The organism is Nitrosomonas sp. (assembly GCF_019752095.1).
Taxonomy (GTDB): domain Bacteria; phylum Pseudomonadota; class Gammaproteobacteria; order Burkholderiales; family Nitrosomonadaceae; genus Nitrosomonas.
The window spans coordinates 57,672-173,014 of the sequence record NZ_JAIEMO010000003.1; the positions used below are offsets into that span (position 1 = coordinate 57,672).

Annotated in this window: 98 protein-coding genes, 1 tRNA gene, 2 pseudogenes and 1 riboswitch (2 of these 102 cut by a window edge); of the genes and pseudogenes, 66 read left to right on the top strand and 35 right to left on the bottom strand. The window is 45.6% G+C overall.

What is annotated here, in order from left to right; translation table 11 throughout:
• The 6 genes from atzF to K2Q13_RS00555 form a co-directional block, all read right to left on the bottom strand.
• A protein-coding gene (atzF, locus tag K2Q13_RS00530) for an allophanate hydrolase (RefSeq protein ID WP_292918694.1) crosses the window boundary here: on the bottom strand, positions 1 to 653 show its beginning. It extends 1,171 nt beyond the left edge of the window; only the first 653 of its 1,824 coding nucleotides appear in the window; it begins with the start codon at positions 651 to 653; the stop codon falls past the left edge of the window.
• Positions 650 to 4,273 carry an urea carboxylase gene (gene uca, locus K2Q13_RS00535; protein WP_292918695.1) on the bottom strand — a complete coding sequence of 1,208 codons (3,624 nt, stop codon included), beginning with the start codon at positions 4,271 to 4,273 and terminating at the stop codon, positions 650 to 652. The genes atzF and uca overlap by 4 nt, the downstream gene beginning before the upstream one ends.
• Before the next feature lie 4 nt (positions 4,274 to 4,277).
• Positions 4,278 to 4,937, bottom strand: coding sequence for an urea amidolyase associated protein UAAP2 (locus K2Q13_RS00540; protein WP_292918696.1), 660 nt, complete (start codon positions 4,935 to 4,937; stop codon positions 4,278 to 4,280).
• A complete protein-coding gene (locus tag K2Q13_RS00545) occupies positions 4,934 to 5,656 on the bottom strand; it encodes an urea amidolyase associated protein UAAP1 (protein ID WP_292918697.1) in 723 nt (240 codons plus the stop codon). The genes K2Q13_RS00540 and K2Q13_RS00545 overlap by 4 nt, the downstream gene beginning before the upstream one ends.
• Complete coding sequence (locus K2Q13_RS00550; protein ID WP_292918698.1) at positions 5,653 to 7,086, bottom strand: APC family permease; 1,434 nt, start codon at positions 7,084 to 7,086, stop codon at positions 5,653 to 5,655. The genes K2Q13_RS00545 and K2Q13_RS00550 overlap by 4 nt, the downstream gene beginning before the upstream one ends.
• A 62-nt stretch (positions 7,087 to 7,148) precedes the next feature.
• Positions 7,149 to 7,253: riboswitch (guanidine-I (ykkC/yxkD leader) on the bottom strand.
• Between the two features lie 182 nt (positions 7,254 to 7,435).
• Complete coding sequence (locus K2Q13_RS00555; protein ID WP_292918699.1) at positions 7,436 to 8,071, bottom strand: exopolysaccharide biosynthesis protein; 636 nt, start codon at positions 8,069 to 8,071, stop codon at positions 7,436 to 7,438.
• A gap of 462 nt (positions 8,072 to 8,533) precedes the next feature.
• On the opposite strand from K2Q13_RS00555, the gene K2Q13_RS00560 reads away from it, so the two are divergent.
• A complete protein-coding gene (locus tag K2Q13_RS00560; RefSeq protein ID WP_292918700.1) occupies positions 8,534 to 9,355 on the top strand; it encodes a class I SAM-dependent methyltransferase in 822 nt (273 codons plus the stop codon).
• 55 nt (positions 9,356 to 9,410) lie between these two features.
• Here the strand turns inward: K2Q13_RS00560 and K2Q13_RS00565 are convergent, their stop codons facing one another.
• Positions 9,411 to 10,331 carry an alpha-E domain-containing protein gene (locus K2Q13_RS00565; protein ID WP_292918701.1) on the bottom strand — a complete coding sequence of 307 codons (921 nt, stop codon included), beginning with the start codon at positions 10,329 to 10,331 and terminating at the stop codon, positions 9,411 to 9,413.
• Between the two features lie 2 nt (positions 10,332 to 10,333).
• The gene (locus K2Q13_RS00570) at positions 10,334 to 11,788 is read right to left on the bottom strand and encodes a circularly permuted type 2 ATP-grasp protein (protein WP_292918702.1); all 1,455 of its coding nucleotides are present in this window, start codon (positions 11,786 to 11,788) and stop codon (positions 10,334 to 10,336) included.
• 697 nt (positions 11,789 to 12,485) lie between these two features.
• Between K2Q13_RS00570 and K2Q13_RS00575 the strand changes: the two genes are divergently transcribed.
• Both K2Q13_RS00575 and K2Q13_RS00580 read left to right on the top strand, forming a co-directional pair.
• On the top strand, positions 12,486 to 13,307 hold the full coding sequence (locus K2Q13_RS00575) for a transglutaminase family protein (RefSeq protein ID WP_292918703.1): 822 nt from the start codon (positions 12,486 to 12,488) through the stop codon (positions 13,305 to 13,307).
• A gap of 207 nt (positions 13,308 to 13,514) precedes the next feature.
• Positions 13,515 to 14,270 (top strand): peptidase, encoded by a 756-nt coding sequence (locus K2Q13_RS00580; RefSeq protein ID WP_292918704.1) that lies wholly within the window; start codon positions 13,515 to 13,517, stop codon positions 14,268 to 14,270.
• Here the strand turns inward: K2Q13_RS00580 and K2Q13_RS00585 are convergent.
• Positions 14,267 to 15,358: a putative zinc-binding metallopeptidase gene (locus tag K2Q13_RS00585; protein WP_292918705.1), complete on the bottom strand. Its 1,092-nt coding sequence runs from the start codon at positions 15,356 to 15,358 to the stop codon at positions 14,267 to 14,269. The genes K2Q13_RS00580 and K2Q13_RS00585 overlap by 4 nt on opposite strands.
• A 396-nt stretch (positions 15,359 to 15,754) precedes the next feature.
• Here K2Q13_RS00585 and K2Q13_RS00590 point away from each other — a divergent pair, with 396 nt between their 5' ends.
• The 8 genes from K2Q13_RS00590 to K2Q13_RS00625 all read left to right on the top strand — a co-directional run bounded on the left by K2Q13_RS00590 (position 15,755) and on the right by K2Q13_RS00625 (position 28,332).
• The gene (locus tag K2Q13_RS00590) at positions 15,755 to 16,231 is read left to right on the top strand and encodes a DUF4396 domain-containing protein (RefSeq protein ID WP_292918706.1); all 477 of its coding nucleotides are present in this window, start codon (positions 15,755 to 15,757) and stop codon (positions 16,229 to 16,231) included.
• Positions 16,232 to 16,240: 9 nt separating this feature from the next.
• Entirely contained in the window at positions 16,241 to 16,708 is a 468-nt protein-coding gene (cueR, locus tag K2Q13_RS00595) for a Cu(I)-responsive transcriptional regulator (protein WP_292918707.1), read from the top strand.
• 51 nt (positions 16,709 to 16,759) lie between these two features.
• On the top strand, positions 16,760 to 18,358 hold the full coding sequence (locus K2Q13_RS00600; RefSeq protein ID WP_292918708.1) for a hypothetical protein: 1,599 nt from the start codon (positions 16,760 to 16,762) through the stop codon (positions 18,356 to 18,358).
• Positions 18,359 to 18,459: 101 nt separating this feature from the next.
• Positions 18,460 to 18,801, top strand: a complete 342-nt coding sequence (locus K2Q13_RS00605; protein ID WP_292918709.1) for a hypothetical protein — start codon at positions 18,460 to 18,462, stop codon at positions 18,799 to 18,801.
• A 208-nt stretch (positions 18,802 to 19,009) separates the two neighbouring features.
• Entirely contained in the window at positions 19,010 to 20,356 is a 1,347-nt protein-coding gene (locus K2Q13_RS00610; RefSeq protein ID WP_292918710.1) for a TolC family protein, read from the top strand.
• Positions 20,357 to 20,376: 20 nt separating this feature from the next.
• Positions 20,377 to 21,951 carry an efflux RND transporter periplasmic adaptor subunit gene (locus K2Q13_RS00615; RefSeq protein WP_292918711.1) on the top strand — a complete coding sequence of 525 codons (1,575 nt, stop codon included), beginning with the start codon at positions 20,377 to 20,379 and terminating at the stop codon, positions 21,949 to 21,951.
• 12 nt (positions 21,952 to 21,963) lie between these two features.
• The gene (locus tag K2Q13_RS00620) at positions 21,964 to 25,095 is read left to right on the top strand and encodes a CusA/CzcA family heavy metal efflux RND transporter (RefSeq protein ID WP_292918712.1); all 3,132 of its coding nucleotides are present in this window, start codon (positions 21,964 to 21,966) and stop codon (positions 25,093 to 25,095) included.
• 696 nt (positions 25,096 to 25,791) lie between these two features.
• Positions 25,792 to 28,332 (top strand): S8 family serine peptidase, encoded by a 2,541-nt coding sequence (locus tag K2Q13_RS00625; protein ID WP_292918713.1) that lies wholly within the window; start codon positions 25,792 to 25,794, stop codon positions 28,330 to 28,332.
• Positions 28,333 to 28,389: 57 nt separating this feature from the next.
• Here the strand turns inward: K2Q13_RS00625 and K2Q13_RS00630 are convergent, their stop codons facing one another.
• The 4 genes from K2Q13_RS00630 to hsdR are packed head-to-tail and all read right to left on the bottom strand — an operon-like array spanning position 28,390 to position 34,891.
• Positions 28,390 to 29,244 carry a hypothetical protein gene (locus tag K2Q13_RS00630; RefSeq protein ID WP_292918714.1) on the bottom strand — a complete coding sequence of 285 codons (855 nt, stop codon included), beginning with the start codon at positions 29,242 to 29,244 and terminating at the stop codon, positions 28,390 to 28,392.
• Positions 29,245 to 29,252: 8 nt separating this feature from the next.
• Positions 29,253 to 31,028, bottom strand: a complete 1,776-nt coding sequence (locus K2Q13_RS00635) for a restriction endonuclease subunit S (RefSeq protein ID WP_292918715.1) — start codon at positions 31,026 to 31,028, stop codon at positions 29,253 to 29,255.
• Complete coding sequence (locus tag K2Q13_RS00640; RefSeq protein WP_292918716.1) at positions 31,025 to 32,500, bottom strand: class I SAM-dependent DNA methyltransferase; 1,476 nt, start codon at positions 32,498 to 32,500, stop codon at positions 31,025 to 31,027. The genes K2Q13_RS00635 and K2Q13_RS00640 overlap by 4 nt, the downstream gene beginning before the upstream one ends.
• Positions 32,501 to 32,527: 27 nt before the next feature.
• On the bottom strand, positions 32,528 to 34,891 hold the full coding sequence (gene hsdR, locus K2Q13_RS00645; protein ID WP_292918717.1) for an EcoAI/FtnUII family type I restriction enzme subunit R: 2,364 nt from the start codon (positions 34,889 to 34,891) through the stop codon (positions 32,528 to 32,530).
• Positions 34,892 to 35,122: 231 nt separating this feature from the next.
• On the opposite strand from hsdR, the gene K2Q13_RS00650 reads away from it, so the two are divergent.
• Both K2Q13_RS00650 and K2Q13_RS00655 read left to right on the top strand, forming a co-directional pair.
• A complete protein-coding gene (locus K2Q13_RS00650) occupies positions 35,123 to 35,773 on the top strand; it encodes a methyltransferase domain-containing protein (RefSeq protein WP_292918718.1) in 651 nt (216 codons plus the stop codon).
• Positions 35,774 to 35,854: 81 nt separating this feature from the next.
• Positions 35,855 to 36,421, top strand: a complete 567-nt coding sequence (locus K2Q13_RS00655) for a class I SAM-dependent methyltransferase (RefSeq protein WP_292918719.1) — start codon at positions 35,855 to 35,857, stop codon at positions 36,419 to 36,421.
• Positions 36,422 to 36,554: 133 nt separating this feature from the next.
• Here the strand turns inward: K2Q13_RS00655 and K2Q13_RS00660 are convergent, their stop codons facing one another.
• Entirely contained in the window at positions 36,555 to 37,172 is a 618-nt protein-coding gene (locus tag K2Q13_RS00660; RefSeq protein ID WP_292918720.1) for a DNA-3-methyladenine glycosylase, read from the bottom strand.
• Positions 37,173 to 37,498: 326 nt separating this feature from the next.
• Here K2Q13_RS00660 and mraZ point away from each other — a divergent pair, with 326 nt between their 5' ends.
• From mraZ to ftsZ, 16 genes are all read left to right on the top strand, one after another.
• Positions 37,499 to 37,945 (top strand): division/cell wall cluster transcriptional repressor MraZ, encoded by a 447-nt coding sequence (gene mraZ / locus K2Q13_RS00665; protein ID WP_292918721.1) that lies wholly within the window; start codon positions 37,499 to 37,501, stop codon positions 37,943 to 37,945.
• A gap of 21 nt (positions 37,946 to 37,966) precedes the next feature.
• Positions 37,967 to 38,908 (top strand): 16S rRNA (cytosine(1402)-N(4))-methyltransferase RsmH, encoded by a 942-nt coding sequence (gene rsmH / locus K2Q13_RS00670; RefSeq protein WP_292918722.1) that lies wholly within the window; start codon positions 37,967 to 37,969, stop codon positions 38,906 to 38,908.
• A gap of 5 nt (positions 38,909 to 38,913) precedes the next feature.
• Positions 38,914 to 39,216: a cell division protein FtsL gene (ftsL, locus tag K2Q13_RS00675; protein ID WP_292918723.1), complete on the top strand. Its 303-nt coding sequence runs from the start codon at positions 38,914 to 38,916 to the stop codon at positions 39,214 to 39,216.
• A complete protein-coding gene (locus K2Q13_RS00680; RefSeq protein WP_292918724.1) occupies positions 39,213 to 40,940 on the top strand; it encodes a penicillin-binding transpeptidase domain-containing protein in 1,728 nt (575 codons plus the stop codon). Before ftsL ends, K2Q13_RS00680 begins: the two co-directional genes overlap by 4 nt.
• A 5-nt stretch (positions 40,941 to 40,945) precedes the next feature.
• On the top strand, positions 40,946 to 42,472 hold the full coding sequence (locus K2Q13_RS00685) for a UDP-N-acetylmuramoyl-L-alanyl-D-glutamate--2,6-diaminopimelate ligase (RefSeq protein ID WP_292918725.1): 1,527 nt from the start codon (positions 40,946 to 40,948) through the stop codon (positions 42,470 to 42,472).
• The gene (gene murF / locus K2Q13_RS00690; RefSeq protein WP_292918726.1) at positions 42,469 to 43,872 is read left to right on the top strand and encodes a UDP-N-acetylmuramoyl-tripeptide--D-alanyl-D-alanine ligase; all 1,404 of its coding nucleotides are present in this window, start codon (positions 42,469 to 42,471) and stop codon (positions 43,870 to 43,872) included. Before K2Q13_RS00685 ends, murF begins: the two co-directional genes overlap by 4 nt.
• Complete coding sequence (gene mraY / locus K2Q13_RS00695) at positions 43,863 to 44,948, top strand: phospho-N-acetylmuramoyl-pentapeptide-transferase (protein ID WP_292918727.1); 1,086 nt, start codon at positions 43,863 to 43,865, stop codon at positions 44,946 to 44,948. The genes murF and mraY overlap by 10 nt, the downstream gene beginning before the upstream one ends.
• On the top strand, positions 44,945 to 46,360 hold the full coding sequence (gene murD, locus K2Q13_RS00700; protein ID WP_292918929.1) for a UDP-N-acetylmuramoyl-L-alanine--D-glutamate ligase: 1,416 nt from the start codon (positions 44,945 to 44,947) through the stop codon (positions 46,358 to 46,360). Before mraY ends, murD begins: the two co-directional genes overlap by 4 nt.
• Positions 46,361 to 46,366: 6 nt before the next feature.
• Positions 46,367 to 47,527: a putative lipid II flippase FtsW gene (gene ftsW / locus K2Q13_RS00705; RefSeq protein WP_292918930.1), complete on the top strand. Its 1,161-nt coding sequence runs from the start codon at positions 46,367 to 46,369 to the stop codon at positions 47,525 to 47,527.
• Positions 47,524 to 48,615 (top strand): undecaprenyldiphospho-muramoylpentapeptide beta-N-acetylglucosaminyltransferase, encoded by a 1,092-nt coding sequence (gene murG, locus K2Q13_RS00710; RefSeq protein WP_292918728.1) that lies wholly within the window; start codon positions 47,524 to 47,526, stop codon positions 48,613 to 48,615. The genes ftsW and murG overlap by 4 nt, the downstream gene beginning before the upstream one ends.
• Positions 48,605 to 50,032: a UDP-N-acetylmuramate--L-alanine ligase gene (gene murC, locus K2Q13_RS00715; protein WP_292918729.1), complete on the top strand. Its 1,428-nt coding sequence runs from the start codon at positions 48,605 to 48,607 to the stop codon at positions 50,030 to 50,032. Before murG ends, murC begins: the two co-directional genes overlap by 11 nt.
• 13 nt (positions 50,033 to 50,045) lie before the next feature.
• Entirely contained in the window at positions 50,046 to 51,038 is a 993-nt protein-coding gene (gene murB, locus K2Q13_RS00720; RefSeq protein WP_292918730.1) for a UDP-N-acetylmuramate dehydrogenase, read from the top strand.
• Entirely contained in the window at positions 51,038 to 51,955 is a 918-nt protein-coding gene (locus K2Q13_RS00725) for a D-alanine--D-alanine ligase (protein ID WP_292918731.1), read from the top strand. Before murB ends, K2Q13_RS00725 begins: the two co-directional genes overlap by 1 nt.
• Positions 51,945 to 52,724: a cell division protein FtsQ/DivIB gene (locus tag K2Q13_RS00730; protein WP_292918732.1), complete on the top strand. Its 780-nt coding sequence runs from the start codon at positions 51,945 to 51,947 to the stop codon at positions 52,722 to 52,724. The genes K2Q13_RS00725 and K2Q13_RS00730 overlap by 11 nt, the downstream gene beginning before the upstream one ends.
• Positions 52,725 to 52,736: 12 nt before the next feature.
• Positions 52,737 to 53,975 carry a cell division protein FtsA gene (ftsA, locus tag K2Q13_RS00735; protein WP_292918733.1) on the top strand — a complete coding sequence of 413 codons (1,239 nt, stop codon included), beginning with the start codon at positions 52,737 to 52,739 and terminating at the stop codon, positions 53,973 to 53,975.
• A gap of 68 nt (positions 53,976 to 54,043) precedes the next feature.
• The gene (gene ftsZ, locus K2Q13_RS00740) at positions 54,044 to 55,195 is read left to right on the top strand and encodes a cell division protein FtsZ (RefSeq protein ID WP_292918734.1); all 1,152 of its coding nucleotides are present in this window, start codon (positions 54,044 to 54,046) and stop codon (positions 55,193 to 55,195) included.
• Between the two features lie 264 nt (positions 55,196 to 55,459).
• On the opposite strand, the gene K2Q13_RS00745 is transcribed toward ftsZ, so the two are convergent.
• Positions 55,460 to 57,187, bottom strand: coding sequence for a PAS domain-containing methyl-accepting chemotaxis protein (locus K2Q13_RS00745; RefSeq protein WP_292918735.1), 1,728 nt, complete (start codon positions 57,185 to 57,187; stop codon positions 55,460 to 55,462).
• A gap of 521 nt (positions 57,188 to 57,708) precedes the next feature.
• Here K2Q13_RS00745 and K2Q13_RS13270 point away from each other — a divergent pair.
• The 3 genes from K2Q13_RS13270 (at position 57,709) to K2Q13_RS00750 (ending at position 59,282) form a co-directional block, all read left to right on the top strand.
• The gene (locus K2Q13_RS13270) at positions 57,709 to 57,888 is read left to right on the top strand and encodes an IS30 family transposase (RefSeq protein ID WP_365725011.1); all 180 of its coding nucleotides are present in this window, start codon (positions 57,709 to 57,711) and stop codon (positions 57,886 to 57,888) included.
• 780 nt (positions 57,889 to 58,668) lie between these two features.
• Positions 58,669 to 58,839, top strand: coding sequence for a hypothetical protein (locus K2Q13_RS13275; RefSeq protein WP_365725013.1), 171 nt, complete (start codon positions 58,669 to 58,671; stop codon positions 58,837 to 58,839).
• A gap of 131 nt (positions 58,840 to 58,970) precedes the next feature.
• Positions 58,971 to 59,282: a DUF1840 domain-containing protein gene (locus K2Q13_RS00750; protein ID WP_292918736.1), complete on the top strand. Its 312-nt coding sequence runs from the start codon at positions 58,971 to 58,973 to the stop codon at positions 59,280 to 59,282.
• 143 nt (positions 59,283 to 59,425) lie between these two features.
• Here the strand turns inward: K2Q13_RS00750 and K2Q13_RS00755 are convergent, their stop codons facing one another.
• Together K2Q13_RS00755 and K2Q13_RS00760 are read right to left on the bottom strand one after the other, a co-directional pair.
• The gene (locus K2Q13_RS00755; RefSeq protein WP_292918737.1) at positions 59,426 to 60,019 is read right to left on the bottom strand and encodes an FxDxF family PEP-CTERM protein; all 594 of its coding nucleotides are present in this window, start codon (positions 60,017 to 60,019) and stop codon (positions 59,426 to 59,428) included.
• Positions 60,020 to 60,516: 497 nt separating this feature from the next.
• Positions 60,517 to 61,026 carry a hypothetical protein gene (locus K2Q13_RS00760; RefSeq protein ID WP_292918738.1) on the bottom strand — a complete coding sequence of 170 codons (510 nt, stop codon included), beginning with the start codon at positions 61,024 to 61,026 and terminating at the stop codon, positions 60,517 to 60,519.
• Positions 61,027 to 61,277: 251 nt separating this feature from the next.
• Here K2Q13_RS00760 and K2Q13_RS00765 point away from each other — a divergent pair, with 251 nt between their 5' ends.
• The gene (locus K2Q13_RS00765) at positions 61,278 to 61,754 is read left to right on the top strand and encodes a DUF2726 domain-containing protein (protein ID WP_292918739.1); all 477 of its coding nucleotides are present in this window, start codon (positions 61,278 to 61,280) and stop codon (positions 61,752 to 61,754) included.
• Positions 61,755 to 62,008: 254 nt separating this feature from the next.
• On the opposite strand, the gene pmbA is transcribed toward K2Q13_RS00765, so the two are convergent.
• The gene (gene pmbA / locus K2Q13_RS00770) at positions 62,009 to 63,367 is read right to left on the bottom strand and encodes a metalloprotease PmbA (protein ID WP_292918740.1); all 1,359 of its coding nucleotides are present in this window, start codon (positions 63,365 to 63,367) and stop codon (positions 62,009 to 62,011) included.
• Between the two features lie 91 nt (positions 63,368 to 63,458).
• On the opposite strand from pmbA, the gene yjgA reads away from it, so the two are divergent.
• The gene (yjgA, locus tag K2Q13_RS00775; protein ID WP_292918741.1) at positions 63,459 to 63,971 is read left to right on the top strand and encodes a ribosome biogenesis factor YjgA; all 513 of its coding nucleotides are present in this window, start codon (positions 63,459 to 63,461) and stop codon (positions 63,969 to 63,971) included.
• An 89-nt stretch (positions 63,972 to 64,060) separates the two neighbouring features.
• A complete protein-coding gene (locus K2Q13_RS00780; protein ID WP_292918742.1) occupies positions 64,061 to 64,507 on the top strand; it encodes a hypothetical protein in 447 nt (148 codons plus the stop codon).
• Between the two features lie 87 nt (positions 64,508 to 64,594).
• Here K2Q13_RS00780 and K2Q13_RS00785 read toward each other — a convergent pair whose 3' ends face one another.
• The 3 genes from K2Q13_RS00785 to K2Q13_RS00795 form a co-directional block, all read right to left on the bottom strand.
• Positions 64,595 to 66,379, bottom strand: a complete 1,785-nt coding sequence (locus tag K2Q13_RS00785; RefSeq protein ID WP_292918743.1) for a DUF262 domain-containing protein — start codon at positions 66,377 to 66,379, stop codon at positions 64,595 to 64,597.
• Positions 66,380 to 66,465: 86 nt separating this feature from the next.
• Positions 66,466 to 68,097 carry a SagB/ThcOx family dehydrogenase gene (locus tag K2Q13_RS00790; RefSeq protein WP_292918744.1) on the bottom strand — a complete coding sequence of 544 codons (1,632 nt, stop codon included), beginning with the start codon at positions 68,095 to 68,097 and terminating at the stop codon, positions 66,466 to 66,468.
• A 57-nt stretch (positions 68,098 to 68,154) separates the two neighbouring features.
• Positions 68,155 to 69,084 (bottom strand): histone deacetylase family protein, encoded by a 930-nt coding sequence (locus K2Q13_RS00795; protein WP_292918745.1) that lies wholly within the window; start codon positions 69,082 to 69,084, stop codon positions 68,155 to 68,157.
• A 171-nt stretch (positions 69,085 to 69,255) separates the two neighbouring features.
• On the opposite strand from K2Q13_RS00795, the gene K2Q13_RS00800 reads away from it, so the two are divergent.
• Positions 69,256 to 70,302, top strand: a complete 1,047-nt coding sequence (locus K2Q13_RS00800) for a hypothetical protein (protein ID WP_292918746.1) — start codon at positions 69,256 to 69,258, stop codon at positions 70,300 to 70,302.
• Positions 70,303 to 70,491: 189 nt separating this feature from the next.
• Here the strand turns inward: K2Q13_RS00800 and bfr are convergent, their stop codons facing one another.
• From bfr to lnt, 10 genes are all read right to left on the bottom strand, one after another.
• Positions 70,492 to 70,959, bottom strand: a complete 468-nt coding sequence (gene bfr, locus K2Q13_RS00805) for a bacterioferritin (RefSeq protein ID WP_292918747.1) — start codon at positions 70,957 to 70,959, stop codon at positions 70,492 to 70,494.
• Positions 70,960 to 71,208: 249 nt separating this feature from the next.
• On the bottom strand, positions 71,209 to 72,351 hold the full coding sequence (locus tag K2Q13_RS00810) for a Fic family protein (protein ID WP_292918748.1): 1,143 nt from the start codon (positions 72,349 to 72,351) through the stop codon (positions 71,209 to 71,211).
• A gap of 275 nt (positions 72,352 to 72,626) precedes the next feature.
• Complete coding sequence (locus tag K2Q13_RS00815) at positions 72,627 to 73,439, bottom strand: retron system putative HNH endonuclease (RefSeq protein ID WP_292918749.1); 813 nt, start codon at positions 73,437 to 73,439, stop codon at positions 72,627 to 72,629.
• Entirely contained in the window at positions 73,436 to 74,827 is a 1,392-nt protein-coding gene (locus K2Q13_RS00820) for an AAA family ATPase (RefSeq protein ID WP_292918750.1), read from the bottom strand. Before K2Q13_RS00820 ends, K2Q13_RS00815 begins: the two co-directional genes overlap by 4 nt.
• A gap of 280 nt (positions 74,828 to 75,107) precedes the next feature.
• Positions 75,108 to 75,809, bottom strand: coding sequence for a SprT family zinc-dependent metalloprotease (locus K2Q13_RS00825; protein ID WP_292918751.1), 702 nt, complete (start codon positions 75,807 to 75,809; stop codon positions 75,108 to 75,110).
• 14 nt (positions 75,810 to 75,823) lie between these two features.
• Positions 75,824 to 76,543, bottom strand: a complete 720-nt coding sequence (locus K2Q13_RS00830) for a lysophospholipid acyltransferase family protein (protein ID WP_292918752.1) — start codon at positions 76,541 to 76,543, stop codon at positions 75,824 to 75,826.
• On the bottom strand, positions 76,540 to 77,079 hold the full coding sequence (gene gmhB / locus K2Q13_RS00835) for a D-glycero-beta-D-manno-heptose 1,7-bisphosphate 7-phosphatase (RefSeq protein ID WP_292918753.1): 540 nt from the start codon (positions 77,077 to 77,079) through the stop codon (positions 76,540 to 76,542). The genes K2Q13_RS00830 and gmhB overlap by 4 nt, the downstream gene beginning before the upstream one ends.
• Position 77,080: 1 nt before the next feature.
• A complete protein-coding gene (gene glyS, locus K2Q13_RS00840) occupies positions 77,081 to 79,285 on the bottom strand; it encodes a glycine--tRNA ligase subunit beta (protein ID WP_292918754.1) in 2,205 nt (734 codons plus the stop codon).
• The gene (gene glyQ / locus K2Q13_RS00845) at positions 79,282 to 80,205 is read right to left on the bottom strand and encodes a glycine--tRNA ligase subunit alpha (RefSeq protein WP_292918755.1); all 924 of its coding nucleotides are present in this window, start codon (positions 80,203 to 80,205) and stop codon (positions 79,282 to 79,284) included. The genes glyS and glyQ overlap by 4 nt, the downstream gene beginning before the upstream one ends.
• Before the next feature lie 44 nt (positions 80,206 to 80,249).
• On the bottom strand, positions 80,250 to 81,761 hold the full coding sequence (gene lnt, locus K2Q13_RS00850) for an apolipoprotein N-acyltransferase (protein WP_292918756.1): 1,512 nt from the start codon (positions 81,759 to 81,761) through the stop codon (positions 80,250 to 80,252).
• Positions 81,762 to 82,142: 381 nt separating this feature from the next.
• Here lnt and K2Q13_RS00855 point away from each other — a divergent pair, with 381 nt between their 5' ends.
• The 14 genes and pseudogenes from K2Q13_RS00855 to K2Q13_RS13280 all read left to right on the top strand — a co-directional run.
• Positions 82,143 to 83,879 carry a tetratricopeptide repeat protein gene (locus K2Q13_RS00855; protein ID WP_292918757.1) on the top strand — a complete coding sequence of 579 codons (1,737 nt, stop codon included), beginning with the start codon at positions 82,143 to 82,145 and terminating at the stop codon, positions 83,877 to 83,879.
• A 108-nt stretch (positions 83,880 to 83,987) separates the two neighbouring features.
• The gene (minC, locus tag K2Q13_RS00860; RefSeq protein WP_292918758.1) at positions 83,988 to 84,764 is read left to right on the top strand and encodes a septum site-determining protein MinC; all 777 of its coding nucleotides are present in this window, start codon (positions 83,988 to 83,990) and stop codon (positions 84,762 to 84,764) included.
• 24 nt (positions 84,765 to 84,788) lie between these two features.
• A complete protein-coding gene (gene minD, locus K2Q13_RS00865; RefSeq protein WP_292918759.1) occupies positions 84,789 to 85,601 on the top strand; it encodes a septum site-determining protein MinD in 813 nt (270 codons plus the stop codon).
• Complete coding sequence (minE, locus tag K2Q13_RS00870; protein ID WP_292918760.1) at positions 85,598 to 85,876, top strand: cell division topological specificity factor MinE; 279 nt, start codon at positions 85,598 to 85,600, stop codon at positions 85,874 to 85,876. Before minD ends, minE begins: the two co-directional genes overlap by 4 nt.
• Before the next feature lie 108 nt (positions 85,877 to 85,984).
• Entirely contained in the window at positions 85,985 to 86,605 is a 621-nt protein-coding gene (gene lolB, locus K2Q13_RS00875; RefSeq protein WP_292918761.1) for a lipoprotein insertase outer membrane protein LolB, read from the top strand.
• A gap of 46 nt (positions 86,606 to 86,651) precedes the next feature.
• The gene (ispE, locus tag K2Q13_RS00880; protein WP_292918762.1) at positions 86,652 to 87,491 is read left to right on the top strand and encodes a 4-(cytidine 5'-diphospho)-2-C-methyl-D-erythritol kinase; all 840 of its coding nucleotides are present in this window, start codon (positions 86,652 to 86,654) and stop codon (positions 87,489 to 87,491) included.
• Positions 87,492 to 87,497: 6 nt separating this feature from the next.
• Positions 87,498 to 87,572: transfer RNA gene (locus tag K2Q13_RS00885), tRNA-Gln, on the top strand.
• 145 nt (positions 87,573 to 87,717) lie between these two features.
• Positions 87,718 to 88,668: a ribose-phosphate pyrophosphokinase gene (locus tag K2Q13_RS00890; protein ID WP_292918763.1), complete on the top strand. Its 951-nt coding sequence runs from the start codon at positions 87,718 to 87,720 to the stop codon at positions 88,666 to 88,668.
• A gap of 63 nt (positions 88,669 to 88,731) precedes the next feature.
• Complete coding sequence (locus tag K2Q13_RS00895; RefSeq protein WP_292918764.1) at positions 88,732 to 89,352, top strand: 50S ribosomal protein L25/general stress protein Ctc; 621 nt, start codon at positions 88,732 to 88,734, stop codon at positions 89,350 to 89,352.
• Between the two features lie 138 nt (positions 89,353 to 89,490).
• On the top strand, positions 89,491 to 90,060 hold the full coding sequence (gene pth, locus K2Q13_RS00900; RefSeq protein ID WP_292918765.1) for an aminoacyl-tRNA hydrolase: 570 nt from the start codon (positions 89,491 to 89,493) through the stop codon (positions 90,058 to 90,060).
• A 58-nt stretch (positions 90,061 to 90,118) separates the two neighbouring features.
• Entirely contained in the window at positions 90,119 to 91,210 is a 1,092-nt protein-coding gene (gene ychF / locus K2Q13_RS00905) for a redox-regulated ATPase YchF (protein ID WP_292918766.1), read from the top strand.
• A gap of 123 nt (positions 91,211 to 91,333) precedes the next feature.
• Positions 91,334 to 91,597: pseudogene (locus K2Q13_RS00910) on the top strand (Fic/DOC family N-terminal domain-containing protein); the annotation flags it as partial.
• Between the two features lie 385 nt (positions 91,598 to 91,982).
• Positions 91,983 to 92,438 carry a hypothetical protein gene (locus tag K2Q13_RS00915; RefSeq protein ID WP_292918933.1) on the top strand — a complete coding sequence of 152 codons (456 nt, stop codon included), beginning with the start codon at positions 91,983 to 91,985 and terminating at the stop codon, positions 92,436 to 92,438.
• A 21-nt stretch (positions 92,439 to 92,459) separates the two neighbouring features.
• Positions 92,460 to 92,588, top strand: a pseudogene (locus tag K2Q13_RS13280) (hypothetical protein); the annotation flags it as partial.
• 25 nt (positions 92,589 to 92,613) lie between these two features.
• On the opposite strand, the gene rapA reads toward K2Q13_RS13280, so the two are convergent.
• Positions 92,614 to 95,514: an RNA polymerase-associated protein RapA gene (gene rapA, locus K2Q13_RS00920; RefSeq protein ID WP_292918767.1), complete on the bottom strand. Its 2,901-nt coding sequence runs from the start codon at positions 95,512 to 95,514 to the stop codon at positions 92,614 to 92,616.
• A gap of 252 nt (positions 95,515 to 95,766) precedes the next feature.
• Entirely contained in the window at positions 95,767 to 96,519 is a 753-nt protein-coding gene (locus K2Q13_RS00925; protein WP_292918768.1) for a DUF2490 domain-containing protein, read from the bottom strand.
• 718 nt (positions 96,520 to 97,237) lie between these two features.
• On the opposite strand from K2Q13_RS00925, the gene K2Q13_RS00930 reads away from it, so the two are divergent.
• A complete protein-coding gene (locus tag K2Q13_RS00930; RefSeq protein ID WP_292918769.1) occupies positions 97,238 to 97,552 on the top strand; it encodes a cytochrome c in 315 nt (104 codons plus the stop codon).
• Between the two features lie 73 nt (positions 97,553 to 97,625).
• Here K2Q13_RS00930 and hemN read toward each other — a convergent pair whose 3' ends face one another.
• Positions 97,626 to 99,014, bottom strand: a complete 1,389-nt coding sequence (gene hemN / locus K2Q13_RS00935; protein ID WP_292918770.1) for an oxygen-independent coproporphyrinogen III oxidase — start codon at positions 99,012 to 99,014, stop codon at positions 97,626 to 97,628.
• Positions 99,015 to 99,218: 204 nt separating this feature from the next.
• Here hemN and fnr point away from each other — a divergent pair, with 204 nt between their 5' ends.
• The 14 genes from fnr (at position 99,219) to K2Q13_RS01005 (ending at position 112,235) form a co-directional block, all read left to right on the top strand.
• Positions 99,219 to 100,001, top strand: coding sequence for a fumarate/nitrate reduction transcriptional regulator Fnr (gene fnr / locus K2Q13_RS00940; protein WP_292918771.1), 783 nt, complete (start codon positions 99,219 to 99,221; stop codon positions 99,999 to 100,001).
• A 255-nt stretch (positions 100,002 to 100,256) separates the two neighbouring features.
• A complete protein-coding gene (gene rpsB, locus K2Q13_RS00945; RefSeq protein WP_292918772.1) occupies positions 100,257 to 100,988 on the top strand; it encodes a 30S ribosomal protein S2 in 732 nt (243 codons plus the stop codon).
• Between the two features lie 46 nt (positions 100,989 to 101,034).
• Positions 101,035 to 101,919 carry a translation elongation factor Ts gene (tsf, locus tag K2Q13_RS00950; protein WP_292918773.1) on the top strand — a complete coding sequence of 295 codons (885 nt, stop codon included), beginning with the start codon at positions 101,035 to 101,037 and terminating at the stop codon, positions 101,917 to 101,919.
• Between the two features lie 25 nt (positions 101,920 to 101,944).
• Positions 101,945 to 102,661 carry a UMP kinase gene (gene pyrH, locus K2Q13_RS00955; protein WP_292918774.1) on the top strand — a complete coding sequence of 239 codons (717 nt, stop codon included), beginning with the start codon at positions 101,945 to 101,947 and terminating at the stop codon, positions 102,659 to 102,661.
• Positions 102,662 to 102,710: 49 nt separating this feature from the next.
• Positions 102,711 to 103,268, top strand: a complete 558-nt coding sequence (gene frr, locus K2Q13_RS00960) for a ribosome recycling factor (RefSeq protein WP_292918775.1) — start codon at positions 102,711 to 102,713, stop codon at positions 103,266 to 103,268.
• 1 nt (position 103,269) lies between these two features.
• Positions 103,270 to 104,025 carry a polyprenyl diphosphate synthase gene (uppS, locus tag K2Q13_RS00965; RefSeq protein WP_292918776.1) on the top strand — a complete coding sequence of 252 codons (756 nt, stop codon included), beginning with the start codon at positions 103,270 to 103,272 and terminating at the stop codon, positions 104,023 to 104,025.
• 13 nt (positions 104,026 to 104,038) lie between these two features.
• Positions 104,039 to 104,863 (top strand): phosphatidate cytidylyltransferase, encoded by an 825-nt coding sequence (locus K2Q13_RS00970; RefSeq protein ID WP_292918777.1) that lies wholly within the window; start codon positions 104,039 to 104,041, stop codon positions 104,861 to 104,863.
• Positions 104,860 to 106,047, top strand: a complete 1,188-nt coding sequence (ispC, locus tag K2Q13_RS00975) for a 1-deoxy-D-xylulose-5-phosphate reductoisomerase (protein ID WP_292918778.1) — start codon at positions 104,860 to 104,862, stop codon at positions 106,045 to 106,047. Before K2Q13_RS00970 ends, ispC begins: the two co-directional genes overlap by 4 nt.
• A 153-nt stretch (positions 106,048 to 106,200) precedes the next feature.
• Positions 106,201 to 107,568, top strand: a complete 1,368-nt coding sequence (rseP, locus tag K2Q13_RS00980; protein WP_292918779.1) for an RIP metalloprotease RseP — start codon at positions 106,201 to 106,203, stop codon at positions 107,566 to 107,568.
• A 3-nt stretch (positions 107,569 to 107,571) separates the two neighbouring features.
• Entirely contained in the window at positions 107,572 to 109,884 is a 2,313-nt protein-coding gene (bamA, locus tag K2Q13_RS00985; protein WP_292918780.1) for an outer membrane protein assembly factor BamA, read from the top strand.
• An 82-nt stretch (positions 109,885 to 109,966) separates the two neighbouring features.
• Complete coding sequence (locus K2Q13_RS00990) at positions 109,967 to 110,443, top strand: OmpH family outer membrane protein (RefSeq protein WP_292918781.1); 477 nt, start codon at positions 109,967 to 109,969, stop codon at positions 110,441 to 110,443.
• 76 nt (positions 110,444 to 110,519) lie between these two features.
• Positions 110,520 to 110,963, top strand: coding sequence for a 3-hydroxyacyl-ACP dehydratase FabZ (gene fabZ, locus K2Q13_RS00995; protein WP_292918782.1), 444 nt, complete (start codon positions 110,520 to 110,522; stop codon positions 110,961 to 110,963).
• 43 nt (positions 110,964 to 111,006) lie between these two features.
• A complete protein-coding gene (rnhB, locus tag K2Q13_RS01000) occupies positions 111,007 to 111,600 on the top strand; it encodes a ribonuclease HII (RefSeq protein WP_292918931.1) in 594 nt (197 codons plus the stop codon).
• Between the two features lie 155 nt (positions 111,601 to 111,755).
• Positions 111,756 to 112,235 carry a peptidylprolyl isomerase gene (locus K2Q13_RS01005; protein ID WP_292918783.1) on the top strand — a complete coding sequence of 160 codons (480 nt, stop codon included), beginning with the start codon at positions 111,756 to 111,758 and terminating at the stop codon, positions 112,233 to 112,235.
• 26 nt (positions 112,236 to 112,261) lie between these two features.
• On the opposite strand, the gene mutS is transcribed toward K2Q13_RS01005, so the two are convergent.
• Positions 112,262 to 114,862, bottom strand: a complete 2,601-nt coding sequence (gene mutS / locus K2Q13_RS01010) for a DNA mismatch repair protein MutS (protein WP_292918784.1) — start codon at positions 114,860 to 114,862, stop codon at positions 112,262 to 112,264.
• Positions 114,863 to 115,274: 412 nt separating this feature from the next.
• Here mutS and K2Q13_RS01015 point away from each other — a divergent pair, with 412 nt between their 5' ends.
• Positions 115,275 to 115,343, top strand: partial view of a hypothetical protein gene (locus K2Q13_RS01015; RefSeq protein ID WP_292918785.1) — the beginning only. Its footprint extends 336 nt past the window's final position; only the first 69 of its 405 coding nucleotides appear in the window; it begins with the start codon at positions 115,275 to 115,277; its stop codon lies beyond the right edge, outside the window.

Sequence of the window (115,343 nt, forward strand, 5' to 3'; positions counted from 1 at the left end):
GTAAAGGCAAAGATGGATACCGTATCAAGAGAACGGCAGGCAGGCACTACCCCATGCGTCGAGAGCCAGCCTCGGGTAGGTTTATATCCGATCAGATTATTAAAAGCGGCAGGAACTCTACCTGAGCCTGCAGTATCGGTACCGAGGCTGAAACATATCTGCCCCTTGGCCACGGCGACAGCCGAACCTGAACTTGAACCACCGGAAATATAAGCAGGATCAAAGGCGTTCCGGCAAGCGCCATAGGGAGATCGCGTGCCATTCAGTCCAGTAGCGAACTGGTCGAGATTGGTTTTGCCGATGGGAATTGCGCCCGCATCGATCAATCTTTGCACCACAGTTGCATTACGCGAGGGTGTGTAGGCAAAATCCGGACAAGCGGCCGTGGTTGGCAATCCAGCTAAATCTATATTGTCTTTGATAGCGAAGGGTATGCCATACAGCGGGAGCGATGCCATACCTGCTGTTTCTACCTTACGGGCATAGTCTTTCAATGATTCCAGCGGAAGCATCGAAATCCAGGCATGATCCGGATCATTCTGAATCTCGGCATGAATTGCTTCAACCAACTGAGTCGGTGATAGTTCATCACTCGCGTAACATTGCAGCAATGATGCGATGTCGCCAAGCGGCAACAGCTTCTTTGCCATCATTTTTCTTCCTGAACGATAAAAAGCACCTGCCCGGCAGATACGTATCCTCCTTGCTTGCAGAATAACTGCCGTATCGTACCAGTAACTGGTGAATCTACTGCGAACTCCATTTTCATCGACTCAATGACGATAACCGGCTTACCCGCTTCGATATGCTCACCTTCTTTGACCAACAGCTTCCAGACTGTGCCGGTTACTTGAGCACTGATCGCTTGCGCATCTTCCGGCAAGTCCAGTTCACTTTGTGAGTCGGCATCATCCAGTATGTCTTCGTTGACATAATGGGACAAATTGTTTGCTTCCCAGACTCGTCGCTCGGCTTCAAATGCCGCTTGTTGCTTGACTTTAAATGCGCTGATGCTGGTAGCTTGCTGTTGCAGGAAGGCATTGTATTGTTTAAGATTCAAAACTGTTTCTTCGATGCGAAGTTTAAAGTGTCCGCTAATAAAATCCTTACGCAACTTGAGCAATTCATTTGCACTGACCGGATAGAACCGGATCTGGTCAAAGAAACGCAATAACCAGGGCTTGCCATCTGTGAAATCTTCTGTTTGACGATAGCGATTCCACATCGGTATAGTACGCCCGACGAATTGATAGCCACCGGGACCCTCCATGCCATACACGCACAAATAAGCGCCGCCTATACCGACCGCATTTTCAGGCGTCCAGGTACGAGCTGGATTGTACTTGGTGGTCACTAAGCGATGGCGAGGATCCAGCGGGGTAGCCACAGGTGCGCCCAAATAGACATCTCCTAGCCCCATCACCAAATAACTGGCTGCGAAAACGATGTTCCGGACATCCTCAGTACTTTCCAGCCCATTCATCCGTCGGATAAATTCGATATTGCTCGGGCACCAAGGCGCATCGCTGCGCACCGATTGCATATATTTCTCGATCGCCAATTGCGTTGCAGCATCATCCCAAGATAAAGGAAGGTGAACAATGCGGGATGGCACTTCCATGTCATCAATCGCAGGCAATTGCCTTTCCCCCGCAATCAGAAGATCCAGCAATGCATCACGCGATAGTTGCAGGGATTCAAAGTGGATTTGCAAGGAACGGATGCCAGGGGTCAAATCCAGGATACCGCAAAGCCCGTTGTCGATACATTGCTGCAACCAGTTCATTAGGGCATGAGTACGAAAGCGCAAATTCAGATCAAGCACCGGCGGCCCATACTCGATCAGCAAGTATTTGTCGCCGGATTGACGATAAGTCACTTGCATCTGTTCTTCACTTTGAGGAATACGATGCAGAACAGGATCTTCCAGTTCTTGGGAGATGAAATAAACCGGCTTATGTTGATTCGTCTGCAATTCCTGAATTAATTCTATCTGCTGCTGTTCCAGCGCAGTTGCCTGCTCTATTGATACAGGATAGAAGCGGACATTGTCGCCGGGTTTAAGTTGTCCGATTTTCCAAAGCTCTGCCTGAGTAATGGTGACCGGACAAACAAAACCACCCAGACTGGGGCCATCAGGGCCCAGTATGATCGGCATATCTCCGGTAAAATCGACTGCGCCGATAGCATAAGCGTTATCGTGAATATTGGAAGGATGCAAACCAGCCTCCCCACCATCGCTGCGCGCCCATTGTGGCTTGGGGCCAATCAGCCTTACGCCTGTGCGGCTTGAATTATGATGCACCTTCCATTCTGCAGCAAAAAAATGTTCGATATCCGCCGGAGTGAAAAAATCAGGGGCGCCATGAGGGCCATACAGCACCGCGATTTCCCATCGATTGGTATAGCGCGGAATCAATTCGTGCGGAAAGCACCGTGAAACAGGAGGACAAGGAGATGGAAGCAAAGGAATACGAAGCACATCACCGGCACGCAATACACGTCCGGCATGCCCGCCAAATTGCCCAAGCGTAAAAGTGGATTTACTACCCAGGTAATCCGGCACTTGAAAACCGCCATACACAGCTAGATAAGCCCGGCTGCCGCCCTGTTTGATCTTGCCAAATTGCAAACATGAACCTGCTTTGACGAAATGAGATTGCCACTGCAACAGCGGCTCACTGTCCAACAACACATCCATCGACGCACCGCAAATCGCGATGATACTGTCGCAATTAAAACGCAGCGTCGGGCCTGCGAGAGTGATTTCCAATCCAGCGCTATTATCAGAATTATTGACCAATCGATTAGCAACACGAAAGGCCAGGCCATCCATTGGCCCGGAAGGCGGAACGCCCACATTCCAGTAACCGATACGCCCCGGATAATCCTGGATCATAGTCTGTACACCGGGACTCAAAACGTCGATACTGTGCGGCTGATAATGAAATCCGTTGAGAAATTGCGTGTTCGACTGCCCATTTCGGAACACCGCACTGTGCAATATTTGCTCAAGATATTCGAGATTGGTTTCAATCCCATACAGCGATGTGTTCTCCAATGCATCCAACAGTTTGGCTATAGCCTCTCCTCTCTCCGGCGCATGGACGATGATTTTCGCTAGCATCGGATCGTAAAACGCGGAAACTTCTATGCCGCGCTCGACCCAGGTTTCAACGCGCGCGGCAGCAGAAAATTCCACTGCAGTCAGTGTACCGCTGGAAGGTTGGAACTCTTTCGCAGGATTCTCGGCATACACTCTTGTTTGAATAGAAACTCCGCGAGGCTGAATGGTGAAGGAGTCAAGCGGCGGCATATCACCGGCGGCTTGTCGCACCATCCATTCCACCAGATCAAAACCGGTGACTTCTTCGGTCACGCCATGTTCAACCTGCAGGCGCGTGTTAACCTCGAGAAAATAAAATTGGCCCGTAGCATCATCAAATATATATTCCACTGTGCCAGCGGATTGATAATTGACGGCCTTGCCGAGTCGTACTGCCGTATCCAGCAATGCCTGTCGCAGATGTGGCGCAAGATTGGGCGCGGGCGTTTCCTCGATGACTTTTTGGTTACGCCGTTGCATGGAGCAATCCCGTTCGCCCAACGCGACAACTTGGCCTCTGCCGTCACCGAAAATCTGTACCTCGATGTGGCGCGCTTGGTCGACATATTTTTCCAAAAATAAACCAGCATCCTTGAAGTTGTTTTGTGCAAGGGTTTTGACGGATTCGTAGGCACCAACCAATTCATCCTGATTCCAACACAAGCGCATGCCGATACCACCACCTCCGGCAGTACTTTTCAGCATAATGGGATAACCAATATGCTTGGCCTGATGGCAAGCAACATCCAGATTTTCCAGCAAACCAGTTCCGAGCAGCAGCGGCACCTGATTTTCCATCGCCAAAGCCCGTGCCGTGTGCTTCAGACCAAAAGCCCGCATCTGCTGCGGCGTGGGACCGATAAAGCTAATGTTCTGCGTAGCGCATTGCTCGGCAAATTCAGCATTCTCACTTAAGAAGCCGTAACCTGGATGAATCGCTTGAGCACCAGATTGTTTGGCAACCCTAAGGATCTTATCCGGACGCAAATAGCTTTCCGCCGCAGCGCCATCTCCAATACAGTACGCTTCATCTGCTTCGGTAACATGACGCGATAACGCATCGGCTTCAGTATAAACGGCCACGCTGGTTATTTGCATGCGGCGCAGCGTGCGGATAATGCGACACGCAATTGCACCACGGTTGGCGATAAGTATTTTGCTAAACATAATATTAATCCCAAATCAACAGCCGGATCGGCGTCGGGTTATACGCGTTACACGGATTGTTAAGCTGAGGGCAATTGGAAATCAGTACGATGACATCCATTTCCGCGCGCATTTCGACGTATTTTCCTGGTGCAGATACGCCATCGGCAAATTCCAGGCCGCCGGCTTCCGTGACTGGAACATTCATGAAGAAATTGATGTTGCTGGGCAAATCGCGCTTGCTCATGCCCAATTGCTGACACAGCGGGTCGTGCGCCAATGCGTGCAGAAAATTGTCGCGGCAACTGTGCATAGGCAGTTTCTCCAGCGCATAACGCACGGTATTACTCTCAGCCGAGCAGGCACCACCCAGCGTATCATGTTGGCCGCAAGTATCCGCGATGACGCTGAGCATGATATGGCCAAGATTGGAATAAAGTTTGCTGCCAGTCGACAGGTACACTTTTTTTTGCCGGTTAATGGTGTCGGTTGCGCTATAACGTTCTTGTGCGTTATGGGCGTTGTAGAACAGAGTGTCGACCGCTTGGTTGCCTTCCAGATCGACAATGCGAAAAGTTTGTCCCTGTTTGACTTGTTTTACCCAGGGCGCTCCGGCGGCACAAATTTCATCGATCACGGCATGTTTGGGATCGAGCAGGCTGGTATGCAGATAAGAAGTATTCATTTCGCACCTTCACAATAAAAGTTTTGCACGTTCTGTAACGCACGGATATTTTCACTGATATGCAGGCATTCCTTGATAGCCTGCGGTGGTGTATTAAACAGTTCCAAATTGACTGTGCCAGGTTGATACGGTTTCTTGGGATCCAGCGGGTGCGGTGCCGTGGATAGCGCAACAAGAGTATCCATTACAAAACTCAAATCCACGTAATCGCCCGTCTTACTATGTTCGACTTGATAAGCCAATTCACCTGTAGCATCGGTTGTGATCTTACTGAAAAAATTGATATTGGCTACGATGTCTCGCATACCCAAACCCCATTTTCCCAGTTCGATCAATAGACCATCCAGACCACTGCGAAACATTTGATTACGATGCTCCTGAAAGCGCGCGGCACCATATTTTTGTTGGATCAAATTAGCATCACTTAATCCGCACACAGTATCGTGCCAGCCGCAGGTATCCGTTGTGATGCAACAGAAAATGCGCCCCATGTCTGAATGACAGGCATGACCCTTGGTTAAGCGAAAGGTGTGCTGCGATTTCAGAGTGTCAGCCATGTTGTAGCGCTCAAGTTTCTCTTCATGATTAAAAAACAATACCGCTGCATTCGCGCCTCCGTCGACATCGATTAAACGCAATGTAGTCCCACGACGAATGATGCCCGACCAATGGCACCCGCCTGGTACAACTTGTTTCCAAATGATTGTTGACTGATTCATGACCGTCTCCTCAATAATTTACCCAAAAACAGATAGCTTGTAGTAACACCTAGAATGCTGCCCAGCACCAGCGGCGTGGCCCATAACTGCCACCACGGTGCGTCGGCTGCAATGGCATAAGGCCGCGGCCAAGCAATATTGATGAGCTCGAACAATGCCCAGGCAAATGCCAAGCTATTAATGACTAACCCCCATTTTCCCAGCTTTAGTTGTCCCAAATCTGGATTCCAGCGACCAGTCAATCTAGCAAACAACGCGATTCCGGTGGTGAATGCGAACATGGCGTAAAGACCGCCCGTACCAAACGCGATAATGGTAGCTACCGCGTCGTCGTTAAGTCCAAATATTAGCCCGCAACTTGCCATCAGGACAGTGAAGAGAATGGCATTACGCGGTGTATCGGCAGGTGTGACTCGATTGAGAATGCTGGGTAAATTGCCTTCACGTGCCATTGAGAAAACAATGCGTGACGTGTATTTGACTACCGATGCGCCACAAGCAAGAAATGCGATCATGACAATCGCCAGAAACGGTTTTTCAATCCATGTTCCGAAATGGCTGGCGATTAACGGCGTAATCGGATCGGCAGTCACGCTGCTGTTAATCAAAATATCATGATCAAAAGCTAATACCAGTGAGGCTGAATTGAAAATTACCACCGTACCGACTGCGCATAGCGAAAAGAATATCGCCCGTGGTACCGCGCGCTCTGGTTGATGCGTTTCTTCTGCGGTAGTCGAGCAAGCATCAAAACCAATGAATGCCCAACCGGCGATAGCAAGTGCAGCGAGAAAAGCAGCGATACTGCTGGGTGCAGTACCGGTACCTAAATGCTGAAACAATTCCATGAAAGAATGCTGGCGAAAAAACAAGAACAACAGCACCGCAATACCTAGTGATCCGACTACCTCAGCATACACTCCGAGCTTTATAACGAGCTTGAAAACATTAACATGCGCCAGATTCAGCAGAGTGCATAAGGCCAGAAAAATTATTGCCCATAAAACTTTTTCGCTACCACTGTCACCTTCCGATCCAAAAAAACCGGCAAACCAGATGCCGCCTGCATATGCTGTAGTGGTCAGCATAGCAATAGTGGAACTGACATAAATGACCCCGGCATAATGACCGGCAGTGGTGCCATAAAGCTGCCTTGCCCATTTGTACGCACCACCGGCAATCGGAAATTGCGACGACAATTCCGCATAAACGGTTGCCACCAGCAATTGCATCAACAAACAAATCACCAGTGCAGCAAACCAACCCCCACCTGTCACAGTAGTTTGTACGCCGATGATGGCATAGAGCCCCACAATTGGGGACACCACCGCAAAGCCCAGCGTAAAGCTGTGCCAGATGTTCATGCTGGGACGCATCGAATGTACCACCGATGTTGTTAACTCACCGGTTGGTTTTGAAGTTCTGAACATAACAAGTCTCCTTGATCGAGAAATAATACCGAAAGACCCATGTATCAGCGATACACGACCAGATCTCCCGGGCTTTTATCCCTCCGTGGAGCCTCATTATCATGAGACCGGAAACTCTTGGACCAGTCACCTTGCTTACATTGGCCGGAACCCTAGTTTCCCATTTTGACGTACTGTGCTTTTTAAGCGACTACACCAGCAATCTCTGATGTGCAAATGACATAAAAAACACGTTGCGAGTATCATTTTAAGTTCGAATTCAGGAAAAAGCAATGGTGTGATATAAGTTGCTTTGCTGCTTGTTTGAATTTGCACATTGCAAGAAGCATGCTCATTCAATCTGTCATACTTAATAAAATGTTGGTAGAGACATGCCCATCCAAAGCAGCGCGAGTATTATCATGGTAATACCAACCCCTATCGTACCGACGATCATGCCAATGAGTATGGTGATGCCATCCTTACTGAGCAAACCCAATGACATGATCAGAATTCCCCAACCAGGAGGAAAATTGGTCAAAGGAATAGGGAGCGCTATAGATAAAGCAAAAACGAATGTAAAAATGCCAATAATTCTTTCCCAAGTGTGTACGCTGATATACGTCAGCCGAGGTTGCAAGCGTTTTTCAATTTTCTTGAGCCAAGGGTTAGCCTTGACGATCAATTTTTCTATACTGGAACGTTTGATTTCTTTATTTTCAATCCAGACCGGCAGCCAAGGCGCCCGCATACCAAGTATCATTTGTACCGAGAATATGAATAGCGGAATGGAAAAGAATGTTGTGTACCCAGGTGGCACAGGCACGGGAAGACAAAGCGGCAGTGCGGCGATAGCCAGCAGAACGCCAAAACCGCGTTCATGCAAGGTATTCTTGATCTCCCCCACTTTCAGAGTGTCGCTGCGATACACAACGACCACGTTTTCCAGCAATTCAGATGTCGAGCGTCCGCTAATGTTATTGCTGTTATGGTTGTTATCGCTCATAGATGGTTTCCTTGAGTTTCCATATCTTGTCACATAATTGCATCAGTTATATTAACAATAAGCGGCGCACAAAACGCTTTTCTAAAATTTTCTGGCGATCTGTAGTCTGCATTCAATGACTAAGTGCACCAGCCTACGAAAAGTATATCGATTATTGATCGGCAAACACGGAGGCACAATGCTTCTTGGGTAGTTTTTTTGCGCTATTGTACACATCTCCGACCCTCGAACCAGATCCAATGTCATGCTGCCAACTGGTTTAGGGTGTAACACAGCAAATAATCCATAGTGCATTAAGTTGGATAATTTCTGCAATGGATTCAGGCGGAACCTTGGGTTGAGTTTTGGAAGTAACCGTAAGAATGTTATGATTTGCCTTGTTGTTTGGTTTTGTAAACGGTAAAATGCCGTCCACACTAGCGCTGACACCATCAGTGCTTATATCGTTGAATCAGCTGAGCTATGCTTACCAACAAATTGACCATTGATTATCCGGTAGGAAGGCCTCCAAGATATCCTCTGCTGGACAAGCCTCACCCCTTATTGGCAACCAAGCTAAATAGAAATCGCGATACCTACAAAGCCACACTCCAGATATGTCTGGAATATGTCAATGATTTAAAAACAATCGCATGCAGTGATGACCCCGAAGGGATGAATCCTTATTGGGTCAACGGCTTCATCCCAGGAATGGACGGTGCAACCCTCTATAGCATGACTGCGAATCTTAAGCCAAAGACATTTCTGGAAATTGGATCAGGCAATTCTACGCGCTTCATCGCGAAAGCCATGCGGGAACATAGCCCAGCAACAAGATTGATTTCAATCGACCCAGCTCCACGAGCCATGTGCGACAACCTATGTAATGAAATACACCGAAAACCATTGGAGGAAGTAGATCTATCCCTATTTGATCAGATCAAAGCAGGTGACATCATCTTTATGGATGGCTCACATCGTTGCTTTATGCATACTGACACGACTGTATTTTTTCTCGACATATTACCGCAACTGCCACACGACGTGTGGGTAGGCATTCATGATATCTGCTTACCTTTTGACTACCCGGAAAGTACTGTTGACTGGTTTTGGTCAGAGCAATATTTGCTTGCGTGCTATCTGCTGGGAGATTGTTCTTGGCTGGAGGTCATTCTACCAAGCGTTTTTGCTTCTGCGGATCCTGAGCTATCAGGCATTCTCAAACCCCTTTGGTCAAACTGGTCTCCAGGGGCAATCGAACAGCATGGCAGTATTTTCTGGATGCGTATTTGCCGAAACAGCTAAGTTTAGCAAACACTTACTTTGAACTCATCACCAATTGGACGACACATCTAATCTATCAGAAATAGGTTCTATCAATACTGTCGTGTATCTTAATCACGCCAAGTTGGAGTTCATCAATAAATTCATGTAGTTTTTCCTGATTAAATGTCCCCAGCTTGGAACTCTGCACTTTTTGTTGCAATTTGGTGATTAACAGCAACGTTTTCTCGTTGCGTGGCAAACTCTCCAAACAATTATGCACTTGAGATATGGCATGATAAAAAGCACGTGGAAAGCGCTCCTCCTGCAATAAGAATTTTAGAACATCCGGGCGGCTTATGCGCTGACGCATTTCACGGCGGTACATCTGGTAAGCACTGAGTGATTTGAGCACACTCACCCATTGCAAATTCTCAAATGGAGATAAAGCTTCCGACATATCCGGCAGTAATGTAGCGGAGCGTACATCAATAATACGTGTTGTCATATCAGCACGCTCCAGGTTACGCCCCATGCGCAGAAAATCATATCCTGCGTCGTGCGTCATAATACCAGCCAGCGTACCGCCAATCGCTTGTACACCGAGAATAATAGAACGTAAATAATCATAGCGATGCCGCTGTGTCTGCACACTTCTCGCATTAGTTTTTGTGTTCAAATGAAGTGCATTAACTTGCTCCCATACCTCACGTGGAATAATGTCACGAATGGTACGGGTATTCTCACGCGCCATGTTAAGCGCACAGAGGATTGAGCCAGGATTGCGAAGATCGGTGACCATGAAACGTATCACGCTGCGCTCATCCGCCTCTTCATATAAGCTGTAAAAATTGTCTTTACGGCTTGTGATATCGATGATGGGCTCCCATCCCAATTTCACCCGTTTGGGAAAATCAAGCAATAGGTGTGTATTGACATTGATCAACCGCGCAGTGTTTTCGGCACGCTCCAAGTAGCGCGCCATCCAGTAGATTTTGTTGGCAACACGAGAAAGCATGGTTAAACTGTCTCCATATCAACGATCCAGGTATCTTTACTACCGCCCCCTTGCGAGGAATTAACAATGGTCGAACCCTTGCGCAATGCCACACGTGTCAGACCGCCGGTTGTGACCATGGTTTGCTTTCCACTCAAAACAAAAGGACGCAAATCCAGGTGGCGTGGCTCCACGCGATTGCCTATCAAGGTGGGCGCGGTAGAAAGTGTTAGCATCGGTTGTGCAACATAATTACGCGGGTCTCGACGGATCAGATTTACAAATTTTTCACGCTCTTCCTTGCTCGCTTGTGGCCCGATAAGCATGCCATAACCACCTGATTCATTGGCTGGCTTAACAACCATTTCATGAATATGCTCAACAACATGTTCGCGCTCTTGTTTATCGATGCATTTATAGGTTGGCACATTCGGCAAAATAGCGTCTTGATCCAGATAATATTTAATCATATCCGGCACAAAAGCGTACACCACCTTATCGTCAGCCACCCCGGCTCCAGGTGCATTGGCTAAAGCAACTTTACCCGCTTTCCAGGCGCGCATGATTCCGGGCACGCCCAGCACGGAATCGGATTGAAACGCTTCCGGATCAAGGAACAAGTCATCAATGCGACGATAGATCACATCGACCCGCGTAAGTCCTTCGATGGTACGCATGTACACAACGTCATTCTTGTCCACAATCAGATCACTGCCCTCGACCAATTCTGCCCCCATTTGCTGCGCTAAATAGGCATGTTCAAAATAAGCAGAGTTGAAAATACCTGGTGTCAGTACAGCAATCTCAGGCTGATCTCCGGGCCGTGGTGATAAAGCGGCTAATGTGTCATATAACTGCGAGGGATAATCATCGACAGGCAGGATATTGCATTGGTCAAACATTTCAGGAAACAATCGCTTCATTACCAGGCGATTTTCCAACATGTACGAAACGCCAGAAGGGACACGCAGATTGTCCTCCAGCACATAAAATGTGCCATCTTTGTCACGCACCAAATCTGAACCGCAAATATGCGCCCAGATATTCAAGGGTGGATTTACACCCACACATTCCGGGCGAAAGTTTTTAGAATCTTTGAGCAATTCAGCAGGAAAAATATTATCCTTAACAATGTTTTGTTTATGGTACAAATCATCAATAAAAAGATTCAAAGCTTGAACACGTTGTTTAAGGCCAGCTTCCACTTGCTGCCATTCTTTTTTATCGATAATGCGTGGAATGATATCAAACGGCCAAGCACGATCTATAGAGCCTTCCTCTTCCGTATAAACCGTGAACGTGACGCCCATGACATGGATGGCAGATTCCGCTGCCAATTTATATTCTTCAATATCTTCGTCTTTCAAAGCACGTAAATAACTACATAAAGTCTGCGCAGCAGGGCGCGGTCTCCCACTGGCCCGCAGCATTTCGTCATACAGATTTTTTACCTTGTAACTTCCCCAGCGAATGGTCATTATGTTCTCATCATGTAAAATCGAAAAAATAGAAAATACTTTTTTTCATATATATAGTTTCAAAGTAACATGCAACTAAAGCAAAATACAAATATGCGTCTTATCTATTTTTTCATTCTTCCACATCGCCCAGCATTCAGAACTGATTGTAACTATTTAATAATTAAACATTATCCGGCGCTCGATAAGGCTGAGAATTCATCAAACCTGATTCAAAGGTCAATATTATTAAAACTATGCTATGCGACAACCAGCAGCTGAGTACAGACGATTCAATAAAAATGGAATTAATAAAAAACAACCAACGATTACTTCTTCAGCATTCAATTACTGGTATAACCTTTCGGTTTTCTCCAACACCTTAACCTCTATCAGTGGCCACGGTTGACTATTAAGCCCGGCCTCTTTTAAGTTTGCTCTTATAACCAGTTTTCCTTTTGGTGCTACACGATTCTTGCTAACGATGTAAACTATCAGGCACACACGTCAATACGAAGATACACTAATTTAAAATACTGGAAAAATAGATTTTCAGACAATGCACTATTCGTTGCAAAAACATGTAACGATAAAATGGAAGATTTTAGTCAATGTGGATTAATCGGCAGTTTCCACCACCAGCAGATCAAATGTCATACCCACGAAGTCTTGAACATAACCTTCGCAATTTCCACAACTCTGGGTTAAAGGTTACTTGATGCGGTTACATATACACCACATAACTCGATACTATTATGATGATTCGGTTTTTCTTGAACCGCATTATCTTAATTTTTACCCTCAACATCGATCTTACTTGCAAGTTGAGGCCTTCGATCTCAAGGTAGATCCCATCTCAGACGGACTCTTCCCCTTATTGAATATTGAGAATTCATTACAATATCAATGCTGGTTTAATAAAACTGTGAAGCATCTTGAGATTAACGCATCCATTAAGGTGCACTCTACTCAATTTAACCCTTTTGGTTTCTTCATCGATATGAATGCCCTGGAAATGAACAGTCAAGAACACTTTGGATATTTGAGTATCAAGCAGTCTATTTCATCTGAAATGCAAGCCATGTTGTTACCCTATAGGTCGTTGCCACCCAACGAATTACTGACACCGGTAAATGAAATTTTGCAATTGATCAACCAACATTGGGATCATACGGTAAGATATGCTGAAGACATACACGAACCCTCCGATTGCTTTCAAAGAAAAAATGGATCGTGTCGTGACTTATCATGGATGATGATTACCATGCTTAGATCTTTGGGGATACCCGCACGCTTTGTTAGCGGATACGCCTTCAATCCTGAATTGGGAGAAGGACATGAACTGCATGCCTGGGTGGAATTCATAGCACCAGGAGCGGGATGGGTCGGCGTTGATCCAAGCGCAGGTATTTTTACCAATGAAGCGTATATACCCGTTGCTGCCAGTAAAGATCCAAAGAAAACTTTACCCGTGTATGGCTCCTATCGGGGCAGTGTAAGCTCAAGATTGGAAACGGAAGTAAAAATAATAGAACTCTAGAAAATTAAATTATTTTCCCTTCAGCTTCAGTAACAAACAAATCATATAGAAAAATGTTCGGCCTCAGGCAAAACAATTGTAACTTAACCCGCAGACTTACTTCTTTTCAAGCTATTATCAAAGCAGGTAGAAATTTTCCAGTAAACAACGCGGAACTTAGTCGTAGAGAGTTTTTTATTAACCGCAATTTCTTTTTATATAAAAAATATGACTTATTGCCTCGCTATCAGTGTTAACAAAGGACTGGTGTTTGCCTCTGATTCAAGAACTAACGCTGGCGTTGATTATGTAACGACTTATAGCAAAATGAGTACGTTTGTCTGGCCTGGTGAGCGCATCTGTGTTGTGTTGACGGCGGGTAACCTAGCTACCTCACAAGCAGTGCTCAACAACATTCGAACTGATTTGGAAAAACCAAACTCCAAAATGAATTTACGTAAGGGCCTTCATTTATATGAAGTGGCACACTATATTGGCCAACTCAGCCAAGAGGAGCAACGCCAACACGCTGATGCAATGAAAAAAAGCGCTAATGGCGGCGCTGAAGCCAGTTTTATTTTGGGTGGGCAAATTGCTGGGCAACCATCAGAGATTTTCTTGATTTATCCGCAGGGGAATTATATCAGTGCCTCACCGGAAACACCTTATCTGCAAATCGGTGAGAATAAATACGGCAAACCGATTCTGGATCGCATCATTACGCCCACCACTTCAATCGAAGATGCTGCACGTTGTGCGTTGGTATCTGTGGAATCCACTATTCGCAGTAATATCTCTGTAGGCCCGCCCATCGAACTGGCAATGCACACCAGTGATACTATTCAAGAACCCTATCATTTAAAGCTAACTTTCAACTCCCCAATGTACAAGTCAATGCAGAAACAATGGAATGAGGGGATGCGCAGGGCTTGCGCCCGCTTGCCCCGCTTTGAGTGGGAAAACGCACAAGTAAAAAGTGATTAATGACTGATTTCGGTTACGACTTGGTGAATGTATCGTAGTTTATTCAACGAAGTATTGGAAATCACGAAGGGATAGGCATCGTCCATGCCCATACTGCGGTTAAGCGCATTCAATGCAACCGATAAACGACACCAATCATCGAACAACTCATCAAACGAAGCAGGGGTACAATAACCGCTGCTCATTTGAGTGTTATCGATTATTACAGGTGGAGAAACATCATGTCCATGGATTCTAAATCCAAAATCATGTGCGGTTTCGACCGTATCCACCATATGCAAATAATGCGCCCATGTCTCCGCCCAGTCTTCCCAAGCATGCGTACTGGCATAGGCACTAATCCAAATATCCCGCCAAAATGTTGGCGGGCCTTGATCATAGTAGGTTCTTAGCGATTGCTGATAATCTAATCGTTCATCACCGAACAATTCACGAAAACTGTCGATCCTGTCTGTTCCTTTTATCAGGAAATCCCAATAGTAGTGCCCGGATTCATGCCTGAAATGGCCCAACAAAGTACGATAGCGTTCATTCATTTTGTCCCGCATCTCTATGCGGGAACCATGTTCTGCTTCAAGCAGGTTAATCGTGATCATGCCCGAATTGTGGCCTGTTGCAATACTATGGCCGACCGTCAATTCATTACTGAATTCTCCTCCTACAGCTTCATCCTGCAGGAATTCAAAACCCATCCCTTTAGACGGATCTTGCTCTCGACTCACTACCGGCAATTTCAGGCTATACAAGGTATACAGTAAGCGCCGTTTCGCAAGTTCAACGCGATACCATAAGGTAAGATTTTGCGCCTCACTGAGATTTGGAATAATATGGTTAAGGCGGCATGAAACGCATAAGGGATGTTGATTATCAACTGACACCATCCAATTACAAACATTATAATCCACATTATTCTTACACAAGCGGTAGGTTTGGTTATTAAGTAAAGCCAACCAATTACCATCAGCAGATGGCTCCAAAGCGCTGAGTTGGCTTTCATCGGGTAAATAACCCACCATCCGACTGCAGGAGAAACACTGATTATTCTCAAAATGCAGATTATTTCCACAATGACACTGGAAAGTTTTCAAACGAAAATCCTATATCGAGCTAAGTTCCAAAACTATAGATTACAGCAAAACTCTGATGATGGTGTTTTTTGTACCGCGGATTCACGTATGGAGCACAACAATAAATGTAATCTGCCGCATCCTGTTGGTTAGCTAAGTTTGCTTTCATTAAACTGATTACTGATTCCAGACCGACTTCTGTCAGCTTTTGAGTAATTTCTCATATTTCCTATTTTGCGAATCGTGTTCTATCACTTGAAAACTATAGCAAAAATCACAGGCTGCTCAAACACAGAATTAATGACGCTCTCCAATATTTGATTAAATTATTGCAATATACTTAAACTGACGCTTGACTTTCCAACGATGGGAAGGTTCAGCATTAATACTCCTTATACAAATTTACAGGAGTTAAACATGAAAGATCATTTGCATCACAATCATTCTTCAGTTAAAGAACAGTCGCTGAACAGTGTTGCATTGATGGCCACCGTGCATTGCTTATCGGGCTGCGCGATCGGCGAGATTGCCGGAATGGTGATTGGAACAGCAATGGGATGGAGCAACGCGGCCACAATAGCGCTTGCAATAGGACTCGCATTCCTTTCCGGTTATCTGTTGACCATGCTACCCTTTCTGCGTGCGGGGTACAACTATAAAGCTGCGATGCGAATTGCCTTCGCCGCCGATACGGCTTCGATTACGATCATGGAAATCGTTGATAATCTGGTGATGCTGATAATTCCGGGAGCGATGAATGCTGCGCTCGATTCGCTGTTATTTTGGGGCAGTCTTACAACCGCATTGATTATTGCAGGCGTAGCTGCTTTTCCAGTCAACCGCTGGCTCATTGCGCGGGGTCGCGGTCATGCATTGGCCCATGCTCATCATTGAGGATCTGAAATGAATATTGGACAGGCAGCGCAAGCTTCCGGTGTTTCCGCAAAAATGATCCGCCATTACGAGGCAATGGGGCTAATTCCCCAGGCGGCACGCGCCTATTCAGGCTATCGCCATTTTCTTGAGCGCGATATACACAACTTGCGCTTCATTCGTCGGGCCCGTGCAGCCGGTTTTAGCACGGCGCAAATTAAAAAGCTGCTCTCATTATGGCAGGATCGGCAGCGACCCGCCCGCGAAGTAAAGCAACTGGCAACAGAGCATTTAACCGATCTGAAAGCACGTATATCCGAGCTGGAATTAATTGCTCAAGCCTTATCGCAATTGGTTGAGCAGTGTCATGGTGATGAGCGTCAGGATTGTCCGATTCTGGATACTTTGGCTGGGCAAGATGATCGCGCAAAAAAATTTCTCGAGCTTCATGGCACCAGCCATCCACGCATTCGCTCAAAACTTCCAATGAAGAAATAATTCTGAGCTAATCGTATCGAGATATCACAATATTTTATTTTGAGGTGTTACATGAAAACATTCATAACCATGATTACCATCACAGTCACTTTGTTTGCTAGCACATTACAAGCGGACGAGGGTCATCATCATTCAAGCGCTTTCGATCAGGAGAAATTAGGCCAGGTAAATTTCCCGGTTTCATGCACATCGTTGGCGCAAGCACAATTTAATCAGGCAGTGGCAATGTTGCATTCATTCTGGTATGAGGAGGCGGAAAAGGCATTTCGTCAAGTGACCACAACTGATCCGGACTGCGTCATGAGCTACTGGGGCGTTGCGATGAGTCTTTATCATCAGTTATGGGCAACGCCTCCGGTTGCAGCAGAATTGCAGAAAGGACGAGAAGCGTTGCAACAAGTAAGAAAACAAGCGATTAAAACGAAAAGAGAAGCTGCTTATCTTGAAGCCGTTGAGCTCTTGTATCAAGTCGACGAAAAAGCAAATTACGGTGCCAGGAAACTGGCATATCAAAGCGCAATGAAGCGGGTTATGACGCAAAATCCGGATGATCGCGAAGCAACCGTGTTTTATGCCTTGGCGTTGATTTCTACGGCTGCTCCAAGTGACAAGACGTTTGCCAATCAGAAGAAAGCATTGAATCTACTGCAAAAGGTGCTAGAGCATGAACCGAATCATCCGGGTGTGATTCATTACATTATCCACAGTAGCGACTATCCCGAACTGGCCGAGCTTGGACTGAATGCAGCGCGGGCGTATACGCGTATTGCACCAGCAGTGCCGCATGCGTTGCACATGCCATCGCACATCTTCATTCGATTAGGCCACTGGCAGGATGCAATACAATCCAATCTGACGGCCCATCATGCAGCAAAAGAATATGCACGAGAAAACGCATTGACCGCAACCTGGGATCAGCAATTTCACTTCATGGATTACACGATCTACGCTTATCTGCAGACCGGAGAGACCGAGAAGGCTCGAAAAATCTTACAAGAGCTGCAATCCATTAAAAAAGTGCAGCCGGAAAATACCACGACTGCTTATGCCTACGCAGCCATTCCAGCGCGCTATGCGATAGAACGTGCCCAATGGCACGAGGCCGCTGAACTCAACGTCGACCCAAGCGATTTCCCGTGGCAACAATTTGGCTGGTGCGAAGCCATCACGCACTTTGCTCGTGGCTTGGGAGCGGCAAGAGCTGGAAAAATAGCTGTCGCCCAAATCAGTCTGCAGCGATTGGAAACATTACGTGATGACGATCGGGCTGCGAATAAAGACTATACCGCTGATCAAATCGAAATCCAGCGCTTGGCAGTTGCAGCATGGATAGCACAAGCGAAAGGCGAAACAGAAGATGCAGTTAAACTTATGCGCGCTGCGGCTGAATTGGAAGAATCAACTGAAAAAGACAACGTCACGCCAGGTGCAATCGTTCCCGCCAGAGAATTACTGGGAGAAATGCTGCTTGAACTGAAGCGGCCCAGTGAAGCGCTGCAGGAACTCGAAGCTTCTTTAATACGCACACCCAATCGCCGCAATGGAATTTATCGTGCAGCACAGGCAGCAAAGCTTGCGGGGGATCAGCTGAAAGCCGATCGGTATCAGCAGCAGTATCAGCAATTGGCGGCATCCAATCAACAGCTTTGATAGGAACAGGAATGCATTGAAGATTTTCTTTGCCAAACTCGGAAACTGTTTATAATAAAAACATGAAAGCATACGACTGCAAATGGTTATTGATTTTTTTTATGCTGTGGCTGCCTCTGCAAGGCGCTGCAGCAGCTGTTTTGTCCGTGTGCGTGCAGGAGAAAAATATTCACAGTCAAGCCGACAAGTCAGCGATAACCATCGACAGCCATCATCATGACGGCTGTCATAAGCAAACGGCTGATGACACCACTCATCACGTGTTATCCAGTCTGCCATGCGACGACACTTCTTGTAATGTTTATAGCAGCACGCCGATTCTGTCGGGTTATGCGACGCCGATGCTGATCGGAATCACCTCTACTGTTATTTCTGTGAATTCCGGATTCACGTCGTATGATCCGGAACAGCCACAACGCCCTCCACTACTCAATCTCCTGTAATCCCGCCGATTACTGCGGCAAACGAGCAATTTTTGCATAGATTCTGTGCATTGATACGTATTGCGTAGCAAGTGCAATATCGCAAGCTATCTGCAGTGTCTGCCCATTTTCAATAGAACAGACGAAATTACCTGCCAGGAGGTTAAATGTTCACTTTATTCGATATTCATACGCACCAACAGCAACAAAACTTCATCCGGAGGCTACCATGAATCGCGCTGGGATGATTGTCATTGCGCTGGCCGTGACTACAGCAACAACCCACGCACAGGCAGAGGGAGAAGCAAACAACACCGGATCAACCATGTTTACTCACTCCGTCGCACAAAAACCAGCGACCGCATCGCACTTGAGCAATACCACATTATTACCCGGACTGATCAGGGAAACACTGGAAAACAATCCGGAAATCCGAGCGGCACAACAGGAGCGCACAGCAGCACAGCAAAGAATCGCACCGGCTGAGGCGCTGGATGATCCCATGCTCGAAGCGGGGGTGATCAACGCGCCGTTGGCGTCGTCGCCATTTAACCGTGAGGATATGACGATGAAAATGATCGGCCTGTCTCAGCGTCTGCCTTTTCCGGGAAAACGCGGTTTGCGCAAGGAAGTTGCCAGCAAGGATGCACAAGCGATTGAATATGGTTATCAAGAAACAGTTAACCGCGTGGTGCACGACCTGAAGACGGCTTATTTTGATCTGGGCCTTACGCTCGAGATGATTCAATTGGTTGAAAAAAACCGGCAGACGCTGGAATATTTTTTGCGCATCGCTGAAGAACGTTATCAAGTAGGACAAGGCAGTCAGGCGGATGTACTGAAGGCGCAGACACAAGTTTCGAGAATGCTGGACCGATTGCTGGGACTGGAACGTGAGCAGCCTGTATTTGAAGCGGAACTGATTCGCGCATTGGGACGCGGCACTCAGATTGAAGCGCTGTCTCCAGCACTGCTGCACCTTCAGGAAACGCCCTTGATTATAGAGGTGCTGCAGCAAGAAGCCATGACACAGCGCCCGCAGCTATTGGCACTGCAAAGCCTGATTGCGCGCAATGAAAAATCCGTTGATTTGGCACGCCGGGCTTATTACCCGGATCTCGATGTGCGTTTTTCGTATGGTCAGCGCGACAGTATGCTGGATGGCAACCGACGTGACGATATGGTCAGCATGACGGTGGCCGTCAATCTACCGGTATGGCGCGGCAATAAAATCGAGCCGCGTATCCTGGAAGCACAAGCGCTACGTGACCAGATAGCTAGTCTGTATCAGGCACAAAGCAACGAAGTGACAGCAAGACTGCGGCAACAAATTGCCATGGCCGAACAAAGCCTGAAATCAGTCAAACTCTATCAAACCACCATTCTGCCCCAAGCACGATTGACGGTTGAGTCCGCATTAACTGCGTATCAGGTAGGCCGGATTGATTTTCTGACGCTGCTGGATAATCAGATGACGGTATTTGATTATGAAACCAATCGTATCACCGCGATAGCCAATTACAACAAAGCGCTGGCGGAGATTGATTGGCTGGTGGGTAAAAAACATGCGCACTGATAACCATCCAGGAGCTTCCCATGCCATCCATGATTAAGCAGGTCTTATCCGTAATCGCGCTATTAGCCACGCTGGCCGCAGGCTATTGGTGGGGTTATACACAATCACAAACTGCCGAAACAGCAACTGCAGCTGTAGCAACTAAAGGAGATCGCAAGATTTTGTATTACCGCAACCCAATGGGCTTGCCAGACACTTCTCCGGTACCCAAAAAAGATCCGATGGGAATGGATTATCTGCCGGTTTACGATGGCGAAGAAGCGCCATCGGATCAGAACATTGTGGCCATCAGTACTGAAAAAGTACAAAAACTCGGGGTGCGCACCGAAAAGGCGGAATTGCGCGAACTGATACGCACTGTGCGCGCGGTAGCGACAGTGCAGACCGATGAACGCAAGCAATACACCGTAGTGACCAAATTCGAGGGCTGGATACAACGGTTATACGTTAATACCACGGGACAAGCGGTCAGAAAAGGCGATGCGCTGATGGATGTCTACAGTCCTGATCTGGTTGCCGCGCAGCAGGAATATTTGATTGCCGCGCGCGGTTTGCAATCGGTCGCTGACGGCGACCCGGACGTGCGCGCCGCAATGCAACGGCTGGTTACCAGCGCCTTACAAAAACTGCGCAACTGGGATGTCGCGGAAACTGAATTACGGCATTTGCAGCAGACCGGCGAAGTCCGCCAGTACTTAACATTGCGTGCGCAAGCCGATGGCGTAGTGCTGGAAAAGAAAGCCATAGAAGGACAACGCTTCATGCCGGGAGAAACGCTGTACCAAATCGCCGATTTGTCGAGCGTGTGGATGCTGGCCGATGTGTTCGAACAGGATCTGAGCATGATTCATCCTGACCAGCGCGTGACCATTCGCGTGGATGCGTATCCCGACAAGGTTTTTAACGGCGAAGTGGCGTTTATTTATCCGGCGGTAACGCCAGAGACACGCACCGCCATCGTGCGCATCGTGCTGCCCAATCCCGATGGTTTACTGAAACCCGCCATGTATGCACGCGCCGAATTTGCATCGTTTCACAGCAGAAATAAAGTGCTGACCGTACCGGATTCTGCCGTGCTGGATACCGGAACCCGCCGCGTAGTCTTGGTGGATTTGGGAACCGGCCGTTATGAACCGCGCACGGTAAAGCTGGGCACGCATGCCGATGGCTACGCCGAAGTGCTGGGAGGGCTCCGGGCTGGTGAAGCCGTGGTGGTCAAGGCGAATTTTCTGATTGACGCGGAAAGCAACTTTAAAAGTGCGCTCAACAGTTTTGGCCATACTTCGTATTATCCAGTGTCCGGCGAACAGGAAATTGCATCCAGCTCAGCGGTTTTGTCTGCTTCGCAAGTGCAATATCGCGGTGAGGGCAACATTGAGGCAATCGATTTCGCGCATGCGACGGTCACGCTTGCGCATGGCCCGATTGAAAGCCTCAAGTGGCCCGCTATGGTGATGGATTTCCGCGTTCAAGAACCGGCGCTACTGCAAGCGTTCAAGCCAGGGCAAAAAGTCATTTTTGAAATCGCCGAAGAGTCGGCTGGTGAGTTTGTTGTTGTACGCATTCAGCCAGCCGATACCTTTCACGATCACTAGGAGGGTATCGACATGCTCAAGCACGTGATTGAATGGTCGATCCGTAATGTTTTCCTGGTATTGCTCAGTACCGTGTTTATCATCGGTTGGGGTATCTACTCGCTATGGAAAATGCCGATTGACGCAATTCCTGATTTGTCCGATGTGCAAGTCATCATTTATACCGAATATCCCGGACAGGCGCCGCAGGTGGTCGAGGATCAGGTCACCTATCCGCTCACCACCGCCATGCTGGCTGTGCCGCGCGCAAAGGTCGTGCGTGGTCAGTCGGCTTTTGGCGTTTCGTTCATTTACGTCATTTTTGAAGATGGCACCGATATCTACTGGGCACGGTCGCGCGTGCTGGAATACTTGAGTTTTGCGGCAAATCAACTGCCGCAGGATGTGCGCCCTGCGCTGGGTCCGGATGCCACCGGTGTCGGCTGGATTTATCAGTATGTCGTAACCGCCAAAGACCGCACGCTGGACGAATTGCGCACCATTCAGGACTGGTTTCTGCGCTATCAACTCACCACCACGCATGGCATATCCGAAATTGCCAGTGTCGGCGGCTTTGTCAAAACCTATCAGATCACGGTCGATCCGCGCCGCCTGCAAGCATATGACATTCCGTTGAAACGCATCACTGAAGTAATCGCCGCCAGCAACCGCGATGTCGGCGGGCGCGTGATCGAATTGGCGGAAACCGAATACATGGTGCGTGGCCGGGGTTATCTGCAAAGTATCAGCGATCTGGAGAATCTGGTGGTGCGGGCGCATGTCGGCATGCCTGTGTTGCTGCGGGATATTGCCCGGGTGGAACTGGTGCCCAGCGAACGGCGCGGCATCACCGAGCTGAACGGCGAGGGGGAAGCGGTTTCCGGCATCGCGGTAGCGCGCTATGGCGAGAATGCGCTGGATGTCATTCACGATCTCGAAGCTAAAATTGACCAGATCAAATCCGGTTTGCCGCAGGATGTTTCGGTCGAATCGGTATACAACCGTTCGGAACTGATCCACCGCGCCATTGCGACACTGCAGGAAGTATTCATCGAGCAGATCATCATCGTGGCATTGGTGTGCGCGGTATTTCTGATGCACGTGCGCAGTGCGCTGGTGGCGATCATCATGTTACCGATCGGCGTGCTGATCGCGTTTATTGCCATGGCGCAGCTCGGCATTAACTCCAACATCATGAGCCTGGCCGGAATAGCCTTGGCGATTGCGGAAATGACGGACGCCGCCATTGTCATGGTGGAAAACGCGCATAAGCATCTGGCGCGGCTCAAACCGGGAGAATCGCGCACCGACGCGGTTATCGCCGCGTGCAAGGAAGTCGGGCCGTCGTTGTTTTTCAGCTTGTTAATCATCACGGTGTCGTTTCTGCCGGTGTTCGCGCTGGAAGCGCAGGAAGGACGTATGTTCCAGCCGCTCGCGTATACCAAAACCTTTGCCATGGCCGGTGCAGCCGTTCTATCGATTACGCTGGTTCCGGTGCTGATACTGCTGTTGATCCGTGGCCGCATTCCGCGCGAGCAAGACAATCTGCTGGGCCGCTTGATGATTCGCGGCTATCAACCGATTGTCGCTGGCGTGATGCGCTGGAAAAAATCCATCCTGGTGATTGCATTGGGCGTGCTGGCTGTGACGGTTTATCCGGCCATGCGGCTGGGCACCGAATTCATGCCGACATTAAACGAGGGTACGTTGCTGTACATGCCCGTCACGTTGCCGGGCATTTCGGTGACCAAGGCGGCGGAAACGATGCAGACACAAAACAAAATCATCATGAATTTTCCGGAAGTGGCCTCGGTATTCGGCAAAGCGGGACGCGCTGATACAGCGACTGATCCGGCGCCACTGGAAATGACTGAAACCATCATCAATCTGAAACCGGAGCGTGAATGGCGTCCCGGCATGACCATCGATCAGCTGATTGCCGAGCTCGATCAAGCGCTGCAAATCCCTGGTGTCGCGAATGCCTGGACCATGCCGATCAAGAACCGCATCGACATGCTCGCCACCGGCATCCGCACCCCGGTCGGCATCAAAGTATTCGGCAATGATTTGACTGAAATCGAAGCCATCGCGCGGCAAATCGAAGCCGTGGTGAAAACCGTGCCCGGCACTACCAGCGCGTATGCCGAACGCATCACCGGCGGCTATTACCTGGATATCGAGCCGGATCGGCTGGCATTAGCGCGTTACGGCCTGGCGGTGGGTGATCTGCTCGATGTCATTTCCGTGGCATTGGGCGGGGAAGTGATTACCACCACGGTGGAAGGCCGCGAGCGCTTTGACGTGGCGATCCGCTATCCGCGCGAACTGCGCAGCGACCCGCAAGCCATTGCCACGCAAGTGCTGGTGCCCGCGATGGGCGGCACCATGATTCCATTGGGTCAATTGGCGCAAGTCAAGCTGGTGCAAGGGCCGCCCAGTATCCGTACCGAAAACGCGCTGCTGTCGGCTTACATCTTCATCGACATCCGCGACCGTGACATCGGCGGTTATATCGCCGATGCGCAACAAGCCGTGCAACAGCAGGTGCAATTCCCACCGGGATACTATGCAACCTGGAGCGGTCAATTTGAATACATGCAGCGTGCCACCGAAAAATTGAAGCTGGTGATTCCGCTGACGATTCTGATGGTGTTTCTGCTGGTTTACTTGAATTTCGGCCGCCTGACCGAAACGCTGATCGTGATGCTGTCGATACCGTTCTCGTTGGTCGGCGGCATCTGGCTGATGTACTGGCTTGATTACAACCTGAGCATCGCCGCCGTGGTTGGATTCATCGGCCTGATCGGCATCGCCGCAGAATCCGGCATGGTGATGCTGACCTTCATCGATCAAGCGCTCGCCACCATTGCCCGGCAACGTAAAGCGGTCGCCGAGCAAATAACCCTCAACGATTTGTACGACGCCGTGGTGCAAGGCGCCGTTTACCGCATCCGTCCGGTGATGATGACCATCGCCGGCAGCGTGGTCGGCCTGCTGCCGGTCATGCTCAGCACCGGCACCGGCTCCGAAGTGATGCGCCGCATCGCTGCGCCGATGGTCGGCGGCATGGTTTCCGCGATGATCCTGACATTGATCATTTTTCCGGCGGTGTATGCGGTGGTCAAAGAAATTCCATTGCGGCGTGCGGAGTGTAAAAGCAGGTAGAAGGTTATTAAGCGCAGCGCAATGCACCGGATGATATGTGCGCAGATGCCAGTTGACGCATTACGCTACGTTTTGAGTACGTTGTATATTTCAGTCAGTGTCCTTCCTGTGGTTAAACCGATTACCAAATTAGGTCTAGCTCAAACAGAATAAGCAACTTTTTTGCAACAGTATTCACGCTCTTGTTTAAAAGATCTCCGTTAAAACTTGATAAATAAAACCATTTGATCAACCATGTGAGAAAAATCACAGCTCAACTACACGAAAAGGTGTATTCATATCCACTATAGGCAAACAAGAATAATTTTTGCGAATTCTCTATGAATTGCCAACCTTTAGCTATCATCAATAATGAGAATTTTGAGTTAATACATTAATTATTAAGTATCTTGTTGACCCAAAATTATATAAAGTCTTACGAAGTTCTGCGAGTATGCTCCATTGAGATTCAGCATTGTGAGTTCATTGTCAAATCATTTTATTCTACAAAGATGGTTTTTACATTTCTAACTCCAAAAATTAACAGCAATGAAATACGCTCAGCTTAATTTCATCAACTACATGAAGGGAGAAAGGATCGAGACATCAACTACTTATCGACTGTAAAAAAGCTTTTGTATTTTCTGTTAATTTTATTGCAAGTAATTCAAGTTGAATGACTTATTTGCACCGATGCTATCTCTCGAAGGGGGTTTTATGAATCTGATAAAAATGCTGGCCTTTATTATGCTGGTCGGTAGTATTCATGCTTTGACTTATGCTCAAAGTATATCTTTGCCATCGCAAAACAATGTACCTAATTTCACGGCTCAGACCATAAATCAGTCATCAGGTGTTCCTACAAAAAGCAAGATCGAGTTTGCTGAGCACAGAATTCTTGTTAAATTCAAGAGCCAGACGACTGTCAATGCCAATGCCTCTCAAGTATCGACCGATGCTGTAGAGAATCTGAGTCAAGGTGAATTATCGGCACTCAATAGTGTTCAGGGCAAAGTTATAAAAAGCTTTGCCAATATGGGTGTACATGTTGTTCAAACACCGTTGGCGGTTGGTAAAGCAATTGAAATGCTGTATCGCAATAATAATGTGCAATATGCCGAACCAGATTACAAGGTCCGTGCGATTGTGACGCCCAATGACCCCAACTTCTCTGATTTGTGGGGATTAAACAATACTGGTCAGGCATTCGGTATACCCGATGCGGATATTGATGCGCTGGAAGCCTGGAATACCAGGACAGATGCCAGTAAAGTCATTATAGGCGTAGTTGATACCGGGATAGATTATACGCATGCGGATTTAATTCCCAATATGTGGATAAACCCAAAGGAAATTCCTGGAAACGGCATTGACGATGACGGAAACGGCTGGGTCGATGATGTCCACGGGATAGATACCTGCAATGGCGATGCTGATCCTATGGATGATCATTTTCACGGTACCCACGTCAGTGGAACCATCGGTGCTAGGGGCAATAATGGAATCGGCGTGACGGGAGTGGCCTGGAAAACCAATATTATGGCCCTCAAGTTTCTTTGTTCGGACGGTTTTGGTTTCGTATCGGGTGCAATCGAAGTTATTAACTATGCATTGGTTACGAAAATAAATAATAACTATCCTCGCATGATTCTGAGCAATAGCTGGGGCGGCGGTGAATATTCACAAGCGCTTTTCGACACCATTACATTGGCTAAAGGTTTAGGAGTGCTATTTATTGCGGCGGCTGGCAATGAAGGAATGGATACCGACAATATTACTGTCTATCCTGCCGGTTATAAAGTGGATAACGTTATTTCGGTGGGAGCCTCCAATTCGAACGACGATCCGGCTTTTTTTTCCAATTATGGCTGTAGTAGTGTTGATGTATTTGCGCCGGGAGAAGGCATTCTAAGCACGATGCCCGATAACAATTATAATTACCTTTCGGGAACGTCAATGGCAACGCCGCATATTAGCGGTATGGCAGCTGTGATTTGGTCCCAGAATCCCGGTAAAAATTGGAGATCGGTTAAAAGTGCGCTGATGAATAGCGTCGATCATCCAGCTTCCGTGAGCAGACGCAGCGTAAGCCAGGGTCGAGCCAACTTGTCTAAAGCCCTAAAACCAGAGGCCATTAATGAGCCCACAATCTGGGGTACTTCGCCACCTTCAGCTGCGCCGGGTGATACGATCACCATAACAGGTCATAATTTTGGCGCGACTCCAGGCAGCGTTAATTTTAATGGCACACCTCTGACTGTATTGAATTGGTCGAATACAACCATCAGCGCTAAGTTAGGTCTAAACAGCCTGGGTACTGGGGCGTTGAAAGTAATCAGGGCGGATAACAACATTAGCAATAGTGGTGCCTGCTTTGGTGTATCGTTCAAACCGAGTCTGGTTGGACAAACAATAATACCGCGTGCTTGGACAAGTGGTGCCCGCGTTGGCAGTAAGTATTGGATTATTGGTGGAGAGGCTCCTTGGGGCATTACCGGGATTGTTGAGTCGGTTAATATGTCCACGTTTACTTCAGCGATAAATTCTCAATGGTCGATGCCAATACCCCTGAGCAACACAGGCTCTGCAGCTATTGCTTCCAAGATTTATGTTGTCGGGGGGTATAATTCGCTTTTGGGGATTATTTCCAATAGCCTGCAAATATTCGATACCGTCAGTAAAACCTGGAAAGCGGGTGCTTCACTGCCTGAACCATTGATGCAATCTGCAGTTGCAGCCATAAATGGCAAGCTTTATGTTTTTGGTGGTCTTGATGGTTTTTTTGAGCCGACAAATACTACTTTTATCTATGATCCTGCAAGTAATCAATGGTCATCTGGCACCGGAAAAGGAACTTCCACTGCTTATGCCGCTACAACCTCGGCACCGGGTAGTAGTACAGTGACGGTTGCCGGCGGCTTTGCCTGTTCATTTTTTGGTTGTGAACAGAACATTGTCGAGATTTACGATACGGTATCTGATACCTGGTCATCTGCATCTAATCTGAACCGTTCTCGGGCAGGCACCGCTCATGCTTTTTTCAAAGGTAAAGATCACGTTTTATTTGGTTCATACCAGAACACAACGGGCGAATACTTTAACGGCAGTATTTGGAAAGAAGCTATTTCGGGACCTATGTTGTATACGGCAACAGGAACCGTCTGTAATGCATGCAAAGCGATGGTAATTATGAGTGGTTATGATCAATCATTCTTTTTTGGCTCCTTTAACCAGAATATTTGGCTTTTAAAGGAATAAGCTGGAAGGCAATTGTTTTTACAGTCTGGTAGCAACAATATGTGCTGCCAGACTGTATTAACTGATCATGAGTTGGTTCACCTCGGCAAACCAGCTGCAATCACGATAGGGCTGATTCTGCAGCAGCTTTTTATAACGCTCGGGCAAATTGCGCGCAATCGCCTGGAATTCCTGTTTATCCTGCTGCGTGATGAGGGTCGGCCCGATAAACGGGGTTTGGTTGCGGCGCAGATTCATTTTAAAGGCCGGTTGATGCGGCAAATCAAAAAAACGGATCATGTTCTTCAGCACCGCTTCCCGCTGCAGATCCACGCCAACATCGATAAAAAACACCCGGTCTTGCCAGTGATGGTCTTGAATCAATTGCATCGCGCGGTACTCAATCTCCAGCCATTGCAGCAGATAAAACTGAAAGCGACTGAGCGATGGCGGATAGTGTCGGAACACCTCTTCTTGCCCGGTCAATGCCCAGCGGAAAAAACGCGCACCGCTATCGTCCGCATAATCGGCCAACGGAAAGTGCAGCTTGCGCATCATCTGTTCGCGCACATATTCGCTTTTCGCCACCCGCAACGGATCGCGCACCAGATGGATAAAACCGGGATTGTGCAGCAGCGTTCCGGCGTGGCGGTTAAATGCCTTGAGGAAAGCATGATTGGATTCAAAATAAAACGGCTTTTTGCGGCTGGCGATAAAACGGCATTTGCGCTCCAGCACCGGCAATAGGGCGCCGTCGTTACGCTGCGTATTCCATGCGATGGGCTGGCCAAACAGAGTGGGGTTGCCAAACGTGAAATAAGGCTCGTGCGTGCTGTAACACTGCGTGATGTTGCGAGCAAAAAAATCCGCGAGAAAACTCGTGCCTGAGCGGCCGCTGGCGAGGGTGAACAGGACAAGCTGAGCGCTACTCATACATTGGCTCAGGATGAGACTGCCTGTTCGACTATCACATCGGCCAGTTTTTTTTGCAACTGTCGGGCTTGCGTGATAGTGGACTTGAGTTGGTCGCAGAGAGCCATCAATTCATCGACTTTGGTTACGATGCGGTATTGTTCGGCAAGAGGAGGTAAAGGGATAAGCGCGTTATTTAATTTTGCCAATGTAACTCGAGTAATTGCCACGCCAGTCATTTCTGCGCGCATTTCTGCATAAAATAGTGGAGAAGTTATGGTCTTAAGTAAAAATTGATTATTTGTTCCAACACTTGGTTTCAATAAGGCAACGCTCGAAAGCATACTAAACGGTTCATCAAGAGTATTTATCGTTGCGATACCAGTAGTAGCACCATCCTTTATGTATAAAATATCCCCTAAAACAGGATCACAACGACCATAAATTTCATTATGGACAGTTTTAGTAACATATGTAATCTCAGAAAGATCAATCCCCGAAGATTTGATATTCTTGGCTGAAATATATTTGAAAGCTTCTTTTTGAATATTTGGAGGTGAGTGATGAGTTCCATCTGTAATTTTTATTAGGACATTTCCTAACCTGACCCATCTCCACCCCTGCGGCAATTCAAACGGTTTTTCCTCATCCGTAATCGGCGGCAATGGTTTATTTTTTTTGATCTCCCCTTCAGCCACCAGCCTGGTTTTTTCCGCCTGTATGCGCTTGAGCAATTCGCTGGCGGGTTCATCGTTCGGGTCTTGCGGTACGAGTTTGCCCATTACCGCCAGTTGCAGCAGGGTTTGTTTGAGCGCGTCGATACTGGCTTCGGTGGTGAACAGCGACTCGAAATGCGTTGCAATGCGCTGCCAGTTGACGCTGAAGTCATCCGCGCTGTGTGATTGGGTCAATGTGCCGAGCAGGTGATTCACCAGTTTCTCGTGAGCTTCGGCGGCGTTGTTGTGCTGCGACTCCAGTTGATCACATAGCGCCATCAGTTCATCGACTTTGGCGACAATGCGGTGTTGTTCAGAGAGAGAGGGGAGCGGAATTAAGAATTTTTCTAAATCAGTAGCAGATAAATTCGGTTGAGCTGTTCCATTATCATATTTCTTAATCATTTGATAAGACAAAGGACTATCAAAGTAATCAACAAAATAATGATGACTCAGATAAGGATAAATCCTAATAATTACAAGCGAGGATGCAATAGCCCCCGTATCAAAGCCTTCTACAATTGCTGATTTACCTAAAGAGCCTCTAAGACAATAAAGAATATCACCATTAAAAAATTTACCACTCCTTAGCAAATCATATCGCTCTTGTGTAATGTATGTCATTTCATAACGATTTATGCGGCCGTCCTCCAGATGGCCTGCATTAACAAATGGGATTCCTTTTTCTACTAAGACTGATTTATTTGGATAATTTTTGCTCCTATCTCCATTCTCAAGGCGGCATAGATCTCCTAACTTCCCCCATACCCATCCCTGCGGCAATTCAAACGGCTTTTCCTCATCGCTTATCGGCGGCAATGGTTTATCTTTCTTGATCTTGCCTTCAGATATCAATCTGGCTTTTTCTGCTTGTATGCGCTTGAACAATTCACTGGCCGGTTCATCGTTCGGATCTTGCGGCACCAGTTGGCCGCGAACGGCCAGTTCCAAAATCAGCGCGCGCAGTTTTTGAATGCCGTACACGCTGCTGCCATTTCCGCCGCTGCGGCCACGGCCTGATTTCTTTTCTGTTGCGGCGCTGGTCCAGATGTCGAGTTGCTCGGTCAGTATTGACGGGATGGCACTCATGCCTTGTCCGCTCGGTTCAGCGCCTGATTCAGTATGTTTTTCAACTGTCCGCGCAGCGCGGCGATGTCATTTTGAATCGCGTTGTATTGTGCCAGCAGCACTTCGGGATCGTGGATTTCCTGCTCACCCACGTGCGGGTTTTTGCAATCCAGGTTGTAGTTGCGCGCCTGAATGTCTTGCAGATCGACTTTCCAGGCAAATTCATTCGACTCTCGCTGCTTGAAGCCGTCGGCCTCAATGCCCCACCAGGCGGCCTCGGCGTCGAATTCTTCAATTTTCATCGGTTTGGTTTTGTTGTAGCTTTTCACGCCCGGAGGGTACGGATGCTCGTAAAACCAGATGTGCCGGGTGGGCGTGCCTTTGGTGAAAAACAGCAGGTTGGTCTTGATGCCGGTGTAGGGACTGAACACGCCATTGGGCAGGCGCACGAGGGTGTGCAGGTTGCATTCTTGCAGCAGTTTTTCCTTGATGCGGGTTTTAATGCCTTCGCCGAACAGGAAGCCGTCGGGTAAAACCAGTGCGGCACGGCCACCCGGTTTGAGCAGTTGCATGATCAATACTAAAAACAGATCGGCGGTTTCGCGGGTGCGGAACGCGGTCGGGAAATTGGTTTCGATACCGTCTTCTTCCATGCCGCCAAACGGCGGATTGGTGACCACCGCATCCACGCGTTCCTTGGGTGTCCAGCTGATCAGCGGGCGACTCAGCGAGTTGTCGTGGCGGATGTTGATCGGCACGTCGATGCCGTGCAGAATCATGTTGGTAGTGCACAGCAAATGCGGCAGCGGTTTTTTCTCGATGCCGAAAATGCTGGCCTGGAGCTGCGCTTCATCGTCCACCGTTTTCACGTCGTGTTTGCGCATGTGTTCAATGGCACAGGCGAGAAAACCGCCGGTGCCACAGGCCGGGTCCATGATTTTTTCGCCCAGGCGCGGGTTGACCATCCGCACCATGAATTCGGTGACCGCGCGCGGGGTGTAAAACTCACCCGCATTGCCGGCTGCCTGCAAATCGCGCAGCAGTTGTTCGTACATGTCGCCGAACAAATGGCGTTGCTGGGCTTTGTTGAAATCGACGCCTTCCTGAATTTTGTTGACCACCTGCCGGATTAACTGGCCGGATTTCATATAGTTGTAGGCATCTTCAAACACCGAGCGGATCACATAGGCGCGCTGATCGCCGCCTTTGGCTTGCAGTTGTTGCAAGGCCGGAAACAAATCATTATCGAGAAACTGTTTCAGCGCATCGCCGGTCATGCCTTCGGCATCAGCTGCCCAGTTGCGCCAGCGGTATTGTTGCGGCAACGGCGATTGGTAGCTTTCTTCCAGCACCTCCCATTCACTTTCGCGGTCGTCAAAAATTTTGAGGAACAGCATCCAGACCAGTTGGCTCAGGCGCTGGGCGTCACCGTCGACGCCGACATCCTTGCGCATGATGTCCTGGATGGATTTAATGGTGGTTGAAATGCTCATCAGTTTTATTCTTTGGGGTCAGGTTAGTCAGGCGTAGAGATTTTGTTCCAGCTCGTGCAAGGCTTTCAAGTAGGCGGTTTTGCCGCCAAAGACAGAGACCAGCTCGCTGGCCGTGCCCATGTCTTTGAATGGATCGAGCGTCAATACTTTGATGTCTTCGATGTTTTCAATGCCGGTATCGGCGTATTTTTCCAGCAGATTTTCCAGCACTTGACGCACCGGTTCGCTGTATTTGGCAAAGTAGTTGCGCTTTTTCACCTTCTCGGCGCGTTCGCGGCGGGTCAGCGGCGGCTGGTCAAAGGCGACATGGCAGATCAGGTCGAATGCGTCAAAATCCTTGCCCACTTCGTCCGCCAATGGCTCGAGCAATATGCCGTGTTGCTGCAGTTCCTGCAGAATGGTCGCCTTGCGCTCGGACTGGCTCCAGCGGCGCAGGAATTCATCGAGTGACGCGTAATCTTTGCGCACGGTCTGGCGGGTGTAATCCTTCAGCGATTCGGTGATCAACTTGCCTTCCGGTCCGTAATACTGCACGCGCTCGGCGATGACATGCACGGTGACGTCGCCGATTACGTATTTCACTCGCCCGGGATCGCGCTCTTCAAAGCTCTCCCCGGTTTCCCCATGCTCCAGCGGAAGAAGCGGGTTGCCGTTTTGATCGAAGTCAATGCCGAATTCTTGATCCGGCGGCACGGGGGATTCATCGCTTCCCGGTTCATAAATCATCACCGGTTCGCCGTCAAAATCCTTGTCGGCAAATAGCTCGGTTGCTTTCTTGAAGTCCATGATGGTGAACCAGAACTTGCCATAATCTTCGTTGATGCGGGTGCCGCGTCCGATGATTTGCTTGAATTCGGTCATCGATTTGATATGCTGATCCAGCACCACCAGTTTGCAGGTTTGCGCATCGACGCCGGTGGTCATCAACTTGGAAGTGGTGGCGATCACCGGGTAACGTTCCTCCGGATTGATGAAGTTGTCCAGCTCTGCCTTGCCTTCGATGTCATCGCCGGTAATGCGCATGACGTATTTGCGGTTTTCCCTGATCCGTTCGGGATTGAGATTCACCAAAGCCTGGCGCATGCGCTCGGCGTGGTCGATGTCGTCACAGAACACAATGGTCTTGGCGTAGGGATCGGTTGCCGTCAGAAATTCGGTGATTTTCCGGGCGACCAGTTCGGTGCGCTGTTCCAGCACCAGCGTGCGATCCATATCGTTCAGGTTGTAGATGCGGTCTTCAATCATCTCGCCATGCTTGTCGGTCTGGCCTTTGCTGGGGCGCCAGCCTTGCAGGTCTTTGTCAATATCAATGCGCACGACTTTGTAGGGTGCCAGAAAACCATCCTCGATGCCTTGTTTCAACGTGTAGCTATAGACCGGATCGCCAAAGTAATGAATGCTGGAAACATCGCGGGTTTCTTTCGGCGTGGCGGTTAAACCGATATGCGTCGCGGAGGAAAAGTAATCCAGAATCTCGCGCCAGGCGGAATCTTCCGCGGCGCTGCCGCGATGGCACTCATCAATCACAATCAGGTCGAAGAAATCCGGCGAGAATTGCTTGTAGATGTTTTGCGCCTCTTCGCTGCCGGTGACGGCTTGATACAGCGACAGGTAAATCTCGTAGCTTTTGTCGATCTGGCGTTTGCTGATCTTGGTCATCGCTGCGCCAAATGGTTTGAAATCGTTATTCTTGGTTTGATCGACCAGAATATTGCGGTCAGCCAGAAACAGGATGCGCTTTTTCGTGCCGGATTTCCACAGCCGCCAGATGATCTGAAATGCAGTGTACGTTTTGCCCGTGCCGGTTGCCATGACCAATAAAATGCGTTGCTGGCCTTTTGCCACCGCTTCCACGGTGTGGTTGATGGCATTGGCCTGGTAATAGCGCGGGGCACGACCGGTGCCGTCATCAAAGTACGACATTTCGACCGTATGGCGCGCCTGGGCTGTTTCCAGCCCTTTCCATTGGCAATAGCGCTGCCACAGTTGCGCCGGGGATGGAAACTCATCCAGCGTCAGCGCCTGCTCGATCCGATTGGTTAGTCCGGTGCGGTCGTGCAGCAGAAAACCATCGCCATTGGAGCTCAATACAAACGGTACCTCCAGCGTTTCAGCATAATCCAGCGCCTGCTGCATACCGGCACCCACGCTGCAATTATTATCCTTGGCCTCGATCACGGCCAATGGAATATTGGATTTGTAATACAGAATATAGTCAGCGCGCTTCTGTGCGCCACGCGTGTGCAACTTGCCGCGCACGATAATACGGCCTTTGGTGAAACCGACTTCCTCCCGGATCTGGCTGTGCAAATCCCATCCGGCTCTGATAATGGCGGGCGTGATGTATTTGGTGCAGATATCGCGTTCTGAAAGGCTTTTTTTGTCGCTCATGCTTGTCGGATGGTTCTTTTATTATCGTTCAATGATATTTTATTGATAAGCTGCAAGACTAGGAATCTGAAACAATAGGCTGAGGATTAAAGCATATCAGTTTTAAATTGGCTATCACTATGGATTTCCGATCAGATGTTGGTAGCGTGAAGTGTGTATGCCGGGGATGGAGGTTGATGCACTTAACTCAATTTTTTAGGATAAAAAAGTAAAGATGAAAAGATTGACATCATGAAAAAGCACTCCCGTTACATCCCGGCCTTGCATTATCACTGGCTGACGCGCTGGTACGATCCCATGATGCGATGGTTTTTTCCGGAATCGGGAATCCATGCAAACTTGATTGCGCAGGCCCATATCGAGCCTGAACAAACCGTGCTGGATGTCGGCTGCGGCACGGGTACGCTGACATTACTGATCAAACAGGCCCATCCGAGCGTTGCCATGTATGGATTGGATATTGATGTTGAAATCCTGCAGATTGCGCAACGAAAAGCCAGACAGGCCGCACAAAACATTCTGTGGCAGCAGGGCTCAGCCACCGGCTTGCCTTACCCGGACCAAAGTTTTGACCATGTGTGCGCCAGTCTGTTACTGCACCATTTGACACGGCAAGACAAGCAACTCATGCTGCGGGAGGCATTGCGCGTACTGAAACCCGGTGGCACGTTGCATGTGGTGGATTTCGACACGCCGCATGATTTCGGCATGCAGTTGATTTCCTGGTTAATGCGCTGGTTTGAAGAGATACACGATAACGTTCTGGGGCTGTTACCGGTTTTTATGGCAAATGCCGGATTTCATCCGGTTGAAGCAATTACACATCATCGCACCGTTGCCGGCACGATTGCGCTATACCGTGCCGTTAAACCAGCCGCCTGAGATCCGTGGCGCGTTTTTCAAACAAATGATTCTGGCAAAAAGAATCTGTTAATCTAGCGGCTTTTCAAATAAGAGACCGATATGCCATTTAGTAACAGCAGTCAACTCAGCGCCATTATTGGCTTTGCAGAGCAACAAAACCCTCAGTCCATTCTTGATGTGGGCGTTGGTATGGGTCAGTATGGTTTTTTGTTGCGCACGAATTTAGAGAATATCAATCTGTTTGAGATTAATGGTGCAACTGCAAGGCAACGGAAACGGGAGCAATGGAAAATTAAAATTGATGGCATCGAAGGGTACCCTGGCTATGCGACCCCTGTGCACGAATATGCCTATAACAATTTGATGATCGGCAATGCCTTGACCTTACTTCCATCTTTGGCGGATGATGCTTATGATCTTGTGCTTGCCATTGATATACTGGAGCACTTGGATAAAAATCCAGGCAAGTATTTTCTGGAACAATGTTTGCGAGTGTGCAAAGGTTCTGTACTTATCAGTACGCCTAAGGAATTTTGCGAGCAAGAAGTGGCTGCCAACCCTTTGGAAAATCATCGATCACATTGGACTGAAGAAGACCTTAGGTCTTGTGGTTTTGTGAATTTCTTGCCCGATTCATTGAACTGGATTGCAATTGCTAGAAAATGATCGGGAGATAGTTGTTGCGTATCACAAAAATCATGGTCTTACTAAAGAATCCACATCAGGAATTATTTGGAATCAATAGCATAGATTTCTCATCGCGCTCGAAATAGCAGTTGGACGGTTATTCAAATGCACCTTAATATTCGACCGGCAACGGATCCAAACTGCGCCACAAGTACCAGGTTGCGACCGAGCGCCAAGGTTGCCAGGGCTGGGCGAGTTCGATCATGGTTTTCTTGTCAATGCTTTGTTTGTCGAAGTAGTGCAAGCTGATCGCGCGCTGCAGACCAATGTCATCGAGCGGCAGCACATCCGGGCGCTGCAAGTGAAAAATCAGGAACATTTCCGCAGTCCAGCGTCCAATTCCTTTTATTTGGCTCAATTGCGTGATGATGGTTTCATCGTCCATGTTGCTCCAACTGGTTTCGTTCAAATTTCCTTCCATAAAATTCCGTGACAAATCCTGCAGGTAAGTTATTTTTCTTGCGGAAAGTCCGCAGGCTCGTAATAAATCCGGTTCTTTTGCAGCGATCGCGCGCGGCTCGATGTCAGGAATAGCTATGACAACTTTTTGCCAGACGCTTTCGGCGGCTTTGACGGAAATCTGCTGTCCGACGATGGAGCGCGCCAGCGTGGTGAAAGCACAGCCGCGCGAAGTCAGCGTGCCACCCTCAAACTGCTGAATCAATTGCAGCATGATTTGATCGCAGGCGGCTAATTCCTGTGTTGCTTGTGTCCAGTACTCGGGTGTCATATTTGTAATAAGGTGGGGAAATTAATTGAAGCGGATGCGTAATTTTTACAGGCTAATACAGCTTCATTGGGATCATTATCGCAGTAAAATCGATAATGTACTTCTGGTTTTTCTTCTATCTATCTTATTTATTTGAATAATTTACTACCTATTCTGCTGTAACTGGCGTCACATTTAAGTCTTTGTCATATAACTATAAAAACCCAATTTCTTACTTGACTATCTAGAATTTATTGATTAAAGTGGGAAGCAGTGGGGAAATATGGGGAAATGTGGGAAAATTTGGCGCACCTCAATGAATTTTCCCCGTTATATGAGGAGACAGCATGTTTCGTGGCGTCACGCAGCTCAGTCTGGATGCAAAAGGTAGGCTTGCGATACCCGCAAGATACCGTGACGAACTGATGTCTACCTGCTCAGGACACTTGATTGTAACTGTTGATCCTTCAAAGTGTTTATTAATTTATCCTTATCCAGCCTGGGAACCAATAGAACAAAAACTCAATAGTCTCTCCAGTTTTAGTCCTGCGTCTCGTAATTTGCAGAGATTGATGGTGGGTAGCGCCAGCGATGTCGAGATGGATGCTGCCGGCCGCATTTTGCTATCTCCGTCGCTACGTCAGTTTGCTGACCTGTCCAAAGATGTGGTTTTGGTTGGACAAGGCACGAAGTTTGAACTGTGGAACGAAACACAATGGAATTTACAAATCGAAATTGCACTGGCATTCAAGGATGGCGATATGCCGCCTGAGCTGGAAGGATTCTCGCTGTAATTGATGGGATAAAGGGAATAAATGCATATCCCGGTGTTGTTGCACGCAGCCGTTGATGCATTGGCGTTAAAACCGGATGGGATCTATGTGGATGCAACGTTTGGGCGCGGTGGGCATAGTCGATTAATCTTGTCGAAATTGGGCGAACGTGGTCGGCTCATTGCTTTAGATAGAGATCCCTCCGCAGTATTGTCAGGTGAAGCTATTGCGGACAAACGATTTTGTATTCGCCATGGTAGTTTCTCCAGAATGCGGGAGATTCTGCAGACTATGGAGATTTCGCAGATCGACGGCGTGCTGCTGGATTTAGGTGTGTCATCACCGCAGTTGGAAGAAATTTCGCGCGGATTCAGCTTTCGGTCAGCGGGACCGCTCGATATGCGCATGGATACCAGCAGTGGACAGACTGCAGCAGAGTGGTTGGCAACCGTAGCGGAAAATCAATTGGAATGGGTGATTAAAGAGTATGGAGAAGAACGGTTTGCTAGACAGATTGCACGAGCGATTATTGCGGCAAGAGCGCAGCAGCCTATTGTTACCACGCTACAACTTGCTGAGATTGTCGCAGCAGTCGTTCGTACGCGGCAGCGAGACAAAAAACGCCATCCGGCGACGCGTACTTTCCAGGCAATACGGATTTATCTCAATCAAGAGCTTGAGGAATTGGCATTGGTCTTGCCGCAATGCGTGGATTTATTGAGGCCGGGTGGACGATTGGTAGTGATTAGTTTTCATTCTCTGGAGGATCGGATGGTGAAGCAATTTATCCGGGCAGCAGCCAACACTGACGAGCTGCCACGCGGAGTGCCGATACGGGAAAAAGAGTTGCAACGGTTCAGTAAGCAAACATTGCGATTGGTAGGTCGGGCAATTCGTTCAGATGAGCTTGAGGTGGCCGAGAATGTCCGGTCAAGGAGCGCAGTGATGCGTGTGAGTGAAAGAATCCAATTAAACAACAGGTAAATAAAGTGTTCAAATTGAATATCTTCATTATTCTGATATTAATTGTAAGCGCATTGGGCGTGGTGACCTCGCAACACACTGTACGGAAGCTTTTCATAGCGTTGGAAAAAGAAAAAGGCATAGAACAGAAGTTGGAGGTGGAATGGGGAAGGCTGCAATTGGAGCAAAGCACTTTGATTATGCATGGACGCATTGAGCGGATTGCGACAGAGCACTTGAACATGATGGTGCCAGCTGCTGCCAGCATACAAATTGTATCGATCAATACAGCAGAGAATGAAGTGGATGCGGAGAGCGTGAAACAATGATTAATCCAGTATTACCGCAACTCAAACTATCGGCATGGCGTTCCATGCTGCTGTTTGGCATGTTGGTGCTGGGTTTAATCAGCTTAGCGGTGCGTGCCGCCTATCTCCAGGGAATGCACAACGACTTCCTGCAAAAGAAAGGGGAATCGCGCTATAGCCGTGTATTGGAAATGAATGCAGATCGGGGGATGATCACCGATCGGAATGGTCATATCATGGCGATCAGTTCACCTGTCGCATCCATATTTGCTGATCCGAAAGTGGTGAATATTAAACCTGAAAAGCTGCAGCAATTGGCTAATTTACTGGAGATAAATAGTACCGATATCAATGCGCTTCTTACCAAGGAAAATAGGCGCTTTGTTTATCTAAAACGACAAATCGTGCCGGATATCGCTGAAAAGATCATGGATCTGAAGATCAAAGGTATCTATTTAACCAGTGAATCCAAGCGATATTATCCAGAAGGCGAGTTTGCCGCGCATGTGCTGGGCTTTACGGACATCAATGACGAAGGCCAGGAAGGTGTTGAGCGTGGTTGGGATGAAACACTTGCCGGAGAATTGGGTCGCCGCCGGGTGACCAAGGACAACAAAGGCCAGATTATTGATGAAGACGTCAAAAGTATTCGTTCTCCTAAGCCGGGACAGGATTTGGTTTTGTCGATTGATAGAAGAATTCAGTATCGTGCGCATGCGGAATTGAAGCAAGCGGTCCTGGCTAATAGAGCAAAAGCAGGCAGTATCGTAGTTCTGGATGCGCAAACAGGAGAAATATTGGCGCTTACCAATTGGCCTGCCTATAACCCAAACAGAAGATCTACCATCAATAATGAAAGACTTCGCAATCGGGCGTTGATTGACACTTTCGAGCCCGGTTCGACGTTGAAGCCATTTACTGTGGCCATTGCGCTGGAAGTCGGAAAAGTGAATTCAAACACAATCCTACAGACTGCGCCTGGATCGTGGCAAGTGGGAAGAAAAACCATACGAGACGTTAGCAACAAAGGAGAACTAACCGTTGCCGAGATCATTCAACAATCGAGTAATGTAGGTACGGCAAAGATCGCGCTGTCAATGGAACCACAAACGATGTGGGAAATGTTTAATCGTTCAGGATTCGGTGCGCTGACCAACTCAGGTTTTCCCGGCGAAGCCAGCGGAATACTGCGGCCTTATAATAGATGGCGGCCTATCGAGCAAGCAACCATGTCCTATGGGCATGGCATATCCACCAGTCTAATCCAGCTGGCGCGTGCTTATACGATCTTTACCAGCGGCGGTGAACTAAAACCTGTTTCTTTACTGAAACAAAATATGCCCGTCATGGGACAGCGCGTAATTTCACATAATACTGCGCGGGCAATGAGTCGTATGCTGGAGATGGCGACCCAACCCGGAGGAACGGCGCCATTGGCGCAAATTAATGGTTACCGTGTTGCCGGCAAAACAGGGACGGCGCATAAACTGATCGACGGACAGTATGCCAGTAAAAGCTATATCTCAACATTCGTGGGATATGCGCCGACATCGAATCCGCGTTTTATCATTGCTGTGATGATCGATGAACCATCAGCAGGAAAATATTTCGGCGGCGCAGTCGCCGCTCCCATTTTCAACAAAGTCATGTCTGGCGCTTTGCACATTCTAAATATTCCACCCGATGCTCCAGCCAATAATGTCATTACCTTTACCGCAACACCAGAAATGGGGGATGAAGGGTGAGCCTGATGACTGCCAAAAGGAAAAAATCAAAAGGATTTGATTTCCATTTGCTGGATGAATTGGGTGTTGCAATTGAAAATCTGGTAGCAGATAGTCGCCTGATAAAATCGGGGGATACCTTTCTAGCGTATCCCGGGGATACGACGGATGGACGCAAATTTATTCCACAAGCAATCGCTGCGGGTGCCAATGCGGTTCTGTGGGATCCACAGAATTTTGCATGGAAATCAGAATGGCATATCCCCGCATTAGCGGTAGATGATCTCAAAATGAAAACGGGGTTGATTGCCAGTTATATTTATGATTACCCTTCTCAAAAATTGTGGATGGTAGGAATTACCGGCACGAATGGTAAGACATCCTGCAGTCATTGGTACGCTCAAGCGATGGTAAATTTGGGATATAAAACGGCTGTGCAGGGAACACTGGGAAGCGGTTTTATTAGAGATCTACAAGTTTCAGAAAACACAACGCCTGATGCCACGGTATTGCAGCGTTCATTGAAGAAATTCGTCGATGAAGGCGCCAAGAGCGTTGTCATGGAAGTGTCTTCACATGGTTTGGTACAAGGAAGAGCCATCGGCACAACCTTTTCTGTGGCCGTGCTTACCAACTTGTCCCGAGATCATTTGGATTATCACCAAAATATGGATGCGTATGCGGCAGCCAAATCAAGCCTGTTTTTTTGGCCGGGATTAAAATACGCCGTAGTTAATATGGATGACGTGCTCGGCGTCGAGTTGTCGCGACAACTTATCAATAAATCCACCCGAATAATTGGTTATGGATTTCGTCACCCTGAAGAGCACGATTCAAAACACTTTAAAATGGTTCACGGCTCAAATCTAAAATTTGATATTCATGGTATGGAGTTTGATATTGAATTTGAGGGTAACCAAGAACATTTAAGAGTCGATTTACTGGGTAAGTTCAATGCATCCAACTTGCTGGCAGTCGCTGCAGCCCTGTTAGCCAGTGACATTCGATTGCCGGATGCGGTTCGTTCACTGCAAAGTGTACAACCCATTCCCGGAAGGATGGAAAAATACCACGAACGTAATCAACCAACTATTATCGTTGATTACGCACATACTCCGGATGCATTGGAGAAGGTACTGTGTACGTTGCGTGAGCTTCTCCGTATCGAGGGTCGAGATGCGCGATTATTTTGTGTTGTTGGTTGCGGTGGCGATCGGGACAAAGGAAAGCGCGCGATGGTTGGAGAAGTTGCGACACGTTTGGCCGATGAGGTTATTTTCACCAGTGACAATCCACGTTCAGAAGACTCTTTGCGCATTATTAAAGATATTGCCGCAGGCACAGTTGAAGAAAATTACCAAATAGAAGTTGATCGAGCGCTGGCAATTTACCAAGCAATCGCTAATGCGCAGTGTGGCGATATTGTGTTGATTGCAGGTAAGGGCCATGAAAAATTTCAGGAAGTAAAAGGACAAAAAATTTCTTTTAGCGATGCTGAAATTGTACAGCAGGTTTTGAAGGAATTGCCTTTGAAAGTAAGGGTGCAGCGATGATGATGGTGCAGGAAGCCGCACAAATACTACATGCTGACTGGAGCGGACCGGATGTGTATTTTAACGGAGTCAGCACTGATAGCCGGACGCTTAAGCAAGGTGAGCTATTCGTGGCTTTAATTGGCGACAGATTTGATGGCGGTAAATTTATATCCAATGCCAAGGAAAAAGGCGCGGTGGCAACAATGTTTCAACAAAATGCTGAACGTGCTGATTTGCCGGATAATTTCCCCGTGATTCGAGTTAAGGATACGCGACTGGGTTTAGGAGAGCTGGCGGCGTACTGGCGCAACCGTTTTTCGATACCTGTGATTGGTGTTACTGGTAGTAATGGTAAAACAACAACTAAGGAAATGATTGCGGCCATATTGCGTGTAGCAGCAAGCAGTGATGCAGCAATTAAAGAGCCGGAAGAATGTGTATTGGCTACCGAAGGTAATCTGAATAATGATATCGGCGTACCGCAGATGTTATTGCGCTTACGACAGCAGCATCAGTATGCGGTAATTGAAATGGGTATGAATCATGTCGGAGAAATTGCTTATCTAACTCAATTAGCCAGGCCAAATATTGCGGTAATCACTAATGCTGGGGCTGCGCATATTGAAGGATTGGGTTCGGTTGAAGCTGTAGCGCGTGCTAAAGCAGAAATTTTCATCGGTTTAGATCAATCCGGAACGGCGATTTTTAATGCAGATGACCCATATGCGTCATTATGGCGTGAATGTGTCGGTGCAAAAAAAATTATAGATTTTGGTTTAACAGAAAATACACGGATAAATGCTGTGTTCCAGCTGGGTCGGATGGCCAATAAGATTCAATTGAAATTGCCTGATGGTACCGTCGAAGTGAAGCTACAGGCACCGGGGGTGCACAATATTTATAACGCCTTGGCTGCAGCGGCTGTCGCCTGGACTCTTGGCATCAAAAAAGAATGGATTGCAGCCGGCCTCGAGTGCTTCCAATGCGTACAAGGACGGTTACAAAAAAAATGCGGTTTACATCATGCGCTGCTTATCGATGATACTTACAACGCAAACCCAGAATCGGTTCGGGCTGCTCTAGCTGTGTTGTCTGCGGCTGAAGGGAAGAAAAAAATACTGGTATTGGGGGACATGGGCGAATTAGGTAAATTAGCGATTGATTTACATCGTGCGATCGGTAGAGATGCGCGTAAAGCGGGACTGGATCAATTATTCACTTTGGGCGAATTAAGTGCTTACGCTGCAGAAGAATTTGGCCAAGGCGCACAACACTTTAATTCCATCGATGAGTTGCTGAATGTCACGAAAAGCTTGCTTGCCGATGATGTCACTTTGCTGGTAAAAGGATCGCGCTTCATGCAAATGGAACGTGTAGTGAAGCGGCTGGAACAACCCGAGGAATTCTCATGTTGCTAACGCTCTCCCAATGGTTGGCACAAGATATACGCGCTTTTAATGTATTCAGCTATATCACTTTGCGTACCGTTATGGCGACGCTTACCGCATTGGTAATTTCTTTCATTATTGGCCCCCTGATGATACGAAAATTGACTGCCTATAAGATCGGGCAATCGGTTCGAGAGGATGGTCCACAAACTCATTTGGTAAAAATGGGTACGCCGACAATGGGCGGCGCCTTAATCCTGATGTCAATCGTACTGACTACTCTGCTGTGGGCCGATTTGGGCAATCGCTATATCTGGGTGGTGCTGCTGACGACGCTAGGATTTGGGGTAATTGGCTGGATCGATGATTATCGTAAAGTGGTTCATCGTAATCCTAAAGGGCTTTCAGCAAAAGCCAAATTCTTTTGGCAATCGGTCATTGCTTTTGTTGTTGCAATCTATTTGGCATCAACCGCGGAAGTTTCAGCACAAACCGACATGATTGTGCCATTTTTTAAGGAAGTTGCGATTCCATTGGGGTTTGTGGGTTTTGTAGTTTTGACCTACTTTGTCGTCGTCGGCACCAGCAATGCGGTGAATCTAACCGATGGCTTGGATGGCCTGGCTATCATGCCTACAGTGATGATCAGTAGTGCGCTCGCAATTTTTGCTTATGCGGCAGGGCATATCGTTTTTGCAAAATATCTTGGAATTCCCTATATCCCCAATGCAGGAGAGTTGGCTGTTTTTTGTGGTGCCATGTCGGGCGCAGGTTTGGCCTTCCTGTGGTTTAACGCATACCCCGCTGAAGTATTTATGGGTGATGTAGGTGCACTGGCATTGGGTGCAGCGTTAGGAGTCGTTACTGTGATTGTGCGCCAGGAAATTGTGCTGATCATAATGGGCGGCGTTTTTGTGATGGAGGCTTTATCCGTTATGCTGCAAGTAGCCTCTTTCAAGTTACTGGGAAAACGAGTTTTTCGTATGGCGCCGCTGCATCATCACTATGAATTAAAAGGTTGGAAAGAAAATCAGGTGGTCGTCAGATTCTGGATTATTACCTTTATCCTGGTTTTAATTGGATTATCAACATTAAAGTTAAGATGAATTTGCAAGATAAAGCAGTACTGGTATTGGGAATGGGTGAGACAGGCTTATCAATGGTGAAATGGCTTGTTCGCCAAGGCGCAAAAGTTCGCGCTGCCGACAGTCGACAGGAGCCGCCAGCTCGGAAAGAGATGATGGAAAAATTTTCTGAAGTACAAACTTGCATGGGGAAATTTGATGCCAAAATTTTAGATGGCATAGAAATGATCGCGATAAGTCCAGGCGTTCCAGTAGCAGATCCCTGCGTGCAGCAGGCTATTCGACAGGGTATTCCCGTCATTGGAGATTTAGTACTTTTTTCTTGGGCACTTGAGCAGCATCATTTACCAAACCCTAAGGTTTTTGCGATCACTGGATCGAATGGAAAGACAACCGTAACGTCAATGGTCGGAGCTATGTTGAGAAAATGCGGTTGGAATGTGGCAGTAGCCGGAAACATCGGTCCCGCAGCTCTGAATGCGCTAATGGAGCAGATGGATGCCGGAAATTGGCCGCAGGCATGGGTATTGGAAACTTCCAGCTTTCAATTGGAAACAACTCACAATTTGAACGCCGATGTAGCAACAGTGCTGAATCTGAGTGAGGATCATTTGGATCGCTATACTTGCATGCAAGATTATGTCACTGCGAAAACAAGAATTTTTCAGCATGAGCAAGGTAGTGTATGTAAACAAATTTTGAATCGGAATGATTCCAGAATCAGTGAAATGGCCTTGGCTGATGGCAAGCAAATTACATTTGGCTGGGATGCACCACCCACTCTTGCCGATTTCGGTATCTTGCATGAGGATGACGATCAATGGTTAATGGAAGGCGATAACCGCTTAATGAAAACCTCTGAACTTGTAGTTAATGGGCTGCACAATGCTGTTAATGCACTGGCAGCGTTAGCTATGTGCCGTGCATTAGATATCGCCATCGATCCCCTGTTGTCAGCATTACGGGAATTTCGCGGCTTACCGCACCGGATGGAAAAGGTGGCAGCTTTTAACGGCGTTACCTTCTTCGACGATTCCAAAAGCACCAATGTGGGTGCTACGATCGCAGCATTAAATGGGATGAAACAGAATGTCATTTTGATTGCAGGGGGTGATGGCAAGGGACAGGATTTTTCACATCTAAGGCGGGCAGTTGCTGAGAATGCCCGTGCGGTGGTGTTAATTGGACGCGATGCAGGAATCATTGCCAACGAATTGAAAGATTGCAGTATTCCTTTGCATTTTGCAACCACCATGGAAGAAGCCATGCAGAAAAGCTTTCTGTTAGCACAAATGGGTGACGTGGTATTGCTTTCACCGGCATGTGCCAGCTTCGATATGTTTAGAAATTATATTCATCGTGCCGAGGTATTCGTGGCTGCTGTTAAAGATATTGAAAATAAGTTTTTTAATTTTGGACAGAAGAAACATTAAGTGATGATGATTTATCAGGCAATCAATCAAAAACCGAGAGTCATGGCCGATTTTGATCTGACTTTAGTGTGGTCTGCCCTGCTACTGCTGAGTATTGGTTTAGTCATGGTTTATTCTGCTTCGATTGCAATTGCAGAAGCTCAGTTTGGGCCTGATCGCGCCGGTTACTATTTGTGGCGACACAGTGCTTATCTGGGTCTGGGATTGGTCATGGGGCTGATTGCTTTTCAAGTGCCCATGCAGGTATGGCAGAAATACATCGCATATCTGTTCATGGTCGGCGTTTTATTGCTGATACTGGTTCTGGTGCCCGGTATTGGCCATGAAGTCAATGGCAGCCAGCGCTGGATATCACTCTACTTGGTAAATATTCAACCCTCTGAATACATAAAATTCTTCATGGTATTGTATGCCGCTGATTATGTAAATCGTAAAGCAGCTGATTTGAATTCTCTGCTAAAAGGATTTTTCCCCATAACCATTGTATTATCCATAGTAGGGGTTTTATTGTTATTGGAACCGGATTTTGGAGCATTTTTTGTAGTATCTGCTTTAGTCATGTCAATCCTGTTTCTGGGAGGGGCTAGTTTAAAAATTTTTATCGGACTCATTGGTATCCTGGCAATTGGGTTATACCAGTTAATTATTAGATCAGAATATCGATTAGGCCGAATTGTTGCATTCATGGACCCTTGGGCTGATCCATATGACAAAGGGTATCAGTTAAGCCATGCATTGATCGCATTCGGACGCGGTGAATGGCTCGGTGTCGGCTTAGGCGGCAGTGTAGAAAAGCTGTTCTATTTACCCGAAGCACATACAGATTTTCTGCTTTCCGTGCTGGCAGAAGAGCTTGGGTTTGCTGGCGTTGCCGTAGTGATCATTTTATTTATGTGGCTTATCACACGTGCATTTGTTATTGGTCGACTGGCAGCAAAACTGGAAAATCCCTTTTCAGCATTGGTGGCACAGGGGATCGGTATCTGGATTGGCGTTCAGGTACTGATCAATATGGGCGTGAATATGGGTGTTTTGCCTACAAAAGGATTAACGCTGCCCCTGCTAAGTTATGGCGGCAGCAGTATCACCGCGAGTTGCCTTGCTTTGGCAGTCTTATTGCGGATTGATTGGGAGAATCGTCGGCGCCTGCGAGGACTTACCGCATGAGTAAGCAGACCATCCTAATCATGGCGGGCGGCACGGGGGGACATGTTTTCCCGGGACTGGCCGTCGCTGATTATCTTAAGCAACTGGGATGGCGCGTGGTATGGCTTGGAACCGAATCGGGTATGGAATTAAAGCTGGTGCCACAGCACGGCTATGAAACTGAGGTGATCAGCTTTTCAGGGCTGCGCGGTAAACGCTTAGTTACTTGGCTAATGCTGCCGCTGCGTTTAGTAAAGGCATTTCTGCAAAGTATCAGAATTATTAGAAGCGTGAAGCCTAATGTGATTCTAGGAATGGGAGGGTATCCCGCTTTTCCGGGTGGCATGATGGCATCGCTACTGAATAAACCGTTAATCATTCATGAGCAAAATTCGATACCCGGGCTGACTAATAGAATCCTGGCAAAACTGGCGGATAAGGTTTTTCTGGGCTTTCCGGATGCAATTCTAAATAACAAAGAAAAACCCATTTATTCAGGCAATCCAGTGCGTTCTGAAATTATGCTGATTGAAGCTCCTGAAAAAAGATTCCCAGGTCGTGAAGGAAAATTGAATTTGCTGATTGTGGGCGGTAGCTTGGGTGCACAAACATTAAACACCATTGTGCCAGAGGCACTGAAATTAATACCTGAAAATCTCCGTCCGCGGGTAGTGCATCAGGCTGGCATAACGCAGTTGAATTCGGTTAAGCAAGTGTATGGCGATCTACAGATGGATGCTGAGGTAATTGCGTTTATTGATGACATCGCTAATCGTTATGCGACGTGTGATTTAGTATTGTGTCGTGCTGGTGCATTGACCATTGCAGAATTAAGTATAGTAGGCGTGGCCAGCATTTTAGTGCCATATCCTCACGCAGTAGATGATCATCAAACCCATAACGCTCGATTCCTTTCTAATCACGGGGCTGCTGTGTTAATTCATCAGCACGACTTGAGCGCGAGGAAATTAGCAGATTTGCTGGTGGATTTATCACGCGAAAAATTGCTCGAGATGGCAATAGCAGCACGCAGCCGAGCAAAACCGGAAGCAACTAGGGTAGTAGCTGAAGCATGTATTGAACTAAGCGAGGCATTGAATGAGGCATAAAGTCAAACATATTCATTTTGTCGGTATTGGCGGTGCGGGCATGAGCGGGATTGCCGAAGTATTCGTCAATATGAAATATCAAGTCAGCGGTTCCGATTTGATGGATAATTTAGTTACTCAGCGCTTGGCCAATCTCGGCATAAAGATTTATGTAGGCCATGCGAGTGAACAAATTAAAGGTGCAAACGTTGTCGTTACTTCAACAGCAGTCAAATCCGACAATCCTGAAGTGATCGCAGCCAAAAACAAAAATATCCCAGTGGTTCCACGTGCCTTAATGCTGGCAGAATTACTGAGGTTACGCACCGGTATCGCAATTGCAGGTGCTCATGGAAAAACCACCGCGACCAGTTTAATCGCAAGTATTCTTGCCGCAGCTGATATGGACCCCACATTTGTTATCGGCGGAAAACTCGAAGCGGCAGGTTGTCATGCCAAATTGGGTAGCGGCGAATTCATTGTTGTGGAAGCGGATGAATCCGACGCCTCATTTTTGTACCTACAACCAGTGCTTGCGGTCGTGACAAATATCGACGCAGATCATATGGAAACTTATGGATATGACTTTAATAGATTAAAACAAACATTTGTAGAATTCCTGCAGCACTTGCCTTTTTATGGCATGGCCGTGGTTTGCATCGATGATGCCAATATACGCGAAGTAATGCCTTCGATTACAAAGCCAATTACCACCTACGGTTTGTCCGAAGATGCAGAAGTTCGCGCTATCAATATTCAGCATAGCAATCATCAAATGAAATTCACTGCTGTAATCGGCGTAAATGGCTCAGCCCGCAAACTGGATATCACGTTGAATCTACCCGGATTGCACAATATACAAAACGCTTTGGCAGCAATTGCAGTCGCCAATGAAATTTGTGTGTCCGACACTGCCATAGTCAAAGCACTGGCGGAATTCAAAGGAGTGGAAAGACGCTTCCAACAGTTTGGAGAAATAAGGTTATCAATGCAGAAGAGTTTTACATTGGTTGATGATTATGGTCATCATCCAGCTGAAATAGAAGCAACCATGAAAGCAGCGCGAGGTGCTTTTCCAAACAGACGTTTAGTCATTGCGTTTCAACCGCATCGCTACACGCGGACCCGAGATGTGTTTGAGGATTTTACTAGAGTTTTATCACAGGCTGATGTGCTGTTATTAACAGAAGTGTATCCCGCAGGCGAGGATCCTATTATTGCTGCGGACAGTAAATCATTGGCTCGTTCAATCCGGGTACTGGGAAAAGTGGAACCCATTTATATTGAAGAAGTTGATGACTTGTCAATCGCCATACTCGATGTTGTGCAAAATAACGACATTGTCTTGGTCATGGGAGCAGGTTCAGTGGCAAAAGTTGCTCCACAAATTGCACAAATGAAAAGCAAATTAATAGTAGTCAATGGTAATGATTATTGAGGATCAATGAGCAATGATCGGCTTGACAGAAAACGCAAGAATAAGCGCGCCGGCAACCGGCCTTGTACCTGTTGAAATGGATATTTCTGTGACAGGTCGTGGAGAAATGCGTGTCGATGAGCCTATGAGCCGACATACTTCGTGGCGCACAGGCGGCAATGCACAACGTTACTATGTACCTGTAGACTTGGAAGATTTTGCGAATTGCCTGCGGCAATTTCCACATGAGCCTATTTATGTGACTGGATTGGGCAGCAATTTGCTGGTGAGAGATGGTGGAATACAAGGTATCGTCATAGCACTACATGCTCAATTAAATGATTTACAGTTGATTGAGCACAATCAATCCGATGGACTCATTTACGCAGGTGCCGGTGTGGCCTGTGCAAAAGTGGCGCGATTTGCTGCCAAGCATCATTTAGCCGGCGCGGAGTTTCTGGCCGGGATACCAGGCACGATGGGTGGAGCGTTGGCCATGAATGCCGGGTGTTATGGATCAGAGACCTGGGAATTCATTGAACGAGTACAAATTGTCGGTCGTAAAGGACAAATTCTTTTCCGCACACCCGATGAGTACGTAATTGGCTATCGCAGCGTAAAGCTGCAGCCTCAATCGTCGGATGTGAAAGAAATGGAATGGTTTGCGGGTGGATACATTCGATTACCGCAGGGAGAACAGACAGAATCGCAGCAACGAATCAAGCAACTACTGGCACAACGTGCTGCAAGTCAACCGCTCAACCAACCCAATGCAGGCTCGGTATTTCGCAATCCGCCGGGAGACCATGCGGCGCATCTAATCGAAGCGAATGGATTGAAAGGGTGTTGTATTGGTGGTGCGATGGTATCACCTCAACATGCTAATTTTATTGTTAACTTGGGCAATGCAACCGCAGCGGATATTGAAGCCTTGATCCTAATGGTGCAAAGCAGAATTAAGAAAGCAACGGGCATCACGTTGATCCAGGAAGTCCGGATCATTGGCGATGTCAGGAGACTTACATAGTGATAACGCACAACTTTGGCAAAGTAGCTGTTCTGCTTGGCGGCCGATCCGCGGAGCGTGAAATTTCTTTGCAAAGTGGGCAAGCCGTTTTAGACGCGCTTATTCGAAGCGGCGTGACTGCATATTCATTTGATCCGGCGGAGCAAGTACTTGAAGATCTGTTACGGCAAGGCTTTAATCGTGCATTTATCGCACTGCACGGACGTTTTGGCGAAGACGGAACTATCCAAGGTGTACTGGAGTGGATGAGATTACCTTATACTGGCAGTGGGGTCATGAGCAGTGCCCTGGCAATGGACAAATGGCGTACTAAATTATTATGGCAGGCAGTCGGCATCCAGTCACCACGGTATGTACTATTACAAGCCGACAGTAATTTTGACCAAGTTTCCGAGTCACTGGGATTGCCGCTCATCGTGAAGCCAGTGCGAGAGGGTTCGACAATTGGTTTGAGTAAGGTGAATCACAAGAATGATCTGCTGCCTGCTTATCAATTAGCGGCACAGTATGATGATTTGGTGCTTGCCGAAGAATTCATCGTAGGAAAGGAATTAACAGTTGCCATTCTGGGCGAAACGCCCTTACCAATAGTGAGAATAGAGATAACAGGCGAGCTTTATGATTATCAGGCAAAGTACGTATCAAATGATACCCAATATTATTGTCCCAGTGGTTTACCGGCTGAGTTGGAAACCGAGATTCAGACACAAGCCTTGCGGGCTTATAAGGTACTGGGCTGCCAAGGTTGGGGGAGAGTTGATTTAATCTTGACGCAAACCGGGCAGTTTTATTTTCTCGAAGCGAATACGTCTCCAGGTATGACCAGCCATAGTCTGGTTCCTATGGCAGCCAAGACCGCGGGAATTTCGTTTGAAGACCTCGTGATAAGAATATTGGATTTAACCCATGTGGGATAATCATCATGCGCTAGATTTTTTAGCCAAGCTATTGTTGGCTTTGGTAGCAATGGTCTTTTTGTATGGAATCAGTTTGCAGCTAATCAGGCCACCGCTGTTCCCGATAAAAGAAATTAATGTACAGGTTACTCAGGGAGCAGAGAAAAATAACAAGCAATTACAAAACATTACTCACGCACAGATAGAAAATCTCGTGAAAAATGAAATTGAAGGAAATTTTATTTCGGTTAATTTAACCGCAGTTCGCGAAGCTTTTGTAAAATTACCATGGGCACGGGATGCACGAGTAAATCGGGAATGGCCTCACGGGTTAAATGTAACGCTAGAAGAACACCAAGCATTGGCCTATTGGGGAAGTCATGCACTGGTGAACACGTATGGCGAGGTATTTCGGGTTACCGCTGATGTTGATTTGCCAATTTTTATTGGCCCAAATGAAGCCAGTGCTCATGAGGTGACGCAGCAATATAGACGCTTTAATCAGATATTAGCGCCTCTGCGGCAACACATTGCACAAGTCATGTTGACGCAGCGTTACGCGTGGCGAATTCAGTTGAATACGGGGACGGTATTGGAATTGGGGCGAGATGAGATAGAACAGAGGTTAACTCGCTATGTTTCAGTATATAACCACAGCATTGCTCGGTTAAATCAACAAGAGCCACTGGCATATGTTGATTTGCGCTACCCCAATGGCTTTGCTATCCGCATGCCCGAAACGATACAACGAAAGGAACCTCATAAATCCGCCACTAGGAGAGAAACGTGAGATGGAATTTAGATGAATAAAACGAGAGACAATAGAAATTTGATCGTCGGACTTGATATTGGCACATCAAAAATTGTAGCTATTGTCGCTGAATTAACTCCTGAGGGAGGAGTCGAGATTATTGGATTGGGCAGCCATCCCTCACGTGGGTTAAAGAAAGGCGTTGTCGCCAATATAGAAACAACCGTCAATGCAATTCAGCGTGCGCTGGAAGAAGCAGAATTAATGGCGGACTGTAAAATTCATGAAGTATATACCGGGATAGCCGGCAGCCACATTAAGGGCTTTAATTCAAATGGCATGGTGCCTATCAAGGATAAGGAAGTCACCGAAAAAGACGTAGAGCGGGTAATGGAGGCGGCAAAAGCCGTCAATATACCCGCCGATCAGCAAATTCTGCATGTCCTGAATCAGGAATTTATTATCGATGGTCAGGAAGATGTACGCGAACCGGTGGGCATGAGCGGCATACGCTTAGAAGTAAAAGTGCATATTGTGACAGGCGCAGTTTCGGCTGCTCAGAATATCGTAAAATGTGTACATCGATGCGGTTTAGAAGTTCGCGATCTGATATTACAGCCATTGGCATCAGCAATGGCCGTATTATCTGAGGATGAAAAAGACCTAGGAGTATGTTTGGTCGACATTGGCGGTGGAACAACGGATATTGCGGTGTTTACGCACGGAGCGATTAGGCATACTGCGGTTATCCCAATTGCGGGCGATCAAATAACTAATGATATAGCGATGGCATTACGTACGCCGACTAAAAGTGCGGAAGATATCAAATGCCGCTACGGCTGCGCATTGAGGAGTCTTGCAGATACCAAAGAAATGGTTGAAGTTCCAGACGTGGGGAATCGTGGTTCGCGCCAGCTTTCCAAACAAACTTTGGCGGAAGTAATAGAACCACGCGCCGAAGAGCTTTATTCTTTAGTGCAAGCTGAATTACGTCGGAGCGGATTTGAAGAGCTGCTTTCATCGGGCATCGTAATAACCGGGGGATCTGCTTCGCTACGCGGAATGGTGGAATTGGGTGAAGAAATATTCCATATGCCTGTGCGACAAGGTTTGCCCAACTATCATGGCAATTTAAGGGAAGTCATCCATACACCTCGATATTCGACAGGGATTGGTTTAATTCTGGCGGGTATGCAACAGATGCAGCATCAACATAGTTCAAGATTACAAGGTGGTTCTGCCAAGCAGATTTTATCCAGAATGAAGGGGTGGTTCCAAAGAAACTTTTAGTTAGAAAATGTAAGGGTTGTATTAGCAGTCAAGTAGCTTTAATTTCAATGTACTATAGGAGAAACAATATGTTCGAAATCATGAATAACGATACTCAAGAGGCGATCATTAAAGTCGTTGGTGTTGGCGGCTGCGGTAGCAATGCTGTGGATCATATGATCCAAAATGGTATGCAAGGCGTTGAGTTTATCAGTATGAATACTGATGCACAGGCATTGAAAACTAATAAAGCACCAACGATATTACAATTAGGCACAGGAATTACCAAAGGACTGGGGGCAGGCGCGAATCCTGAAATAGGACGCGAAGCAGCACTTGAAGATCGTGATCGTATTGCTGAGCTGATACAAGGCGCAGATATGCTGTTTATTACTGCGGGCATGGGCGGCGGCACGGGCACGGGCGCCGCGCCGGTTGTTGCGCAAGTTGCGAAAGAAATGGGTATTTTAACAGTAGCGGTTGTCAGCAAACCCTTTTCATTTGAAGGAAAACGTCTGATTGCAGCTAAGGCGGGCATGGATGAACTATCACAGCATGTTGATTCATTAATTGTAATTCCAAACGACAAACTCATGATGGTGCTGGGCAATGACATCTCCATGCTGGATGCATTCAAGGCAGCCAACGACGTGCTTCACGGCGCCGTAGCCGGAATCGCAGAAGTTATTAATTGTCCTGGCTTAGTAAACGTTGACTTTGCCGACGTCAGAACTGTCATGTCTGAAATGGGTATGGCCATGATGGGCTCGGCGATAGCAATGGGTGTTGATCGCGCACGAGTCGCTGCAGAGCGTGCCGTTTCCAGCCCATTGCTTGAAGATATTTCCCTATCAGGAGCGCGCGGTATTTTGGTAAACATAACAGCCAGTCAATCACTGAAAATGCGCGAAGTACATGAAGTGATGAATACAATTAAAGATTTAACCGCTGAAGACGCGACAATTATTGTAGGAACAGTTATCGATGAAAATATGACCGATAATTTGCGTGTGACGATGGTTGCTACCGGATTGGGTAGTCTTGTTAGCCAAAACCAAAACTCTCCTTTAACCGTTATCCATTCTCGCACTGGAACCGATGACAGAGACTCAATTTTTTCTACTGAAGAACCCGCAGTGATGCGCACAGGCAGAAGAAGCAATGCTACAGTGGCAGCTATGCGCCAATCCGGTGTAGATCCGATGGATATCCCTGCTTTTTTAAGGAGACAAGCGGATTAAATGCATTTTATTCTCCTGATCTTTAAGCATATATATTGAGTCAAAAGCAGTACATTGAAAAAATAATTGATCCCCCGCTCCTTACGGCGAGGGATCTTTATGAGAGAGCTTTGTGGAGAGAACATTCGAAAAAGAGTGATTAAATAATCCACTCTGAAAACAGCCACGTGGTAGTGCTTTGAACAAAGCAACGAAATAGACTACCCTGCTATATTTTGCAGCAGGAATAGCGTGACTATTTGTGCTGAAGCATTATTATTTTCCTTAAAACGCATTCCAACTCTCCCTATCACTATTAACAACCTTTTTGGGTTGAAAATTGTTGTTTCTCACTACTGAAATAACCTTGTTTTTTCGTAAATTTGATTTGTTGACAGTAAGTTTTTGAATTGTCGCCGTATTGCCTGCAATCTGATCCACTTTAAATATAGAAATTGCTCCAGCCAGATCTTTAGCTTGATTTTCCAGAGACTCCGCAGATGCTGCGGCCTCTTCCACCAGCGCAGCATTTTGTTGCGTAACTTCGTCCATTTGTGCAACTGCTTGATTGACCTGTGCGATACCTGAGCTCTGCTCTTGTGAAGCCGCCGTGATTTCCGACATAATTTCAGCAACATGTTTAATAGAAATAACAATCTCTTCCATAGTCTTACCTGCTTCACTTACCAATTTGGTTCCATTTTCTACTTTTTCTACCGAGCTATCTATTAAGTTTTTTATTTCTTTAGCAGCAGCCGCGCTTCGTTGAGCAAGATTTCGAACTTCTGTGGCAACCACAGCAAAACCTCGGCCTTGTTCTCCAGCACGAGCAGCTTCTACAGCAGCATTCAAAGCAAGGATATTGGTCTGAAAAGCAATCGCATCAATTACGCTTATAATGCTTGCGATTTTATTGGAACTATCACTGATCAAAGACATGGTACTAACCACGTCATTCATTAACTGTCCTCCCCGAAGCGCAATATTACTTGCATTTGTTGAGAGATTATCAGCTTGCTTGGCATTATCAGCATTTTGTTTTACGGTAGAAGTAAGCTCCTCCATACTAGAGGCTGTTTCTTCAAGCGATGAGGCTTGTTCTTCTGTGCGTTGTGATAAATTCAGGTTACCACTAGCTATTTCACTGGATGCCTGACGCACTGATTCAGCACTGCTACGGACATCTGAAACTGTTGCTCTGAGATTAATGCCCATTTGAGTAAGCGATTTAATCAAGGCACCAAACTCATCGGAATACTCATTTGTGATCTTGGTTTGTAAATCCCCAGCAGCAAGAGTATTGGCTATTTCAACAGCCTTGTTCAGAGGTTTTAGCGTATTCTGCCTTATGCGGAATCCAGCCAGAAGCATTAGCAAAGCACCGCTGATAGCAGATACTGGAATAAAACTAACTAACGGCAAGGCTGATTCCATTTGCGTTAATTCCCACCAACTAGCGCCTACAGCACTCAACAATAATAGTGTTGGTATAGACAAATAAAGTGCGATACGTTTTCCCAATGTCATCTTAAGAAATGCGCTGACCTTGCCAATAAAATCGGTACGAACGACACCGCCATTCTCTATTGTGAGATTTCTAGCCGTTCCATTAATAAATTGACGATATATCGGCGCTACTGTTTCAATTACCTGGCGTTCTGGCTTTGTTCGCACGGACAAATAACCAACTACAGCCCCATTTTCGATGAGTGGTGTAGCATTACCAAGAACCCAGTAGAAATCTCCATTCTTGCGACGATTCTTAACTAAACCAGTCCATGGTTTGCCAGCTTGAAGTGTTTTCCATAAATCTTCAAATGCCTGTGGTGGCATATCAGGGTGGCGCACTATATTATGCGCCTTACCTATCAGTTCATCTTCGTTAAATCCGCTGACCTCAATGAAAGTCTGGTTTACATACGTAATACGTCCCTTAGTATCTGTCGTAGACAAGATTAGTGTATCCTCGCCAATAGGATATTCTGTATTTGAAACGGGTAGATTTACTCTCATAACTAACAATTATCCTTCCTGAATTTATAAAATTTTGCGGTCAATAGAACGATCTATATTTCATAAACTGGAGTTCTAATAACGCAAGTATTGATCCAGGTCAAATATGTCGGAAATAAAATTTTGCTGCAATATTGGGCTAGGCATTTCCGCATTAGACTTGGGTGACAACTCTAAATTTGCTGGATTCGTATAATAAGTGCAATTTTCTGAGTGAGGAGGTCAGCTGTTATATTTGTTCATTTAACTCGCCAAAGGAAAATGCCAATGAACTACACATAGCTGACCGAGCATGAAAGATATCAGATTTACAGTTTAAAAATTGTAGAGACAAGAAGGCATCGTATCGGCGATTGGGAAGGTGATACGATCATAGGCAAAGTGCGAGCTGGCGCGTTAGTGACATTAGTGGAACGTAAAACGCTCTATACAGTAATCATGCGCTTATCTGGCAGGCATGCCGGCCCTTTAGCACAAACTGTCATTAAAGTGATGAAACCACTGGCGGCAAGAATGAAAGGATCACACAGGATAATGGTCTGGAATTTGCTGAGCATGCCAGAATTGCCAAAGAGCTAAATACAGCGATTTATTTTGCACATCCCTATGCTTCGTGGGAGCGTGGTACGAATGAAAACCCGAATGGGTTGATTAGACAATATTTTCCAAAAGAAACCGACTTTAATCAGGTAACAGATTAAAAAGTCATGGATAGACTGAATATCCAGCCCCGGAAGACCAGTGGAAATCGGTCACCGAACGAATTATTTTCAAGGCTGCAAGTTGATTTACTTGCTGCGTAACTTAATTGCACTTATTACTTGAATTCGCCAAGTAAAAGCATTATGGATAAAGTTTTTTATAAGATAATATGAATCTCATCCTCGCCACAGCTACACCAATAGACACCCAGAAGCACCAACAAGGCCCTTATAAATGATAGGTTTATTCGGTTTTTATTATCCGCAGACAATCATGTGAAACGTGAGTAGCAAAAAAGATTTTCACATTAGGTTAGCGCTTCTCAAGTTATTGCCTTATTTGTATAAGAGTTTCTTCTATTACCCACAATTTCTGTGGATAACTTTGTGAATAATCTTTTGTTTAACCAGCTAACTTGAATATTCCAAAGGCTTTTTTGGAATTGATTAATAAGTTAACACTTTTAACTATGATAGATTTATCATAGAGTTATGCGACATTATGTCTTCTTGACATAATGTCATTTTCAGTAGTCCCTCTATCTTGCCAAAATTGTGGATGATTCAGAATGTCAAGAAAAATATGAAATCTGCTGAAGAGCGCACGCCTCAATCCAGCATATTTCCTTAAATCGTAAATGCAAAGGTAGCTTGTTACCCTTCATGCGTTAGAAATTTAAAATTTCAGCATTAATTCTAAGTTAGGTGAAATCTGATTGTTGTTAGTTAACAGCTAATACGCAGACTCGATCAAGCCGGATATTTCGGCAAGGAGCAAAAATCTGGACAAAAGCACAGCGTAAAGCCTTTGCAAATGATTTTAATAATTTGCTCGTTGTCGATAGAGCAGCCAATGAGTCAAAATCAAGCAGGGCACCCCATAAATGGCCTCCCCCTTTGAAATCTTACTGGCGCGAATATGGGAAAACGATGGCAGCACATCAAAAATAAATACAGATCGCTGCTATACTCAAGATGAATCTGTAACACTGAGAGCATTAGCTAAGATCTGTAGCTAAGAAAATCTTCAGCGAGGTACAATGTGTCTTGCATACTTTTCAATCACTCGAGAGGAAAATTAAATGCTCGTAACTTTTTCAACAGATGCTCATGCCGACATAACAATGTTTAACGACATAGCACTTATCATGCTTGACATGATGGGGCATAGCAAAACAGTGCCCGGCGCTATTTTGGCTACTGATATTCCTATGGCGCTTGACCGATTAAAAACGGCTATAAATGCGGAAAAAGCATCATCTCCGGCTCAGGACGAGAATGAAGATGAAGATAACAAAAATGAACCGGCGGTGAGTCTAGCAAATAGAGCTCTGCCTTTGATCAATCTGCTTACCGCAGCAGCAGAAGCGGAGTGTAATGTAATGTGGAAATAAAATTAAGTCAGGAGTTTATGACAATGCTCGAAAATTTTGCATGCCCATCAGTAATTCAAGAGCGAATCGCAATTTTTATTCGACAAATAAAAACGGGAGCCTGAGCTCCCGATCTAGAATAAATAAGAATCTAAGTTATGCTGCTAACCTTTTTTCCGGTGTGTCATAAATCCAATTAAACCTAGACCAATCAACAACATTGCGTAGGTTTCTGGCTCTGGAACTGGTGAGGTTGCAACATACCAAGCAGAATCGCCATTACTACCTATACCTTGCACATGCAATGCCAATTCGCCATTGTAGCCAGGAAGTGCAGTAGAGCCTAAACCACCAACATGCCAAGTAACCGACTCAAGTCCGGTCAGCTTATCATTTTTTGGATTGATCATATCGTATCTAAAATCATATATGCCTGTTGGCCCTCCACCATTTTGCAGGTTAACCTTAGTTACACCTCCGCCTATATCGGTTGAAATAGTGGTTGGCTTCATTCCATCAACAGCCATGGATCCAATAAATGATTTAGAACCAAAAATAGTATTTAAATCTAAAGCTGAAAGAGTAAATGTCCAATTTCCACTCCCATTGTCAGTGATTTCTAAATCTGCAAAATATGGATTTGTTGGCCCATTACCGGCTAGCAACTGCCCAAAATGATAAGTTGCTGCCTGAACAGCACTTCCACAGAAAAGAAAACCAGTTATCATCATCAATGCCGTTAATTTACGCAAAATCATTTTAATTACTCCTTAAAAAATTTACTTAATTATTGCTCTTTCTCTTACTTGTTTCTGGCCTTAGAAAATTTTATAGTCTGGATCTGAGTGACTTTCAATTTCTCTTAGGTATCAATAATATCTATGGTCATGGTTTTCCACAATGGGAAATTAGTACTTGTTTTTTTAGTACATTTGCACTGCCTAGCACAGGTATTCTTACTATGAAAGAGCAAACGACGGAATACAAAATAAAGCACCTCGCTGCTCGAAGCAAGGTATTAACCATGTACCTTCAATCACTTTCTACCTAAGTGACAAAGAATTGAATCCGTAGAGCTTAGGCAAATTCACTTTGCCACTCATGAAAAAAGAGCGGGAGTTAAGCCCCCGCTCTTGATTAAATATAGGTCTGAATTACACGGTATTTTTTTGTAACATGCAATAAGTCTGATTATTCCTAATCAGCTAGCGGCAGAGTGTAGATCCGGGATTCTGAAACAACTGTAGTTAGCAAATTAATCATCGTCTCGATCATGTCTTTTGCCAGGCTTGTAAGATTCAAATTCAAAATTCATGGAATTGCCACGCTGCCCAAGTTCGACTGAAATCACATCATTTCCATATTTGAGACAAGGTATGGTTAATTGTCCATTTTGGTAAGAAGCATAACATTCACTGAGATCAACTGCATCAGTAATAGAACAACTGGTAACATCTACTAACTTAACGTCAGTCACCAAGCTGACATTATTATACGTAGTTATAACAGCAGTGCTATTTTTGAGTACGATGTCAGTTGCAGTTGTATCTGCGCTTAAACCAAGCAGGTTTAATCCTGCATCAATAAGACATGAATTCGCAGCACCATCGGGGAGGTTTTTTACGACTATCTGAGAGCCGACTACACCGTTATCAAGAATAAAAATAGAATTGCCTTTCACAGCTATACTTTCAGCCAGTGCGGACTGTACTCCCGCTATAAGCAGAAATACTACGCATACTATTGATGCTCTATTTCTTTTCATAAACTCTCCACAATAAAAATTAAACCAAGATAGATTAAAGTATACCTTCTAAATCCACCTAAATTACGTAATTATATTTGGAAACTTTAAGACTAATTTGTAACAGTTCATCTTTGCTGTATATGGACAAAGCGAATGCGAGTGACATGACCGGGCCTTCTCAATTGATACACTATTTCTCTAAAGGTCTTTAAAGTACTTTGTTGTATGCCGATAGCCTTACTTATTTCTTGTATAACTAGTGATAAGTTATGAGCATAATTACAATTTTTACTAAAACATTTACATTATTTAGATTTCGTCGCAGGTCTAAACATTTTAAATATGAATCTCTCGAGGAAATACTTTCAAGCACCGAGCATTCTTTTTTTCTGGCATTAAAAGAATATCTATCAAAAGATTATGAAATATTTGCGAAGGTGCGTATTAATGATGTGCTTACGCCGGATGAGATTTTTACTATACAAAATTGTAACACTGCGATATATCGAATTCCTCCTAAGCATTTTGATTACATTCTGTGCGAGAAGCATACACTCACAGTAATGGCTGTTATCGTCTTGGACGATAGAAACCATATACGGCGCGAAGCGCGTGCCAGAAGTAATTTTGTGGAGAAAGCATGTATAACCGCCGGTTTTAAGCTATTGCGCTTTCCAAGTCGATCAAATTATTGCTCTAAAGCAGTGAGAGATGTGATATTAAACTTATTGAATACATCATCTTGATGCCCCCCCTCTGGATTTGCTAAAGACTCAATTTCTTGTGAAGAGAAAGTTATGAAAAAGCAAACAAGTTATGCGCCGAAAGTCCGGGAACAAGCGATCCGGCTGTGGTATATGAACACCAAGACTGTACGCCTCATTGGACAGCGATAGCATCGAAGACAGATTGTAAATCCGCGACAGCCGCGATCACACACCGCTTGTTTGGATGCTTTATCTCACGACGCCTCACATGTGAAACATGTGTCTCAACTACCTCAACCGCCCGCTACCGTCATGCGATCGATCAGAACCGAGCCACACTGTTTTGATCCGCGCACTATGACATCATCACCGATCGCCAGAATTCCCTGAAACATATTTTTCAAATTACCCGCGATGGTGATTTCCTCAACCGGATGGCTGATTACACCGTTCTCAACCCAGAATCCGGATGCCCCGCGTGAGTAATCCCCGGTAACCGCATTGATGCCATGTCCGAGTAATTCTGTAACCATTAAGCCAGTACCCATTTTCTGCAACAAAGCATCAAAGCTTAGTGCAGCGCCATCTCGCATGATCAGATTATGCGTACCACCTGCATTGCCGGTAGTGCGCATACCCAGTTTTCGCGCCGAATAACTACTCAGAAAATAACCTCGCACGGTACCATTTTCCACTATATTGCGCTCAACCGTGGCTACGCCATCATCGTCAAATGCACCGCTAGCCAACCCTTTGTGCAAATGCGGCAATTCAAGAATCTGAATATTGGGTGCAAAAACCTGTTGATCCATACACTTCAGCAGGAAAGAAGATTGGCGATATAAATTGCCACCGCTCACGGCAGAAGCAAAGTGGCCGATCAGACTGGAAGCGATCGGCGCCTCAAACAATACCGGCACTTCACAGGTATCGATCTTTCTTGCCCCCAAGCGCGCCGCGCTGCGCTTGCCCGCTTTCTGCCCGATGCTTTCCACCGCCTCCAGATCCATCGCATCGCGCGCGATGCTATACCAGTAATCACGTTGCTTGCTGACACCCTGCTCGGCAATCATGGCGCAACTGATGCTGTGACGCGAGAGCGGGTATCCCCCGACGAAACCCAGACTATTGGCATAGATGAATTGTGATTCGCTGACTGAAATTGACGCACCTTCGGAATTGGTAATGCTCTTATCTGTGGCATAAGCCGCTTGTTCACAGGTTTTCGCCAGCTCAATGGCTTCTTCAACCGAGATTTGCCAGGGGAAATACAAATCTAAACTTGGATAGTCTTTGGCGAGTAATTCCGCTTCCGCCAATCCGGCACAATCATCGTCCGCGGTATAACGTGCGATCGACAGCGCAGCTGCAACCGTATCACTGATGGCCTGCGACGAAAAATCGGAAGTGCTGGCATGGCCACGCTTTTGGCCAATATAAACGGTCACGGACAATCCCTTGTCGCGATTGTATTCAATCGTTTCCACCGCGCTCTGGCGCACTGTAACGGTCTGGCCAAAACCATCGGAGACATCGGTTTCACAAGCAGTCGCGCCGCCTTTTTTTGCTTGCGCCAGAATATCTTGGCTAATTTGCTGCAGGGTGCTGATAGGATATGAGAATCGGGTTTCAGAAACGGTTAAATTATTCATGTCTTGCACTATGGAAGAAAATATTAGCGAATTTCAAGTGAAATAAAGCGCTATGATAACAGCTTATTGACACTGCATCACACAGGTTACCGTGCAAAAAGAACTGGAAAACGAGATCGAACAAGATACCGCGCCGAGTAAAACACAGCGCAAAAAGGATATGCATGCATTGCAGGAAATCGGCGAACAGCTGGTAGAACTGGACCCCAAGAAACTGACCGAATTTGATTTACCGGAAATTCTGAAGGATGCGATTCAGCAAGCCAGAAGCATACAAAAACACGGCGCACGCCGCCGCCAACTGCAATATATTGGCCGTTTGATGCGCGATGTGGACGCGCTGCCGATCCAGCAAAAGATCGATTCCTGGCGTCAGGTATCGGTACACCAAACTGCACGGCTGCATCAGCTAGAACGCTGGCGCGAACGCTTGCTGAGCGAAGAACACGCGCTCACCGAATTTGCGCAGCAATATCCAGCTGCCGATTTGCAACGCCTGAGATTGCTAATCCGTAATGCGCACAAAGAAAGAGCTGCTGACAAACCACCCAAAAGCTTCCGGTTGCTGTTTCAGGAATTACAGGAAACTATTACCGAAGTTTGATCAAACATGTAGATCGTCATGAGAGAAATTGTTAGTAAATCTAGCTTCCTTTGAAATATCATTTTTTGGATGCTTTAAGGGGGTAACCAATGAATATTCTAGAATCTAAAGACTTGATAACCATTCTCGGCGTTCTGATTGCTGCAACATCGCTCGTGTTCACGGCTATTAACACGCACGTCAACATGAAAACGAATCGAGCACGGTTCTGGCTCGACCTACGCGATCGATTCGCGCGTCATGATGAAGTGCATCGCCGGTTACGGCCGGGTGGAGCATGGACTAGCGGAAAAGGGCCGGGAACGCCTGAAGAGTGGGCCAGCCTGGAAGCATACATGGGTCTTTTTGAACACTGCGAAGTGATGCTGGCGCAGCATCTGATCGATGAGACTACTTTTCGTGATATCTATGCCTATCGCCTGCGCAATATCGTGACAAACGACATTGTCCGACGCGAGAAACTACAACGAATGGCATCCGGTTGGGTTCGATTCCTATCGCTGCTAAAGCGTATGGAGATTGAGTTGCCAGCGTGATGCAGTGAACACTGCGCAATCTATTAGTGAGTTATATCACACAAAGATGATGGTAAATTGTGTCAAACAATTACTAATCTACTCACATTATAGTGAATGATAGTAATCCCTAATTTTTAGGCACATAAGTTTACGTCTTAAGGCCAGGAAATCTTGATAGTCGTCTATGCCCATCGTCATTAATTCTGTCGGAACGCAATTCATCTTTAAATTGTTTATAAGATCCTGTTCTGTTGATAGCCCAGTAACTTGTTTATGATTCTCCTGCATTTGGATTCTTATCAATTCAAAGTAATCTCTGGGTGGCTTATTGCCAACCTTAATGTTTATTTCTGATTGCATATAGACATAGTTAGCAATTTGATTATATCTGCTTCGGTCGAGCCCATTTTTTTTCAGGTAATCTTTAGGGAATAAATGATGGATATCTCCACGCAGTGAAATCAAATCACTTACCAGAATGTCTCTTGATAAAAATCCTTTGTCATGAGCTTTGACTTGTGAGGCAAGAAACACGTGAAAATATGGGCTGCTTGCAACTGATGTATCCAAACTTTGAGGAAGTGAAGCATTCCAATAAGCTTCTGAAAGCTCTGCTTCTTCTCTTTCTTTCAAGATTTCATCAAATGGTTTATGTGAAATCTGTTTAATATCAAAATCAAAACTACTTTCAGGTGATCCAGAATACCGACTTGTTAAAATAGAATAAACTAACCAACGTCTTACATAGCTCTCAATTGCAGAAGAATTAACATCAAGGTCTTTGAGTTTTAGGTAAATGATGTATGCAAAATTTATAACATTTTGCGAGCGGATTAGTTTTGGGGAAATGATGCCTGCGGATTTAATCGTCATTAAGAATCGTTTGAAGTTCGTTTCGTTGATAAAGTTTAAAACTCCGCTTTTCAGTGTCGCAGATGACCGTTTCGCAATTTCAGCTTCAAATGTCCTTGTCTCAAAGTTCCTGCCTGAAAGTAAACTTACCAGATCCGACAGTCTTCCTCTGTCGAACTGCGACGTAAAGGCAACGCGGATGAGATCGTTGTAGTCAGGGTCGTAAAGATCCTCATTTTCAGTTTTAAGCCATTGCATTTTTTGAAAAAGATCTGTTTTTGTGAACTCTTTGTCGTTATCAACTATATGTTTGAAAAAATCAGGAGCAATAACAAGGTGGCAGAAGTAGTCAATAGCCTTTCTCAATTCGTTTCCACCATGCTCCGTGTCGGCTGCAATTTTGCTCATTACAAAATCTGCTTGGCTTAGAACGACTCCTTTAGAGTTTATGCGGATAAAAATTTCTGTGACTGTGTCAATTTCCAAATCAGGAGATAACTCAATAAGTCCGATTTGCTTTTTCGGAATGTTTACGAGGGTGGTGATAGTTTTTTCAATCTTGTCTTCGTTTGCTTCTGGATTGAGCTTTAAAAACTCCCGAACTACTTTAAGCACACTACCATTGATTACCTCTGAAATATCGTGTAGCCATGTTTTATCTTTAAGAATTGCAGGGTTCTGAACTTCAAAACGCTCTTCTATTGGATTAAAAGAAATTTTTATTTTTATTCGTTCATAAGTTTTATTAATTACATACTGTCCAAGTAGGGCTGCTGTCAATGCTGTTACACGTTGCTGCCCATCAATGAGGATTTTTTTGCCTTCGCTTAAACTTCCATCTCTCAGTCTTACATTTGGATTTCTCCAGGCAATGATGTAACCAACTGGATAGCCTTGATACAAGCTATCCATAAGATCGCGAACTTTTGAACCATCCCATACAAAAGGTCTTTGAATTTCTGGAATTGCAATTTCCCCTGAGTTTACCCAAGCTAAAATTGTTTCAATGAGATGCTGATTTACAGAATATTTTTGCATTTCTTAACCTATGTGATGATGTAAATAAAAAGGAATCTGAAGTAAAGAAAACTCAACGATGCAGCGGCAAGATTGTATTCATCATATCAATCAACAACCCGCCGCCCACTAAGATGCGCATAAGGCGGTAATGTGCGCAAGCGTGAGTCGTCCAGCGGCCCACCGACAGTGAAATGATACAGCGATTGCCAGTCATGGCTGGATAAGCCCAGCATTGCGTGTAGAGCATCGTCGAAATAGCAGCCGATGCCGGTGCCGCGTAGTCCTGCGGCTTCGGCTTCCAGGTACAGCGCTTGCCCCAGCAGGCCTGCCTCGTGGAACAGTTCGCGGTAATGCCAGGCGCCTTCATTCAATACGGCTTTGAATTCGGCCAGCATGCCGAGCGAAAAACAGCTATCGGCGGCGATGTTTTGATGGCAACTGATCTGGCGTGCCGCATCCCGGGCATCGGCGGCAAATAATCGAAACAAACCAAGATGCTCGGGTGCGCCGGGTACGGCAGCCCATTCAGCATCCGCGCGGATTGCCTGGCGTAATCTGGCTTCGACAGATGGGTCCCGCACCAGTAGGTAGACACCAGGAATTACCCCGTTAATGCGATGCACGAACAGCACCGGATGAATGTGCGCCGGGCGCTGCCAGGATTTCCAGGGTGGTAGCTCAAGGCGAGGTAATAGTGCATCGAGCAATGCAAACCAGTGTTCCATCGGCATACTGGTGACTCCGTCGAAATCAACTGCGCTGCGGCGTTGGCGGATCAAAGCATCTGCATCTTGCGAACAATCAATCGCTGCTAACGGCGGCCACGGTATTGGCGGAATCAACGCGGCAGCGGGAGGAGCTGGACGCTCCGTTGCACGGTGCACGGCATCGATTCCGCTCCAAGGAACATACCAAGCACTTAAGCGGTTGGCTTGCCCGGTAAAACGCAAACCGTTGGTAAGCGCTGCCGCTGCCTGCGGCGAATCCAAATGTTTGGGAAGATTATCGCAACCGATCCACAGCGCGACATCGACGGCTTCGTTTTCGTGTTCGGCAAAATCACTGCTGCGCGCAACTCCGGTTAACGCGGCAAGTGAGGTATCGTTCCAGTTTTCCAGCAATTGTGCATTCCAGCCCAGCGCAGCAGCAGCATAACTGACTGCCGCAATGGCGTGACCGCAATCGTGCTGACAGTAGCGGAAAGCGCGCAGACCATATTTCCAGGCTTCGCGCCAATGAATTGAGGTAAGGATCAACACAAAACCGCCGGTTAACCCGTTTCCCCAAGTAGCATCCGCTTCGGCGCGGTGTTCCAAGCTGTGATCGTAGCTCACGTAATGGTGCACGCCGTTGCTAAGTCCATCACATGCGGCAGTGAGCACATAGCATTCCGTAGGATGTAGATTGCCACTGGAGGGGTTGCAGCGTAACGCCCAGCGCGAGACGCCTTGTTCTTTCCATGCTGATAAACCAAAGCTCAATTCCAGCAGCGTCGCCAATCCGTTCAGATTAATTGCTGCCGGTGTTCCCCGCTGGCCGCAGCGAACCTCGGCAAACGAAATCTGTAACGGGCTTGGACGTAACGGTAATTCACAAATGGATGCGCCTGGATAGCGACGGAACGGATCCGGTTGATTGGCCCAATCCAAGCCACCGGGGCCTGGCGCGTATCGATCCAAGCGGTGTTTACTGGTTTCGTGGTAGTCGAGAACTGCTGACAATGCGTTCTTGTTCATAAATGCTTAACAAAATTAATCTGAATAAAGGGATACACGATAAAACCACTACCCGCCCTATATTTCTTGCGCATGCAACACACGTATATGCACTGCCACACAGCGTGCCAACGAATGCAACTCATATCCACCTTCCAGCACGGATACAATCCGGCCCTGTGAATATTGATCCGCAATCGTCCTGATCTGCTGCGTGATCCAAACATAATCGTCATCGCTCAAATGCACCTGCGACATGTCATCATCACGGTGCGCATCAAATCCGGCGGAGACAAAAATCATTTCAGGCTTGAATCGATCCAGTGCCAGCAACCAATGATCGTTCACCGCTTGGCGGAAAACTGTACCATCGGCATCACGCCGGAGCGGCACGTTGATCATGCGATCATTTCCGCTATTGGCGCCGCTGTACGGATAAAAAGGATGCTGAAAAGTGGAACACAGCATGACCTGCGGATTATCGTGAAAAATTTCTTCGCTGCCGTTGCCGTGGTGCACGTCAAAATCCAGAATTGCAACGCGCTGCAACTGATGATGCTGGATTGCGTGCGCCACGCCGACTGCGACATTATTGAACAGGCAAAACCCCATGGCGCGATCTGATTCCGCGTGATGACCGGGTGGGCGGGTAGCGCAAAACGCATTACTCACTGTGCCCATCAAAACCAGATCGGTGGCCAGCACGACCGCTCCGGCGGCACGCAATGCGGCGTTGAGCGTAAAGGGATTCATCGCGGTATCCGCATCCAGAGCAATCAATCCAACGGCTGGAGCAGCTTGCCGGATGCTTTCGATATAACCCAAGGCATGCACGCGCGCCAGTTGATCTGTTGTTGCCAATGGCGCTTCATAACATTGCAGTTGCGCCAGCAAGCCCGCGGCATGCAATTCATTTTGGATCGCAGTCAAGCGCTGCGGGCATTCCGGATGCCCCATGCCCATGTCATGCTTGAGACAATCCGGATGACTGATATAAGCAGTTTGCACGTTATTTCCTTATTCGCTGAAATCTAAGATTGATCATAGTCACGCTCCTCAAACGCAGTTTGCGCCAAAAGGTAAAGTTTATACAATCAATCAGCTATACCATGATAAATTATCGGCATTGAAAAAGCTGTTACGTTTAATTGCATGTTTTCGTCATATGGGGAGTCACGGATGAACGAGTTTATTACCACGATGTTGAAATTTGTTTCGATTGAAACGCTGATAGAAAGAGGTTGGCTGGAAATAGCGCAAATTTTAATGCCGGTTTTCACTTTAGTTTTAGTATTTCTTGGACTCAGTTTTTATATCCAGCATAAAGGGTGGAAAACTATAGCCTCTGTGATATGCGCCACCCTGGCTTTGGTTTATTTGCCCTATGAATTCTACCGCCAATCGCTGATATTAACCCGGGCGGATGCTAATATCAGTCAGATTCAAGGTAATTTGCAGAACTTATTGGATTCCGCCAATTTGGCGCATATGAAAAGCATTGCGGATAAAGAAGCCACTGCGAGTTTTTTAGATGAAATGATTCATGGCCTTAATGAGCAAAAGAAAAAGGAACTGATACTGATTTCCTGGCTGGTTGCGGAAAATGAAAAAAACGCGCTTGTTCAAATTGACGGCAAGCAAAAGTTGCTTGCGGATGATCTCAAATCCAGCTTAACCGATGCAAAAACCGAAATTATCGATTCGCGCCCGCCGGTGGAGAAAATTTCGGATACGATTGTGAAAAAACTGGACGAAGACGTCAAAGTCCTGGTTGAAATGAAAATGCAAGGATTCAAGAAAGAAATTGACGGTTCATTAGAAGATTTTAAAGAAGCTATCAATACTTTTGTTCAGGATGAACTTAATAATTACCAAACGAAATTGGCGGGCATTACGCAACAAAATGTGGATGAATTAAGAAACTACTCCACTCGAGCCAACCACGCCTTTGCTGAGCAAGCCAAAAAAATCAATCAAGAATCCCTGCTTAGACTGGACGCGACCAAAGAAAAAGTTGAAAGCTTGAGTGCCGCGTCGGATACCGGTTTAAAGAATGTTGTCAAACAAGTGAATCAGCTTTCAGCCTCTTTAGAGACTGCACAAAAAAAGAATGATATTTTATTTGAATATAATGAATGCATGAGAACTACCGGTATGCTGGATTTAGGTGGCAAGAGTGAACAATGCAAGGCTAAATATCAAGAGGATATGAGCAGCTTGAATTAAGCGCAATGACACAAAATGTAACGATAAGTTTTTGAAAACTGGCGGGAAGAATTCAGTTGGTGCAATTATGATCATAATTGCGCCAACTGAGAAGCAAAGATCGAACAGAAAATTATCAAGCTTGGAAATGAATGGGCATAGAAAGATGTTACATGGCATACACTCAGATGCATGCGCTTTGGTTGATTGTCACATCTGCGACTGCAAGTAGTTCTGTAATCCTATTTTTCCTATCAGCCCCAATTGTTTTTCCAACCAGTACGCATGGTCTTCCTCTGTTTCTGCCAACATCACAACAAGAATTTCCCGAGTCTGATAATCTTGCTCCTGCTCACAAGCAACAATGGCATTTCGCAATGCAGTCATCACAGCCCGCTCCAGATCTAAATCGTTTTGCAACATTTCCGGAACGTTACTGCCAATTCTCAACGGACTGCGATTGCCCACAGCAGGCGTGCCCTCGAGAAACAAAATCCGTTTGATCAGATGATCTGCATGCTGCTTTTCATCATCCATTTCATGATCAATCCGTTCATAGAGCTTACTGAATCCCCAATCCTCATACATCCGTGAATGCGTGAAATATTGATCCATCGCCGTCAGCTCACCGGCAAGGAGTTTATTCAGGATATCGATAATTTTAGTATTGCCTTTCATAAGAATACTCCTTCGATTATGTATCAGATTGCAGGTGGCCCCTATTTTCACTGTTTTAAACAACTCAACGAGGCGGTCAGACAAGAGCAACCTGCTGTTTGATTCAAACACTATGCATTATAAGAATCAAACATCAGAAACACAATAGCAAATCATTGATAATAAATGATAATAATTCTTGATGCCGTTCTCATTCTAATTCTTGAAGTGATCCCGTTGATTCAGGCAGTTAAAACAAATCGCCACAACTCAGTCGTCAAAAATCGCCAAATACTCAGCAAAAATAAATACGCGGTTACGGGTTTGCCCAGTAATTTCCTGCAAAATTCCATGCATACACATCGCAGCAACCAGTTCATTGGCAGCCTTGTAGCTGATGTCGCATATTTTTTGGACTGCTTCGACACTGATAGCTGGCTGCATGAACAAGGCATTGAGCAAACGTTGTGCGCTCGCGGTCCTGCGCCCTAAGTTAGCCTGCAGAACCTGTTCCAGTCGAACTTTCAAAGCAATAATGTTGGATAAAGTTGTTACAGCCAGCGACGCCGTTTGCTCTACTCCAACCAGAAAATACTTAAGCCATTGCAACATATCGTTTTTCTCACGCACCACCATCAAATTATCATAATACAGCCCCTTGTTCTTCTCAAAATAACTTGAGAGATACAGCAACGGTTGTCCCAGAATCCCTTTGCTCACCAGAAACAAGGTGATCAACAAGCGCCCGATACGCCCGTTGCCATCCAGAAACGGGTGTATGGTCTCAAACTGATAATGCGCAATTGCGATACGTATCAAAGCAGGAACATGAATATCCTTATTGTGTAAAAAATGTTCCAAATCACCCATCAAATCATTCACATACTCATGATGCGGCGGTATAAATACAGCATCCGCCAAACTATGACCGCCTATCCAGTTCTGACTGGTACGAAACTCACCAGGCATCTTGTGTTCACCACGGGCACTTTGCAACAATATCGCGTGCGTTTGTTTTAGTAACCGTGAAGATAAAGGCAACGTTTGCAAATTGCTGATCGCCTGATTCAGAGCAAGCGTGTAACTTTGCACCTCGTGCCAATCATCACGTTGCTCGGGCGATATTTCCGATTCCGGCAGCACCGCCTCACGGATATTGGTTTGTGTTCCTTCGATGCGGCTGGAAACTACCGCCTCCTTGGTTACATGCAATTGAATGAACAAATCTGTATTGGGCACTAGGCGCGCAAACGAATTGAGCTCCCCGAGTTTGACAGCTGCTTTTTCCAGCAACAGATTTATCTGCGGCGTTTGCCACATCCATTCGTCATTGATTCTGGAAGGCAAGAAATATCGGTATTCATAACCTTTCTGATAATGCCCGGATTGATACTGCTCAAGCTGTATGGTCATGTCATGTACATGCGGAAAGTAACATATAAAACGCTTTATAATACTTTCATCGAAGAAAGTAAAATATAAACAATTTTATGTTACTTTGATGGGGCTTTAGCAGGCCAATTGAAAATCGTTTTCGAAACAGCTGATGCAAAGCAAGAACAGGTGAAAAAGCGCAATTTATGCCTAATAAATACGCATTTTGTACCTGTTTTTAACACCGCAACGGCAATACAGATAGTTTTTCAATGGCCTGCTAAATCATTTGGCGCAATGACATTCAGTCATCCTCAGTCCAGAAATCCAAGATTCGCCAGACACGTTTCAGTCGCAGCACCCAGGCACAAATGAATGGTGGTGAAGAAACCCGGCCATTGTCGGCGTAAATAGCGATTAGCCAAATTGGTCAATCCTTGTTGCGCTGAATATCCCGCTTTACGCTGTTTTTTCTTGTTACGTTCGATATCTTTAATAATAGCGAGTCGTGCTTGACACAGCCTGTCACAGTTGAGATTGAGCATATCTATAGTGTGCTGCACCAAAGTCTGCAGATCAGGATGACAATTACCAGGCCAAGCAAGGGAAGCCGCGCAGTTAGTTGGATCTGGCGATAATTTTCCGGTACTTTTCTCCAGACCAAACAAACAGGACGAGGCGACCAATTCTGCGGGATTAATAATCCAGCCTTCACACTGCGCCGGCAGTTTTCCGGATTGGATCATCTGATCCTTATGGGCATCGCAACTAAGATTGTCAGTCAATGGTTTTTGCGTGTATGGAGCATCCCCATGCTTGTTGGATCCCCCTGAACACACACCCAACAAGTTATTCCAGTCTAACGCCCAGTTATGTGCTTCAGACGTATCTGACTTGGGATGAAAATGCTCAATTCTGCATTTAAGTGGATCGTTATCGCGAATATCAATCTCGCAAAATGCACAAATCCCCCCTTGATCAGCAATCAGTTGAGCGCGGCAGGCGGCATAGACATCGGGGCCTTTGGAATCGAGATCGCTCTTCATCTGTTCCCAAGTGCTGCTTGGAGCGGCACGACGATAGCGAGCAAGTTCGTCGGGCTCTCGTTGCCTGAGCACTCGCTTCATTCACCCAGTTCCCACTTGCGGTTTTCGATGCGCAAGTCCGCTTCCAGCAATTCAGGCTCATTACCTTGGTAACGTGCATCTAAAATTTCTCGCAACTCCCGAGCGCGGATGCTGTTCCATTGATCATTATCAACGAGAGCAAGGTATTCCTTCAGTTCCTTAGTCGCTGTAATGGCCGGTGGGCGTATGTCCTGCAAACCTAATACCTGCTTAAGTAAGCGCCCTGGCTCTGCACCTTCAGTCCCAGGTGGTGCGGCATAAACATTGTTTCCCCGCAGAATGCGTATGCGTTCCGATGAAACTGTAGTCAGCACCTGCGGGCTGTGAGTAGTAACAATAAATTGCAAACTCGGAAATGCAGTAACCAAGTTTTGCAAAACGACCTGCTGCCATTCGGGATGTAGGTGCATATCCACTTCGTCGATCAAGATTACGCCGGGAGTTTCCGCAGCCGCTTGAGCACCAAGCTGCGGATTCAACTTGGTGGCGCGAAAAGCAATATCGGCTACCATACCAATCATGTTGCGGATGCCGTCGCTCAAAAGGGAAACGGGTAATTCGCCGTATTGTTCATGATGGGCCACGAGTTCTTCGCGAGACAACGAATAATTAATGTCTTTCCAACCGGAAAGGGAAAGACAAGCGTTGACTGCACCGCCAACTGATTCCAGGTAGTGATCAAACTCGGTAGACTCGTAGGCACGACCAGCTTTGTTTGCTTCTAACTGCCCCTTGAATGCGTTGGTACTCCAATAGCGAAACCAAGCAACGAAGGATTTATAACTAGAACCAGGATCCAAGCAATCGGTATATCCAATGGTACGCGAGGTTCGCGCTAATTTTTTCCCTGTTTGTTTTTTCTGTTGCCACAAACGGCCAGTACCATAGTAGGCTAGCAAAGGAAGTATGATGTCAGTGCCAGGCGTTCGTACAGCTTCTTGTAGCCGCTTGCCATAGTCGATCAATTCCTTGGCATCCTTGACGGTGGTTCTTGCCTTAGTTGGTCCGGCTAGGTCGCGCTTCCAGATTGCGGGTCCGAATCCGCCAATTAATTCAAGTATACTACCTGGGATAAATCCAGTTGCTTCCAGTCGGATACCTTTGGGTGCGTATTCCATTTCATTGGTGGTTGTTTCACGAACACGTGTCAAACGAATGTCGGTTGATTTGAAACTCTTTCCAACACTTTCGTTAAAGGCACCGATATAAGGACCGAAAGCTACGGCAATGGCATCCAAAACAGATGTTTTGCCTGCGCCGTTTGATGCGACAAGCACTGTTAGTTGCGGATGGAAGTTAATGTCGAGCGCTTCAAAACAGCGATAATCACGGAGTCTTAGTTTTTGTATGTTCAGGTTTGGCATGGGAGCAAGTCCTGCATTTGACATTCTTACCTTTTCCAATTGTCATTATCACGCGATATAGCGCTTTGGCAACTCAATGCATAAAGGCCTTCAATCAGTGCATTATAAATGCATTTAGATTAGCAAGTCGTTGAAAAAATAGCTGCATTGCCACTGCAGTGTTAAAAATAGGCTCAAAATGCTCATTTATCATGCGTAAACTTCGCTTTCCGCTTGTTTTTGCGAGGCACGAAAACGCTTTTCACCGGACTGACAAGAAACCAGAATAAGGGCTTATAACACAGCCCTCTCTCGTTTGTATGGCCTAACCATATTCCTTAAGCTCCTTCCGAGCAACCAGATACCCCGGATAAACACCCCCCACCAATTCCCAAAACTCAGCAGAATGATTCATCTCAATCAAATGCGCCAGTTCATGCGCCACGACGTAATCAACGAGATGCAGCGGCATTTGGATCAAACGCCAATTCAGGTGTATGAGGCCACGGCTGTTGCAGCTGCCCCAGCGGGTTTTAGCGCGCGACAAACGGAATGGCGGAACACGTACATTAAGTGCTTGGGCATAGATCGCGATACGCTGCTGAAAGCAGGCAATGGCTTGCTGATAGTACCAAGCCATGACGAATTTCTCGATTTGCCGAGGATTGAGTTGCGGTAAGGATTGTTCAGCAGTTCGCGCATTCGCAGTTTCATTGATGAAATACCGCACCATTTCAATTTCGCCCGATGATTTCAGCGCGACATGCCACGGTTCACCCAATAATGGATAGATCGCATCTCGCGTCCATGACATGGCAAGGCTTTTTTTGTTTTCCCATTGTTCCAGCTTTTTCGTGATCCAGCCCGCTTTTTCCCGCAGGATGGTTTCGATTTGGGGAAGCACGGTTTGCAGCGGTACGCTGATGCGCAAGCCCTGATGGTCAATTGTTAAACCAATGGATTTGCGCTTACAACGTTTGAGTGTGTAAGTAATTTCCTGACCGTTGAGAATGGTTTGAGCAAGCACTCTTATGGTTTTTACTAGCTCTTCTGCCTAATGCGAAGCATTTCAAACTCAATCCAGGCCTCCACCTGCGCATTCAATTCGCCGGGTTCCATGCCGGTGGGGTCGATTGGCTTGCCGATACTGACAGTGATGGTGCCGGGGTGTTTGACGAAAGAATTTCTCCCCCATAACTCGCCGGCATTGTGTGCGACCGGCACTACCAGCGTGTTTGTATGCGTTGCCAGCCATGCGCCACCGATACGATATTTGCCGCGCTGGCCGGGCGGAATACGCGTACCCTCCGGAAAGATCACAATCCAGAATCCTTGCTTTAACCGGTCTTTGCCTTGCTCAACAATCTGTTCCAATGCTTTCTTTTTGGCGCTCCGGTCGATCGCGATGGGGCTGGTCATGGCCAAGCCCCAGCCGAAAAATGGGATGCGCAATAACTCCTTTTTCAGTACCCACACTTGGGGCGGAAAAATTTTCTGGAAAGCTAATGTCTCCCATGCCGATTGATGTTTGGACAACACGATACTCGGAGTTTTCGGGATATTTTCCACACCGATGATCTGATAACGAATACCACACAGATTGCGCAGTAAAAACAGCATGATGAAGGTCCAGCTGGAAGTAACCCGATACCGATTATGCGGCGATAATGGAAAACAGGCTAATGTCAGCAAAGCATATGGCGGCGTAATGATGATTTGCAACAACATATACAGTGTTGAGCGAAGAATGGTCACTATCATGTATTTTCAATCAGCGCGTGGGCCATCGCAGCCAGATTCTCAAAAATCTGTGTATTAGCGGGGATTTCACTCTCATTGCGCGTTACTTGTCCATGCCCGGTCAACACCAAGATTGGGATTGCACCAACAGCCGCAGCAGCTTGCAGATCCTTTAATGAATCACCAACAACCGGAACATTCCTTAAATTGACACCGTAACGTTGCATGATTTCATCAAACAAACCGGTCGCCGGTTTACGGCAGGTGCATTTGTCCGCATCCGTATGCGGGCAAAAAAATATCGCATCGATGCGCCCGCCAACATGATGAATTGCTTTGTACATTTGGTCATTAATGGCGTTGTAAGTCGTCATATCGATCAAGCCGCGACCAATGCTCGATTGATTGGTGGCAATGACTACGCGATAACCGGAATGCGTTAACCGGGCAATGGCCTCCAGACTGCCTGGAATGGGAATCCATTCTTCCGGCGTTTTGATAAAGGTATCACTGCATTGGTTTATTACACCCGTTTGGTCGAGGATGATCAGTTTCATGCTAACTAACCGCCAATTTTGAAAGATCAGCTACACGATTCATGGTTTGCTGAAGTTGTTTCAATAAGGCAAGCCGGTTATTGCGTAGTGACTCATCTTCAACATTCACCATCACATGATCAAAAAAAGCATCGATCGGTGATTTGAGCTTGGCAAGAGTTTGCAGCGAAGCGGTATAATCACCTGCTGCAAAAGCTTTTTCTATTTGCGGCAATAGGGTTGTTAATGTTTGATGGAGCACCTGCTCAGCTTCTTCCTGCAATAGCCTGGCATTTACTTCATCATGGATGCTACCTTCCGATTTCTTGAGGATATTGCCCACCCGCTTGTTGGCTGCTGCCAGGCTGATGGCTTCAGGCAATGCTGCAAAAGCCCGCACGGCGGCGAGACGCTTCGGAATGTCGCTCAGATTCTGCGGACTCAGACTGAGCACAGCATCGACTTCCTGCGCGGTGTAACCTTGTTCGCGTAAACTTCCGGCGAGTCGCTCATAAACAAATGCCAGCAATTGCTCATGTGATTCTTTTGGCACTCGGCGTGAAAATAATTTATGAACAGTTTCGTTATCGAAATATAAAGCAATTCTTCCTACTTTTTTTATAGACTCCATCCAATGCTGAGGAATCTCTTTATCTTCAATGACCTCAACAGTCGACCGAATTAATTGGCCCAATTCAAGCGATAAATCCTTTTCAATCAAGATGCGAATAATGCCCAAAGCATAGCGCCGCAATGCAAACGGATCCTTGTCACCAGTTGGAATTTCACCGATACCGAACATATTAACCAGTGTTTCCAGCTTATCCGCCAGCGCTAGACAAATGCCGACCTGATTTTGTGGCAATTTATCTCCGGCAAAACGTGGCTTATAGTGATCTTCAATAGCATAGGCGATATCGTCACCCAACCCCTCTTGTTGCGCATAATAACGTCCCATGATGCCTTGCAGTTCTGGAAATTCGCCCACCATGCCAGTCAAAAGATCCGCTTTTGCCAGCATGACCGCTTTAGCGACCTGGGCGGCTAGTCTGTCACCATCTAATTGTTGCCCGATCATACTAGCGATCGCACGGACATATTGCATACGCAAGCCCTGTGTTCCAAGCTTGCTATGGTAAATCATCGTATCCAATTTCCAAGCTCGCGATGCCAATGTATCTTTACAATCTTGATCGTAGAAGAATTTAGCATCGGCTAAACGCGAACGCACCACACGTTCATTTCCAGCGATCACTTGCGTTGGATCAATGGGCCGGATATTGGAAACCAGCAGGAACTTGTTGGCCAATTTTTCCTGCGCATCGAGCAACGGGAAATATTTCTGATTCGCCTTCATGGTCAGAATCAGACATTCCTGCGGCACTTGCAGAAATTCTGCATCGAATTTGCAAACTAGCACATTAGGATGCTCGACCAATGCGGTCACTTCGTCCAGCAAAGCATCATCGTCAATCGGGGTAAGATTTTCCTGTGCGGCAGCTAAAGCAAGCTGACGAACGATTTCGGTGCGGCGTTCAGCAAAACCTACAACGACCGCGCCTTCGGTAATTAATTGCTGCACATAACTGTCGGCATTGTGCAGTACGATGGGATTGACCCTCGCTTCAAAACGATGCCCTTGTGTCTCGCGTCCGGCTTGCAAACCTAGAGTATTGACAGGGACAATATCTGCGCCATGCAACGCGACCAATGCATGCGCGGGGCGCACAAAGTTGACGCTGCTCCAACCATCCGCCAATTGATACGTCATCACCTTGGGAATCGGTAATTGACTGATCGTTTCCTGCAACGCTTTTTGCAGGCCGTCGGTCAACGACGTGCCTTTGACGGTGTTGTCCAGAAATAGTGTTTCGGTTTTACCATCCAGCGCGCGTTTGAGCTGTGGCACGACTGTAGCATCCACGCCAAAGCTTGCCAGTTTTTTCAATAATGGCGGTGTTGGATGGCCTTGCGCATCCAGGCCGACGGTTGCTGGCATTAGTTTTTGAGTAACCGCTTTATCGGCAGCTTGCGCAGCCACGTTGCTGATATGCACTGCCAGCCTCCTCGGGGTTGCATAGGAGGCGACGGTTGCATCTTTGGTTATCAATCCTTGCGCTTCCAGGCTGACCGCCAATAATTGCGCAAAGCTGTTACCCAATTGTTTCAGCGATTTGGGTGGCAATTCTTCCACTAATAATTCAACGAGCAGGTTCTGGGCCATCATGCAGACTTCACTATATCGGGCATTTGTTCGACCCATTCGCGCGGGGCCATCGGGAAAGGAGGATTCAGGCTTGCGCGGCTATCGTAATACGCCTTGGCGACTTGCCGCGACAAGTTGCGGATGCGCCCGATATATGCGGCGCGCTCTGTGACCGAAATAGCGCCGCGTGCATCCAGCAGATTGAACGTATGCGCGGCTTTCAACACTTGCTCGTAGGCAGGCAGCGCCAATTGTTTTTCGATAAGATGATTGGCTTGCGCTTCATGCTTGCCGAACGACAGAAACAGAAACTCGGTATCGCTCTGCTCAAAATTATAGATTGATTGCTCCACTTCGTTCTGATGATACACATCGTGATAAGTCAATCCTTGGGTCCAGGTTAGGTCAAACACGCTTTCCACGCCTTGCAAATACATCGCAAGCCGCTCCAATCCATAGGTAACTTCACCGGTAGCTGGTTTGCAATCAATGCCGCCAACCTGTTGGAAATAGGTGAATTGCGTCACTTCCATGCCATTGAGCCAAACCTCCCAGCCCAAACCCCAGGCACCCAGAGTGGGATTTTCCCAATCATCTTCGACCAAACGCACGTCGTTTTGCGTCAAATCAAACCCCAGTTCGCGTAACGAGTCGAAATATAAGTCCAGAATATTCTTCGGTGACGGTTTGAGCACTACCTGAAATTGATAATAATGTTGCAAGCGATTCGGGTTGTCGCCATAACGCCCATCTTTCGGTCGGCGCGCTGGTTGTACGTATGCCGCTTTCCAAGGCTCAGGGCCGATGGCACGCAAAAAAGTAGCGGTATGGCTGGTTCCCGCGCCGACTTCCATATCGTAGGGTTGCAAAATCGCGCATCCTTGCTTATCCCAATACCGTTGCAAGGTCAGGATGATTTCCTGAAAAGTAAGTGTTGACATGAAGAATCTGGATTGAACCACTCTCAAATGAAGTAATGCGGATTTTACCGGGTTTTTCGCGCGGTGCGAAACGCGGATAGCAATCCAATGCATATTAGCAAACCGGCGAGTCCAAGTACCGGGTAATTTCCCATCCGCACATAGGGCGTGGCTCCGGTAAAACCTTGCGCTAATCCATGCAACGCCGCAGTAGTAAAAATTTCAATGGTTTGCAATACCTTGCCGCGCTCGTCGATGATCGCGGTTACACCAGTATTGGTGGCTCGCAGCATGTAGCGTCCGGTTTCCAGCGCGCGCATTTGCGAAATCTGCAAATGCTGCTGTGGCCCGATCGAGCGCCCAAACCAGGCGTCATTGCTGACATTAACCAACATCGTGGCTTGTGGTAACTGATTAATGATTTCTTCGCCAAAAACATCTTCGTAGCAAATATTGATCGCAACACGCTGACCTGCCAGATTCATCGGCTGTTGATCCAGGCTGCCGCGCGAAAAATCCGATAGCGGTATTTGCAATACATCGATAACCCACCCGAATATGGGCTTTAATGGAATAAATTCACCAAAAGGAACCAAATGATGCTTGCGGTAATTTTGCTCTGGTGCGGAACCAAAACTGAACATGGTGTTGTAATATTCGTCAGCATTATGGGCATCACGCTCGGCCAGCCCGATCAATACATCGCCATTGTTGTTTTTGGCATGCTCAGCCAGATGCGACAAATAGAGTTTCGGTACGACATCGCTGAACAAAGGGATAGAAATTTCCGGTGTTACAATCAAGCGGCTATCACTTTCCAGAATCAGCCGGGCATAGGTTTCCATCGTATTTTGCAAATAGTCTTCGCGCCATTTCAGATCCTGGGCGATATTACCCTGCAGCAGACTCACCGTAACCGGTTCACCTTGCGGCTTCACCCAGTTAATTGCCTGTAAACCATATCCGCCGAGCCAAATTAGCATTAAGGGCAGTCCGTAACGCCAGTGCCTGACCCCTTTATCAATCCAGAAAAATAGCAACGCAGCACTGAATACCACGATCATTGAGATACCGTATACACCGATGATCGGCGCAAAGCCTGCCAAGGGACTGAAAGGTGCCTGTGAGTAGCCCATCAACAACCATGGAAAACCGGTAAACAAAGTACCGCGCAGCCATTCAAACGATATCCACAGTGCGGCAGCCAGTGCAGCCCAGAGAAATGATGAAGTCAAACGAAGTTTAGCCAATAACCACAACCCCGAAGCAGGGAAGAGCGACAGATAAGCACAGAGTATAATCAATGCGACAACCGCGATGGGCATCGGCATTGCGCCGAAATCGTGCAAACTGACATAAATCCATGTGACGCCAGCACTAAACAGTCCCATGCCAAAACAAAACCCTAGTGTTGCACTTTTGATCGGGGATGGGCTATTGTGACAATAACCGAACAATGCAGCGAGCGTAATCACCGGAACCGGAAACAGATAAAAAGGTGCAAAACCAAGCACAGTCAGCACACCCAACAAATAAACAATAATTAATTTAACGTAAGAATTTTTCAAGAGAGTCAAAATTGGAAATATCAATAGATAAAATTCATGCGCTAGTATGCTTGAATTTTAGTGCAAGCCGGTAGAATTATGAACTTTCGTGATTTAATGTCGTTCTCAGCATCTCCTTAACATAAATTCATCAATAATTCCTTGCGTACCATCTAATTCTTATTTTTCGTGATGACATTCGATACAACTTATGCTAAATAATGATTTATTCACTTTATGACAAGTAAAAAAGTAGAATATGCGCATTATGCTAAAAATGATCGAGCAATGAATCCGAAGCGCTACTGAAGAAAGAATAATAATGAACTAAGGTTTGTGGGTCTAATTATGAGCTAGGAAAATGAACAGGCTGCACGATTTATCTTATTTTGAAAATCAATCGGATTTCTCATGAAATTTAAACTTCTATGTGTGTTATTGCTATCTGGACTGACTGCCTGCGCGCAGATACCCGCGAACAAGGAAATAGAAAACACAGGAGAATCCAATGAGCAGGAAGACGTCAGTCAAGCTAATTTACCCAAGCAAGAACTGACCGCACCAATCTTATTTGATTTCCTGATCGGTGAAACAGCATTACAGCGCGGCAATCTGGATATTGCGGTAAACCGATATGTCAAGCTGGCCAAAACCACGCGCGATCCCCGGATTGCTAAGCGTGCAACAGAAATTTCCCTGCACGCAGGTAACTCTTTTGCTGCCGAACAAGCGGCAACAATGTGGATTCAGCTTGAGCCGGATTCAGTAGATGCCCGCCAAACTATTGCAGCATTATTGGTAAATCTTGGCAAATTGGATGCCGCGCAACCTCATCTTGAAAAATTACTGGCTTCGGAAAAAGATGGGTTAGGCAATGCATTTATGCAACTTAACCAATTGCTATCACGGAATTCAGATAAAGCGGCAACGTTGCTGTTAATACAACAACTATCCCAACCCTACAAAAATCTCCCGGAAGTTCATTTTGCCATTTCTCAGGCAGCTTGGTTTGCCAACCAGCACCAACTGGCATCCGAAGAAATGCAAAGCGCACTGGCACTGCGTCCAGATTGGGAAATCGCCGCAATTCATAACGGACGGATATTACAGCGCATCTCAACTAACGATGCGGCTCAATTTTATCGCGACTATCTAAGGAAATATCCCGAAAGTAATGAAGTGCGGATTGCATATACTCGAGTATTAATAATCAGCAGTGAAACTGATACGGCGCGAGAACAATTGCAATGGTTAATGAACAAGAATCCGGACGATGCCGAAATCATGCTGGCTACCGGACTTTTAGCTACAGAAATGGGTGACTTTGATGTCACCGAAACAAGTTTTAAAAAAGCACTGAGTCTGGGATACAAAGATACCAATGCTGTGTACTTTCACTTAGGGCAGATTTATGAGGAAACGAATCGCCCTGAAATGGCGATGGACTCCTATCAGATGGTAAAAAGCGGGGGGCGTTATTTACCTGCACAAATACGCTACGCAGATTTGTTGGCAACCCAAGGCTATCTGAAAGAAGCGCGTGAGCACCTACAAAAACTTCCGGCTGCCAATGATCAGCAAGCTGCTCATTTGATTCTGGCGGAAGCGCAAATTCTGCGCAGATCAAAAGCATATCAAGAAGTATATGATCTGCTTAACGAAGGTCTGAAGAAGCTGCCTGATTATCCTGAACTGCTTTATGATCGCGCACTGGCCGCCGACAAACTAAGAAAATTTAAAATTCTTGAGCAGGATTTGCGCAAGCTGATAAAACTCAAACCTGACAATGCTCATGCTTACAACGCATTGGGTTACAGCTTCGCTGAACGCGGCATTGAATTACCGGAAGCGCTCAAACTGATAAGAAAAGCAGTTGAGCTTGCTCCAGAGGATCCATATATCATGGATAGTTTGGGTTGGGTCTACTACCGCATGGGTAATCTAGCGGAGGGTTTAAATTACTTGAACTTAGCATTTACTGCTCGCCCAGATGCGGAAATTGCAGCACACTTGGGTGAAGTACTTTGGGTACAAGGCGCTAAGGACGACGCCATAAATATTTGGCGATCTGCTTTAGAAAAAGAGCCTGATAATGAAGTTTTGCTTGAAACATTACAACGTCTTACAAAAAAGAAAGTCATCGACTAAACTTTCTTATAAGTAGGACTTATAATCAACTTCATGATAAAAAAGCCATTAATTACATAACAATGAATCCTGATATAGTCCTCATGGTGCTACAATACGCTCTAAAAAATGGCAAATACTTCTCCAACTCTTGAATTTAAAAGCAGCACCTTTTTTGCACCTATACTTATTCTTTATACGAATGACATGATTGCAATAGAGCAAACGCTGTATGAGAAAATTAATCTGGCACCAGATTTTTTCAAAGATTCGCCTCTGATGATTGATTTGCGTGAGTTAAATAAATTGAATCTGGATTTGGATTTTGCTCAGCTCGCGCAGCTTTTGCGAAGAGTTGGGTTTTTTCCTGTCGGTATTCGCGGAGGTAATGAGCAACAAAACAAGCAAGCACGCGTTTTATCACTTCCAATCGACACGGTACGCGAACTGGGTAATCCAATCATCATTGGTGAGACGCAAAAACAGGAAAGTACTCAACAACCTCTCACGCAGCCGGAAGTAGCCGCAATCAAAGAACCCAAGGAACCTGTGCAACCAGCAGCAATTCCACCCGTATCTGCTACAACGATATTAGTTACTCAGCCGATTCGCTCCGGACAACGTATCTACGCATCCGGGGATTTGATCATATTATCTCAAGTCAGTGCAGGTGCCGAAATTATGGCCGAGGGTAACATACACGTCTATAATACCTTGCGAGGTCGCGCCCTAGCAGGTGTACATGGCAACACAGCCGCCAGAATATTTTGCTTCGATTTGCAAGCTGAGCTTATCTCTATCGCGGGAGATTATAAAACCAGTGAAGATTTAAACAAGCAAACATACAACAGTCCGGTACAAATATATTTACAGAATCACGCATTGATCATTAAAGAGATTGCTTAAAACCAAATAGCAAAGGAGGCTCAATTGGCAAGAATTATAGTCGTGACGTCGGGTAAGGGTGGCGTTGGCAAAACAACAACAAGCGCAGCAATTGCCATGGGGTTGGCGAAAAGGGGTCACAAAACAGCGGTGATTGATTTTGATGTGGGTTTGCGAAATCTGGACTTGATTCTCGGCTGCGAACGTCGTGTTGTTTATGATTTTATCAATGTTATCAATGGGGAAGCCAGTCTCAATCAAGCACTTATTCGTGACAAAAACTGTAATCTTCTCTATATCCTACCAGCTTCGCAAACGCGCGATAAGGACGCTCTGACACACGAGGGCGTAGGCAAAGTACTAGATGAGCTATCCAAAGATTTTGGATACATTGTTTGCGATTCGCCCGCAGGTATTGAAAAAGGCGCCAATTTAGCACTTTATTTTGCCGATGATGCTTTTGTCGTTACCAATCCGGAAATTTCTTCTGTCCGAGATTCGGATCGCATGCTGGGTATTTTGTCGAGTAAATCACGCCGCGCTGAAAGAAATGAAGAGCCTATCAAGGAATATTTATTGTTAACCCGGTATGATGCCGACCGAGTAAAATTAGGTGAAATGCTGAGTCTGGAGGATGTGCAGGAAATCTTATCCCTGGAACTGTTAGGCATTATTCCTGAGTCAAAATCCGTCTTATCCGCATCAAATGCAGGTATACCAGTCATCCTGGACGAAAAAAGTGAAGCAGGCCAGGCTTATGCCGATGTCGTCGCGCGCTATTTAGGAGAAAAACTGCCACATCGATTTATTGATGGTAAGCAAGGGTTTCTCAGGAGGCTTTTCGGAGGAAGAAAATGAGCTTACTGGACTATTTCAGATCATCTAAACCTAAGACCGCATCGCTTGCCAAAGAAAGGTTACAAATTCTTGTCGCGCATGAACGCACTTATCGCAATCAGCCTTCTTATTTACCGCAATTGCAGAAAGAGCTTTTAGACGTTATCCGTAAATACGTTAATGTAGAACAAGACGCGATATCAGTTAATTTTGAACAAGACGAGAATCAAGAAACACTAGAACTCAATATTGTTCTGCCCGATTATCACCAAACCAATAAAACTATAAATAACTAAACACTCTTGCGCATTGGTACATTGGTAATTAACGAATTGAAATCGACTAATTTTTGTATTGAATTTGAAAATTCTGAATTACCAGTGAACCGGATCAACGCCCATCAAATGAATGCTATTCTGGGATTTTTGATCAGCTGCTTCATCCTACTCGCTCCAGGCTGCAGAACATTACCGAACCAACCACCATCTGATGCGATTGCAACAACTATTTTCACCGAACCGCTTGCTGCCAGCACTCAAAATACTTCCGCTAATGATTTCAATATCCTAGGTAGAATATCTATCCAAGACAAGAACCAAAGCTTTTCCGGTAGCTTTCGCTGGCAACACATGACCGCCACTGATGAGATTTTGCTATTCACACCTTTAGGCCAAGCAGTCGCAGAAATCACGAAAGATGATGAAGGAGTTCGCTTAATTACCTCAAAGCTAGAGGCATTTTATGCTACCGATGTGGAGAGTCTAACTGAAGAAATATTGGGGTGGCGCTTGCCACTTGATGGCTTACAGTACTGGATCCAGGGAGAACATTCGCCATTTGCTGCTGCAGAAAAGGATCTGGATAGAAAAGATCAAGTTATCGCTATCCGTCAAGATGGCTGGCATATTCATTATAGTAGCTTCACTCCAGCCCCGTTGAATTCCCTAACGCTACCCCGCGTGATCAATTTGTTTTATGACAACCTAAGAATCAGATTGGTAGTAGACAATTGGCAGCTTGAGTAATTTTTCCATATAAAACACAGATACCCTCTTATTCATTTCACTATTCATGCTTACATTTTCTGCTCCTGCCAAGCTGAATCTTTTTCTACATGTCATTGGCCGCAGACAGGATGGTTATCATTTATTACAAACAGTTTTTCGTTTTATCGATTTTTCGGATGACTTAAGTTTCAGATTGCGAACAGATGGCATAATCAAACTGCATAATCCCATTGCCGGTATACCCGAGGAAAAAGATCTTTGCGTTCGCGCAGCTAAATTGTTAAAGCAGGCAACAGGAACTAAGCAAGGAATTGATATTTTTTTGCAGAAACGAATTCCCATGGGAGGCGGTTTAGGTGGCGGCAGCTCGGATGCGGCCACTACACTGCTGGCATTGAATCATTTGTGGAAAGCTAATTTGAGCCGACAACAATTGCTCGAATTAGGGCTTCAGCTAGGTGCTGATGTCCCGGTATTTATTTTTGGAGAAAATGCTTTCGCTGAAGGAATTGGTGAAAAATTAACCCGCATTAAATTGCCACCCGCTTGGTACGTAGTTCTGGTACCACCGGTACAAGTATCAACTGCTGAAATTTTCACGAGTAAAGAATTGACACGCAACACGAATCCTATCAAAATACCGCCCTTTTCTGTCTTGCAGGGCCATAATGATTTGGAATGGGTAGTTTGCCGGTTATATCCGGAAGTTGCGCGATGTTTAGAGTGGCTAAAGCAGCAAGAAAATACTACAATAACGGCGATGAGCGGGTCAGGTGCTTGCGTTTTTGCTGAGTTTTCATCTGAAGCCGCAGCCCAAGCTGTTTTCGAATGCATTCCTGATAGTATGGCAGGCTTTATGGCACGAGGATTGGATTGCCATCCAATGCAACAGACAATGAAATAAAGATATAGGGGAGTCGCCAAGTGGTAAGGCACCGGATTTTGATTCCGGCATTCGTAGGTTCGATCCCTACCTCCCCTGCCAGTTTGTATGAATTTCACTCAATCTCAATGAATCAGTGAATGAATAGTAGTTAAACCTAAAAGCGGATCGTTGAAAATAACGCGTTTGAGAAAACAAGCCAGCGTTCCGTTTTCCAGCTAATTTGCTCAAAGAACGAAGAAAAAACATGTCTTATGACAGTTTGATGGTTTTTACCGGAACCGCGCACCCTAAATTGGCCCATGATGTTGTCAAGCATCTCAACATCCATCTGGGGCGAGCAAATGTAGGGCGTTTCAGCGACGGCGAGATCATGGTGGAAATCCTTGAGAATGTGCGTGGAAAGGATGTTTTTGTGCTGCAATCCACCTGCGCACCGACCAATGATAGCCTGATGGAAATATTGGTTATGGTCGATGCCTTAAAACGTGCATCCGCAGGTCGAATTACTGCTGCGATCCCATATTTCGGTTATGCACGGCAAGACAGAAGACCGCGCTCAGTACGCGTGCCGATCACCGCCAAGGTCGTAGCAAATATGCTGGCTACGGTTGGCATTGACCGATTATTGACTATGGATTTGCATTCGGATCAAATCCAGGGATTTTTTGATGTCCCTGTTGACAATATATATGGCATGCCAATTTTGCTGGGAGATATCTGGAAACATAATTATCAGAATCTGATCGTGGTATCGCCGGATGTTGGTGGAGTGGTGCGCGCCCGACATCTGGCCAAACGCCTGGAATGTGATTTAGCCATTATCGATAAGCGCCGCCCTAAACCCAATGAAGCGAAGGTGATGAATATCATCGGTGAAGTCAAGGACCGCACCTGCGTCATAATCGATGATCTGGTAGATACTGCAAATACACTGTGCGAAGCAGCCAAAGCATTAAAAGAGCACGGTGCGCGAACGGTATTGGCCTATTCTACCCATGCTGTTCTATCAGGCAGTGCGGTCGAACGTATCCAGAATTCAGCTTTGGATAAGCTAGTGGTCACGGATACGATACCGCTGCGCAACGATGCAATAGCTTGTGAACGCATTTGTCAGTTAAGCATTGCCAATCTTTTGGCGGAAACTATGTTGCGCATCAGCAACGAAAGCTCATTAAGCTCTTTATTTATGGAATAGACCGAATCCTTTTTTAACCGGTTTGTTTGGTCGCGAACAAACCATCAACATGGAGCAGCAAAAATGAAAATAGAAATCAGTGCCGACAAGCGCACATTGCAGGGAAAGGGTGCGAGCCGCCGCCTGCGTGGTTCTGGTAAAGTACCAGCAATCATTTATGGTGGTGATCAAGAAGCGCAATCAATAGAGATGGATCATAATGATTTGTTTCACAAGCTCAAACTGGAAGCTTTTCATGCATCCATTCTCACTTTAAGTGTGGCAGGGAAAAAAGAACCTGTGTTATTGCGCGATGTGCAAATGCATCCTTTCAAAAAACAGGTATTACATGTGGATTTTCAGAGAGTCGACAAGAGCAAGAAAATACACATGAAAGTTCCATTGCACTTTATCAATGCAGAAATCTCACCCGGCGTAAAAACTTCCGGTGGAATCGTTACCCATATCTTGAATGAAGTAGATATCACTTGCTTTCCAGGTGATTTACCTGAATTTATTTCTGTCGATCTGGCAGAACTTACCGCGGGGCATACACTGCACTTAAGTGACTTGGTATTGCCTAAAGACGTCGAAACAGTGGCGTTGGCCAAAGGCGATGATTTACCCGTTGCAACGATTGTGATCCCAAGATCAGTGCTCTCTGAAGGAGCCGCCGGTGAGGAAGCAGAAGCTGAAAAAGAGTAGTCTAAGTAGAAAAAGTACTTAAGTTGCCTTGGAAATTTAGCCAATCTGCCGGGATTAAACTACATACCGGCAGATTTTTAATTTCTGAATTCACTCGGAGTAACCGGATTAATTCACACTGTATTTTGACCTCACCTCATGAAACTTATTGTTGGATTGGGTAATCGCGGCAGAGAGTATGCAGGGACACGCCATAACGCCGGTTTTGAGTGGGTAGATCGATTATCTCAAATGCTGCATGCACCGCTGAGGCTAGAAGCTCGGTTTCATGGCTTATGTGCACAGATCCGCCAGAATGATAGGGATGTATGGTTGCTGGAGCCACAAACCTTTATGAATAGAAGCGGGCAATCTGTAGCTACTTTGTGTCAGTTTTATAAAATCCAGACGAACGAAATCATCATAGTTCATGATGAACTGGATCTATCGCCCGGTGTCGTCAAGCTAAAGAAAGGCGGAGGCTTGGGTGGACATAACGGTCTCAAGGATATTGCAGCAAAGTTAGGGACTCAGGACTTCTGGAGGCTGCGCATTGGCATTGGTCATCCGGGTGATCGTGGTGCCGTCGTGAGTTATGTATTACATCCACCGAGAAAAGAAGAAGCACCGCTAATTGATGAAGCTATCGCAAGAAGCCTGGATGTCTGGCCGCTTATTGCACAAGGCGCCTGTGAAGCCGCCATGATGAAATTACATACCAAGGCATGACAATTCGGAATAGCTTTCACACAATCGTTATTTAATCCCTATTCATGAGAATCAGACCATGAGTCTAAAATGCGGAATCGTAGGTCTTCCCAATGTCGGTAAATCCACCTTGTTCAATGCTTTGACCAAGGCGGGCATTGCCGCTGAAAATTATCCTTTCTGCACCATTGATCCCAACGTCGGTATTGTCGAAGTACCCGACCCACGCTTGCAGAAACTTAGCGAGATCGTCAAGCCACAGAAAGTGCAACCGGCGATTGTCGAATTCGTGGATATCGCTGGATTGGTCGCAGGCGCATCCAAAGGGGAAGGACTTGGCAACAAATTTCTAGCCAATATCCGCGAAACCGATGGCATCGTCAATATGGTGCGCTGCTTCACTGACGATAATGTCGTGCATGTCGCAGGCACGGTCGATCCGATCTCGGATATCGAGGTTATTCAGACCGAGCTGTTGCTGGCCGATCTGGCTACAATCGAAAAAACACTGCAACGCGAAGCCAAGGTGGCTAAATCCGGTAATAAAGATGCGATCAAATTATGCGCTTTACTGGAACAGGCACAAGCGCATCTTGACCAAGGTAATCCTGCCAGAACATTGGATTTGGATAAAGAACAAAAGCTCTTATTGCAACCGCTTTGCTTATTGACCGCGAAACCAGCCATTTACGTAGCAAATGTAAACGACCACGGCTTTGTAAATAATCCGTTGTTAGCCCGAGTGGAAGAATATGCTGCCACAGAAGGTGCGCCAGTCGTAGCAATATGTGCGGCGCTTGAAGCAGAAATCGCGGAACTATCCGATGAAGACAAGCAAATTTTCTTAGCCGATCTTAACCTGGAAGAACCCGGGCTTAACCGCCTGGTGCGCGCCGGCTACCAATTACTCGGATTGCAGACTTATTTTACTGCAGGTGTCAAAGAAGTCAGAGCATGGACCATCCACAAAGGCGATACAGCGCCACAAGCAGCTGGGGTGATCCATACCGATTTTGAAAAGGGATTCATTCGCGCCGAGGTGACCAGTTATGAAGATTTTATTACCTATAACGGCGAACAGGGTGCCAAGGAAGCAGGCAAGATGCGCCTCGAAGGCAAGGAATACATCGTCAAGGATGGCGATGTGATGCACTTCCGGTTTAACGTTTGATCCGGTATTGTTGTTTTTAGGCGCTCGTTAACATCCCTGCGGTCTGGGGACGTGGAAACGATGACCTAGTTCAGAACACTGCTCGCCTTAATTAATGTGTCGCAAAAATGTAAAAATTAAACCATGACTGTCTGGCATCCAGATCAACCTTACAACGATCTTCCGCCGTTACCTCCCGCAACCGAGCTGGAAACGCGCACGGTACTGAAGCAGTGTATCGCCGCTCGTACGGCACTGGCAGAACTCAAGCAAGCTGCCGAACTCATTCCCAACCAGGGCGTTCTGATCAATGCCTTGCCGCTGCTCGAAGCCCAAGCCAGTTCGGAAATCGAGAACATCGTCACCACGACAGACCGATTGTTTCAGTTCCAAAATATCGAAGAACACGCCGACCCGGCAACGCGAGAAGCCTTGCGCTATAGCAGCGCACTACTGGAAGGGTTTCAAGCATTAAAGCAAAACCCGCTGAACACCCGCACTACGGAACAAGTATGCACCCGCATTAAGGACATAGACATGCAGGTGCGTCGTGTGTCCGGAACGGCGTTGGCTAATCAAGCGACCGGCGAAGTGATTTATACACCGCCCGTCGGGGAAGATCTCCTGCGCGCCAAATTAGCCAATTGGGAGCGACCTGCACGAAGCACACGATATCGACCCGCTGATTCGCATGGCCGTTGGACATTATCAATTCGAGGCGATTCATCCGTTCACCGATGGCAATGGCCGCACGGGACGCATACTGAACAGCTTGTTCCTGATTCAGGAAAACTTGCTGACGCTGCCGATTCTTTACCTCAGCCACTACATCATCAATAACAAAGCCGGGTATTACCACCTGTTGCTTGATGTCACGCGCAATCAGGCATGGGAGCCGTGGATTGTCTTTTTGCTACAAGGCATCGAGGACACGGCACGCTGGACCACCGCCAAGATTGCCGCCATCCGTACCTTATCAGGATTGGCGATTACCCATGTGAAGCAGGCGGCACCGAAAATCTACAGTCGTGAGTTGGTCGATTTGATTTTCGACCTGCCTTACTGTCGGATTCAGAACCTAGTTGAAAAGGGTATTGCCGGTCGGCAAGCAGCCTCGCGTTATCTCAAGCAGCTCGTAGAGATCGGCGTGCTGCAAGAGCGAACTGTCGGACGCGAAAAGCTCTTTATCCATCCTAAGCTGATGCACTTACTGACGCGAGATGACAATACAGTCACCACCTACTCATGACGAAACTTATACGGCTATAGCCCCGAGCAGATCGACATCGAGGTTGCCATTGAGCATCGCGTTCCCAACATTTATTCCGACATCGTCGTCTATGCCGACAAGTCGCTGAAAAAACCGCTGATCACGATTGAGTGCAAGCGCGAGGAAGCCAGTCAAGGTGAACTCAACCAGGGTATCAAGTCGCCACAATCACCCGCACGGCATCAAGCCGCAGATTGCTTGACTTTAAAGCTATTGTCAATTGCACCAACTGCTGTTCAAAGAATTGAATCTCTTCGTCGCGCACGATCGGATTGACTTGTTGCAGCGCGTTAAGGCGCTCGATTTCCGGGGTGAAGGTCTGTTGTGTTCGCGCTTCCGCTTCGGCGATGAGTTGCGGCGCTTGCTGATTGGCTTTCTGCTCGCTCATTGCCAGCAAGGTCTTTATCGCATCTTCTTTCAGTTGAATCACTTGCTTGGCGATTCCTATCGCTACCGGCTCCAGATATTGATTGAATGAATCGTGATCCAGGTATGGATAATCTTCATCGCCTTGCTCATCCAGCAAAATACGAATTACTGCGGGCGGTAAATAGTGGTTACTTTGCTGCACATGTTGCCCGCCCGCCTCCAGCACGAACAGACTTTCCAGCAATACGATACCCGGTTGAACCTTTGGATGCTTCAGTGCAACGACCACTGCATTGCCGGTTTCCTGGTTCAGGATTCGTTCCATCGCGTGGATAACCATCGGATGTTCCCAAGTCAGGAAATGCATGTCCTCATTGGCCAATGCAACATCTCTCGAATACGTGATGACCGAGCCTTCGTCCATCAAACCGGGAAACGGCATGCTCATGTGTTCGCTCGGCTCGATCAAATAACTGCTGGCGCGATGTTCTTCAATATGCACGCCGCAACAGTCAAATACCGTTTCCATGTACTGCGGCAACGTGAAATCATCATCCTGTACGTGCACTTCCTGATGTAATCTTGCTGCAACAGCCGGACGAAAAGAGTTGTACTCGAGTAATTTATCTCGTCCGCAATCCAACGCATCATTCAGTATCTGATTGGCTGATTGAGTGGTACTAATCAAATCCGAAAATGCATCGGTATCAATTTGCCGTTGATGAAGCGCATTAATGAGCGCATCTTCCACCTGCAAGAAAACGGTTTGTCCTGCCGGGCAGGTTTTCTCAAACGCATTCAATCCCTCATGATACCAATGAAACATCGCCGCCAATGCGCTGTTTTCCAGATAAGGAACATGAATCTGGATGGTTTCTGTCTGACCGATACGATCCAGTCGGCCAATACGTTGTTCCAGCAGATCGGGATTGAGCGGCAAATCAAACAACACCAGGTGATGAGAAAATTGGAAATTGCGGCCTTCGCTACCGATTTCTGAGCATATCAATATTTGGCTACCGGTTTCTTTATCGGCAAAAAAAGCGGCCGCGCGGTCGCGCTCAATCAAACTCATGCTTTCATGGAATACCGGAATATGCTGTCCCGTTAGTGCCTTGAGCGCCTGCGCGATATCGCGGGCAATTTGTGCATCGGCGGTGATGACCAGCACTTTTTCTGGTCTCAGCTGCTTGAGTGTCACGTTTAGCCAGTTGATGCGCGGATCGATTTCTGTCCAATACGGCTGCTCCGGCTCAGCCCTGACCTGATAGAGTAGTTCAGGGCACAACAGCAATTTCGGTTTTGACAGAGGGATCGTTTCAAAAACTGTCAGACATTGCTGATATTCGAGAGGCAGTGCCAGCGGAATAGCTAAAAGCTTACGTTCAGGAAACCCTTTAACAGCCGCACGCGTATTGCGGAATAAGATACGGCCGGTACCATGCCGATCCAGCAACAATTCCGCCAGAATTTTTCTCGCTTGCTGGAGTTGCTGCGTATCAGCGGTATGATCTTGCAATTGTGCAAGGAATTCTTGCGCTGGTGCAGGATCAATGGCCGATAAGATGATTTGTCTGATTTCATCATTCAAATCCTGATCTTCGAGCAAAGCTTCCACCGCTTTAGCAATCGATTCGTACGATTGTTCTTCAGCCAAAAAAATCGCAAAACTACTGAAACGGTGCGGATCCAGCAAGCGCAGACGCGCGAAGTGACTGGCCTTGCCTAATTGTTCCGGGGTCGCGGTTAAAAGCAGCACTCCCTTGGTACAGGCGGCTAATTGCTCAATGATGGAGTATTCCACACTGGCGGCTTGCTCAGACCAATGCAGGTGATGGGCTTCATCGACCACGAGCAGGTCCCAATGACCATTCAATGCAGCTTGAAACCATTTAGGATAGTGACACAGAAAATTCAAGCTGCAAAGTATCAACTGCTCACTATGGAAAGGATTTTCCCAATCCCCGCTCTCTTCCAGCGATAAACATCGCGCTTCATCAAAGATACTGAATTGCAGGTTAAAGCGCCGTAACATTTCCACCAACCATTGATGAATCAAGGTCTCTGGAACCACAATAAGCACTCGCTTGGCGCGTTCGGTTAACAATTGCCGATGCAGAATAAGACCGGCTTCGATTGTTTTACCCAGTCCCACTTCATCGGCCAGCAAAACACGCGGCGCATAACGGCGCGCAACTTCGTAAGCAATATAAAGCTGATGCGGAATCAAGCTGGTGCGAGTTCCCACCAGTCCATATACCGGTGCGCTTGCCAGGTGATTGCGGATCAATAACGTTTGGTAGCGGATCTTGAACCACTTATCCTGATCAAACTGACCCGTGAACAAACGTTCTGCCGGACGATTTAATAACAGATTATGTGCTAATTGTTCCTCGGCAAGCTCTATTCTGGCGCCACTCTCATCCATTCCGGAATAAACTACTAAGCCGTTGCGCTCATGTACTTCAGTAACTTCCAAAGCAATGTCATCATAACTATTGATAATGTCACCGGACTTAAAAATCACGCGCGTCAATGGCGCAGATTGTTTGGCATAGGAACGGATTTCACCTGTTGCTTTAAAAATAATGGTGACAACTCTATGCTCGACAGCCTGAACAGTGCCCAGCCCCAGTTGTAAATCAACATCACAGATCCAACGTTGACCCGGCTTAAAATCGCGCATGCTAACTTAGTGATTGATCGGAAAGGAGCAGTATAGTAATGGAAAATGAAGAAAGTTTTACTATTTCTAGGATTTGTCGAAATTTAAAAATGAAAAGCAGCAATAAGAAATCAACTAATCACTTGCTGAAAAGAATCAAAATTTACAGCAGGATAAACACCAATCAGCTGACGTCATCGAAAAACAAAGTCAACTGATTGGAAGAATATCAAACTATGTACTAAGTGGCCTGCACATGGTACAAGTAATTTCTTAGAAATTCAGAAATAAATTAGCTATAAAATTATGCATCATTTGATCAGGACGAGCACTATGCGGTCTGTTGATAAATTGGTTCATATAACCCAGTTCAACAGTCGCATACTGGTTGACTTTGTAACCTAATCCAACGAATGCCCGGTTCTGATCGTAACCACGAGAAATGAAAGCAGGATTATCGACGGTATTCATCGCAATAAACAATTCACTCTGAACGATGAAACTAAGTTCTGGCGATATGGAAGGCAATGGAACTGCTAGTTTAACCAATTGGCGGAATCGATGACCCACGTCATCATTACCAGAAAGGGGGGCATGATGATCGAAGAAGCGTTGCTCAAAACGGCTACGTGTCGACAATCTACCGAATGAAAAATTATCGGCCCAGGTCACTTGTTGCCAGATTCGGTGCTCATTAAATGGACGCGCCGCTAGCGGTTCAGCCGTGGGTGCCCAGGCATAACCAGCCCATACAACCACCTTATCGGTTAGCGCATAACCTAGACCAGGACGAATCAGAGATTGCGTAAATTGAGTAGCATCATTACCAAAACGTCCCTGTCCTTCCATCCACCATCTGAATTTCTTTAAGTCTGGATTATTCGGATTAATTGCGCCAAAGTTACCAAGTGCTGTCACATTTCCCCATACCTGAAAATCTTCGACTGTAGCATCAGCAGCTGCCGAATTACTGAAAACGAAACCAAGCACAACAAGAACAGCAAAAATATTTATCTTTTTGAACATAACATCCTCTTTTAAAACAATTTAGTTGTATAACATTGTTAATCAATAATGCTAGTTTCTAAATAAAATTTAATTTTATGGAGAAACTAGCATCAATATCATTTAAAGATTTTTTACTCTCATTTTTCAATACAATGCTGCCTACCTTATACTAGCTAGAAAAACTTCATCACATTCATGTTGTTATAACTTCGCTTGCCACCATAACATAGCAATTGTTAAGAAAGTGTTAAGAAATTCAACCACATCAAATAATGTTATTCCCAAAAATTCTAGTTAGAGTTTAATGGCTTAAGCTAAGAATTAAAGAATTTTGATTCCTTTCTTATTACATTACGTAGCAATAAGTCGCAAACAATAACAAAACAAATGTTAAGAAAGTGTTAAGAAAAATACTTCTTTCAACGAATTACATCAGGTGTTGTTTTTATTGCAACTTTACGAGTTATCTCAAATAGATATTACAATATCTATGCTTCTGGAGCTTGGGAACGTCGCTAAGAACCCTTGGCAGTAAATAACAATGTTATAGAACCGATCCGTATTTTATAAAACATTTGTTTAACAAGCTGTCATAATACTAGCTACGTTAAGTCTACTAAATTATTAAATCTGATTAAAAAATAAACTCAAAAATATCAAATTTATATTGAGTAGCTAAATACTGAATCGGGATTACTCTCGGTATTAATTGAACTAAATAAACTGGAGTCAGGAAATGAAAAGAACACATATTTTAGTAGTGGTGTCTGCACTGTTTATCCTTGTCGGCTGTGGTGGAACCGCCAACGATTATAGCCCACCAGCAGATGCGTCCGGCGAAAGAATCTTTAGCACTGTCTGCAGTGAATGTCACAAGCCTTTGAGTGCAAACAAGGCGATGATTCTGAGTGAAAAATCTGCCAACAAGGAAGCTATTATTAAGAAATTTCAATCAGGCAGCATGCGGATGCCTGCTTTCAAAAATATTCAAGGTGAAGCCGCTGATCGATTGGCCGAGTATATTTTAACCAACAGTGAAGTCCAACAATAAATGAATGCGCCTGAGAGTCGAGGCAGATTCTCAGGCGCACTATTTTAATATCGGCAGCAGACGATTGATGACGCTAATGATGTTTACGCAAATACTTATCAAAAATTCTACAGATATCGTTGATAAATAATTGACCTTTCGATGTAACAGCAATCTCCTCATTATCCAAAGTAACCAATCCGGCTTCTGCATACGCCTGCAAATCTGTCAATTCAGTTACAAAGTACTGCTTGAAATCTATTGGAAAAAAAGCCTCCACTGAATCATATGAAATAACCAAATGACAAATCAGCGCATACATGATTGAACGACGTAACAGATCATCCGCATTTAATTCTAGACCGCGCAAAATAGGAAGAATATTTTGTTCTAACTTATCATAGTACTGTAATAGATCACAGTGATTCTGATGTAAAGTCGGCCCTATACACCCTATTCCTGAAACACCAAATGCAACATGGTCACAATCAGGATAAATTGAAAAACCGCGCAAGCCATAGTGAAGCCTTCCTTGACGCTGAGCAACTGCCAGTGGATCATCATACCTGGCAAAAAGATTCATCCCAATATGGCTATAGCCAGCTTCTGTTAGGCGAGAAATCGCCAACAACGTCATTTCAAACCTGGTCTCTGTTGCAGGTAATCCAGTAAAAATATTATTCCTTATCGGCTTAAATCTTTCTATAAGATGCTGATAATTTAAAAATTTAACCTGGTTTGGATTTGCTGCAATAATTTTATCTAGCGTACAAGCAAATTTATCCAAATTCTGGCCCGGCAATCCATAGCTTAATTCTACTCTAACCGACTTAAATCCTGCCCGTCGGATATTGCAGATAATTTGAATGTTAGCTTCTTCAGATTGAATACACTGCTTCGAATGTCGCGCTTGTTGATCAAAATCTTGTACACCTACAATTGCACAATTAAATCCCATTTCGTTTAAAGCGTACATTGAGCAATCGATTAATTGTCCTGCATCAATCTCAACACAAAAATTACCTCCTTCAACTAAGTTAAAATTCCGTTTGATCTCTTGGGTAAGCGTATTTAGTTGGGAGTCATTCAAAAATGCCGGACTACCCCCTCCGAAATATATCTGTTCAACTTTGCTATCACCTTTGAATAATTGCCCTTGAAGTCTTATCTCTCGAAGCAAATAATTCGAATATTTTTCAGTACTGTGATCCGTAGGGATGAACTGATTAAGATGGCAATAAAAACATGAGGAGCGGCTATTAGGGACATATAAATCTAACGATAAAGGGCGATGAAAGCGCCCTGATTTTCGATTATTTATCCAATCTGAATACACATGCGCATCAGATGCTTCAATCAAATAATCAATCTCGGGGTATAAACAACGATCAGGATCAGAAAAGTAATTTCCAAAATGACACATAGGATCCGAATCCAGCTCAAGTAAACTTGAAGATGAATTAGGGAATCGTAATGAATACACTAAGTTTCCTACTTTGTGAAGAATACGCCTAAAACTGCCAGACCGATGTAACCCTCAAAGCATAGCCCCATCGGATCAATCATTTACTTCCTGTGCTCTTGCAATCCAAAAATGTTATCCGCTTCTTGCAGTATTAACGTAAAATTATAAAGGGGTTGAAAGTATTAACTTTGATTCAGATCAATCAGAGCATTGATAAATAGAATGTGTAAACCCCTACCTTTGGAAAATAATTTGTTACACGATAGCCCACAACAGAATCATCTTGATGTTACGCACATTAAATCAAGCTGTGCGACTTGCAGTTTGCGTGAATTATGCCTGCCTGTTGGACTTAATAATCAAGAAATTCAGATTCTTGGAGATGTTGTTAGTCATAAACGTAAAGTGCGGCGCGGTGGTTATCTACATCAATCAGGCTTAAAATTCCAATCACTTTTTGCCATTCGTAGTGGTTTTCTAAAAACCTGTGTACTTGAAGAAGATGGACGTCAACAAGTTACAGGTTTCCATATGACCGGAGAGCTGCTGGGGCTAGACGCTATCAGTTCAGAAATTCATACTTGTGATGCGATAGCACTTGAAGATAGCGAGGTTTGTGAAATTCCATTCACCAAACTAGAAGAAATTAGCATTATTATTCCGTCACTTATGCGTCATTTCCATAAAATCATGAGTCGTGAAATAGTACGGGACCATAGCGTAATGTTGTTACTGGGCAGCATGAAAGCAGAAGAACGTTTAGCATCATTTTTACTTAATTTATCGCGTCGCTTTTCTATGCGCGGTTATTCCGAATCCGATTTTAATTTACGTATGACACGCGAGGAAATTGGCAGTTATCTTGGGCTTAAGCTGGAAACTGTCAGTCGTGCATTTTCCAAGCTGCAAGATGAAAATATCATTACTGTAGATAATAAGCACATTCAGATAAATGATATTAATCGCCTAAAAATGAAAATGGGTAATTCATCCTGCATCACTTAATACCCCACCTTTTGTGTGGATTGGAATAATAATCTGCTCAATCCAGCATTGATTGCAGCAAAAATTTCTTTGCTGCTAAATAAATAGATTTTAAACATTTTTCCGCGACTGATCAGCTTGAGTAAGCGCAAGAAAGTGTTACAATATAAAGATAATTTGGTAATTTTCATGATACACGCCAAATTAAATTCACACATTCACCTAAAAATAATTGGATATCAAGGTGAATGGAGGCTCAATCCTTAAGGAGAACTTATGTCAGTAACTATGCGGCAAATGCTGGAGGCGGGTGTACATTTTGGACATCAAACACGCTTCTGGAACCCCAAAATGGCACCCTATATTTTCGGCCATCGTAACAAAATCCACATTATAAATCTTGAAAAAACCTTGGTGATGTATGAGGAAGCCATGAAATATGTGCGCCAATTATCAGCAAACAAGGGAGTGATTTTATTTGTTGGTACTAAAAAACAAGCGCGAGATATTGTACGCGAAGAGGCGATACGTTGCGGATCTCCCTACGTAGACCAGCGATGGTTAGGAGGCATGCTGACTAATTTTAAAACCATTAAACAATCTATCAAGCGTCTACATGAGATGGAAACAATGGTACAAGATGGAACGTTAGATAAACTGGTAAAAAAAGAAGCGCTTGATCTTCAAAGAGAACTAGATAAGCTAAACAGCAGCTTAGGTGGCATCAAAGACATGAAAGGTTTACCGGATGCTATATTTATTATCGATGTTGGATATCAAAAAGGAGCCATCACAGAAGCTAGAAAGCTTGGCATCCCTGTAATTGGTGTAGTCGATACCAATCACAATCCGGAGAATCTGCACTACATTATTCCTGGAAATGACGATTCCAGTCGTGCAATACGCCTATATGCCCGCGGTGCGGCAGACGCCATCCTAGAAGGACGCAATCAGGCTATTCAAGAAATCGTTGAAATGACTGCTGAAACTGAGGCTGAAGCCGAATAAAGTCATATAATTTCTTTTATTAACTAATTTGATATCTGGAGTAAATATGGCGGAAATTACCGCAAGCATGGTAAAAGAATTGCGTGAAATGACCGGGCTAGGCATGATGGAATGCAAAAAAGCATTGACAGAGACTAGCGGCGATCTGAAGGCAGCAGAAGATCTATTAAGAATTAAAAGTGGCGCCAAAGCAAGCAAAGCCGCAGGTCGAATTGCAGCAGAAGGTGTAATTGGCGCATATATTTCAGCAGACAGAAAATGTGGTGCGCTGGTTGAAGTAAACTGTGAAACAGACTTTGTCGCCAGAAATGAAGATATTATTAATTTCGCCAAAAACCTCGCTGAACTAAGTGCAACAAAAAATATAATCGACACCAGTACTTTAAGTAATGCAAATTTGCCGTGTGGTGAAGCTATTGAAGCAATTCGCAAGGCATTAATAATGAAATTGGGCGAGAATATCAGCATTCGCCGTTGTGGTCGCCACGAAACACAAGGACAGTTGGCTTATTATCTTCATGGAACCAAGATTGGCGTAATGGTAGATTTTACCGGAGGAGATGAAGCTTTAGGCAAAGATCTGGCCATGCACATTGCGGCAAGTAAGCCCATTTGCGTATCTAAAGCGCAAGTATCTGCTGATGTCTTAGCACATGAGCGCGAGATTTTTACTGCTCAGGCTGCTGAGAGTGGTAAGCCAGCGAATATTATCGAAAAAATGGTTGATGGGCGTATTACAAAATATCTTGCTGAGATAACGTTATTAGGTCAGCCTTTTGTAAAAGATCCAGAACAAACGGTAGAAAACTTACTGGCCAGCAAATCTGCAACAGTTAATGATTTCACTATGTTCGTGGTAGGCGAAGGCATAGAAAAGAAAACTGAGAATTTTGCAGATGAGGTTAAGGCGCAGATGGAACAAGCCAAGTAAACTGAGTTTTATCAATACATTATCAATGACTGCTGCAATCTATAAACGTATTTTACTGAAACTATCCGGCGAAGCCCTGATGGGTGACGATAAGTATGGTATTAATCATACTGTCATGGGAAGAATTGTTTCTGAGATTGAGGAAGTTAGCAAACTAGGGATTGAAATTGCCATTGTCGTTGGTGGTGGAAATATTTTTCGCGGGATGAAGTCAGCCAATGACGGATTGGAACGCGTTACTGCGGATTATATGGGCATGTTAGCTACTGTAATGAATGCCTTAGCACTGCAAGATGCGATGAAAATGGCCGGTCTGGTGCCGCGAATACAATCCGCTTTACGCATTGAGCAAGTTGTAGAACCTTATATCCGTGGACGTGCTATGCGTTATCTGAAAGATGGCAAGATAGTCATATTTGCGGCAGGTACCGGTAATCCGTTTTTTACCACTGATACCGCAGCTGCTTTGCGCGGCATGGAAATGAATGTAGATATCATGTTGAAAGCCACTAAAGTAGATGGAATTTATACTAGCGATCCTAAAATTGATCCTGAAGCAACACGTTTCCACAAATTAACATTTGACGAAGCTATTGCCAAGAATTTACAGGTAATGGATGCAACGGCATTAACACTGTGCCGTGACCAGAAATTACCGCTTAGCGTATTTAGTATTTTCAAGGCTGGTGCACTTAAACGTATAATAACAGGCGAGGACGAAGGAACTTTGGTAACAGTCTGAGTGAAAGATAATTGAAACCTTGAAAATCGAAGTATGAGGGAACGATATTATGATTGCCGATGTAAAAAAATCTGCTGAACAAAAAATGCAAAAAAGTCTTGAAGCATTAAAAGCAGATTTAAGTAAAGTCAGAAGCGGCCGGGCTCATACGGGATTTTTAGATCATATCACCGTGGATTATTACGGAACACAAACGCCCATTAATCAGGTAGCCAATATCAACCTAATTGATGCACGCACGATCGGCGTAATTCCCTGGGAAAAGAAAATGGCTGGTGCGATTGAAAAAGCCATTCGTGAATCTGATTTAGGTTTAAATCCTATGCCTGTAGGTGAGACTATTCGCGTACCCATGCCTTCTCTCACTGAAGAGCGTCGCCGCGATCTGATTAAAGTAGTTAAGCAAGAGGCGGAGCATGTCCGTGTCGCAATGCGAAATATTCGCCGAGATGCCAATACACACTTGAAAGATTTATTGAAATCCAAAGAAATTTCTGAAGATGATGAGCGTCGCGGTCAAGATGACATTCAAAAATTAACTGATCGCTATATCGCGGAAATAGATAAAATTTTGCAAACCAAGGAAACCGAACTAATGGCTGTTTGATATGCCGCAAGGTCTAAGCTCAACTAGAGAAATACCTGAAACTGGCTCAATACCAAAACATATTGCTATTATTATGGATGGTAATGGCCGCTGGGCTCAAACTCGCTATATGCCTCGGATCGCTGGACATAAACAAGGTGTTGAAACAGTCCGTGGTATTATCAAATCATGTATAGAGCGTAATATACCATACCTAACTTTATTTGCTTTTAGCAGTGAAAATTGGCGACGCCCAACAGATGAAGTAACATCTTTAATGCAACTTTTCCTTGGCGCATTGGAACAAGAAATCTCTCGGTTGCATGAAAACGGTATCTGCTTCAAAGTTATCGGTGAATTATCGAAATTTGAACCCAAGATAATAGAATGCATCCGTATTGGCGAGCAGCTAACCGCAGAAAATAAACGTCTTACCTTCACTATAGCTGCCAACTACGGCGGGCGCTGGGATATCATGCAAGCCGTGCGTAAAATGATGGCACAATCAACTGAGCTACCCTTAAATTTTGAAGAAGAAAATTTAGCGCAATATCTTGCGCTGAGCTATGCCCCTGAACCGGATTTGTTTATCCGAACTGGCGGAGAATATCGCATTAGTAATTTTTTATTATGGCAGCTTGCTTATACTGAATTGTATTTCACCGATACATTATGGCCTGATTTCGATGAGCATGAACTTGAACGAGCGATCCAATCTTATCAACAACGTGAACGTCGGTTTGGCTGCACCAGTGAACAGATTCAAGTAGCAGGATAAAAGATCACCTTCCATGCTTAAAACCCGCGTCCTTACTGCAGTTATTATTCTTCCTTTGTTCTTATCCGCGTTATTTTTGTTACAGGATATTTTTTGGGCTATCGTGCTACTTGCACTTTCAATTATCGGATCTCGTGAATGGAGTCGATTAGCCGAATTTTCAGTAAAAAACACAATAATTTTTATGCTCCTGACTACTCTTGCAGGAGGAGAATTATTGTTTCAAATGAGTGAGTCTATAAAAACTAATGTATATTCTACTGATTTGATCTGGGTCTATGCCTTATCAGTGGTTTTCTGGATTATTGGTGTACCGCCGTATCTGAAACAAGTTTACACGATAAAAAATCCATTAATATTAATGCTAATCGGTTGGACATTATTGTTACCCACCTGTCTCGCACTTTATCAACTACGTGCTATCAGTCCGCTACTTTTATTGGGCCTTATGGCGACAATCTGGATTTCCGATACAGCAGCTTATTTCACAGGAAAAACATTTGGTAAACACAAGCTTGCTAACCAAATTAGTCCGAACAAAACCTGGGAAGGTGTCGCCGGAGCCTTAATTGCAGTATTAGTTTATGGTCTGATCTGGGATTTCTGGCTTATTGAAGAATCATTAGCGACACTATTAATACCACTGCTTTTATTGATGGCCATATTAGGCATTATCGGAGATTTATACGAATCACTTATGAAACGCCATGCTGGTGTTAAGGATAGTGGAAGTATTTTGCCAGGCCATGGCGGTATTTTAGATCGAATTGACGCTTTAATTTCATCGTTGCCATTTGCCATTCTGGCCTTACTAATTTTTTATTCTCCCGTGTCATGAAAACAATCCGTCAAATCACTATACTTGGCTCCACCGGCAGTATTGGGGAAAGCACTTTGGACGTTATCGCACGCCATCCTGATCGTTTTCAGGCTTTTGCATTAACTGCAAATAATAATGTTGAAAAAATGTTATCGCAGTGCCAACGTTTTCAACCAAGATTTGCAGTCATGCTGGATCAAAAAAGCTCTAAGCAGCTTGCTAACGCAATTAACACAGTGAATATCAAGACTGAAGTTTTATCAGGAATAGAATCTTTAGAAAAGGTCGCTTCTCTTCCAGAGGTTGATACCGTAATGGCGGCCATCGTTGGAGCTGCCGGTATTCGCCCAACATTCGCTGCAGCGCAGGCAGGGAAACTAGTATTGTTAGCCAATAAAGAAACGCTGGTAATGGCCGGCCGTATTTTTACGGATTTGGTGAAAAAACACCATGCCACACTGTTGCCAATTGATAGCGAACATAACGCAATCTATCAATCACTGCCACATCACTTCAATGGGAATTTAGCAGCAGCAGGCGTCAGCCACATATTGCTCACAGCTTCGGGCGGACCGTTTCGATGTGCCTCAATAGATTCCCTGGAGAGCGTGACACCGGAACAAGCATGCGCTCACCCTAATTGGGATATGGGACAGAAAATTTCCGTAGATTCCGCTACCATGATGAATAAAGGACTAGAAGTCATCGAAGCGCATTGGTTGTTTGAAGCCCCTCCAGATAAAATTCAAGTAGTCATCCACCCACAAAGTGTGATCCACTCTATGGTTGCGTATGTAGATGGCTCGGTTATCGCGCAACTTGGCAATCCAGATATGCGAACCCCAATCGCACATGCGATGGGCTATCCTGAGCGAATAGAAAGTGGAGTATCGACATTAGACATGTTTAAGGTTGCTCATCTTGATTTTGAACAGCCTGATTTTAAAAGATTTCCATGCCTGGACTTAGCTTATCAAGCGCTGCATGCCGGTGGTAATATGCCAGCAGTATTGAATGCCGCCAATGAAATAGCAGTAGAATCTTTTCTTCAAAGACGAATGGCTTTTACAGCTATTCCCATCATGATTAAACATGTTATGCAGACAATACAACGAGAAGAAATGATGACACTGGATGATGTTTTAAGAACAGACAAGCTGGCACGCGCTAAGTCACATGAATGGCTGGCAAATCTACAATAGGCGTGTCAAGTGAGAAAATATGAGGGTAAGTGACCCGATTCAATTTTTCTTAATTAATGGTAGTATCCCTGCAATTATTTTTATTAGCAATAAGATGAAAAATATCGTGAAGTTAAAATTAACCCACACTTGCTATAAGAACAATCATTAGATATGTCAATAACTTACACAATTATTTTTTTTATTATTGCCTTAGGCACACTGATAACCTTTCACGAATTTGGCCATTATTTGGTAGCACGATGGAATGGTGTAAAAGTATTACGGTTTTGCATTGGATTTGGTCAACCCATCTTTCGCAGGCGATGGGGAAAAGACCAGACTGAATGGGTAGTTGCCGCGATTCCATTAGGTGGTTATGTCAAAATGCTCGATGAAAATGAAGGCAAAGTGGCATCTGAGGACTTACCTCGTGCTTTTAACCGTCAGCCGGTAGCTCGTCGTTTTGCAATAGTCGCAGCCGGCCCCATCGCCAATTTCTTACTAGCTATTGTTCTATATTGGCTACTTTTTATTCTAGGTGTTCCTGGAATGAAGCCCATACTTGGTCCTGTCGAACCCGCCACAGCTGCTGCCAAGGCAGAATTTGTATTAGGTGAAACTATTGTCAGCATAGAAAATGAACCCGTTGCAAGCTGGCAGGATGCGCGCTGGGCTTTATTGCGGTATGCCATCAATCGGTCAGCCAATGTAAAAGTGCAAACCATTAATGATAGTGGCGAAAATAATTTGCGGCAGCTGGATTTAAGCCAAGTCGATCCCGATAAGCTCAATGAAAATTTTCCCGGTATCATAGGATTTAGCAGTTACCAGCCGGTAATAAAACCCGTAATCGGGCAAGTTATTTCTGATGGCGCTGGTTCTCACGCTGGTTTATTGACCGGTGATGAAATTATTGCGGTCAATCATACTGAGATACATACCTGGATGGATTTTGTGCAAGAAATACGTACAAACCCCGAACGCTCATTAGAACTTGATATTTTACGCAATGATCAAATGATCATGCTGACGATTACCCCTGAGTCAACCATAGAGCATGGTAAGCGAGTGGGCAAGATAGGCGTTGCGCCCGTCGTCAATCAAGCAGAATTTGATGAATTGCTTGTTACTGTCAGTTATTCACCTGGCAAAGCGTTACAGAAAGCCGTCGAGAAAACCTGGGAAACAACTGTACTGACATTACAAATGCTCTCTAAGATGATTACGGGTGATGTATCCTGGAAAAATATCAGCGGACCGATCTCTATTGCTGATTATGCCGGACAATCGGCACAAATGGGGTTAGTATCTTATCTCGCTTTTCTTGCACTGATCAGTGTTAGTATTGGTGTGTTAAATTTATTGCCAATTCCAATACTTGATGGTGGACATCTCATGTATTATCTTATTGAAATAGTCAAAGGAAGTCCGGTTTCAGATAAAACAATAATAATTGGTCAGAAAATTGGTTTGATTATGCTGTTTACACTCATGACGTTTGCCATCTACAACGATATTAGTCGGCTTATTACTGGTTAAATAATGAAATTCCAGTATTTCTTTGCATTTATCAGCTTATTCTGTGCATTTTCATCTTGGGCCGGCGATTCTTTCATTGTTGAGGATATTCGTGTTGAAGGCATACAACGTACTGAGGCAGGTACTGTTTTTAGTTATCTACCCATTAAAGTCGGTGAAGTGTTGGACGCAGAAAAAGCAACAGAGGCGATTAAAGCGCTATTTGCAACCGGTTTTTTTAAAGATGTAAAATTAAAGAATGAAAATAACATTCTGATTGTAGAAGTTATTGAACGTCCTGCGATTGCAGAAATCAGCATCAATGGCGCCAAAGAATTTGAGAAGGATAAACTGCTTGAAGGCTTAAAGCAGGCGGGTATATCCGAATCCCGAATTTTCAGTCGTTCACTTCTGGAACGAGCCGAACTGGAATTAAAACGACAATACATTAGTCGCGGCAAATATGCCGTCAAAATCACGACCACTTCAACACCACTGGAACGTAATCGTGTCGGAATAAATTTTGATATTAATGAAGGTCGTACCGCAAGAATAAAAAGAATAAGTTTTGTTGGCAACGAAAAATTCGTTGATAAAGAATTGCGCGGCTTACTGGTTCTAAGAAGACCCGACCTGCTTAGCTGGTTCACTAAAAACGATCAGTATTCAAAACAAAAACTCTCCGCAGACCTTGAGACACTTCGTTCGTATTATCTTGATCGAGGTTACCTGGAATTCAATATCGAATCCACTCAAGTTTCCATAACTCCTGATTTACGCGACATCTATATCACAATCAACATAACCGAAGGTGCTCAATATTCAATCTCCGATATTAAGGTAGCGGGAGAAACCATCGTACCCGAAGAAGAAATACATAAACTGATATTACTAAAGAATGGAGATGTTTTTGTACGCGAAAAACTAACCGAATCCATTAAATTAATAACGGATCGACTGGGCGATGACGGCTATGCTTTTGCTAATGTTAATGCTTCCCCTGAGATAGATTATGAAAACCGGCAGGCTGCTTTCACATTTTTTATTGACCCGGGCAAGCGAGTTTACGTTCGCCGTATCGATATTGAAGGTAACGATCGCACCCGCGATGAAGTCATACGCCGCGAATTTCGTCAAATGGAAGGGGCTTGGCATTCCACAAGTCAAATTAATCTCTCTAAAGTCAGAGTTGATCGTTTAGGTTTTTTCAACAGTGTCAATGTAGAAACGCCAGCGGTACCTGATAAAACCGACCAGGTCGACATAAAAGTCAGAGTTGAAGAACGACCCACCGGATCTATTATGTTTGGCGCGGGCTACTCTGATCGTCAAGGGATCATTCTAAACGCTTCAATTTCTCAGAATAATATTTTCGGCACTGGCAATTTTTTTAGTCTTGATGCTAACCGAGGTGCCATTAACGAAACCTACTCTGCATCTTTTACCAATCCTTATGCCACAGTTGATGGCCTAAGCTTTGGTCTGGATGCATACAAGCGCGTTTTGGATACGCGTGCATTAACACAGTTTGGCGCATTCAAAACAGATACTTTAGGTGCCGGTTTTAGATTTGGAGTACCCATCGCAGAAAACGATATTGTTTCCCTTGGCCTGGCTGCAGAAAATACCTCGATCGGTACATTTGCAAACAGTCCACAGCGTTATAGGGATTTTGTTAACGAATTTGGTGAAACAACAAATAATTTTCCAGCAACCATAAGCTGGGCACGCGACCGGCGTGATAGCGCAATTTGGCCAACCTCTGGAACAACTCATCGATTATTCGGCGAAATCAGTGTTCCGGGTGGAGATTTAAACTACTACAAAGTCAGTTACAACCAGAGGTGGTACTTTCCGATTACTGATTTCTTTACGCTTCTGGTAAACACGGAATTCGGCTATGGCGATGGTTATAAAGGAAAAAATCTTCCTTTCTTCAAAAACTTTTTTGCTGGGGGTAATAACTCAGTGAGGGGCTATGATCTTAATTCTTTAGGTCCCCGTGATGACACACTGCTTCCCGGTAACATCACTACTGTCAATCGAAGATTGCTAGCAGTGGGCGCTAGCAAGCGTGTAGTCGGAAATATTGAGCTAATGTTCCCAGTCCCATTCCTGCGAGATGATCGATCATTACGCTTTAGCGTGTTTGTTGATGGAGGTACTACATTTAACCAATTCAATCAACTAAACGATTTCATGCGTTACTCAACCGGTATTGCGTTAACCTGGGTATCCCCCATGGGGCCATTGAAAGTAAGTCTGGCAGAGCCATTAAATGATGTGCCGGCGGATAACCTGCAAAGATTCCAATTCATGTTCGGTCAACAATTCTAATTTCTGTCGAGTACTGCTTCAGGTGAAAATATATAAACGGATCTATCACTGTTGCTCCATGGCGATGATGGCTTTCTTCGTCATGGCTTTCACTAGCAGTTTCGTAGCTGCCTTTGCCGGCGATATTAAAATTGGTGTAGTCAATACCGAACAAATCTTGCGCGAATCTAAACCAGCCATACAGGCCCAAAAAAAAATCGAACGGGAGTTTGTTCCACGCGATGAAGATATCAAAAAAATGGCGATGAAAGCCAAGACGCTGCAAGACAAGTTAGAAAAAGAAAGCATTGATATGGAAGAATCTGAGCGACGCAATATGGAAAGAAATCTTGCCAATTTGAGTCGCGAGTACCAACGCGCCCAGAAGCAAATGCGAGAAGACCTAAGCGTACGTCAGAATGAAGAATACAGTATGATTTTAGAACGCACCAACCGTGCTATTAGTGAAATCGCAGAAAATGAAAATTATGATCTGATTTTGCAATTACAGGACTCCGTTTACAGAAGTCAGCGTATCGACATTACCGACAAAGTAATTAAAGCACTCAATAACGAATAAGGCACCATTTTCAGTATACGCAGCTGATCAAACGGCATCGAAAAAAGGCATTTAGGCCCAAAAGGGAAATAAAACAATGAGCAGCATGAATATCCACGAAATATTAAAATATCTTCCGCATCGCTATCCGCTCTTGCTAGTAGACCGGGTAATTTCATATGAGGCCGGTAAAGATATCGTTGCGTTAAAAAATGTTTCTATCAACGAACCTTTCTTTTCCGGACATTTCCCCCACCATCCAGTGATGCCAGGAGTTTTAATTGTTGAAGCGTTAGCCCAGGCAGCCGCTATTCTGACACTTAGAACAGAGAATACGACTAACAAGGAAGATACGGTTTATTACTTTGTAGGTATCGATGGCGTTCGTTTCAAAAAACCTGTCATAGCCGGCGATCAGTTAATTCTCAAAGTCTCTATCCAACGACAAATCAGAGGATTATGGAAGTATTCGGCACGTGCTGAAGTGGATGATCAGCTAGTTACCGAAGCGCAGCTTATGTGCACCTCCAGAAATGTGTAGCCGCCACGATTGAAATAACCGTCAGCATCAGGAGTGTTCAATCATTGAAACGTCAACAATCGAATTGATTTGCGGCGTCGACGAAGCTGGCAGAGGACCTCTGGCCGGGCCAGTTTATGCAGCTTGTGTTGTCTTAAACGCAGCCTTTACAATAGACGGATTAGCTGATTCCAAGAAACTAAGCGAAAGAAAACGCAACGCACTAGCAATCACCATCAAAAAGCATGCTAAAGCATGGGCAATTTCTTATGCTTCGGTACAAGAAGTTGACCAATTAAATATTTTGCAAGCAAGTTTGCTGGCCATGAAACGTGCTGTCGAAAGCCTTCCTTTCACACCCGATATAGTACTGGTCGATGGCAATCAGAACCCGGGCTTACACTGTCCAATGCGAACAATCATTCGCGGTGATAGTTTAATACCTGAAATTTCAGCGGCTTCGATATTAGCCAAAACTGCGCGTGATGCTGAAATGCAAAGATTGCATAGGTGTTTTCCCAAGTATGGATTCGATAAACATAAAGGATATCCAACCAAGGCACATTTGGCTGCTCTGCAACAATACGGGGCTTGCGAAATTCACCGGCAAAGTTTTGCGCCGATCAGAACATTACCATTCAACGAGAAAGAAGATTGAATGATTCAGTGTTCAACTCCGCGTCATTTCGGATTAAGGAAAAAATAACTTTGTGCGTATAATAATGACTGTTCAATCACTGCTTGCCAATAAATAATCGCTCTGATTGTTATAAATGTTTCAACTCTTGATCAAACTCAACAAGGAAGCTTAATATGCGCGTGGAAAAAAATACTGTGGTTTCTCTCAACTATGAATTGTCGGATGCTTCAGGAGAAATTCTGGAAAAAACAGATACACCGATCAGTTATTTGCATGGTGGCTACGGAGGTATTTTTCCTTTAGTTGAAGAAGCATTGCACGAAATGGAAATTGGATACTCATGCTCCATCTCCATGGAACCGGAAGACACTTTTGGTGAATATGATGCCGAATTGGTTCGTGTTGAACCACGCGACTCTTTTCCTTCTAATGTAACCGTCGGGATGAATTTTGAAGGTGGCGCTGAAGATTCCGATGACTTTATCGTCTATAAGGTCACCGATGTTACTGATGATAGTGTCATTGTCGACGGCAATCATCCTTTCGCAGGTATGAAACTAAATTTCGCATGCACGGTAACCGAAGTCCGCCCCGCTACAGCAGAAGAAATTTCTCATGAACATGTGCATGGCACACATGGTCATGAGCACTAGATTTCAAGTACCAGATTGGATAAAATTTAGCCGCCATGTTCGGTATCTACCGCTTTTTTCAGTAAATAAATCTGCTCCAATGCCTGCTTGGGACTTAGATCATCAGGCGAAAGATTCTGCAGTATTGCGATTACTGGATGTTCCTGCATAACATTTTCTTCCAGCTCCGGAACGGAAAAAGCAAATAAATCCAACTGCGGTTCTCTACTTATACTTTCCTGCTCGAGATTAATCAAATATTTTCTTGCTACTCTAATCGCTGGTTCAGGAACGCCTGCCAGCGCTGCTACTTGCAAACCATAGCTCTGACTCGCGGGACCTTCAGTGACTTTATGCAAGAAAACAATACGGTGTTTATACTCCACCGCATCCAAATGAACATTCTTAACTTGTTTAAACTCTTCTGCAAGTTTTGTCAGCTCAAAGTAATGCGTAGCAAACAAGGTAAAACTGCAGTTTTTTGTCAGCAAATGCCGAGCAATTGCAAACGCTAAAGCCAAACCATCAAAAGTCGAGGTGCCGCGGCCGACTTCATCCATAAGCACTAGGCTATGCGCTGTCGCATTATGGAGTATATTGGCTGTTTCCGTCATTTCCACCATAAACGTGGAGCGACCGCTGGCAAGATCATCAGCGGCTCCAATGCGGGTAAAAATCTGATCAAGTACACCAATACACGCTTTTTTAGCTGGGACATAACACCCACAATGAGCCAGCAAACTAATCAGCGCAATCTGTCGCATGTAAGTCGACTTCCCACCCATGTTAGGACCGGTAATCAACAGCATTTGTGGTTTTCCAGTTTGCCCGGCGCCTAATTGAACATCGTTAGCCACAAAGTTTTCAATCTGATTTTCTACCACCGGATGACGACCGTTATCTATACTAACAATCTCCTCATTGGATAAATGTGGCGCGGTGTAATCGAGTATTTGCGCCCGTTCTGCCAGTGTACACAGAACGTCGATCTCAGCAACGCTTAGCGCCATCTTCTGTAATACATGAATATACTTTAACAACGCCTCTATTAACGCATCATATAAATATTTTTCCCGCGCTAAGGCTCGATCCTGTGCTGATAATGCCTTGTCTTCGAAAGCTTTCAGTTCAGGTGTAATATAACGTTCAGCACTTTTTAAAGTTTGCCTGCGCCGATAATCCGCAGGAATTTTCTCGCTATGTGCGTGCGTGACTTCAATATAGAAACCGTGCACACGGTTATATTCGACTTTCAAATTAGGAATACCCGTACGTTCCTTTTCACGAATTTCCAGTTGTAATAAAAAATCCCCACAATTGTTCTGCAACGCTCGTAATTCATCAAGTTCAGCGTCATAGCCATCGGCAATCACATTACCTTCGCGCAACACCACACCGGGCTCTTCCAGCAAGGCTTTATTCAATAGCTCAACAAGCACAGACTCAATTTGCATCGCCTGAATCAATTGATCGATTCTCTCGCTGCGACACGGCGCAATCGCAGTGATAATTTCCGGGAATAGTTTCAAGCTATCACGCAAACCCGATAAATCCCTCGGACGTGCTGATTTGAGCGCAATACGTGCAGTAACCCGCTCAATATCTACGATCTGCCGCAAAAGATCGCGTGCAGCCAAATAACTTTTTGACTCATTTTCTCCGATCAAGGCCGCAGTACTATCCAGTCGTTTTTGAATTACGCCACGATCACGCAATGGATGATGCAACCAAAATTGCAATAAGCGGCTACCCATATTGGTTGAACAAGTATCCAGCAGAGACAATAACGTGGGTGATCTTTCACCTCGGATGGTTTCAGAAATTTCGAGATTGCGGCGCGTTACTGCATCCATACGAACATAAATACTTTCCCGCTCGGCTTGCAATGATGTGATATGAAGCACATCCGATCCTTGCGTCAAGCGCGTATATTCCAGTAATGCACCCGCTGCACACAGAGCCGTAGACAAATCTTCACAGCCAAAACCGGAAAGATCATAAGTTTCAAATTGCCGTGTCAGACTACTGATCGCACTATCACGATCAAACTGCCACGAAGGTAATTGCTTTAAAACCCAATTTTTCCCTTGTAATTCACCCAATATAAGCGCTTCAGGTAGAAGAATTTCTGCTGGCTGCAAACGTTCAAATTCACTAAGCATATTTTGCGGCGATGTCTCCATCATCCGTAATTGACCTGCGGCTAGGTTCAACCAAGCCAAACCCAGAACCGACTCGTGTACCCATAATGCCAGCAAAATGCAATCACGCTTATCCTCGAGTAATGCTGCATCCGTTAATGTTCCAGGCGTAATGACGCGAACAACCTCGCGAGCTACCGGTCCTTTACTGGTGACCGAATCACCCACCTGTTCGCAAATCGCGATGGACTCGCCGGCTTTGACCAACTTAGCTAAATATTGCTCAGCTGCGTGATAGGGCACCCCCGCCATCTTAATCGGCTCACCTGCTGAAGCACCGCGCCGGGTTAAAGTAATCCCAAGCAGTCTTGCAGCTTTCTCCGCATCATCAAAAAACAATTCATAAAAATCCCCCATGCGATAAAACATCAACATATCCGGATACTGTGCCTTAATGCGCAAGTACTGCTGCATCATCGGCGTATGTTGCTCTTTATTTGTTCTCATCTTTTAGTTATAGGGTTATGCTGCATGAAAGAAATCACTATCTACCACAACTAGCATTAAACTAATTGCAAATCGATCCTGCGCAATCGCACCCGTCCTGGAAATAGGATAAGCTATGGAATCAGTAGCGCTAAGAAAAACATTGGCCCGCACATATTACCAAACGAATGAATGTAACCGCAGTAATTCCGTCAAAGTAGTACCGCATACTTTATTGAATCATGACAAACTATAGGTCTGAAACAAAAAATTTTCTTTTTTAGAACTCTAAAGTAGAAATTAACTCTAGTGATATTGAGTGTAAAATTGCGCACATAGCATCCTGGAAAATACTCTTATTGAAGAATAAAATTCTGCTACTATGCTCTTAAAATATATTAAAAACAATAATTTATCTATTAACATTCAAGTCATGCAGCTAATTCTTTTATGCGTATTTTTTGCTACCGCCAATACAATTTGGGCTAATACGGAAACGCCT

What these genes read in the sequence shown, in the direction of transcription:
- uca (WP_292918695.1), bottom strand. Translation starts at nt 4,273, where the DNA reads ATGTTTAGCAAAATACTTATCGCCAACCGTGGTGCAATTGCGTGTCGC.
- K2Q13_RS00540 (WP_292918696.1), bottom strand. Translation starts at nt 4,937, where the DNA reads ATGAATACTTCTTATCTGCATACCAGCCTGCTCGATCCCAAACATGCC.
- K2Q13_RS00545 (WP_292918697.1), bottom strand. Translation starts at nt 5,656, where the DNA reads ATGAATCAGTCAACAATCATTTGGAAACAAGTTGTACCAGGCGGGTGC.
- K2Q13_RS00550 (WP_292918698.1), bottom strand. Translation starts at nt 7,086, where the DNA reads ATGTTCAGAACTTCAAAACCAACCGGTGAGTTAACAACATCGGTGGTA.
- K2Q13_RS00555 (WP_292918699.1), bottom strand. Translation starts at nt 8,071, where the DNA reads ATGAGCGATAACAACCATAACAGCAATAACATTAGCGGACGCTCGACA.
- K2Q13_RS00560 (WP_292918700.1), top strand. Translation starts at nt 8,534, where the DNA reads ATGCTTACCAACAAATTGACCATTGATTATCCGGTAGGAAGGCCTCCA.
- K2Q13_RS00565 (WP_292918701.1), bottom strand. Translation starts at nt 10,331, where the DNA reads ATGCTTTCTCGTGTTGCCAACAAAATCTACTGGATGGCGCGCTACTTG.
- K2Q13_RS00570 (WP_292918702.1), bottom strand. Translation starts at nt 11,788, where the DNA reads ATGACCATTCGCTGGGGAAGTTACAAGGTAAAAAATCTGTATGACGAA.
- K2Q13_RS00575 (WP_292918703.1), top strand. Translation starts at nt 12,486, where the DNA reads ATGCGGTTACATATACACCACATAACTCGATACTATTATGATGATTCG.
- K2Q13_RS00580 (WP_292918704.1), top strand. Translation starts at nt 13,515, where the DNA reads ATGACTTATTGCCTCGCTATCAGTGTTAACAAAGGACTGGTGTTTGCC.
- K2Q13_RS00590 (WP_292918706.1), top strand. Translation starts at nt 15,755, where the DNA reads ATGAAAGATCATTTGCATCACAATCATTCTTCAGTTAAAGAACAGTCG.
- cueR (WP_292918707.1), top strand. Translation starts at nt 16,241, where the DNA reads ATGAATATTGGACAGGCAGCGCAAGCTTCCGGTGTTTCCGCAAAAATG.
- K2Q13_RS00600 (WP_292918708.1), top strand. Translation starts at nt 16,760, where the DNA reads ATGAAAACATTCATAACCATGATTACCATCACAGTCACTTTGTTTGCT.
- K2Q13_RS00605 (WP_292918709.1), top strand. Translation starts at nt 18,460, where the DNA reads ATGCTGTGGCTGCCTCTGCAAGGCGCTGCAGCAGCTGTTTTGTCCGTG.
- K2Q13_RS00610 (WP_292918710.1), top strand. Translation starts at nt 19,010, where the DNA reads ATGAATCGCGCTGGGATGATTGTCATTGCGCTGGCCGTGACTACAGCA.
- K2Q13_RS00615 (WP_292918711.1), top strand. Translation starts at nt 20,377, where the DNA reads ATGCCATCCATGATTAAGCAGGTCTTATCCGTAATCGCGCTATTAGCC.
- K2Q13_RS00620 (WP_292918712.1), top strand. Translation starts at nt 21,964, where the DNA reads ATGCTCAAGCACGTGATTGAATGGTCGATCCGTAATGTTTTCCTGGTA.
- K2Q13_RS00625 (WP_292918713.1), top strand. Translation starts at nt 25,792, where the DNA reads ATGAATCTGATAAAAATGCTGGCCTTTATTATGCTGGTCGGTAGTATT.
- K2Q13_RS00630 (WP_292918714.1), bottom strand. Translation starts at nt 29,244, where the DNA reads ATGAGTAGCGCTCAGCTTGTCCTGTTCACCCTCGCCAGCGGCCGCTCA.
- K2Q13_RS00635 (WP_292918715.1), bottom strand. Translation starts at nt 31,028, where the DNA reads ATGAGTGCCATCCCGTCAATACTGACCGAGCAACTCGACATCTGGACC.
- K2Q13_RS00640 (WP_292918716.1), bottom strand. Translation starts at nt 32,500, where the DNA reads ATGAGCATTTCAACCACCATTAAATCCATCCAGGACATCATGCGCAAG.
- hsdR (WP_292918717.1), bottom strand. Translation starts at nt 34,891, where the DNA reads ATGAGCGACAAAAAAAGCCTTTCAGAACGCGATATCTGCACCAAATAC.
- K2Q13_RS00650 (WP_292918718.1), top strand. Translation starts at nt 35,123, where the DNA reads ATGAAAAAGCACTCCCGTTACATCCCGGCCTTGCATTATCACTGGCTG.
- K2Q13_RS00655 (WP_292918719.1), top strand. Translation starts at nt 35,855, where the DNA reads ATGCCATTTAGTAACAGCAGTCAACTCAGCGCCATTATTGGCTTTGCA.
- K2Q13_RS00660 (WP_292918720.1), bottom strand. Translation starts at nt 37,172, where the DNA reads ATGACACCCGAGTACTGGACACAAGCAACACAGGAATTAGCCGCCTGC.
- mraZ (WP_292918721.1), top strand. Translation starts at nt 37,499, where the DNA reads ATGTTTCGTGGCGTCACGCAGCTCAGTCTGGATGCAAAAGGTAGGCTT.
- rsmH (WP_292918722.1), top strand. Translation starts at nt 37,967, where the DNA reads ATGCATATCCCGGTGTTGTTGCACGCAGCCGTTGATGCATTGGCGTTA.
- K2Q13_RS00680 (WP_292918724.1), top strand. Translation starts at nt 39,213, where the DNA reads ATGATTAATCCAGTATTACCGCAACTCAAACTATCGGCATGGCGTTCC.
- K2Q13_RS00685 (WP_292918725.1), top strand. Translation starts at nt 40,946, where the DNA reads ATGACTGCCAAAAGGAAAAAATCAAAAGGATTTGATTTCCATTTGCTG.
- murF (WP_292918726.1), top strand. Translation starts at nt 42,469, where the DNA reads ATGATGATGGTGCAGGAAGCCGCACAAATACTACATGCTGACTGGAGC.
- mraY (WP_292918727.1), top strand. Translation starts at nt 43,863, where the DNA reads ATGTTGCTAACGCTCTCCCAATGGTTGGCACAAGATATACGCGCTTTT.
- murD (WP_292918929.1), top strand. Translation starts at nt 44,945, where the DNA reads ATGAATTTGCAAGATAAAGCAGTACTGGTATTGGGAATGGGTGAGACA.
- ftsW (WP_292918930.1), top strand. Translation starts at nt 46,367, where the DNA reads ATGATTTATCAGGCAATCAATCAAAAACCGAGAGTCATGGCCGATTTT.
- murG (WP_292918728.1), top strand. Translation starts at nt 47,524, where the DNA reads ATGAGTAAGCAGACCATCCTAATCATGGCGGGCGGCACGGGGGGACAT.
- murC (WP_292918729.1), top strand. Translation starts at nt 48,605, where the DNA reads ATGAGGCATAAAGTCAAACATATTCATTTTGTCGGTATTGGCGGTGCG.
- murB (WP_292918730.1), top strand. Translation starts at nt 50,046, where the DNA reads ATGATCGGCTTGACAGAAAACGCAAGAATAAGCGCGCCGGCAACCGGC.
- K2Q13_RS00730 (WP_292918732.1), top strand. Translation starts at nt 51,945, where the DNA reads ATGTGGGATAATCATCATGCGCTAGATTTTTTAGCCAAGCTATTGTTG.
- ftsA (WP_292918733.1), top strand. Translation starts at nt 52,737, where the DNA reads ATGAATAAAACGAGAGACAATAGAAATTTGATCGTCGGACTTGATATT.
- ftsZ (WP_292918734.1), top strand. Translation starts at nt 54,044, where the DNA reads ATGTTCGAAATCATGAATAACGATACTCAAGAGGCGATCATTAAAGTC.
- K2Q13_RS00745 (WP_292918735.1), bottom strand. Translation starts at nt 57,187, where the DNA reads ATGAGAGTAAATCTACCCGTTTCAAATACAGAATATCCTATTGGCGAG.
- K2Q13_RS00750 (WP_292918736.1), top strand. Translation starts at nt 58,971, where the DNA reads ATGCTCGTAACTTTTTCAACAGATGCTCATGCCGACATAACAATGTTT.
- K2Q13_RS00755 (WP_292918737.1), bottom strand. Translation starts at nt 60,019, where the DNA reads ATGATTTTGCGTAAATTAACGGCATTGATGATGATAACTGGTTTTCTT.
- K2Q13_RS00760 (WP_292918738.1), bottom strand. Translation starts at nt 61,026, where the DNA reads ATGAAAAGAAATAGAGCATCAATAGTATGCGTAGTATTTCTGCTTATA.
- K2Q13_RS00765 (WP_292918739.1), top strand. Translation starts at nt 61,278, where the DNA reads ATGAGCATAATTACAATTTTTACTAAAACATTTACATTATTTAGATTT.
- pmbA (WP_292918740.1), bottom strand. Translation starts at nt 63,367, where the DNA reads ATGAATAATTTAACCGTTTCTGAAACCCGATTCTCATATCCTATCAGC.
- K2Q13_RS00780 (WP_292918742.1), top strand. Translation starts at nt 64,061, where the DNA reads ATGAATATTCTAGAATCTAAAGACTTGATAACCATTCTCGGCGTTCTG.
- K2Q13_RS00785 (WP_292918743.1), bottom strand. Translation starts at nt 66,379, where the DNA reads ATGCAAAAATATTCTGTAAATCAGCATCTCATTGAAACAATTTTAGCT.
- K2Q13_RS00790 (WP_292918744.1), bottom strand. Translation starts at nt 68,097, where the DNA reads ATGAACAAGAACGCATTGTCAGCAGTTCTCGACTACCACGAAACCAGT.
- K2Q13_RS00800 (WP_292918746.1), top strand. Translation starts at nt 69,256, where the DNA reads ATGAACGAGTTTATTACCACGATGTTGAAATTTGTTTCGATTGAAACG.
- bfr (WP_292918747.1), bottom strand. Translation starts at nt 70,959, where the DNA reads ATGAAAGGCAATACTAAAATTATCGATATCCTGAATAAACTCCTTGCC.
- K2Q13_RS00810 (WP_292918748.1), bottom strand. Translation starts at nt 72,351, where the DNA reads ATGACCATACAGCTTGAGCAGTATCAATCCGGGCATTATCAGAAAGGT.
- K2Q13_RS00815 (WP_292918749.1), bottom strand. Translation starts at nt 73,439, where the DNA reads ATGAAGCGAGTGCTCAGGCAACGAGAGCCCGACGAACTTGCTCGCTAT.
- K2Q13_RS00820 (WP_292918750.1), bottom strand. Translation starts at nt 74,827, where the DNA reads ATGTCAAATGCAGGACTTGCTCCCATGCCAAACCTGAACATACAAAAA.
- K2Q13_RS00830 (WP_292918752.1), bottom strand. Translation starts at nt 76,543, where the DNA reads ATGATAGTGACCATTCTTCGCTCAACACTGTATATGTTGTTGCAAATC.
- gmhB (WP_292918753.1), bottom strand. Translation starts at nt 77,079, where the DNA reads ATGAAACTGATCATCCTCGACCAAACGGGTGTAATAAACCAATGCAGT.
- glyS (WP_292918754.1), bottom strand. Translation starts at nt 79,285, where the DNA reads ATGATGGCCCAGAACCTGCTCGTTGAATTATTAGTGGAAGAATTGCCA.
- glyQ (WP_292918755.1), bottom strand. Translation starts at nt 80,205, where the DNA reads ATGTCAACACTTACTTTTCAGGAAATCATCCTGACCTTGCAACGGTAT.
- K2Q13_RS00855 (WP_292918757.1), top strand. Translation starts at nt 82,143, where the DNA reads ATGAAATTTAAACTTCTATGTGTGTTATTGCTATCTGGACTGACTGCC.
- minC (WP_292918758.1), top strand. Translation starts at nt 83,988, where the DNA reads ATGGCAAATACTTCTCCAACTCTTGAATTTAAAAGCAGCACCTTTTTT.
- minE (WP_292918760.1), top strand. Translation starts at nt 85,598, where the DNA reads ATGAGCTTACTGGACTATTTCAGATCATCTAAACCTAAGACCGCATCG.
- lolB (WP_292918761.1), top strand. Translation starts at nt 85,985, where the DNA reads ATGAATGCTATTCTGGGATTTTTGATCAGCTGCTTCATCCTACTCGCT.
- ispE (WP_292918762.1), top strand. Translation starts at nt 86,652, where the DNA reads ATGCTTACATTTTCTGCTCCTGCCAAGCTGAATCTTTTTCTACATGTC.
- K2Q13_RS00890 (WP_292918763.1), top strand. Translation starts at nt 87,718, where the DNA reads ATGTCTTATGACAGTTTGATGGTTTTTACCGGAACCGCGCACCCTAAA.
- K2Q13_RS00895 (WP_292918764.1), top strand. Translation starts at nt 88,732, where the DNA reads ATGAAAATAGAAATCAGTGCCGACAAGCGCACATTGCAGGGAAAGGGT.
- pth (WP_292918765.1), top strand. Translation starts at nt 89,491, where the DNA reads ATGAAACTTATTGTTGGATTGGGTAATCGCGGCAGAGAGTATGCAGGG.
- ychF (WP_292918766.1), top strand. Translation starts at nt 90,119, where the DNA reads ATGAGTCTAAAATGCGGAATCGTAGGTCTTCCCAATGTCGGTAAATCC.
- rapA (WP_292918767.1), bottom strand. Translation starts at nt 95,514, where the DNA reads ATGCGCGATTTTAAGCCGGGTCAACGTTGGATCTGTGATGTTGATTTA.
- K2Q13_RS00925 (WP_292918768.1), bottom strand. Translation starts at nt 96,519, where the DNA reads ATGTTCAAAAAGATAAATATTTTTGCTGTTCTTGTTGTGCTTGGTTTC.
- K2Q13_RS00930 (WP_292918769.1), top strand. Translation starts at nt 97,238, where the DNA reads ATGAAAAGAACACATATTTTAGTAGTGGTGTCTGCACTGTTTATCCTT.
- fnr (WP_292918771.1), top strand. Translation starts at nt 99,219, where the DNA reads ATGTGTAAACCCCTACCTTTGGAAAATAATTTGTTACACGATAGCCCA.
- rpsB (WP_292918772.1), top strand. Translation starts at nt 100,257, where the DNA reads ATGTCAGTAACTATGCGGCAAATGCTGGAGGCGGGTGTACATTTTGGA.
- tsf (WP_292918773.1), top strand. Translation starts at nt 101,035, where the DNA reads ATGGCGGAAATTACCGCAAGCATGGTAAAAGAATTGCGTGAAATGACC.
- pyrH (WP_292918774.1), top strand. Translation starts at nt 101,945, where the DNA reads ATGACTGCTGCAATCTATAAACGTATTTTACTGAAACTATCCGGCGAA.
- frr (WP_292918775.1), top strand. Translation starts at nt 102,711, where the DNA reads ATGATTGCCGATGTAAAAAAATCTGCTGAACAAAAAATGCAAAAAAGT.
- uppS (WP_292918776.1), top strand. Translation starts at nt 103,270, where the DNA reads ATGCCGCAAGGTCTAAGCTCAACTAGAGAAATACCTGAAACTGGCTCA.
- K2Q13_RS00970 (WP_292918777.1), top strand. Translation starts at nt 104,039, where the DNA reads ATGCTTAAAACCCGCGTCCTTACTGCAGTTATTATTCTTCCTTTGTTC.
- ispC (WP_292918778.1), top strand. Translation starts at nt 104,860, where the DNA reads ATGAAAACAATCCGTCAAATCACTATACTTGGCTCCACCGGCAGTATT.
- rseP (WP_292918779.1), top strand. Translation starts at nt 106,201, where the DNA reads ATGTCAATAACTTACACAATTATTTTTTTTATTATTGCCTTAGGCACA.
- bamA (WP_292918780.1), top strand. Translation starts at nt 107,572, where the DNA reads ATGAAATTCCAGTATTTCTTTGCATTTATCAGCTTATTCTGTGCATTT.
- K2Q13_RS00990 (WP_292918781.1), top strand. Translation starts at nt 109,967, where the DNA reads ATGGCTTTCACTAGCAGTTTCGTAGCTGCCTTTGCCGGCGATATTAAA.
- fabZ (WP_292918782.1), top strand. Translation starts at nt 110,520, where the DNA reads ATGAGCAGCATGAATATCCACGAAATATTAAAATATCTTCCGCATCGC.
- K2Q13_RS01005 (WP_292918783.1), top strand. Translation starts at nt 111,756, where the DNA reads ATGCGCGTGGAAAAAAATACTGTGGTTTCTCTCAACTATGAATTGTCG.
- mutS (WP_292918784.1), bottom strand. Translation starts at nt 114,862, where the DNA reads ATGAGAACAAATAAAGAGCAACATACGCCGATGATGCAGCAGTACTTG.